This window comes from Colwellia chukchiensis (assembly GCF_002104455.1).
Lineage (GTDB): Bacteria > Pseudomonadota > Gammaproteobacteria > Enterobacterales > Alteromonadaceae > Cognaticolwellia > Cognaticolwellia chukchiensis.
Map to the genome: position 1 here is coordinate 288,357 of NZ_NBOC01000001.1, position 115,343 is coordinate 403,699.

Below are 115,343 nucleotides of genomic sequence, written 5' to 3' on the forward strand. Positions count from 1 at the left end.
TGTAATTTTACTGAGTAATGCTTACTGGCCGTCAATTGGTGGGATCGAGAACTCACTGCGTCACTTAGCTATTGAAGCGCAAGAGGCTGGCGATAATGTTGAAATTATTGTTAGTGATATTGGTGTGCCAGCAAGTGATGAAGATCGGCTTGCAACTGTCATTGATGGCATCAAAGTAAGCCGTTACCCCATCGCGCCTTTTAGTCATGCGCTGTTCAAGCCATTTAATATTGTTGCAAGTAGTTGGCAATTGTATCGTCTGATGAAAAGCAAGTTTCATGAACAGCCTAATGCTATTGTTGTTGCTCGTTTTCATTTTTGCGCGGTGGCGGCAATCTTAGCTGGCTTTGCTAGTGTTCGCTACCTAGTGCCTTCTATTGTCTCTAATCAATATCGTGGTGAAAAAAGTAATGAAGAAGCGTTTTTAACTAAGTTAAAGCGATACTCATTTATCGCATTACACAGTTTAGTACAAAAAAAAGCATTGCAGCGCTGTAAAAACTTTGTATTTAGTGAAACCATGCGTATGCAGTGCATGGGTTTAGCCAAAAACAAAGCCGAAGATTATATGTTAACTAAGCCTGGCGTTGATCAAAGTCGCTTTTGTCTTGCTGGCTTACAGCAACGCATAGCACTTAGGCGTAAGTTGTCATTACCTGAGGATATACCTTTAGTGTTATTTGTCGGTCGTTTTGTTAAAGCTAAGGGGGTTGATCTACTGATCGAAGCCATGAGTAAGGTAGCAACGAATTGCCACTTGGTACTGGTTGGTGGCGGGGACGAAAGGCCTGCGTTTATTACACATATAAAAACCTTGGGTTTAACGGATAAAGTTACCATTGTAGATCCACTTCGAACCGTTGAAGATTATTATCGTTGTGCCGATATTTTTGTGATGAGTTCTCGATACGAACCACTGGGGCAAACGCTGTTAGAGGCATTTTCTTCAGGGTTACAAGTTGTAGCATTTAATCGCAATAGTGGCGTAAATACGGCCACAGAGGAGTTAGGTATGAATAACTTTGTACATTACTCTAAAAGTCTTTCTGGCGACGCGTTAGCTGTCGCTGTTGATAAGACTTTAAACAAACTCAATGAAGAAAAACGTAATAACGCCTCAAAGGCCGCTTTTGAAAAGTTCTCATGGCAGAAGCTATATGCAAGTTTAGTTGATTAAAAAAGTGAAAGCTTGTTATAGGCCGCAGCGCAAAGAAGCAACACTATTTGAGAAAAAAGTAGTGTTTACGTTTTTGTTTTTGTTATTGCCCATTTTTGACATGATAAATGGCTTTTTGGTGGTGGGTGGCTACATTTCAGCTGGAGGCTTGGCTTCTCCCTCACAGCTCGGGCGGTTGATCGCAACGGCAATACTTCTATTCGTCTCGTACCGCTACAAACTCAATATAATTTGGGCAGTGATCGTTGTTTACCCTCTTTGTGTTGAGGTTATTGCAGGTTTTATACATTTAAATGATTATGGTTTTCTTTTTGGTGTAATGTCGAGCTATAAACTTATTTATTTGTTTTTTATGTGTTTAGTGCTGTCGTTTTATTGTCAAAAGCCTGCAGATATATCTCTATTAGCTTGGTTCTTAAAACTTAACTTATTAATGATTTCCTGTAGCTTGGTATTTTCTTTAATAACCGGTTTAGGCAATGAAACCTATGGTTATGGTTTTGGTACTAAAGGTTTTTTTGCATCCGGTAATGGTATTGGCGTCTATATGGGCGTTTGTAGTTTGATAATGTTAGGCTTTAAGCAATATGGCTTGTATCAAAATGTTCGCAGTTCAACACTAGTATTTTTTGCTATAGCAACTGCGATTATAGGCTCAAAAACTGCATTGGTTTTTTCATTAATCTTACTTTTTTTGCTAGTTTGGTATTCTAAATATAGATATCTAGCGATGATTATTACAATTATCTTATTTATTTGGGGGTTGCCTAAATTAATAGAAGTTTTTACCGTCGTTTTTGATATTGTTATTAAGCGCTATGAGTTGTCAGAAAGTTTGCTTGCTTTCTTAGGGAGCGGGCGAGTAAATTTTGTTGAGGAAGCATTAGATATTTTTTATGGACAAGAATCTATAGTTACTCGCTTAATCATTGGTAGTGGTGCTTTTCTATCTTTTCAAAATCCTTTACATGTTTCTGCTTACGATACGTTAGAAACAGATATATTTGATATTTTATTTATGTATGGAATCGTTGGCGTAACTGTATATTTGCTTTTTTTCATACGTTTAACCTTTTTGTTAAAACACTATGTTATTTTTTTATTGGCAGCAGTCCTGCTTTTTATTCACTCTCTTGTAGCTGGCCATGTTATCTTTAATGGGCTCAGTGTCTTTGTAATTGCAATTCTAAGAGTCCTCGGTCGATATTTAAGTCAGAGCCAGACGAGTAGAGATTACAATGTGCGCAAAGTTAACAACTTCAAAGAAAACTGATATGCAAAGTTCTTCAAAAACAGACTTATATTATATACATTTATATAATGATTTTAGTGGTAGCCCAAGGGTGTTACGCGATGCTATTGATAGTGAAGTTCACCAATCACAGCAGACTTATGTATTTACTAGCAAACACAAAGGTTTTCTTGATGGGGCAGCTGCGCAACGAGTAAATTGTTTTTATGCTCGCAGTAATAATAAATATCTACAACTATTCTACTTTTTAATCGCGCAATTTTTTATTTTTGTAAAGCTATTTAGCTATTTAGTTAGTGGTGCTATCCAAGGTCGTAAAGCCATAGTAATTATTAATACCATGTTACCGTTTGGTGCTGCAATTGCGGCTAAACTGCTCGCAAGGCAAGTGATTTATTATGTTCATGAAACTTATATAACGCCTGAGTCACTGAAGCTTTTTTTGCGTTTTTTTATTGAGCACTGCGCAAGCCATGTAATTTTTGTTTCTAAATACCTCGCTTTGCAAGAGCGTTTTATAAAACCTCATCAGGAAGTCATTTATAATGGTTTACGTAGCGACTTTCCGGTTATCCAAGATGTCGATTACAGGTTTAAATTTTCCAATAAGCAATTGTTTTTTGCTGGCTCACTAAAGTCATACAAAGGCGTAGACAAGCTAGTTAAAATAGCGAACGCATTACCAACATTTAAGGTAGTGGCAGCCGTTAATTGTACCCAACAGGAGTTAGATGGTTTTATCAGTCAATATAAACCGCCTAGTAATATGCACATTTTAATTCGCCCTAAAAATATTCATGAACATTTTGCTGCCAGTTTTTTGGTGCTTAACCTTTCTGACGTTGAACATTGCGTTGAAACTTTTGGACTTTCGTTAATTGAAGGCATGGCAACTGGTTCACCGGTAGTTGCACCACCTGTAGGAGGCCCTACAGAATTTGTCAATAAATATAATGGCTTACTTATCAATGCCGAGCGAGTAGCTAAAATTATTGAGTTTATTAACTATTTAAATAGCTCTGAAGCGATTTGGCAGCGCTTTGCGAAACAAGCCTATTTGGATGCACAGAGTTTTACGTCTGTGCAATTTAAAATAACATTTAAAGATTATGCTATACGTCATGAGTTTATTGCAGAACTTCATCATTAAACGCCAATATTGTAAGAGCTAGGAATTAGAATGAGTACAATTAAATATAGGCCAGAAATTGATGGCTTAAGAGCACTTGCTGTTGTTTCGGTGTTGATATATCACGTTAATGTAGCATGGATGCCAGGCGGTTTTGTTGGGGTTGATATTTTTTTTGTTATTTCAGGTTTTTTGATAACCAAGATTATTTATCAAGAAATGCAAAGCCGGAGTTTCAGCTTTTCGATATTTTATCAACGCAGAATTAAGCGCATCATTCCGGTTTTTGTCGCAGTAATTTTAGTAACATTGTTGGTTGGGTACTTTATTCAGCTGCCCTTTGATTTTAAGGGCTTAGGTAACTCATCTTTAGCGGCAACTGTATTCTTAGCCAATGTACGTTATGCATTAGTGGGAAATTACTTTCAGGCAGATAACGTTAAGCCGCTTTTACATACGTGGTCTTTATCGGTAGAAGAGCAGTTTTACTTTATTTGGCCTATTGTACTGATTTTTGCATTGCGCCTTTTTTCATCCGAATACAGGCTAAGATTATTTGTTTTAGTATTAATGTTAAGCTCATTTGTTTTAGCAACATGGATGGCATCAGAGCAAAAATGGGCAACCTATGCTTATTTCTTGTTACCAACGAGAGCAGGTGAGCTTTTGTTAGGAGCGTATTTAGCTATGCTTCCTGCGAATCAAATTAGTTCGCATCAAAATAAAGAGTATTTGTCGTTTATAGGTTTGCTTTTAATTTTTTTGAGTTTTATTTATATCGATCAATCTATAATTTTTCCTGGTTTGTCAGCGTTTATTCCTTGCTTAGGGGCAGGTTTAATAATTTTGGCTGGTAGTGGAACACGTGTCGGTCTATGGCTTTCGTTTAAGCCGATCGTTTTTATTGGTTTGATTTCTTATTCCTTGTATATGTGGCATTGGCCTATTTTGACATTTGCCCGTTATATTATGGAAGTAAACAATTTCGAGCTGTTAATTGGTGGAGCTTTAATTTCCGTTATTGTATTTATTTCATGGCTTTCATGGTTGTATATTGAGAAACCTTTTAGGCGACTAAAAATATCAACTAAAAAGACGATTGTTTTTGTATATGGATTGCCTTCAGCAACGATTGTTTTTATCAGCTTGATGATTTTTAAAAATGGTGGTTACCCAGAACGATTTGATATGCCTTTATCTTATTCACGTGTAGAGACTATCGGTTGTCATAACTCTTTAAGTGCAGAAACGTGTTTTATTAATAAAACAGATTCAAATGATATATCGCTATTAATTGGCGATTCACATGCAGGTCATTTCTCACATTTTTTTAAGCAAGCATCATTGTCGACAGGGTGGTCAATTAAAGATGCATCAGCCGGAAGTTGTAAGTTTTATTCAACGGCTTTTGTTTCTAATCGCTGCGAAACGGTTAAAGAAAAGATTATCAGTGAACTTGTGGGAGTCAAAAATGTCTTTATCGCTAATCGATTTGATACTCTAGTACGTGATGATAACTTTCGAGCAGAGTATAAAAGCTATATTGAAGCACTTGTTGAGAAAGGGATTAATGTCTATGTTCTTTTACAGGTACCAAAGTTTATAGAAAAATACCCTTTGAAACAAGTCGCTTATGAACGCAGGTACGGAGTGACGTCGGATTTAACCAGCACTGTTGATATAAAATACCAAGTCGCGAATAAGGTGGTTACTGACCTATTGGTGGCGTTGGACGGGGTAACTATAATCGACTTTACACCATTAACATGCCCAAAAGGCCAGTGCTCCCAATTTGTAAACGGTGAACCTATTTACTTTGATGACGATCATTTAAACGCCTTTGGTAGCCAGTGGTTAGCAAATGAAGTATTCAGTAAAGGTGGGTTATTAAAATATGCGGTTAAAGCAAGTTAAAATAAAGATAATCATAAAGGCATAAGAATGTTAGCAATTATTGGCACTGTAGGTGTTCCAGCATGCTATGGTGGTTTTGAAACACTCGTAGATAATTTACTTGATGAAAGTGAAGTTGAAAAAAACATTACTGTTTATTGTTCAGGGGAAAGTTACGATAGTAAAATTAAATCATTTAAAAATGCAAAACTTCACTATATCCCATTAAACGCAAACGGCGCACAAAGTATTCCTTATGATATTTGGTCTTTGTGTCATGCTGTATTCAAAGGCTCAGATAATATATTGTTATTAGGGGTTTCTGGAGCCATTTGTTTACCCTTTATTCGACTATTTTCTAAAGTTAGAATTGTGACGAATATAGATGGTTTAGAGTGGAAAAGAGCAAAATGGAATGGCTTAATAAAAAAGTTTTTGAAGTTTTCGGAAAAGTTAGCTGTTAGATATTCGGATGTTGTTGTAGCCGATAATGCTGCAATTGCAGATTATGTCAAGCAAGAGTATCGTATTGATGCAGAAATTATTGCTTATGGCGGTGACCACGCCATTGTAAAAAGCTTGGCAGCATCAGATCAAGACTATGCACTTGCATTATGTCGAATAGAGCCGGAAAACAATGTTGAGCTTATTTTAGAAAGCTTCAGTAAAACCAATAAAACATTAAAGTTTATAGGTAACTGGGATAATAGCGAGTTTGGTCGCGCTATGAAAGCTAAGTACCAACAGTTTGAGAATATCGATATCGTTGATCCTATATACGATATTGAAACGCTTTTTGATATTCGTCAAAAATGTTCTTTTTACGTTCATGGTCATTCAGCTGGTGGCACTAACCCATCTCTGGTTGAAATGATGCACTTTGGCAAAGCAATTTTTGCCTTTGATTGTAATTATAATAGAGCTTCAACGGAAAACAGCGCCCAGTTCTTTGTAAACTCTGCCGAGTTAGTTGCGTTAATTAACGCCCCGTCTGCTGTTGAAAACGCAGCTAACATGAAAGAAATTGCTGAACGCCGATACACATGGAAAATAGTAAAAGATCAGTATTTTAGATTATTTAAATAAAGAGAAAATTATGAGAAAAGGAATTATCTTAGCCGGTGGTAGTGGTACACGCTTGTACCCATTAACCAAAGTGGTCAGTAAGCAGTTGATGCCAGTTTATGATAAGCCTATGGTGTATTACCCTCTAGCTACGCTCATGCAAGCCGGCATTAGAGATATTTTAATCATTTCTACCCCTGAAGAAATTCATCGTTTTGAAGATTTACTAGGCAACGGTGAAAACTTTGGTGTGTCAATTTCTTATCAAGTACAGCCTAGCCCTGATGGTTTAGCGCAAGCGTTTATTTTAGCGGAAGAGTTTCTTAATGGCGCTCCTGCCGCATTGGTGTTGGGCGACAACATGTTTTATGGTCATGATTTAGTGAAGTCACTAAAAACAGCTAATGCCCAGCAAAATGGTGGTACAGTATTTGGCTATCATGTTGCTAATCCAAAGGCGTACGGTGTGGTTGAATTTGACGACGCTGGTACGGCTATTTCTATTGAAGAAAAACCCGTAGCCCCTAAGTCGAACTATGCGGTACCAGGTTTGTACTTTTTTGATTCGCGTGTGGTTGAGTTTGCGAAAAATGTTCAGCCTTCTGCTCGAGGTGAGTTAGAAATTACCGATGTTATCGACCAATATTTACAAGCAGGCGAGTTAAAAGTCGAGATTATGGGCCGCGGCACAGCGTGGCTTGATACCGGTACCCATGATGACTTACTGGCGGCGGCGCAATTTATCGCCACCATAGATAAACGCCAAGGCTTAAAGGTTAATTGCCCCGAGGAAGTGGCCTACCGTAATGGGTGGTTAAGCGAAGAAAAACTGCGTGAAATAGCACAACCGCTGCGTAAAAGTGGTTATGGTGAGTATTTGATCAAGCTGATCGAAGAACGAGTGTTTTAAAAGCCAATGATGATCACAGGGAGAAGAGAAAGAGAAGGAAAGAAGCTTCCAACTGATATTTATATGGTGAGTATTTGATTAAGCTGATTGAAGAACGAGAGTTTTAAAAGCCAATAATGATCACAGGGAGAAGAGAAAGAGAAGGAAAGAGGTTTCTCACTGATATTTAACCGTTTAAGGGATTAAAGGTATGGAAATGGATTTGACTGGTAAAGTTATAGGGTGTGCGATTGAAGTACATAAGCAATTAGGTCCTGGGCTATTAGAGTCAACTTATGAAAAATGTTTGATGCATGAATTGGCTCTGAATAATATTAAAGCATATTCGCAGATTGTTTTGCCGATCTGTTATAAAACCATTGATATAGAAGCAGGTTACCGTTTAGATATATTGTTACCTAAAGAGTTAATTATAGAGCTAAAGTCAGTAGATAAGCTTATTCCCGTGTATTCAGCGCAATTATTAACATATATGAAGCTTAGTAATATTAATAAAGGTTTGTTGATTAATTTTAATGTTAAAAAGTTAACAGATGGTTTACGAAGATATAATTTGCCTTCGCAGCACCTTTAGTATTCATAGTTCTCTCCCAGCGAGATGTTATTATGATTTTTTACAGGGAGGAAAGCAGGAGAAGAGAAGGAGGTTTAGCAACATAAATTGCTTGATTTTTTCTCCTTTAGTCCTCCTTGTATTCTCCCTGTGAGATGTTGTTATGATTTTTTACAGGGAGGAAGGCAGGAGCAGAGCAGGAGGTTTAGTAAGTTAAATTGCTTTATGTTTTCTCCTTTAGTCCTCCTTGTATTCTCCCTGTGAGATGTTGTTATGATTTTTTACAGAGAGGAAAGCTGGAGCAGAGCAGGAGGTTTAGTAACATAAATTGCTTTATTTTTTCTCCTTTAGTCCTCCTTGTATTCTCCCTGTGAGATGTTGTTGTTATTTTTTACAGAGAGGAAAGCAGGAGAGGATAAGGAGGTTTAGTAACATAAATTGCTTTATTTTTTCTCCTTTAGTCCTCCTTGTATTCTCCCTGTGAGATGTTGTTATGATTTTTTACAGGGAGAAAGGCAGGAGAAGAGCAGGAGGTTTAGTAACATAAATTGCTTTATTTTTTCTCCTTTAGTCCTCATTGTATTCTCCCTGTGAGATGTTGTTATTATTTTTTACAGGGAGGAAGGCAGGAGAAGAGGAGGAGGTTTAGTAAGTTAAATTGCTTTATGTTCTCTCTTTTAGTCCTCCTTGTATTCTCCCTGTGAGATGTTGTTATGATTTTTTACAGAGAGGAAGGCAGGAGAAGAGAATGAGGATTTTTATTTAAAAAGCACTTTTATGTTTTCTCCTATAGTCCTCCTTGTACTCTCCCTGTGAGATGTTGTTATGATTTTTTACAGAGAGGAAGGCAGGAGAAGAGAATGAGGATTTTTATTTAAAAAGCACTTTTATGTTTTCTCCTATAGTCCTCCTTGTATTCTCCCTGTGAGATGTTGTTATGATTTTTTACAGGGCGGAAGGCAGGAGAAGAGCAGGAGGTTTAGTAACATAAATTGCTTTATTTTTTCTCCTTTAGTCCTCCTTGTATTCTCCCTGTGAGATGTTGTTGTTATTTTTTACAGAGAGGAAAGCTGGAGCAGAGAATGAGGTTTTTTAATTTAAAAAGTACTTTTAATCAGGGGGTACTGGCTTTAACTGCCAGCTTCAAACTTACAGCTTTAATGGAATTTTATGAATTATATAGATACTGCCATCGCAGATGTTAAAATTATCGAGCCGAATGTGTTTGGTGATGATCGTGGTTTTTTTATGGAAACCTTTCGTGTGGATGAGTTTGCCAAGCACTGCGCCGAGCGTACGTTTGTGCAAGACAATCACAGTAAATCAAGCCATGGTATTTTGCGTGGCTTGCATTACCAATTAAAAAACACTCAAGGCAAATTGGTGCGGGTTACGTCTGGCGAGGTTTATGATGTTGCGGTGGATATGCGTGAATCATCACCAACTTATGGCCAACATGTGGGAGTGGTACTTTCGGGCGAAAATAAACGTCAGTTATGGGTGCCAGAAGGCTTTGCGCATGGCTTTTATGTGATGAGTGACTCAGCAGAGTTTGTCTATAAATGTACGGATTATTACGCGCCAGAGCATGAAGTGTCGCTGTTATGGAACGATCCGGCGTTAAATATTCAATGGCCGTTAGTAGATGGCAAAAAGCCGTCGTTATCGGTAAAAGATGAAGTAGGGCTGTTGTTTAAAGATGCGCCGACATTTGCGTAACTAGATGAACAAAACAAGTAATCAATCAATTGATAAATAATAACAACATGAAAATTATTGTAATTGGTAAATCAGGCCAGCTGGCGTGGGAATTAGCACAATTATCGAGCCCAGAGCAAACAATAGTCTGTTTAGGGCGAGACGATATAAACCTTAGCGATGTATTTTCGCTAGAGACCATGTTAACGCAAAAAAAAGCAGATGCGGTTATTAATGCGTCTGCGTATACGGCAGTAGATAAAGCCGAAAGCGATATTGAAAATGCTTATGCGTTAAATACCAAGGCGGTTGGCAATTTAGCCCAAGCCTGTAAACGCTTAGCAATACCTTTGCTGCATATATCAACAGATTTTGTTTTTCAAGGCGATAAAGGCTCACCATATTTACCGCACGATATCATAAAGCCGCTTGGCGTTTATGGTGACAGTAAGGCCCAAGGCGAGCAATTAGTGGCTGATATTTACCCTGAACGTAGCGCTATTATTCGTACCTCTTGGGTGTACTCAAGCCATGGTAATAACTTTGTAAAAACCATGCTGAATTTAATGGCAACTAAACCTGAGTTAGGTGTGATTAGTGACCAAATAGGCACGCCAACTTACGCAAAAGGTTTAGCGCAGGCTTGCCTTTCCTTACTTAAGCAACAAGTCACGGGTATTTTTCATTACACAGATACTGGGGTCGCCAGTTGGTATGACTTTGCCATCGCGATTCAAAACTTTGGCATAGAGCTGGGTTTGTTAGATAAAAAAATAGCCATTAAGCCAATAACTACTGAGCAATATCCAACGCCTGCTAAACGCCCACATTATAGTGTGCTAGATAAGTCGAGTTTAATTAAAGCTTTACCTGAGTTACAGCTTTGTCACTGGCAAGCGCAGTTAAAAAATATGATGATAGCGTTAAAAAATAGTGCTAATCAAAGTTAAATAAAATAATTAGAGATTTTATGAAAAAGTTATTAGTGACCGGCGGCGCGGGTTTTATAGGGGCTAACTTTGTACATTACTGGTTGGCGAAATATTCAGCCGATAAAGTGGTGGTGCTTGATGCCTTAACCTATGCCGGCAATATCGCCAATTTAGACAGTGTTAAAAACCACGAAAATTTCACCTTTGTGCATGGCAATATTTGCGATCAAGCCTTAGTTGAGCGCTTATTAACAGAGCACAATATAGATACCTTGGTGCACTTTGCCGCCGAGTCGCATGTTGACCGCTCTATTACTGGCCCGGATGCCTTTATTGAAACCAATATTATTGGCACTTATAGCTTACTGAAAGCAGCAAAAAAAGTGTGGTTAGATGGCGATGCGATACTGGACGGGCATAGGTTTCATCATGTTTCAACCGATGAAGTTTACGGCACGTTATCACCAACGGACCCGGCTTTTTCAGAAGATACTGCCTATGCGCCTAATTCACCTTATTCAGCCAGTAAGGCGGCCAGCGATCATTTAGTGCGAGCGTATCATCATACTTACGGCTTAAATGTAACCACCAGCAACTGCTCTAATAACTATGGGCCGTTCCATTTTCCTGAAAAACTCATCCCGCTAGTGATCACCAATATTTTGCATGATAAAGCCTTGCCGATTTACGGAGATGGGCAGCAAATTCGAGACTGGTTATACGTTGAAGATCACGCTTATGGTATTGATTTAGTGCTGCAAAATGGTCGCATTGGTGAAAACTACAATATTGGCGGCAATAACGAATGGGCCAATATTGATATTGTTAAAACTATTTCAAAACTGGTTGAACAAGAGTTTGTGAAAAATCCCGATTTAGCCAAACGTTTTCCGCAAGCAAAAGCCGCGATGGCGCAAAACACTGAATCATTGATCACTTATGTAAAAGATAGGCTGGGGCATGACCGCCGCTACGCTATTGACGCCACTAAAACCAATAATGAGTTGGGCTATCAACCGAAAGAGTCATTTGCAACCGGCATTGCCAAAACGGTGACTTGGTATTTGAACAATGAGGCTTGGTGGCAAAGTGTTATGGATGGCTCGTACCAAGATTGGATTGCTGAGCAATATTCAAGCTAAGCTTCTAGATTAAAGCAATGTTATAATAACTGGCATTTGCGCACTGACATGGCTCGTAATCGTGGCAATTTAAAGTGCGTGTTATCACAATGTGAGCACACTAACGGCTAACGTACAGTTAAAATGAAAGGAATAATATGAAAATAGCAATAGCCGGTACCGGTTATGTAGGTTTATCAAACGCTATGTTGCTAGCACAACACAATGAAGTGATAGCGGTTGATATAGTTCAAGAAAAAGTCGACTTATTAAATAAAAAACAGTCACCTATCGCTGATATCGAAGTTGAAGACTTCTTAACTAACAAAGCGTTAAATTTTTGTGCTACGACGGATAAAAGTCTAGCCTATAGTGATGCCGATTTTGTTATTATTGCCACGCCGACAGATTATGACGTTGAAACAAACTACTTTAATACATCGTCAGTTGAAGCAGTAATACAAGATGTATTGGCTATAAACCCCAGCGCTGTAATGATCATTAAATCAACAGTACCTGTGGGCTATACTGAACGCATCAAAAAAGAGTTGCAATGCGACAATATTATTTTCTCACCCGAGTTTTTACGCGAAGGTAAAGCGCTTTACGATAACCTTTACCCGTCACGTATTATTGTCGGTGAACAAAGTGCACGTGCCAAAGAGTTTGCTCGTTTATTATCGCAGGGCGCCATGAAAGAAGATATTGATGTACTTTTCACGGATTCGACAGAAGCCGAAGCGGTTAAGCTATTCTCCAATACCTACCTTGCTATGCGAGTTGCCTATTTTAATGAGTTAGACAGTTATGCCGAAGCGCATGGCTTAGATGCCAAGCATATTATTGAAGGCGTTGGCTTAGACCCGCGTATTGGTGCACATTATAATAACCCGTCATTTGGTTATGGCGGTTACTGTTTACCCAAAGACACTAAACAATTATTAGCCAATTATAATACTGTGCCTAATAATATTATTAGAGCCATTGTTGACGCTAATACTACGCGTAAAGACTTTATTGCTGAGTCAATTTTAAAGCGTAACCCGCAGTGTGTAGGTATCTACCGTTTAATAATGAAAACAGGCTCTGACAATTTTAGAGCATCGGCCATTCAAGGCATTATGAAACGCTTAAAAGGTAAAGGGATAGAAGTTGTTGTCTATGAGCCAGAGCTTAGCAGTGACGAGTTTTTTCACTCTAAAGTTATTAAAAACTTAACGGAATTTAAGCAATCTTGTGATGTAATAGTATCAAACCGCATGGTTGATGAAATAAGAGACGTACAAGATAAAGTATACACTCGCGACCTTTTTGGCTCAGATTAGTGATTAGAAATTAGTAAGGATTGAAATGCAAAACCAAATAAAAAAAGCAGTAATACCCGTTGCAGGGCTCGGCACTCGGATGCTGCCGGCAACCAAGGCTATCCCAAAAGAAATGCTGCCCATTGTTGATAAGCCGTTGATTCAATATATTGTTAATGAATGTATTGCCGCTGGTATTAAAGAAATTGTATTGGTTACCCACTCATCTAAAAATGCCATTGAAAACCACTTTGATAAATCGTTTGAGTTGGAAACTACGCTAGAAAAACGGGTTAAACGCCAGCTACTTGATGAAATTCAAGCGATATGCCCTAAAGGCGTGACTATAATGCATGTACGTCAAGGTGAAGCTAAGGGTTTAGGCCATGCGGTTTTAAAAGCTCGCCCTATTGTTGGTAATGAACCGTTTGTGGTGGTGTTGCCTGATGTAATTTTAGATGATGCCACTGCAGATTTAAAAACTGAAAACCTTGCCGCCATGTTGCACAAGTTTGCTGAAAACGGACATAGCCAAATTATGGTTGAACCTGTGCCTATGGAGCAAGTCAGTAGTTACGGCGTAGTCGATTGTGCTGGTGTTGATTTTGCTGCTGGCGAGTCACAACCGATGACAGCGGTGGTTGAAAAACCGCCAGTTGATGAAGCGCCTTCAAACTTAGCGGTTGTTGGCCGTTATGTGTTATCTGAAAATATTTGGGATTTGTTAGAATTTACCCCGCCAGGTGCTGGTGACGAAATTCAGCTTACTGATGCCATTGCGAGTTTAATGAAGCTAGAAACCGTAGAAGCCTTTCACATGACGGGTAAGTCGCATGATTGTGGCTCTAAGTTGGGTTATATGAAAGCCAATGTTGAATATGGCATGCGTCACCCTGAATTGGCGGAAGAGTTTTCGGCATATTTAAAACAATTAATAAAATAGAAAAACAAAGCTGTAACTTAACCGTAGGATGAGTTGGTTTTTGTAAGGAGCTATTTTAGTCGCTTCTACTGTCAATTGGCTACCAAGCGATAACGACTATATACAGGGAGAAGAGAACGAGAAAAGCATGAGCTTGGGTTTCCTCTTTCGGTTCTCCTTGTTTTCTCTTTGTGGTATTAAGTTATTTGACTTGTTTGACACGACAACGACTAAATATACAGGGAGAAGAGAACGAGAAAAGAATGAGATTAGTTTTCCACTTTCAATGCTCTTTTGTTTTCTCTTTGTGATATTAAGTTATTTAGTTTGTTTGACACCATAACGACTAAATATACAGGGAGAAGAGAACGAGAAAAGAATGAGCTTAGTTCTCCACTTTCAATGCTCCTTGTTTTCTCTTTGTGGTATTAAGTTATTTAGTTTGTTTGATACGATTACGACTAAATATACAGGGAGAAGAGCATATGAAAAGCATGAGCTTGGATTTCCTCTTTCAGTCCTCCTTGTTTTCTCTTTGTGATATTAAGTTATTTAGTTTGTTTGACACCATAACGACTAAATATACAGGGAGAAGAGAACGAGAAAAGAATGAGCTTAGTTCTCCACTTTCAATGCTCCTTGTTTTCTCTTTGTGGTATTAAGTTATTTAGTTTGTTTGATGAGACAGTTAGGCATTTGCCCTTTCTAGAGAGATTTATATGGACATTGCTTATTTAACCAAGCTCAGCGTTAATGCTAAACAACGAAAGTTATTTTCATTGTTTGATGATACCGCGCGCAGTGATAAATTTTCATTGTCTGCGGCTGGCTTATTTTTGGATTATGCTAAGCAAAATATTACTGAAGATGAGCTTGGTGGCTTATTTGACTTGGCTACACAGGCAAAGCTTAGTGATAAAGTTACTGCGCAGTTTGCTGGCGAGCAGCTTAATAATACCGAGCAGCGCGCTGTGTTACATACGGTATTGCGCGCACCTAATGAGCGTAAAAAGGCAGTGCTAGGTGAGCAAGCACAAGCGGTGATCGATACTGAAGCTAAAATGGCGGCCATTGTTGATGATGTGCAGTCAGGTGCTGTTCACTCGGTCAGTGGTGAAAAGTTTACTGATATTTTAGCCATAGGTATTGGTGGTTCATATTATGGTGTTAAGGTCGCGCTTTCGGCGCTCGTGCCTTATCATCAACCCGGTTTAAAAGCGCATGTGTTAGCTAATGTTGATGGTGATGCCGCGCAAGAAAAGTTTGCTAAGCTTAATGCCAACACTACATTGGTTGTGGTGATCTCTAAAACCTTTACCACGCAAGAAACCTTGCTCAATGCCACTATTGTTAAACAGTGGATGCTTAACGCCTCGTCGAGTCACAATAACTCATCTAGCGATATTATTGCCCAACACTGGTATGCGGTCAGTACCAATATTGCTGCGGCAACGGCTTTTGGTATTAATGAAGATAACATTTTGCCAATGTGGGATTGGGTTGGTGGCAGGTTTTCGTTATGGTCAGCGGTGGGTTTACCCTTGGCATTGGTGATAGGTAATCAACATTTTAATGCGCTAAAAGCCGGCGCTTATGCTATGGATCAGCATTTTCAGCAAGCACCGTTTGCGCAAAATATGCCGGTGATCATGGCCTTGTTAGGTATTTGGAATCGTAATGCCCTGGGCTACCCCAGCTTAGCGATTTTACCTTATAATCATGCCCTTAGAGCACTGCCTGGCTATTTACAACAAACCGATATGGAAAGTAACGGAAAGTCGGTTGATAATAACGGCAATAGGCTAAATTATTTAACCGCGCCTGTGGTGTTTGGCCAAGAAGGCACCAATGGTCAGCATGCCTTTATGCAGTTAATGCATCAAAGCGCAGATATTATTCCCACCGACTTTATTTTATCCCTCGCCCCTACCAGTGAACATTTAGCTAATCATGATGCCTTAGTGGCGAATTGCTTTGCGCAAAGTGAAGCCTTAATGCAAGGTAAAACCTTAGCGCAAGCCGAAGCCGAGCTGCGTTTAGCAGGCGCTGATAACGCTGAAATTCAACGCTTAGCTCGCCATAAAACCATGAAAGGCAATACCCCAAGTAACACCTTATTATTACCCCAACTTGACCCTTACTCGCTTGGCGCATTATTAGCGCTGTATGAGCATAAAATATTCGTGCAAGGCGTGCTATGGCAAGTGAACTCTTATGATCAATGGGGGGTAGAGCTAGGCAAGCAACTGGGTAAAGAAGTATTGCATGTTATGGCTAAGCCGATGGCTGACATTGATAGCGAAGCTTTGTCGTCGTCGTCGTTAGCCTTAATTCGTCGCTACAAAGATAATCTTGATCTCTCATCGCGTTAAACTTGTGTTAACCGTTAGTGTCTATTAGCTGTCACTCTTATACCTTTTTAGTATAACCAAGCGTTTAGTTATATGGATAATGCTGAATTGCTGTGGCATGATATTGGTCAATCATATCATGCCACCAATAGTGAACAGCGATGCATTTAACACATTTACAAAAGCTTGAAGCCGAATCTATTCATATTATGCGTGAAGTTGCCGCAGAATTTGATAATCCGGTCATGCTTTACTCGGTTGGTAAAGATTCAGCCGTTTTATTGCACTTAGCGCGTAAAGCTTTTGCGCCTGGGAAAATTCCTTTTCCACTCCTTCATGTTGATACCAATTGGAAGTTCAAAGAGATGATCGCGTTTCGTGATCAAATGGCGAAAGAGTATGGCTTTGAATTATTAGTACATAAAAACCCTGAAGGGTTGGCGATGAACATTAGCCCATTTGAGCATGGCAGCGCTAAGCATACCGATATCATGAAAACCCAAGGGCTAAAACAAGCCTTAGATCACTATGGTTTTGACGCTGCTTTTGGTGGTGCTCGCCGTGATGAAGAAAAATCGCGCGCCAAAGAGCGGGTGTATTCGTTTCGTGATAAAAACCATCGTTGGGATCCAAAAAGTCAACGCCCAGAGCTGTGGAATGTTTATAACGGTAAAGTTAACAAGGGCGAAAGCATTCGTGTGTTTCCGTTGTCTAACTGGACCGAGCTAGATATTTGGCAATATATCTACTTAGAAAGTATTCCAATTGTTCCGCTGTACTTAGCTGAAAAACGCCCCGTAGTGGAGCGTGATGGCACCTTAATTATGGTTGACGATGAGCGTATGCCAATTGCTGAAGATGAAGTAGTGCAAATGAAAAGCGTACGCTTTAGAACCTTGGGCTGTTACCCGTTAACCGGCGCAGTTGAGTCAACCGCCGCCACCTTACCTGAAATTATTCAAGAAATGCTATTAACCAAAACCTCTGAACGACAAGGGCGCGTGATAGATCACGACAGCGCCGGTTCGATGGAGAAGAAGAAGATGGAAGGTTATTTTTAAAAGCTAGCTATATGTTGACTAGAGTGACAAGCAATACACAAATTTACAGGGAGGGAAGCAGGAGAAGAGAAGGAGGTTTAGTAAGGGAAGTTGCTTTATTTTTCTCCTTTAGTCCTCTTGGTTTTCTCCCTGTGAGAAATATTTTTTAGTGGCAGCCTTAGTCCATCAGATAGGCTCTCTGTAGGTTGGACTTTAGTCCATCAGATTTAAGGCGGTATTATTTTTATGGCTGCCGTGTGGTTGTCGGACTCAAGTCCGACCTACAAAAATAATTGCCTAACTCGAAATTATCGCTTGTTGGCGCTATGTAGGTTCTGTGTAGGTTGGACTTTAGTCCATCAGAAATTTAACAAGGAGAAAAAACAAGAGAAGAGAAGGAGGTTTAATATGGTAAGTTGCTTTATTTTTTCTCCTTTAGTCCTCTTTGTTTTCTCCCTGTGAGAAATATTTTTTAGTGGCAGCCTTAGTCCATCAGATTTAAGGCGGTATTATTTTTATGGCTGCCGTGTGGTTGTCGGACTCAAGTCCGACCTACAAAAATAATTGCCTAACTCGAAATTATCGGTTGTTGGCGCTATGTAGGTTCTGTGTAGGTTGGACTTTAGTCCATCAGAAATTTAACAAGGAGAAAAAACAAGAGAAGAGAAGGAGGTTTAATATGGTAAGTTGCTTTATTTTTTCACCTTTAGTCCTCTTTGCTTTCTCCCTGTGAAGATTATTTTTTTAGTGGCAGCTTTAGTCCATCAGATTTAAGGCGGTATTATTTTTATGGCTGCCGTGTGGTTGTCGGACTCAAGTCCGACCTACAAAAATAATTGCCTAACTCGAAATTATCGCTTGTTGGCGCTATGTAGGTTCTGTGTAGGTTGGACTTTAGTCCATCAGAAATTTAACAGGGAGAAATGCAGGAGAAGAGCAAGAGGTTTAATAAGCTAAATTGCTGTACTTTTCTCCTTTGGTTCTCATTGTTTTCTCCTTGTGAGAAGTGTTTTGTTGTTTTTGTAGGTTGGACTTCAGTCCATCAGATTTAAGGCGGTATTATTTTTATGGCTGCCTTGTGGTTGTCGGACTAAAGTCCGACCTACAAAAATAATTGCCTAACTCGAAATTATCGCTTGTTGGCGCTATGTAGGTTCTGTGTAGGTTGGACTTTAGTCCATCAGAAATTTAACAAGGAGAAAAACAAGAGAGAAGAAGGAGGTTTAGTAAGTTAAATTACTTTATTTTTTCTCCTTTAGTCCTCTTTGTTTTCTCCCTGTGAGAAATATTTTTTTAGTGGCAGCTTTAGTCCATCAGGTTCAAAGCGGGCAGCGGTTGGTAAGTGAAATAGAACTTTTAAGAGAAGGTTTAAGCTGTTTTAGTGTTTTTCTTGCAGCTTCAAGCTGACAGTTCAAAGTTATGGTTATAGCTCATAGCTATGTCTTTATATATTTAGGAATAACGATGATAGATTCACCCGAAAAAAATTTAGGTACGAGCGAATTACTTGAAACTGACATTGAAGCTTATTTAAAGCAGCATGAGAATAAAGAAATGGTGCGCTTTTTTACCTGTGGTAGTGTTGATGATGGTAAAAGTACTTTAATTGGCCGGTTGTTACATGACTCAAAGATGATCTTTGAAGATCAATTAGCGGCGATTGAGAATGACAGTAAAAAGTCAGGTACTACGGGTGATGCCGTTGACTTGGCGTTATTGGTTGATGGCTTGCAATCAGAGCGCGAGCAGGGCATTACCATAGATGTAGCATATCGTTATTTTGCCACCGATAAACGAAAGTTTATTATTGCTGATACCCCAGGCCATGAGCAATATACCCGTAATATGGCAACTGGCGCGTCAAACTGCGACTTAGCCATTATTTTGATTGATGCGCGCCATGGCGTGCAAGTGCAAACTCGTCGTCACTCTTTTATTTGCTCCTTGCTCGGTATAAAGCATGTACTGGTGGCGGTGAATAAAATGGATTTGGTGGATTATAGCCAAGAGCGTTATCAAGCAATAAAAAAGGAATACCGTAAGTTTGCCGATGACTTAGCGTTTGATGATGTGCGCTTTGTGCCGATTTCAGCGCTTAAGGGTGATAATGTGGTGTCAGAAAGTGCCAATATGCCCTGGTACCCGGGTGCCACTATGATGAAGTTGCTGAACACTATTAAGGTTGATGATCAAAAAGACTTCACACAGTTTCGTTTACAAGTGCAATACGTTAATCGTCCTAATCTTGATTTTAGAGGCTTTGCGGGTACTATCGGCTCAGGTCATGTACGCGTGGGTGATGAGGTGGTTGCTTTACCTTCAGGCAAAGAAAGCATTGTAAAATCAATTGTTACTTTTGAGGGTGAACTTGAGCGTGCGGATCAAGGCATGGCCATTACCTTAACCTTAGAAGATGAAATCGACATTAGTCGTGGTGAAATGATTGTTAAAAAAGGTCATTCACCCATGTCTGCAAAAGAAATTAGCGCCACGGTTGTGTGGATGCATGAGGACGAGCTAGAGCCAGGGCGCGAGTATTATATTAAGCATGGTAGCAAACTTACCACAGGTCATGCGCTAAGCATTAGCCATCGAATTGACGTTAACACGCTTGAAAAGTCGAATGTTGATCAGTTGGCGCTTAATGAAATTGGTGTGGTTGAGCTTGAGCTTGCGGAAACTTTGCATTTTGATGCTTACAACGATAACAAGGCCACTGGCGCATTTATTATTATTGATCGCTTAAGCAATATTACCGTGGGTGCTGGTATGATCCAAGGCGCCATTGACGGTCAACAGCACCAGTACTCTGAGTTTGAAAAAGAGTTAAATATGTTGGTGCGTAAACACTTTCCTCATTGGGGTGCGCGCGACTTGTTAAAGCAATAAAGATGAGTTTTTAGCTTTAAGCTGTCAGCTGTCAGTAAAACAAGTGCCATGCTGATGTTTTTTGGTTTTACTTACAGCTTAAAACTTACAGCTTACTGCTATGTTTTAGCTTTAAACTGACAGCTTATAGCTATGTCTTTCTTATAGCTATGTCTTTCTTACAGCTATGTTTTTAGGTTTCATTTATGTTGTTGACGCAATGGCTATTAGTGGCAATATTTGCCTCTACCCTGATCGGGCTTGTTTGCTGGCCAAATAAGCCCGAACGTGTTTTTGCTAGCACCACGCTAGTGTGCTTGGCGGCATCATTTGTTAGCAGTGAGGAGATACTCATCAACGCGGTAAATCCGGGTTTGGTGACATTATTACTGCTAGTTTTATGCTCATTTGCTTATGAGCGCACCAGTATTTTACGGCGCTTATCCGCGTTAATGTTGCATGGTAAAGCACGCAGCGCTAGTGTGCGTACTTTAGTTTTTACTGCGTTAAGCTCTGCCATTATTAGCAATACCGCAGTGGTGGCGACCCTCATTTCAGTAGTGAAAAAAAACACGGTTATTAACCCAGGTCGACTATTATTACCTTTGTCATTTGCGGCAATATTGGGTGGCACGCTAACCTTAATTGGTACCTCAACTAATTTAATTGTTAATTCACTTTGGCTTGAACAAGGGCAAGTTAGCTTAGGCTTTTTTGATTTTACTTTAGTGGGTGGCGCAGCATTGGTTACCTGTTTAATAATTATTTTGCTGCGTCAAAACACCTTAGCAAAAACAGAAAATCAACGCTTGGCCGTTGACCAATATTTACTGGAAGCGGAAGTAAAAGCACAGTCAAAACTGGTGGGTAAAAGTATTGAAGAAAATGGCTTGCGTAATTTAGATGCGTTATTTTTAGCCGAACTAGTACGCGATGGTCGGCTGATCTCGCCCGTTACGCCAGATGAAATTATTCACGCAAATGACCGGCTTATTTTTACCGGCGATATCAGCAAAGTGTTAATTCTTCAGCAGTTTGACGGTTTGGTATTGTTTGCTGAGCAAGACGGTTTACTGCGTGATAACTTAACTGAAGTGCTGATTAAGCCTGACTCAGCGATTGTGGGTGAAACATTAAAGTCGGCTGGTTTTCGTGCACGATTTGATGCGGCGGTTGTAGCTGTGCGTCGCGAAGGTGCCTCGCTTTCCGGTAAGCTTGGTGATATCAAAATTCAAGCGGGTGACTTTTTAGTGCTTGCGGTTGGCTCGGACTTTTGTGCTCGCACTAATTTATCGAAAAACTTTTATATTTTGTCTGGGCACACCCCTGACAACATGCTGTCGGGCTGGCGCGATGGCTTAGCGATATTTGGTTTTATTATTGCCATTGCCATCAGCATGTTGAGCAGCATTAGTTTATTGTCGAGTTTGCTGTTTTATTTAGCCTTATTAATGTTTAGTGGTTGCTTATCTGTCAATGAAATTAAACGTCGGTTTCCGATAGAAATATGGTTAATTGTTTTAGGCGCGTTAACCTTAGCGCAAGCGTTTGAAAACAGTGGAGTTGCTGCTATTTTTGCCGGTGAAATTGAGCACGCCTTAGCCGGACAAAGCGCCATATTGGCTTTAGTGGTGATATTTTTTATTACCTTATTGTTAACTGAAGTGATCACCAATAGTGCTGCCGCCGCGTTAGCGTTTCCGGTTGCCTATAATATTGCTATTGGCTTAGGAGTAAGCCCCTTACCATTAGTTATGGCGGTTGTATTTGGTGCCAGTGGTAGCTTTATTAGTCCTTATGGTTACCAAACTAATATTATGGTGTTTAATGCGGGTAATTATAAAATTGCCGATTTTATTAAATTTGGTTGGCCAGTAACGGTTGCCTACAGCGTGGTAGTGCTCACCATGATACCTTGGGTTTTTCCGTTTTAAGATATGAATATAGTTACAAGCTACAAGCTATCAGGGAAAACAAGTGCCACACTGAGTTTTTTAGGTTTTAACTTACCGCTTAAAACTGACAGCTTACCGCTATGAATTTAGCTATGTTTTTAAATTTAGGAGTTATATGAAAACTGAAAATACGGTTTGGCATAATCAACATGTGAGTAAAGCGCAACGTGCTGAGTTAAAGCAGCAAAAAGCTTGCTTATTATGGTACACAGGCTTAAGTGGCTCGGGTAAGTCTACTATTGCCAATGCGGTAGACGCACTGCTGTTTGCTAATCAACATCACAGTTATCTGCTTGATGGCGATAATGTTCGCCATGGTTTAAATGGCGACTTAGGCTTTAGCGATCAAGATCGGGTGGAAAATATTCGCCGCATCAGCGAAGTGGCACAATTATTTGTTGATGCTGGTTTAATCGTCTCTACTGCATTTATTTCGCCTTTTCGGCAAGACCGAGCGTTAGCCGCAAGTAAGTTATCTGCCGGCGAGTTTATTGAGGTTTTTATTGATACCCCGATTGAAGTTTGTGAGCAGCGTGATCCGAAAGGCTTATATAAAAAAGCTCGCGCCGGCGAAATTAAAGATTTTACCGGCATCGACTCCAGCTACGAAGCACCAGAAAACCCGCAAATACAGATAAAAACTGCCGACCAAAGTATTGAGCAATGTGCACAACAAGTTGTTGATTACTTGATAGAACATGGGATTATTGCAGCGAAAAAGCTTTAATAAAGTGATAATTTTCAGTTTGTAGGGAGCGACTTTAGTCGCTACAGAAATTTTACAGGGAGGAAGGCAGGAGCAGAGAATAAGGTATTTTATTTAAAAAGCACTTTTGTGTTTTCTCTTTTAGTCCTCCTTGTATTCTCCCTGTGAGATGTTGTTGTTGTTGTTGTTGTTGTTTTTACAGAGAGAAAAGCAGGAGCCGAGAAGGAGGTTTAGTAAGTTAAATAGCTTTATTTGTTCCCCTTTCGTCCTCTGTGTTTTCTTCCTATGAGAAGTATTTTTTTAGGGGCAGCCTTAGTCCATCAGGCTTTAAGGCACTATTAATTTTATGGCAGCCTTGTGGTTGTCGGACTAAAGTCCGACCTACAAAAATAGTTTCCTAGCTCGATATTATCGCTTGTTGGCGTTATGCAGGCTTATGTAGGTTGGACTTCAGTCCATCAGATAGATTCTCTGTAGGTTGGGCTGTAGTCTCTACAGAAATTTTACAGGGAGGAAATCAGGAGCAGAGAAGGAGGTCTAGTAAGTTAAGTTGCTTTTGTGTTTTCTCTTTTAGTCCTCTTTATTCTCTCCCTGTGAGATGTTGTTGTTATTTTTACAGGGAGGAAAGCAGGAGCAGAGAAGGAGGTTTAAAAAGCTAAATTGCTGATTTTTTTTCCTTTGGTCCTCTTTGTTTTCTTCCTATGAAAAATTAATTGTTTTTGTAGGCTGGACTTCAGTCGCTTTTTATTGACCGCTTTATTTAAAGGATATTTTTATGCATTTTGATGTGTTTAACGGTGATGCCGACGGTATTATTGCTCTGTTGCAATTACGCTTGGCTGACCCTAAAACCTCTACCTTAATCACGGGTGTAAAGCGTGATATTCAATTATTGCAACAAGTGCCGGTTGAACAAGCAAGTTCGGTGACTGTGCTTGATATTTCGATGGAAAAAAACATTGCGCCACTAGAGCAATTGTTGGCGCGTGAAGTGGAGGTGTTTTATGTGGATCATCATCGTGCTGGCGATATTCCAAGCTCACAATATTTAAACGCTATTATTGATACTGACGCCAATACTTGCACCAGTTTATTGATAAATCAGCATTTATCGGGCAAGTACGAGCTTTGGGCAATTGTTGCTGCCTATGGCGATAACATGCTAGTTGCCGGCGATGCATTGGCAAAGGCGCAAGGGTTATCAGCGCAACAGCAAGCCCAATTGAAAGCGTTGGGAATTTATATTAATTATAATGGTTACGGCCGCTCGGTAGATGACTTGCATATTGCGCCGACCAAGCTGTTTAACAGCTTACTCAACTACCCTGATCCATTTGAGCTAATTAATCAGCCCGACTCTATTTTTGCCACGTTAGATCAAGCCTATGAAGCCGATATGGCGCAGGCTAACAATGCTCCCGTATTGCACGAGAGTGATGTGCTACAAGTGATAGTGCTCGAAAATGCCCCTTGGTCAAGGCGAGTCAGTGGTGTATTTGGTAATGAGCTTGCTAATCGTTCGCCAAATAAAGCACACGCAGTATTAACCTTAAACTCTGATAATAGTTACTTAGTTAGCTTGCGGGCACCATTAAACAACAAACAAGGTGCGGGTAATTTATGCGCCCAGTTTGACACTGGTGGCGGTCGAGCAGCGGCGGCAGGCATTAATGCACTCGCCAAAGAAAAGCTTGGTAACTTTATTGCGTTAGTGTCAGAATATTATCAATAGTTATAAACCAAGTTGTTGGCAGTGTTACTGCCGCCTATTTTATATTGTTAAGGATTGTTTAAATGAGTTTGTTGATCACTGGTGGTACGGGTTTTATCGGTAGCCATACTGTTGTGGAATTATTAGCCTTAGATAAAGACATTGTTATTGTTGATAACTTGTCAAATTCTTCCACCTTAGTATTGGATCGTATCAAGCAAATTACTGGCAAATCAGTAACTTTTATTGAAGCCGATATTTGTGATCATCAAGCCATGAGTGACGTATTTCAGCAGCATAATATTGACGCTGTAGTGCATTTTGCCGGCTTAAAAGCGGTTGGCGAATCAAGCACTATTCCGCTAAGTTACTATCATAATAATGTCTCGGGATCGGTGACCTTATTGCAAGTGATGGCAGAGCATGGTGTTAAAAATTTAGTGTTTAGCTCTTCTGCTACGGTTTATGGCGAAAACAACCCCGCACCACTTGATGAAACTATGCCAACCTCAGCCACCAATCCCTATGGTCAAACGAAATTGATGATTGAAAATATTTTGTTTGATTTAGCGAAAAGTGATGCCGAATGGTCAATTGCCTGTTTACGCTACTTTAACCCCATTGGAGCCCATGAGTCGGGCTTAATCGGTGAAAACCCGAATGGTATCCCTAATAATTTATTGCCGTATGTGTCGCAAGTTGCTGTTGGCCGGTTAGCGCAATTACAAATATTTGGTGATGATTATCCAACGCCAGATGGCACTGGGGTGCGCGACTATATTCATGTGGTAGATTTAGCCCAAGGTCATGTGAAAGCGCTAGAAAAACTTAATGAAATTAATGGCTGTGTGCCAATTAATTTAGGTACAGGTAAGGGCACCTCAGTATTAGAAATTGTAAACACCTTTAAAGCCATTTCAGGACAAGAAATTCCTTATAAAATTGTACCTCGACGTGCTGGCGATATTGCCACGGTTTATGCTGATAGTCGTGTGGCTAACACTCTGCTAGATTGGCACGCCGAACGTGATTTAAACGCGATGATCAAAGATACATGGCGTTGGCAATCACAAAACCCTAACGGCTTTGAGTAATAACGTCTTAATAGTGGTTATGAAAAAAACCTAATACAGTGTATTAGGTTTTTTATTTTAAAGGTCGGGTGTTTTGTTGCTGGGTTAGCGCTGGGTTTTAATAGTTTGCGGTTGCTTGTTCGTCAGCCCAAGCTATCGCTTCATTGTAGTGCCTGATAACGTGCTCTTTCTCTAAGCCTAGCTTTTGCATAACAGCAGCCGTTTTAGACCACTCAGCGTGTTCAATAAACTCTAATAATATAATTAGCGCGGCTAATATTCCTTTGCGGGTTAAAAGGGTGTCTTTGATTTCTTGTGCTAATGGCAGTTTGGCCAAAATGCTGGCTAGGTCTTCATCGACAATGGCGTCAATTAACGATAATAACCCAGTTAAAAAGGCGATAGAGCTATCAATTGGTTTAGTTACTTCGCTAGACATTAATTCACAAAATTTTGCTCTAGCCATCGCAGTGTTAATAAGCTCAGACGGCTTTTCGGGATTAATGTTTGCTGCAAACATTAATCCTAAGAAACGTTTCAATTCAGCAGAGCCTAAAGTCACTAACGCTTGTTTTATGGTTGATATTTCATTGCGGCGTTTAAAAATTGCCGAATTGGCGTAACGTAATAGTTTATATGACAAGGTGACATCACGTTCAAATACTGAGGTGATGCTGGCTAGATCGAGCTCTTTTTGTGAAGTTTCATAAAGTAACTCAGCCATGGCAATTTGTGACGGTGACAGGCTTTTAGTTTTCACCATTTCGGGTTTGGCGAAAAAGAAGCCTTGAAATAATTCAAAACCAAGTTCGACCGCTTGATTATATTCGTCGTAAGTTTCTACTTTTTCGGCTAAAAGTTTAATATGTGGAAAGTCAGCAATAGCCAATTTTACGGCTTTGATGGTGTCGATTGTGGTATCTTGCCAATCAACTTTAATGATATGTATAAAGGGGTAAAAATGTCGCCAAACCGGTTGATGAATGTAGTCGTCTAAGGCGATGGTGTAGCCTTTTTCATTTAAGTCTTTACAAATGGCTAATAACCTTTTACCCGGTTTTATGGTTTCTAATACTTCCACTACCACTTCTTCAGTAGTGAGGGTTTCTGGATAACCTTGCACTAATGTTTCTAGGGTAAAGTTAATAAAAGCCGACTTATTGCCGGTAAACTCACTAATGCCAAGGTTGAAGTTACTCGCTTCAATCATTTTGGTTGTTGCTTCGTCAGCATCGACATCAGGAAAAACATTGATTATGCTATCGCGAAACAGCAATTCATAGGCAAAGAGCTTTTTTTCTTTATCTAGTATTGGTTGCCTAGCCGCGTAAAAGTACATAAATTTTTCCTAAACGTTCTTATTTATAGCCGATAATTTTTTATTTTAATTGTTTCAAACAGCAAAGCAACATCAGTGTTCACTTTGTTATTTATAACACAAATAAATTAAAATACTCACGAAAAACATGGTAATGCGAGATTAAGTGCGCATAATATTCTTGTTTAAGTACAAATAGTTATTTTAATGTAGATTATTTGAGCAAATGTCAGGTCAGGAGACTTAGTTTTTTTTATGTTAAGCTGTCTGGCAAAAATTATATTTGGAGGTTGAATGGCTGTTGGAACGATGATTTCATTAGCACTATATTTTTTAGTTATGTTAGCAATAGGCTTGTATGCTTATCGAAAATCAACCAGTGATGTGTCTGGTTTTATGTTGGGAGGGCGCAGTTTAGGCCCAGGTGTTACGGCGCTTTCCGCTGGCGCTTCTGATATGAGTGGATGGATGCTAATGGGAGTACCTGGATTAATGTACGCCGTTGGCTTAAGCAGTATTTGGATTTCATTAGGGTTAATTTTAGGAGCGTATTTAAATTACTTGATTGTAGCGCCAAGGTTAAGAACCTATACTGAGCTCGCAAATGATTCGATAACCTTGCCTGATTTTTTTGAAAATCGCTTTGCTGATAGCTCACATGCTCTTCGTATTACCTCATCTGTTGTTATTATTCTATTTTTTACCTTATACACTTCCTCTGGCATTGTTGCCGGTGGCAAACTTTTTGAAAGCTCTTTTGGTTTAAGTTATGAGGCAGGTTTATATATTACCGCCGGTGTTGTTGTGCTTTATACGCTTTTTGGTGGTTTTTTAGCTGTAAGCCTGACTGATTTTGTGCAAGGTTGTATTATGTTTATCGCCTTAGTTTTGGTACCCATAGTTACCATTAGCAGCGTTGGTGGCACGACAGCTATGGTTGATAATATTGCGCAGATTAACCCCGAATATCTGAATGTGTTTAGTGATATTGGTATCGTTGCGATTATATCTGCATTGGCATGGGGCTTGGGCTATTTTGGGCAGCCGCATATCATTGTTAGGTTTATGGCGATTCGTTCTGTTGCAGATATACCTAAGGCGAGAAGAATTGGCATGAGTTGGATGATTGTTGCACTTGTTGGCGCAATGGCCACCGGTTTTGCCGGCATTGCCTATGTTGCTGAAACTGGTATGCCGTTAGAAGACTCAGAAACGATTTTCATTTTATTAGGGCAAGTATTGTTTCACCCATTAATTGGTGGCTTTTTATTAGCAGCGATTTTAGCGGCGATTATGAGTACTATTTCTTCCCAACTATTAGTGACCTCGAGCTCGTTAACCGGTGACTTTTATCAAGCATTTTTAAATAAAGATGCCAGTGAGAAACAATTAGTATTAGTTGGACGTTTATCGGTAGCGGCGGTTGCTTTGGTAGCTATTACATTGGCTTATGATCGTGATAGCTCAATTTTAACTTTGGTGAGTAATGCCTGGGCAGGTTTTGGTGCCGCCTTTGGTCCTATTGTGATCATGAGTTTGTATTGGAAGCAAATGAATCGTCATGGCGCCTTAGCTGGTATGATAACCGGAGCGTTAACTGTGTTAGTGTGGATTTATGCGCCAATTACCATTAATGGTCAATCATTAAGTGCTGTGATGTATGAAATTGTACCTGGCTTCGTTATGGCAAGTATCGCCATTGTAGTGGTGAGCCGTTTAACGGCAAAAACACAACCAGAGCTAGAAGCGGTATTTGAGCAAGTTAACAGTAAGCATAGTTAAGAAAGAAGTAGTTTGAAGCTATCAGTAAAACAAGTACCATGTGGATGGTTTTAAGGTTTTGCTGATAGCTTTTAACTTACAGCTGCTAGCGGTGTTTTTGATTAAATTGACCAACTAATGTTTTGATTCAAACGCTCTTGCCACAGGTTAATAGGCTCTTGTTTATCACCAACGACAATAACGTTAGATTGTTTAAAGTGCAGTGAGCGACCTTGTAATTTGTCATCAGAAAACTGGGCTACAAATTTAATGTCTTCATTATTGGGTAAAACAAATACATTGACTGGACTGGTTTTACCTTGAAATACTAGGTGCAAGCTTTTGTTGCCGTCAAAGCGACAATAATCAGCAAACAGCAACTTGCCAAAGGCTTTGGCAAAACGACCATTAAATACTGCCATTTTCTCGTTTAAACTTGCTAAAGAAATTGCTGCTTCGCTTTGGTTTGAAAAATATTCCGCCTCATGATTAACATGGGCGATGGCATAATCTCCAAGGTTTTTGTAGGTACTGGAAAATAGCATTATATTAATCATTAAGCCCATAACTATGGCTACAGAAGCTGCCATGGCTAAGTGCATACGGGTTTTACTTTTTTGCTGCTGATGACTGGCAAAAGTTTGGCGTAACATTAATTTATTCACCAGTTCACTAGGAACGTTAATATTTAATGCTTGGGCAATGTCATCATCAAGTGCGGTAACATCTTGAGTAAATTTTTTGTTAACCGGATCCTGCTTGATTTTGGCATTGATGGCATCGTCGCGATGATTAGGATCTGCTAATATACTACGTCTAAATTGCAAATCATCCATTGTCTAAACCTCTTAACTTCGGCTCGTTGTCTACGGCCTCTTTCAATTGATTGCGGGCACGAAATAATCGTGTCATAACTGTGTTTTTATTTAATGACAACATGTCGGCAATTTCTTCACCACTAAAACCACCAATTACTTGTAGTACCAAGGGTTCACGATACTCGGCAGGTAGCTGGGCTATTTTTTCACGCAACCAGTGATTTTCGATATGCTGTTCATTGCTAGCGGCTTTTACATCGGTAATATTAGCTTCTTCATATTCGCTCATCTCAAAACGCTTACGCTCAAAACGTCGGGCGTTTTCTCTGCGTAAAATGGTAATTAACCATGACTTAGCGGCTTTTTCGTCTTTCAACGAGTCAAGTGCGCGCCAGGCACGTAAAAATGTTTCTTGCACTAGGTCTTCAGCTATGTGTTTATCGTGGCATAACCAGTAGCTATATCGATATAAATCAGCATGTAAGGCTTTAACGAGTGCTTCGTATCTAACTTGTTTTGTCGCCATGTTGTAACAGACCTGAGGCTGTGGGTTTTAATTTCGCCATAATTGATATTTATTGACTATAGCGTGATCGTGGCTGAAATGGCGAAGAAATTGGCTTTAACTTTGAGGCTAATGATTGCTTATTTTTTCTCTTTTAGTCCTCTTTGTTTTCAACCTGTGAAAAATTTATTGTTGTTTTTGTAGGGAGCGACTTTAGTCGCTACAGCAATTTTACAAGGAGGAAAGAAGGAGAAGGGAATGAGGCATATTAATCACTTTTTCTCCCTGTGATAAATATTTTGTTGTTTTTTAGGGGCAATTTTAGTCCATCAGGTAGCTTCGATGTAGGTTGGACTTTAGTCCATCAGGTTTAAAGCAGCATTAACTTTATGGCTGCCTTGCGGTTGTCGGACTCAAGTCCGACCTACAAAAAATAGTTGCCTAGCTCGAAATTATCGCTTGTTGGCGCTATGTAGGTTTTATGTAGGTTTTATGTAGGTTCTGTGTAGGTTGGACTTCAGTCCATCAGGTTTAAAACAGCATTAATTTTATGGCTGCCTTGCGGTTGTCGGACTCAAGTCCGACCTACAAAAATAGTTGCCTAGCTCGAAATTATCGCTTGTTGGCGCTATGTAGGTTTTGTGTAGGTTTTATGTAGGTTGGACTTTAGTTCATCAGCTAGCTTCGATGTAGGTTGGACTTCAGTCCATCAGGTTTAAAGCAGCATTAACTTTATGGCTGCCTTGCGGTTGTCGGACTCAAGTCCGACCTACAAAAATAGTTGCCTAGCTCGAAATTATCGCTTGTTGGCGCTATGTAGGTTTTATGTAGGTTGGACTTTAGTTGCTACAGCAATTTTACAGGGAGCAAAGCAGGAGAAGGAAATGAGTGGTTTTTAATTTAACAGCACTTTATTTTTTCTCTTTTAGCCCTCTTTGTTTTTTCCCTGTGGATGGCATGGTTAATTTTACAGGGAGCAAAGCAGGAGAAGAGAATGAGGTTTCTTCGCTTGCTCCCTGTGCGCTATTTATTCGCTCTACAATTTGTTAAGGGTTGAGGGTAATAGTCGTATTAACGGCTTTGCTGCGGTTAGTTTTGTTCACAGCTTGTATCGCATTGAGTAGGTTGTTGCCTGACCATTGGCTAGGGGCTTTACCGTAATGACTTTGCTGTAATTCAATAATGGCTGCTGACAGTGCTTGATCGTTAAAATGAGCATGTAATGAGTCGAGCGTGGTTAGTGCGTCGTTGTGGGCATTCGCTGATGTCTGTGAGCGCGCCCAGGGTAGAAGTGCAGCTAATGCTGCTTGGCCATTATTTTGTTTACAAGCCGCCATGAGGTCAAGATGAGCAGTATTGGTTTTATCGCCGCTGGGCTTAACTGTTTTTGCGCGCGTAAACGGGCGTTTTGCAGAAATAAACCAGGCTAATGACGTTAGTAGCCATAAGCTTAAAAACAGCCATTGCCAAACACTGTTTTTTGTAACCGTAACGGTTTGCACCGGCACTGGGGTTGGAGTAGTTATTGGGGTGGTATTAGCGGCTGGCATAGCGGGTGCAGGCGCTAAATCTGGGTTTGGCAAAATAGTGATTTTTTCTGCTGCAATGATCGCCACCTGCGCTTGATTAGTCACTGTATTCCACCATGGAATGCGAATTTCCGGCAGGTAAAAGTCGCCAGCTTTACTCGCCACTATGGCAAAGTTAACCACTTTTTGGCTGACCAAGCGCTCGTTGTTTAATCCGGTATGTAGCTCAGCTTGATCTGGGTAGACTTTCAGACCTGCAGGAACCTGCATACTTATCTCTGGTAATTGTTCTTCAGATAAGCCGGCAGCGGTTAAAGTGATGGTACGAGTCATAGGCTCACCCACTTTAAATTGTTTTGGCTCAGGTTGCCACTCTTGATGCACGGCGACTAACTCACTAGGTAGCCAAGGCCCAGAAATCTGTGTGGGGATTGCTTTTACGCTGAGGGGAATATCATCTCCGACAATGCTAACCGGTTTCGTCTCAGCGAAACTTAAAAAGTTGGAGCGACGTGATGACGGCATAATGATTTCACCGGAAAATACCGGCGATTTTAGTATCACTTCACCGCTTTGTTGCGGGCTAATGGCATAAACGCGCTCGATAATGCGATAGCGTTTTCCGTTGATAATGTTTTCAGACTCTTTGTCTTTGCCCACTTGTAAAATGTTGGCACCTGCTAGGCTAGGTTCGGTTAAGCTGCCACGTTTTAGCTCGGCGGAAAAATGTAATTTTACCTTTAAGGTGATTTGTTGCTGCACATAAATTTCTGTGTCAGAGACTTCGGAAGTAATAAATAAATCTTGCTGGCTTGAAGCAGGTACTTTACTGGCTGGTATGGCGGTAATGGTTATTGGCTGCGTTGTCATGCCGGCAATATTAAAGGCTGGAATGACCCAGTCACCGGGTTTACGGGCAATTAAGACGGTAGTCCAAGTGGTGCTGCGTGTGGTATTAAAGTTTACCATGCTGGTTTGTGAGCTAACCGAAGTGCGACCGACAATAAAGTCCGTTAACAGCGCTGAGGTGTCGAGGGCGTTGCTGTCGACATCGTCATCTGCCGTGACGGTGAGGATCAGTGATTCGTTAACCACTACCGGGTTTTTATCGACACTCGCCGTTACTTTGCTTAAGGCATAACTATTGAGAGAGATTAAAATAGTCAACAAAGATATGATTACTCTTACCACTTTTTCTTTACTCCTACATTTCGGCGATCTTGATGACGTTTTTGGTACTCTAACTGCATTTTGTTGCGCAGCAATAAATAGGGGTCATCGGTAACTTTATTGAGCAACTGTTGATGTTTTTGTTCGGTTTCTTTATCTAGTTGTTTTGCCTGCGCTTGTGCTGCAGCGCTCGCTTGCTCTTGCTCGCCTTCAACATCTTGTTTTGGCTTGGCCTGCTGTTCCGCTTGTGCTGGTTGCTTGTCTTCTGCTGATGCTTGCTCAGTTGGTTGCTCGTTATCTGCTTGCTCGGCGCTGTTATTTTCTTGGCTTTGCTGTGGTGAGTCTTGCCCGGCAGAATCTTGTTGTTGCTGGTTAGGCTGGCTGTCACTAGCTTGGCTTTGATTTTCGCTATTTGGGCTTTCACTGTCTTGACTGTCGCCACTTTGCTCGCCATTTTGTTGCTGATCTTGCTGATCTTGCTGCTCTTGATTGTCTTGCTGTTGTTGCTCATCGCCTGAGTTTTGCTGTTGGTTCTCTTGTTGTTGTTTAAGTTGCTCTAGTAAGTCTTTATTGGTTTTTGCGTCGGTTAAGTTTGGATCGCGCGTTAATGCTTGCTGATAGGCGGCTATGGCTTCGTCGATTTTTTGCAGCTTGGCTAAGGCATTGCCTTGGTTGTACCATGCTTGCGCGCTATCGTGTTGTTTAAATGCCGACAATGCTTGTTGATAATCACCGGCTTTGTAATAGGCGCTGCCTTGCCATAGTGGGTCGTTAAATTTATCTGCCGCTTGCTGATAAGCTTGTTGATCAAAAAGGGTTTGCGCTTGCTGATCTTTAGTTTGCCACAGATCTTGCCAAATACTGGCTTGCACTTGTTGATTTGGCACTACCATGAAGACAAAAGGTAGCACTGCTAACAATGCTCCGCGTCGAAAATAAGGTAGTAACATCGCCAGTACTAACAGTAATAAATAGGGGCCAAACTCTTGCCATTGATCGCCAGTATTGTCACTGGCTTTGGTTTGCTCATCGCCCGGTTTGAATGGCTGGGCAGTCAGTTGCTCAATGTCTCTGTTGTCATGGCTTAATCTTGTATAGTTACCGCGACCGCGCTTGGCTAAACCGCGCAAGGCTTGCTCGGTGAGCTTAGGCACAATAATGGCGCCATTATCATCTTTCATCAGCTCGCCATTAGGTAGGCTGATTGGCGCACCAGCGGTTGTTCCGATACCAAGAATATTTAGACGATAAGGGTATTTGCGCGACCACTGGGTGATATCTTGAATATCGATATTATCAACGCCGTCGGTAAACCAATATATATCGCCTTGGTTATGGCCAGCATTTATCAGCATATCATGCGCTAAACTTAATGCGGCAAAGGGATTACTGCCCAATACCGGCATAAGTTCAGGGCTTAATGAGGGTAATAACAATTTGATATTATTACTGTCATCCGTTAGTGGGCTAATGCTAAAGGCGTCGCCTGCATAAGCAATAAGACCAACTTCGCCGTCGGTAATGCTATCGAGTAGGTCAATGGCTTTATAGCGAGCGCGCGTTAGCCGGTTTGGCGCAACATCAGTGGCGTACATAGAGTACGACATGTCCATGATTAAGACTGAGCCTTTGGCAACTTGATACACTGGCTGTGGTAGCTTTTGCCAGCTAGGGCCAGCCATGGCAATGATACTTAGTAAACCGATAAAAAATGGTAATAGCAGCGACCTTGATTTTTCTGCTTGGTCATCGGTGACTAACACCTTGGCTAAATGTGTGGGTAATAACTGCTGCCAACCTGAGCGTTTTAAGCGCATTTTTTTGAGTAAAAATAGCATGAAAAATAACGCGATAATGGCTAATAACCAAAGCGGGCGAATAAAATGAAAGTCAGCCATATTACTGCTTAGCTCCCATTGTTTGTTGACTGAAGAAGTGACCATTAAGCAGGGCATTAGTCAACAAGGCAAGCAAGCTTATTAGCAATGCTAAGCCTAATGGCCAGTAAAATAATGCCGTTAATGGCCGCATTTTTTGCTGCTCTTGCGCAATAGGCTCAAGTTCGTCTAGTAGTTGATATATTTTACTCATATCTTCACTGGCGCGGGCGCGAAAATAATGCCCACCAGTTTCATCAGCGATACGCTGTAATGACTTTTCATCGAGATCGCTTGAAGGGTTCACTCGGCGGGCACCAAATAGCGAGTTTTGGATCATCACGTCGGCGCCAATACCGACAGTGTAAATGGTAATATCTTTTGCTACCGCTAACTCAAGTGCTTGCTCTGGGGTGATTTTGCCGGCGGTATTTTGCCCGTCGGTTAATAATAACAACACCCGATTAGACTCTTTTTTTTCATTAAAGCGTTTTACCGCCAGTGCAATGGCGTCGCCAATGGCAGTTTGTTTACCCACTAACCCTAACACGGTTTCGTCGAGCATTTGCTGTACGGTTTTTCGGTCAAAGGTCATGGGTGTTTGCATGTAGGCATCATCTGCAAATAAAATTAACCCTAATTTATCGCCACTGCGTCGCTCGATAAATTCACCTAAGAGGACTTTGAGCATGTCAAGGCGGTTAACACTGCGGCCATTAAGCGTCATATCTTCAACTTGCATACTGCCGGATAAGTCAACTGCTATCATCATCTCGCGACCTTTGGTAGGCACATTGACCGCATCACCCAGCCATTGAGGTTGCATGCTTGCCAGCACCAATAACAACCAGACTAAGCTTAATAGCCATAACGATGACTTTTGTTTTGCGGGTGCGAGCTTTTCAGCTTTTAGCCCTGAGATCAGTGTGGGCATTCTTAACGGTGCTGCCGGCGTTTGCTTTTTCGCCGGTAAAAAATAGACCAGTAGTGGCAATGGCAGGGCGATTAAAGCCCATAAAAAGTCAAAGTGGATCATGGTTTGACTCCTTGGTTTTTTACTGCGTGATTGAAGTCAGTGGCACTGTGCAGTTGCTTAATCATCTCTTGTTTTGGCGGCAAGGCATAACGCAGCCAATGTTGTGCTGCCTGATGCAAGCTAGGCTGATTTTGCCTTGGACTGTTGTTTTGGTAAATATGGGCAAATTCATCATCACACAATGTCAGAAATTTAGCTTGTTGTTTATCTGGCAAGCTTGCTGTTAAAAAGTTTTTAAACTTTTCACCACTTAACGGTGCAACTTGCTGACGTGGAAAATATTGTAATGCCGCCCATTTTAATAACCGTAATATCTGCTGATTATTGTCAGTGCTGGTGAGTTGTTTAAACGCTAACTTTTGGGTTTTACGTTGGCATTGATAACGGTATAGCTTACGCACGCCATAAATGAGCAAGGCAATAATAGCAATAGCCAGTAGCCACCAACCGGGTGCTAGTGGGTAATTAGGCACGGTTGCGGGTAGATGTATATCTTTTAATTGTGCTAACGGATCCATGAAGCTACCCCACGATGTAATTGAATTTCTAACGCTTCACTGGCGCAAAAATGTAATAAACGTGCGCCTGCTGTAGTTAATTTCTGTTCGAGTGCGTCAGTTAACTGCAGGGCTTGTTGGTGATATTTTTCGGCAAGAGCCTGATCCCCTAAGGTCAGTTGCTGACGTTGATGGCCATTAGTAACGCTAACCGTTATTTTTTCACTAGTTTCAGGCAGCTGCTGCTCTAGAGGATCGCTGAGTAAACATATCACTAGTTCACAATGTTGACTAATACGCGATAAGTGACGCACCGCGTCATCGGTTAAGCTATAAGCGTCGGTCAATAAGTACACTAGGCTACCCGGCTTTGCGATTTGACGTAAGCGGGTACAGTTTTGGCTAAAGGCCAGTTGTGCTTGTTGGTGATCAAGTGGGCTTTGACTAATCGCGACTGATGCCGCATGACATTGCACTAATGCATGTAAGTAGTGCAGAACGCCTTGTTGTCGACTGCGTGGTTTTAATTCTGTGTGTTGTTGTTGGTTGAAGACAACGCCACCGATACGATCGCCGCGAGATTTTGCGTGCCAAGCTACCAGTGCCGCCACATGCGCAGCTTGTACCGACTTAAACAATAACTGACTACCAAATAGCATATTGGTGCTTAAGTCGGTGGCGATCAGTACCGGGCGCTCAACTTCTTCACGAAACAGCTTGGTATGGGTTTTACCCGTGCGCGCCGTTACGCGCCAATCAATGGCGCGAATATCATCACCATTTTGATAATGTCGAACTTCGTCAAATTCCATGCCACGACCTTTGCTTCGGGCCAGATAATTGCCTGACATTTTCCCGCGTAAGCTTTTAGCCGCCGCCAAATTGATTAACGAACTCTTATTTTGATAGCGCATGAGTTCATCAATAGTTAGGCTAATGCCGTTACTTAACAGCTCATCTAGCACCTGCTGTGGGGTGCTTTGCTGATTTGAATTTTTTTGCTTAAACCACATAAGTTTATCTTGCGCCTAGGCGACCGCCACTAAGCTAAGAATATGGTCAAGTAGCTGATTACTACTGATACCTTCTGCTTCAGCTTGATAGGTCATTAATATGCGATGGCGTAAAACATTGTGAAATACTGCTTGTACGTCTTCTGGGCTAACAAAGTCGCGGTTATTTAACCAAGCTTTAGCGCGAGCACAGCGATCTAAGGCAATCGTAGCCCGAGGGCTAGCGCCATAAGCAAGCCACTGCTTTAACTTATCATCATATTTCTCAGGCTGTCGGGTCGCCATGATCAAATCAACGATGTAACTTTCTACCGCCGGTGCCATATGAATTTGCATAACTTGTTCACGAGCACTAAAAATATCCGCTTGGCTGATTTCTTCAACTAGGGGTTTGGCAGCTTGAATTGCTTCACCGCGATTAAGTTTTAAGATTGCTAACTCACTGGCAGCATCAGGGTAGTCAATTTCAACGTGCATTAAGAAACGATCAAGCTGAGCTTCAGGTAAAGGATATGTACCTTCTTGTTCAAGTGGGTTTTGCGTTGCCATCACTAAAAATAATTCAGGCAAAGGGTAGGTATTGCGTCCAACGGTGATTTGACCTTCCGCCATAGCCTCTAATAGTGCTGATTGCACTTTCGCTGGCGCTCGGTTGATTTCATCCGCTAGTACTAAGTTACGAAATAACGGCCCTGGTTGAAAAACAAAGCTACCGTCTTCTGGTCGATAGATATCGGTACCGGTTAAATCTGCGGGTAGTAGATCTGGGGTAAATTGCACGCGATGAAAGTCTGCTTCAATGCCTTGCGCTAAGGCATTGACTGCACGCGTTTTTGCTAAACCCGGAGGACCTTCTACAATAAGGTGACCATTAGCTAAAAGTGCAATCAGTAGATTTTCAACCAGCGCATGCTGGCCAATAATTTGTGCAGATAAATGTTCTTTTAAAGAGGAAAAGTGTTCAATAGCCATAATTAATCGTTCTTATTGATTATAAAAATATTTGTCAGCATCTCTGACCCATAAATTGATATAAGGTTCAGCTTTTAAAAAACAACCATCAATAAAAAATAGTCAACTTGAACCCCGGATTTTGATGATGGTTTCGATTGTTTATTTTTAAACATTGTATTTTTTCTATATATGGTTAGAATTATCTTAAATCCAAAGAGGTCTGACCTCTGGGCCGTTGCAACAAGATGGAAATAAAAATGACAAAATCAAAATTAGTAACAGGCAGTGGTGAACGTATCGCGATAGTCGCGGGGTTACGCACACCGTTCGCAAAACAAGCGACTGCATTTCATGGCGTTCCTGCCGTGGATCTTGGCAAAATTGTTGTTAATGAATTATTAAAAAAACATGATGTTGACCCCAAAATTATTGACCAGTTAGTATTCGGCCAAGTGGTGCAAATGCCAGAAGCGCCCAACATTGCGCGCGAAATTGTGTTAGGCACTGGCATGAATGTGCATACCGATGCCTACAGTGTATCGCGCGCTTGTGCGACAAGCTTCCAGTCGACAGTGAATGTTGCTGAGTCTATTATGGCAGGTATGGTAGATGTGGGTGTTGCTGGCGGCGCCGATTCTTCATCTGTTGCGCCTATCGGCGTTTCGAAAAAGTTTGCGCGTACTTTATTGGACTTAAGTAAGACTAAAACGCTTGCTGCCAAAATAGCGCTAATTCGTCAGCTTAAATTTAAAGATATTTTACCTGTACCACCAGCAGTTGCAGAGTACTCGACCGGTTTATCTATGGGACAAACCGCTGAGCAGATGGCTAAAACTCATGGTATTAGCCGCGCAGATCAAGATGCATTGGCGCATAGGTCGCACACCCTAGCAAGTCAAAGCTGGCAAGAAGGTAAGCTTGACGGTGAAGTCATGACCGCGCATAGCGAGCCGTATAAGTCGTTTATTTCGAAAGATAACTGTATTCGTGATCATTCAGAGTTAGCCAGTTACGCAAAATTACGGCCGGTATTTGATCGTAAACATGGCACAGTAACTGCCGCTACTAGTACACCGTTAACCGATGGCGCCTCCGCTGTGTTGATGATGCGTGAAGGCCGAGCAAAAGAGCTAGGTTACAAGCCATTAGGTTATATTCGCAGCTTCGGTTTTGCTGCCATAGATGTTTGGCAAGATATGCTTATGGGGCCAAGCTTTGCCACCCCAATCGCCTTAAAGCGAGCAGGCATGAACTTAGCCGATTTAGACTTAATAGAAATGCACGAAGCATTTGCCGCTCAAGCGCTAGCTAATATGAAAATGTTTGGCAGTGATAAATTTGCTCGTACACACCTTGGACAAGATAAAGCCATTGGTGAAATAGACATGGACAAGTTCAATGTGATGGGGGGCTCGCTTGCTTATGGGCATCCTTTTGCGGCGACAGGCACACGCTTGATCGTACAAACATTAAATGAATTGAATCGTCGTGGTGGTGGCACAGGTTTAACAACCGCGTGTGCAGCAGGTGGTTTAGGTGCAGCTATGATAGTGGAGACAGACTAATGACTGAAGTAGTAACTAATACAGCACAGGAACAAGAAAAGACCTTTAGTTTACAGCGTCAAGAAAGTGGCGTAGCGCATTTAGTCATGGATGTGAAAACTGACTCTATGAATACGCTAAAAGCTGAATTTGCCGATGAAATCGCGCAAGTGTTAAAAGAAATTCGTCAAGATGATGCCATAGTCGGTCTCGTGCTTGTTAGCGGTAAAGCGGACTCTTTTGTCGCTGGTGCTGATGTTCATATGTTGGCTAACTGCAACTCAGCTGCGGAAGCGACTGCTTTATCTCGACAAGGGCAAATGATCTTTGATCAGCTTGAGAACTTAACAATACCTGTTGTTGCCGCAGTGCATGGCGCCTGTTTAGGTGGGGGTCTAGAGTTAGCGATGGCTTGTCATGCCATTGTTTGTAGTGATAGTTCAAAAACCACATTAGGTTTGCCTGAAGTGCAATTGGGTTTGCTGCCAGGGGGCGGCGGTACGCAACGTTTACCTAAACGTGTTGGCCTGCAAAAAGCGTTAGACATGATGCTAACGGGTAAGCAGTTACGCGCCAAACAAGCGTTAAAAGCGGGTTTGGTAACGGATGTGGTACCAAATAGCATACTAGTAGCAACGGCCGAAAAATTAGCGTTATCAGGTAAGGTTAAGCCTAAAGCCCGCAAAGTGAGTTTGATGGCGAAGTTACTTGAAGGCAACAGTATAGGGCGTAGCATTTTATTTACTCAAGCTACCAAGGCGGTATTAAGCCAAACTAAAGGCAACTATCCGGCACCATTGAAAATTATTGATTGTGTGCGTGCTGGTGTTGAACAAGCGCCATCAAAAGGTTACCAAGTTGAGGCTGATCATTTTGGTCAATTGGTGATGAGTGATGTTTCAGCACAGCTTCGTCAGGTATTTTTTGCCACCACAGATATGAAAAAAGAGCAGGGTGTTGAAGGTGTTGTGCCAGAAAAAATCAACAATGTTGCGGTTTTAGGTGGCGGTTTAATGGGCGGAGGCATTGCCTTTGTTACGGCAACCAAAGCTAAGCTACCGGTGCGTATAAAAGATATTTCTCATCAAGGTATCAGCGCTGCGATGAAATATGGCTATGATATTTTGCATAAAAAGGTTAAACGTCGTTTTATGCGCCATAGCGAAATGCAAAGTCAGTTAGCCTTGATCACAGGCACTACTGAGTATCAAGGTTTCAAGCAAGCAGACATGGTGGTTGAAGCGGTATTTGAAGATTTAGCGTTAAAACAAAATATGGTGTTAGAGATTGAAAGCCATTGCCAAGAGCAAACCATTTTTGCCAGTAATACTTCGAGCTTACCGATAGGTAAAATCGCCGAAAAAGCCTTACGACCAGAAAATGTTATTGGTTTGCATTACTTTTCGCCCGTGGACAAAATGCCGTTAGTTGAAATTATTCCCCATGAAAAAACCTCAGATCAAACCATTTCAACCACAGTGGCGTTTGCGAAAAAACAGGGTAAAACGCCAATTGTTGTAAAAGATAAAGCTGGGTTTTATGTTAATCGTATTTTAGCGCCTTATATGAATGAAGCGGCGATATTATTACTTGAAGGGTGCTCAATTGAGGCCTTGGATAAAGCCATGGTGAACTTTGGTTTCCCAGTGGGACCAATGCAATTACTTGATGAAGTTGGTATTGATATTGGCGCTAAAATTGGTCCGATCTTGCAAGCTGATTTAGGAGAGCGTTTTGCGCCACCTGCAGCATTTGCTAAGTTGATTGATGACGGTCGCTTAGGGAAAAAGAATCAAAAAGGCTTTTATCAATATAAGAGCAAAAGTAAGAAAAAACTGGTCGACGAAAGTGTGTACGGTGTACTAGGGCTAACGGTAAGTAATACTTCGGTGACAGAGGCTCAGGTTGAGCGTTGTATTTATATGATGCTAAATGAGGCAGCACGCTGCTTAGATGAAGATATTATACGCAACGCTCGTGACGGTGATATAGGTGCAATTTTTGGTATTGGCTTCCCGCCGTTTCTCGGTGGCCCGTTCCAGTACATGGATAAAATTGGCGCCGCGACCTTGGTCAGTAAATTGACACAATGGCAAGCCGAGTTTGGTGAGCGATTTACACCGGCTGACGTATTGATAAAAATGGCTGAACATGGCGAGAGTTTTTATAATGCTTAATTAGTAGCGGATGTATGCTGCCAATAATGCGGCAATGTTTGACAACTTAAGGGGCAATTTATTGCCTCTTTTTTATACTTAAAATGCGCTTTTTTTAGCAATATTCTTTTGAATATTTACTCTAATGTTGTTAATATGCGCGCGATTGGTCAATTTCATTTATCGCGAGTAGTGCATGGTTTTATTACTAGTAGTAGCCCTAAGTGTTGTATTTTCTATGTTTTTCTATTGTCAGGCCATTAGTAGTGGCTTAGGTGCTAAACGATGGGCAACGGCGGGATTAATGTTTGGGCCATTTGTTTGGCCAATGTTTTGTATGAAAAAACGAGTGAAGCAATATCAACGTTTCGGTTTTGAATGTTTATTGTTTTCAGCTTGAGTGTGATCACTGCTTGAAACAATAACGCTAACATCCCTGTAGCGCAGCGTCCTATACTCATGATTAGCAGCTTGATGCTAATTGAGCTTAATTCCACCAAGTGCTGGCCGGCATTTCTTTAATTTCTATGCTCGCGGCAATGGCATTTTCTGCTTTTTCAGTCGCAAAGAAAGCTTTAAGTAAATTAATCATAAACCCTCCTAGATGCGCACTTGATTTCGTTTCGTACCAATGCGAACTTGATTTCGTTTAGTGCCAACTTCTTCTACATTTAATTCTTGGTTATTAATTCTTACTTGGTTTCGTTTAGTGCCAATACGTACTTGATTACGCTTAGTACCAACTTCTTCTACATTTAGTTCGTGAATGTTGATTCTTACTTGATTACGTTTAGTACCAATACGTACTTGATTGCGTTTAGTGCCCGCTACCTCAACATTAACTTCATTGGCGTTAGTAACTGCTGGTGTACCTGACATTGCTAAAGATAGAATTATTGAACTAAGCATGGTGTTTCCTTTTTTGTATTATTATGAAAAATTCAATCTTATATAAGCGAGAACCATGCCAAAAGTTACAGGCCTTATTTTATAAGGTCTGTAACTGTGTTTTTTGATGGTAATTAAAGTGTCATAAAGCTGACACTGGCAGAGCTAAAGTCGGCTGTTGCCAAACGTTGTTGATTTATTGGTGATCTGGAAAGAGAGTAGATATTTTTGGAAGTCTTTTTCAGGTAAGGGCTTACTATAAAGGTAACCCTGTAATTGTTCACAGCGTAACCCAGTTAAAAAGCTTAATTGTTGATTGGTTTCAACGCCTTCTGCAACTACTTGCATGCCTAAGTTGTGAGCAATGGTTACTATGGTAGCGACCATGTTTCTGCCTTGTTCAGAACTTTCAATGTCGTCGACAAAAGCTTTGTCAATTTTAAGCGTATTTAGTGGAAATTTTTTCAAGTAGGCAAGCGATGAATAGCCAGTACCAAAATCATCTAAGGATAAGTGAATGCCCATAGCACGAATTTGTAACATGGTCTCTATGGCTTTTTGCGGGGAGTCCATGACAGTACCTTCTGTTATTTCTAACTCAAGATACTTTGCGGCTAGCTTACTTTCTTTAAGTATGTCAGCAATCATGGCAACCAAGTTCGGTTGGGTAAACTGCACAGCCGATAAGTTGACGGCAATGCGTCCTTCAAACAGGCCAGCGTCAACCCACTTCTTGGTAGCAAAACAAGCTTTGCGTAGTACCACTTCACCAATATCAATGATTTGTCCTGTTTCTTCTGAAACGGGTATAAACACAGCAGGGCTAATAATGCCTTTATTTGGCGTCTCAAAGCGTACTAATGCTTCCATTCCGGCAATTTTTCCGGTGGCAATTTCAATCTTAGGTTGATAAAAAACCGAGAAAAAGTCTTCTTTAAGGCCATGTCTAATTAAATTTTCAATTTGCAGTCGCTTCACAGCCGCTTTGTTCATTGAGCCATTATAAAATTGGTATTTATTGCCGCCGGAATGTTTTGCATGGTACATAGCGGTATCACCATTTTTTAGTAGCTCTTGTGGGCTTGCGCCGTCTTCAGGGTAAAGGACGATACCTATACTACTGTAGAGTACAATTTCTTGGTTTTTTATTCTTAATGGGAGTGCAATCGACCCTAATACTTCTTTGGCAATACTGGTAATGGTGTGAATATCGTTGGTATTTTCAATAATTAAACTAAACTCATCACCACCTAAGCGGTAAACTGAGTCTTGGCTTCTACCTAAGGTGCGAATGCGCTGTGCGACTTTACACAGTAATAGGTCACCCGCTTCATGACCGAGTGAGTCATTGACTTTCTTAAAGTTGTCTAAATCAAACACTAATATGGCGTGTTGAATTTTATTTTTAACTAGCTTTTCTTGGTTTGCTTGAAAATAAGAGCGGTTAGGCAAGCCAGTTAAGGTGTCAGTGTTGGCCAGCTTTCGCAGTTCAGCTTCAGTTTGCTTACGTTTAGTAATATCGGAAAATACGCCAACAAAGTGAGATATGTTGCCGTTTTCGTCACGAATGATATCTATATTTAAATCTGTGAGATAAATCGCGCCATTATCACGCATGTTTTCAATTTCACCGTGCCAGTTGCCTTTGGTCACCAAATGTTTTTTAACATTTTGATTGAAGCTGTCAGAGTATTGGTCAAATTTCAGTAAGGTGCCGCGCATTTGCGCTTTGCTTTTACCGGTAATACGCTGAAATGCTTTATTCACATCAACGACAGTAAATTGACGATCGTATATGACAATCGCATCGGAAATGTTTTCAATGCATTTGGCAAAAAGCTTTAAACGCTCGTCTGCCCGTTTAATTTGGCTAATATCTTTTAAGGTACCTGTCATTCGACTAGGGTTATTGTTTTCATCGCGCTCAACTATTTTTCCGCGATCAAGTACCCAGATCCATTTATCGTCTTTATCTTTTACTCTATAGGTTGCTTCAAAATGCTGGCTACTGTCTTCAAAATGTTGGTTTAATGCTGCCCGTACGCGAGGAATATCTTGTTGGTGAATATTAGTTTGATCAGAGCCAACATTGCGCTTGCCATCTTGTGGAAACTCTAAAATTCCCCAAATGTTTGACCGATATATTTTTCCTTTAGTGATGTTCCAATCCCACATTTCATCGCCGCTACCCCATAATGATAGCTTTAGTCGCTCTTCACTGAGTTTGATTTGTAGATGATACAAGCGTTTATGACGCATTTGTTGCAAGATATAGGCAATCAGTAATAGCGCAAAAAGGCTATAAACGAATATGGCGCCGCGTGACAGCCACCAAGGGGGCATTATAGTGATATTTAGTGATTTTATATCGCTTTCTTGCTGATTTTGTAAGTCGTAGGCTTGTACTTCAAAAGTATAATCACCAGCACTTAAGTTAGTATAAGTGGCCCTTAAGTTATTTTTACCTGCATCTATCCATTCTTCTTCCAAACCAATGAGTCGATAGCGGTACTTTAAGAGACTAGGGAGCTTCGCATTAGGTGATATGAACTCTATGCTAAATGGAGATTGCTTATGCTTCAAACTCAGAAAGTTAAGATTATTAGGCGCTTTAGAAAGTGAGAACTTATCGGAGACAACTTCTGAAACGGTAATTTCTTTGTTTGCTATTAGAATATTTGTAATGACGGGTTTAGATAGTCTCTGACTTATGCGCAGTAAATCTTGAGGCGAAAACGCGTGGAAACCATTTACTCCTCCAAAGTAAATGACTTGATTTTGAGATATTAATGAACTGTCACTAATAAACTCATTATCAAAGAGCTTTAAATCGAGATTAAATGACTTGACTAGCTTAGTGTCAGGGTCAATAACGGTGATCCCTTTATTAGTGGAAATCCATGCGAACTCATTGCTATCTACAACGATATCAGCGACAAAGTTATTTGATAGCGAAGACTTCTCGTTAAAAGCTATTAATTCATTGTTTTTTTTGTTTATTAGTAGAACCCCCTCACCTCTAGAGCCTAACCAAATCCAATTAGAAGAAATTGCTAAATTTGAAATGTTACCGAATCTTGATGCAGGTGGGACGTGAGCAATTTCATGAGAGTAGGTGTTTTGTTTGGGGTTAAAGTTTAAAATCTTTTTATCTGTTGATGTAAGCCAAATTAAATTATCGTTGTCTACTTCAAGTGCCGTAAAAGTTAACAAAGCTTCATGAGGATACTTTTTTAAACTGTTGGTATTAAGATCAAATGAAGCTAAGGTTCTCTTTTCATCTAAAAACCAAATACTGTCATTGACTAAAAATAAATTACTGTAATCAATTTCACTTGATGATTGTGACCATACAATATTTTCAGTTAATTGATTATTAATAACATCATAATAGAAAAGCTCACCAGGCTCTGTTTTAAGCCATAAATTATTATTATTGTCACTAAATAAATGTGATATAGGAGTCTGGTTGTTTATCTTTATTTGGGCTGTGTTACCTAATTTATCAATTCTATTAAGTTGACCATTATCAGTAGTAAACCATGTAACTCCACTTGGTGTTTCAGCAAATGCATAAACAGCCTGACCTGTGCTGTTATAATTAAATAATCCATGCGTAATAGCAAGTTGTGTAGGGTTAAAAGTACTTACACCACCGCCATTAGTGCCTAACCATAATTTATTTGCGCTATCCTTATGAATTTTTAAAATGAGGTCAAACGAGAGTGCATTTTTATGCTGCGCACTTTGATAGGAAGTGACTTTATCAGTCAAAATATTGATGCTATTTAAACCGTTGTGTGTACCCAACCAAATTGTCGAGTCGTCAAGTTGGGCTATTGAGCGCACTTTATTTGATAAAATATTTGTTGTTTTATCAACGCCATTTTCAGTGTAATGTTTAACAACTTCATAATCTTGAGAAATTATATAAAGGCCGTTATCCGTTGCGAGCCAATATTGATTATCAATAAACTTTAAATCGAAGAGGGCGCTGGCGTTAAGCTCTAAATTCCATTTGTTTTGTGCGCTTAATGGTACGGCAAATGACATGGTGCTATTGGTTAAAAAGATGCCTTGATCATAAGTACCTAACCAATAATTGCCTTTTTTATCTTGGAAAATGGTTTTAATTTCTTTTAAGGCGTTGTCAAAGCCACGGATCCTAATACGAGCAAAGTTATTGTATTCAGGCTCATATTTATGTAAGCCTTCTTTTGTGGAAACGAGAATATCACCTTGACTATCTTGGTAAATATCCCAAATTTCATTATCTTTTAACGAGCCACTCTCACTGCTTTGATGGTAAAAATTATCAAAGTTATCTAAGCTTTCGTTATAACGGCTAAGCCCATTGTTGGTGCCAACCCAAAGCACACCTTTATCATCTATGAAAAGTTTACGAATAAAGTTATCTGCTATCGAGCCTTTATTGGTGCTGTCATGACGGTAATAGACAAAATTTTTGCCATCAAAGCGGTTCAGGCCATCTTGGGTGGCAATCCAAATAAAGCCGTGTTTATCTTGGGTAATGTCGTAAACATAACTTTGTGACAACCCTTCCGCGATGGAAATACGTTCAAACTTAAGTGGCGGGTGGTTAACTTGGTGTTCAAAGGCAAGTACGGTACTAGAAGGTAACCATAAGATTGCCAGTAGCAGCGCAACGCAGGTTGAAAATAATTTTGTCATTAATTTGTTTTTAAAAGAAAGCAAAAGCACTAACTCAACCTTTTAGAGCAAGCCTTTACCTTAATGTTTTAACTTACTTAGGTAGGCTAGATATTTTTATTATTATAGGATGCAGCACCCATTACAAATGATGTTAAGGGCGAAGTCAATCCTTGATGATTTTGTCTCAGATAATGAGCAAAGCTCACTCGCATCCTCGTTCTTTTTATATCGGCAAGATTAATATTTTCTTTGATATTTTTTTAATAAAACTTCACTGTCATGATGATAGCTAAATTGGTTTTTCATGGCGGCTAATTGTGCTTTATTTTCATAACTGACTAAGGCTAAACAATCATGGGCTTTTTCTGGGCTAAAGTGTTGCTCGATAAATGCGATGACCTCATCAATACTCAGGCCCTCTATGGTGTTGATCAACTCTTGTTTTTGCGTAAAAGATGTATCTTGATTACAAATAGCCGCCCAGTAACGTTGGCTTTTAATACGCAAATTTGTGTCTTTTTCTTGTAGTTGCCCCGACAAGCCTGCTTGTAAATGTTGCCAGTGCTCGTTAGGCAAATTAAGTACATATTGTTTAGCCTCTGCAATAAAGGCAGTCATTGCTTGCTTTAAGGTGCCAGCGTCAGTATGGGGAGATTGAATATAAAATGCGATACCAGGGTAGCGATTAATGGGGATGAAACCGACCCCAACCAAGTAGCCATATTGCTTTTCGGTGCGCATTTGTTGGAAAAAAATTGGTGAAAGTAACTGATTCACTATCATGGTGAGGGCTACAGTGCGTAAGTCTTTGCTTGGCATTGGGTAATAGAGAATCGCAGCATGATCATGAGCAGGTAGCTCAATAGCAATGGTTAATGTGCCTTTTCCTTGGGTATCAAGTGAGGGGATTTTTACTTGATTGGTTGTTGACATTCTGCCGTTAAATACTTGTTTAACGGTGGCAACAATATCGTCAGCAGCAGGTTTTGTCCAATTGCCATGTATAAGCATATCAAGCGATACATTGTTGAACATGCGGGCAATAAAGTTAGTGAACTGTTGTAGATCAACTTGTTCCAGTGCCTGTATTAAACTTTCACTACTTGGGCTCATGGGTTGCATAGTTGCACTAATATGGGCAAAAAGCTGCGATATTGACTTACTGTTTTTCGCATTGTGCCAATGATTAAGCAGCTGCTGCTTAAATAAAGCAAACTTTTGCAGGCTACATTTTGTGTTCATTAGGCTGGCGAGCAATAGCGGTAATAATTGCGCTTGCTTAGTGCTGATACCTGATAGTTTTAGTGTTAAGCCGCTTTGATGTGCATATAGGTGATAATGAATGCCGGCTAATTCGGCATCGTAATGCTGTTCGATAACCGCATCACTATAGATATCGGTAAACAAACGTGTCATGGCAATTGTAGTGACGCTTGCTATCACGGCTGGCGCCTCAATCGATAAATAAATGTAGCCTTTTGGGGTGTTAAAGCTGATATCGTTTTTAAACCATGCAGTAAAACCGTTATGTTGACTAATTTTTTCAGGAGCTGATAGCGGCGTATTGGTATCTTGGTTATCAGCCATTAGTTCGGGTTGTGCAACAATATAGGGGTTTTTCTTTGGTAAGGTGAGCTCGGTTAATTTACCGGGGTTTTGCCATTGCTTAATTTGCTCAGTATCAATATCGATAACAGAATAAGGCACCTGATACCATTTACTGGTATGGCTATGGGATTGAGTCTGTGGATCTTGATTAATAACAATAATACGGACATTGCTGGCCACTAGGTAGCTCAGTAAGTAATCGATGGTGTCTTGTTCTAGCCCGAGCATAATATAGTCACCAAAAATGTAATCTTGCTCTGGGTAGTGTTGCATATTGATGACAAGCTGGCAGGCAGAGTCAAGTGCTGATAGCTTTTCTTGGTAAGTAAATGAAAGCTCAGCTAAGGCTTTTTTCTCATTATAATATTGCTCATTGATAGGAGAGTTTTTCAGTAGCCTTAAATAGCTAAATACGATAGTGACAATGTCGGTAATATGCTGTTGACCTTCGGGTGACAGCGAAATGTTAATATTAAAGTCTTTAAAATTAGAGCCATTAATACCTGAGCCTGCAGTTAAAGCAAAAGCCCACTGTTTGCTTTTTAGCAGTGACAAGATACTACCAGGGCCTTCATGGCCAATAAGGTACGCCAAAATTGACTCAGGTTTTTGCTGGTATAAGTGATCTATACTGGGCATGGCAAAGCTAATGATTAACTGAGGGTCATTTTTTACTGACTGTACCGAAATCCATTTTTGCTGATGTTCTGCATGGTATAAGGGTTGGTTAATTTGTGCTTTTTCAATACCGTTTGATTGAACCTCTGCAAAATGTAATGTGGCTAAGCGGGCTAGTTCAGATAATGACTGTGGTCCCTCAAGCACTAAAGTCATAAAATGTGCTTGATAATGTGTTTGAAAGAATTGGCAAACCTCACTTCGTAAGTTATAGCCGGCTTTATCGGCTAGCGTTTCACTGCTGCCAACGGAAAACTTAGCAAAAGGGTGTGCCTGATTAATGGTTTCTTTATGAACATCATATAGACGTCGAATGTCATCTTTAAGTTTTAGCTTAAATTCGGCGTCAATATTTTTACGCTCTTTGTTGACAAACTCTTCTGATAGCAGAGGTGCGGTGAAAAACTCACCAAAGCGCGCCAGTGCCTTGCCAAAGTGTTGCGAAGCTATATCAAAGAAAAAGCAGGTGTGCTCTGTGGCAGTCCAAGCGTTGTTACTACCGCCATGCTCACTGATAAACTTTTGATATTCGCTACCATCGGGGTAGTTTTCAGAGCCAAGAAATAGCATATGCTCTAAAAAGTGTGCTAGGCCTTGCCTGTGTATAGGATCATCAAAATGACCAACATTTACCGCTAGCGCGGCGGCTGATTTATTTGATTCAGCATTATGCACTAGCAATATTCTTAATCCATTTGCTAGCGTAAGTGTTTGATATTGCTTAGGGTCATTTGGGCTTTTTTTCACTGTCGCTTCCGCAAAATGTAACCAATCACAAGCAAGCGCTATGATTGGCGTATAATTTTTATTATCATGTTAAATTACCTTAAGGAATAAGGTGAGTCCAATTTAATCTTAGTCGCTACTATTAAAATATCTCAATTCCTTTACTATAGCCGCAATTTTTAAGATTTATAATTAAACCCGTGGTATTTAAGGTATTTATGCAAATATTTGTTATGCGTCATGGTCAAGCGCAAATCGCTGCTGCTACTGACGCGCAAAGAGCATTAACGGCAAAAGGCGTTAATGAAGCTATTGCGACAGGTCGATGGTTATCAAAAAATGCAGCACAATTTGATTGTGTTTTTGTTAGTCCGTATTTGCGCGCTCAACAAACAGCCGATGCTGTGATCAGTGAGCTTAGCGGGGTAGGAGAGCGACAATCGTTAAGCATAATTACCCCAGATGATAGTGCGCAAGCTGTGCATGATTATCTTGATGGTGTTTTTGCCGAGCAGTCGTATCAGCGTATCTTAATTGTCTCGCATATGCCGTTAGTTAGTTATTTAGTCGCGCAGTTAACCAGTGATAATACCATGCCGATTTTTGCCACGGCCGCTGTTGCCCAGATAGATTATAATCTGCAATCTATGCAAGGGACGTTCGTTGGTTTAGTGTCTCCAGAAACGATAAGCACTAATGGCTAAGCTAGTGTTTATCACTGCTAATTAGGTGCTAGTCTAGGTTAAACTTATCTTTTAGTTCTACTAATACCAGTAAGGCCCCGTTACCGCCCCATTCTAGAGGTGCTTGGTGAAAAGCCATAACATCAGGGTGTTGCACTAACCAGTGCGGGACTTTGTTTTTCAGTACGCGACTCCCTAAACCATGCACGATACAAACACATTGTGCATGTTCTTTTTCGCAGGCGGCAAGTAGGGCGGCAATTTCACGTTTTGATTGCTGTTGATCTAAGCCGTGTAAATCTAAAATTAAGTCTGGGCGATAATAGCCTCGGCGCAAGTTTTTTGCCGCATAACTGTCAACCCCTTCACGAACATATTGGGTTGGACCTTGGTGATTTAAATTGGGCTCAAACTCATCGGAAAAGTGAAACTCAGCCAAAGCTTTTTTATCTTTTTGTTTGCTGAACTGTGTTTTCTGCTTGCCGGTTCTTTTTGCCGGGTGTACCCTGTCCTGCACCAAAGGCTTTACCTTACCAATGGCGTCTTTAAATAACTTTTTTTCGGCTGCGTTCAGTGCGTCTTTAAACTTCATTGGCGCAGTCTAAAAACATCGACCGGCAATAACAAGCAAAAGTGTAATAAAAAATCAAAACTATGAACGAAAATAAGCCAGAACAGAGCGCAGCAATAATCGATTTTTCCGAGGTGAGTGAGCAATTACATACGGTTGCCGATTATGTACGCTTTGGTGCCAGCCAATTTAACCAAGCAGAGTTGTATTTTGGTCATGGCATCAGTGATGCTTGGCATGAAGCCCTAACCTTAGTCATGCACCAACTTGCCTTACCACAAACTATGGTTGCTGAGTTGATGCAGTGCCGATTAACCTCAAGCGAGCGTTTAGCGATTTTACACTTGTTTCAACGGCGCATTAATGAAGGCATCCCAGCGGCTTATTTAACTAATCAAGCTATGTTTTGTGGTTTACCTTTTTATGTTGATGAACGTGTTTTAGTGCCTCGTTCGCCAATAGGAGAGTTAATTGATAAACGATTTGATGGCTTAATTACTAATACACCTAAACGTATTTTAGATTTATGTACCGGCAGTGGTTGTATTGCCATAGCCTGTGCGGTTGCTTTCCCTGATGCGGAAGTGGATGCTGTTGACCTATCTATTGATGCCCTTAATGTTGCGCAAATAAATATTGAAGGCCACGATTTATCGGCACAAGTTATTCCAATTCAATCTGATGTTTTTTCTGGGGTGGCAGGGCAGCGTTATGATTTAATAGTAACTAACCCCCCTTATGTTGATCAAGAAGATGTTGACGCACTACCGCAAGAGTATTTGCATGAGCCTGAAATGGGGTTAGGCAGTGGCGTTGACGGTTTAGATATTGTAAGACAAATATTAGCGCAGGCGGCGGATCATCTGAATGATGATGGCGTGCTGATTTGTGAGGTGGGTAACTCACAAGTGCATTTAAGTGCAGCCTTTGCCAATGTGCCATTTCAGTGGTTAACATTTGAGTACGGCGGTCATGGCGTGTTTCGCTTAACGAAAGCGCAATTAGTAAAGCATCAACAAGATTTCATGCAATAAAATAATCTGCAACAATATTATTTTATTGCCGATATAAAACACTATTTTTTACGGGTATAGATTTATTATGTCAGGCAATACTTTTGGTAAATTATTTACCGTTACCTCATTTGGCGAAAGCCATGGTTTAGGGTTAGGGGCTATTATTGATGGTTGCCCACCGGGCATGGCGCTTAGTGAAGCAGACTTGCAGCTTGACTTAGACCGACGCCGACCAGGAAAATCTCGCTTTACCACAGCGCGTCGAGAAGCTGATCAAGTGAAAATCATGTCCGGAGTTTTTGAAGGTAAAACCACTGGCACTCCCATTGGTTTGCTGATTGAAAATACCGACCAACGCTCACAAGACTATGGCGATATTGCCAAAACCTTCCGCCCAGGGCATGCCGATTATACCTATTGGCAAAAGTACGGCATTCGCGACTATCGTGGTGGCGGCCGCTCGTCTGCGCGTGAGACCGCAATGCGGGTTGCGGCAGGGGCAATTGCGAAAAAATACTTGAAAGAAAAGTTTGGAATCACAATTCAAGCCTGTGTTAGCCAAATTGGCGCCGTGAGCGCTGAAACATTTGATTGGGATATTGTTGAAGATAATCCATTCTTCTTCCCTGATGCGAATAAGCTTGATCAGTTAGATGAGTTGTTACGTGGCATTATGCGCGAAAAAGACTCGGTTGGTGCAAAGTTAATGGTGGTGGCGAATAATGTACCTGTGGGGTTAGGTGAACCAATCTTTGACCGTTTAGATGCTGATATTGCCCATGCGTTGATGGGCATTAATGCAGTAAAAGCAGTAGAAATTGGTGATGGCTTTGGCGTTGTGGATCAAAAAGGCTCTGAGCACAGAGATGAACTCACGCCAAACGGTTTTGCCTCGAATCATGCTGGTGGTGTTTTAGGGGGCATCTCATCAGGGCAAGCTATTGTAGCTTCTATTGCCCTCAAGCCAACATCGAGTATTGGCGTTAGTGGTAAAACAGTTGACCTGCAAGGCCAGACCGCTGATATCGTGACTAAGGGGCGTCATGATCCTTGCGTTGGTATTCGTGCAGTGCCTATTGCCGAAGCTATGTTAGCGTTAACTTTAATGGACCATTATTTAAGGCATCGTGCGCAAAATATGGATGTTACTTGCCAAACACCTGACATTGAGCGCTAAGACAAGCTAGCTAAAGTGCGCTTTATTGCATTGGAGTAGAATTCGGCGCACAGCAAAGCTCATTATCTTGTCTTATGTTAAATGACAGCCGAGCCTGTTAGGGAACAAAAAAAAGCTAGCCGGCTTCCGACTAGCTTTTTTATTAGCAGTTCAGCGTTAGCAAGTATTATGGCCCTTGTAATCATAGCCACATTAACTGACGCGAATTATTGCTGGTGCTTTATTTGACTTCTTCACCCGCGGCTTGTTTATCGGCATGGTAACTTGAGCGTACCAATGGCCCACAAGCGGCATGTTCAAAGCCCATTTTGTCAGCTTCGCGTTTGAACATGTCAAAGTCGTCTGGGTGCACATAGCGCTCTACTGGTAAGTGGTGTTTACTCGGCTGTAAATATTGACCAATAGTAAGCATAGTCACGCCATGAGCGCGTAAATCGCGCATAACCTGTAGAATTTCTTCGTTAGTTTCGCCTAAGCCAACCATTAAGCCTGATTTAGTCGGCACGTTTGGATTCGCTTCGCCAAACTTTTTCAATAAATCTAACGACCATTGGTAATTAGCCCCCGGACGAGCTTTGGTGTATAAGCGCGGAGCAGTTTCAAGGTTATGGTTAAAAACGTGTGGTGGGTTGGCGTTTAAAATCTCTAACGCGCGATCCATACGGCCGCGAAAATCGGGTACTAAGATTTCCACTTTAGTGTGTGGCGAATGCTCAGCGATTTCAGTAATACAGTCGGCAAACTGCTGTGCACCACCGTCGCGCAAATCGTCACGATCAACCGACGTGATCACTACGTATTTAAGCTTCATATCTTTTAGCGTTAAGGCTAATTTGCGCGGCTCGTCTTTGTCGGCCGCTAATGGTCGGCCATGACCCACATCGCAAAACGGACAACGACGGGTACAAATATCACCTAAGATCATAAAGGTTGCGGTACCGTGATTGAAACATTCTGATAAATTAGGACAAGACGCTTCTTCACACACTGAGTGCAAGTCATGTTTACGCAAGGCGGCTTTGATACTGTCAATACGCTCAGAACTTTTCGGCAACTTAATGCGCAGCCAATTAGGTTTTCTTAGCATGGTTTCGCGCTCAGACGTGACCACTTTGATAGGAATATGCGCCATTTTTTCAGCGTCACGAAGTTTAGTGCCTGGGGTAATGCGTGATGATTTAGTGGTCATGTAATGTGTCCAATCCCGTTTGATAAGATAAATGCTCGGCGTTTAATAATTCACTGAGGTGTTTGATCAGTGAGTCACCAGCTTGACTAACACTGGCTGGGCCGTGTAAGTCGATTGTTTGCACCATTTCTAAACCTTGATATCCGCAAGGATTAATGCGCTGAAATGGTGATAAGTCCATATTGACGTTTAAGGCTAAGCCATGAAATGAGCAGCCTTTGCGCACGCGCAAGCCTAATGAGGCAATTTTTTTATTATCCACATAAACCCCAGGTGCATCAGGTTTTGCACTAGCGGTTATGCCAAAGTCGGCTAGCGCAGCTACGATACCATTTTCAATTAAGGTCACCAGGGCTCTGACGCCCATTTTTCTGCGCCGCAAATTAATCATAAAGTAAATTACTTGCTGACCTGGACCGTGATAGGTGACTTGTCCACCACGGTCTACTTTTACAACCGGAATATCGCCCGGCATCAGTAGGTGCTCATCTTTACCCGCTTGGCCTTGGGTAAATACCGGCGGGTGCTCAACTAGCCATAGCTCGTCCGCGGTATGTTCATTGCGATTATCGGTGAAATTTTGCATAGCATGCCAAACTTCGACATAGTCGAGGTTATTTAGCTGCCGAATAATCAATGTGTTTTTCAATATAAATCTCTTTAAATTCGCCTCGAGTGTATTATATCCAAATAATAACTAGAATACACCGAGCGAGTTATTAAAGTACGTAGCGTACTTGTTCGATGGCATTTAGGGTTTTATATATTTTTTCAATATGTTCTTTGCTGGTTACCGTGACCGCCACAGATACAGAGTGATAGTTTCCTTTCGAGCTGGGTTTAATGGTCGGTGCATAGTCACCTGGGGTATGCTTTTGTAGCTCAGCTACCACTAAATCGGGTAGTTCATCACAAGCAATGCCCATCACTTTAAAATTTAAAACCGTTGGAAAATCCAATAATTCATCAAACTTAGTTTTCATTTATATTCTCTTTATTGATTTAATCGCCAGTAAACCCTGCTACATATTCGCGATTAATCTGTGTGGCAGGAAAAATTGGCGATATTTTAACACCATTTGCTAGTAATGTGATCAGTTGGCGTTAATTTGCTGGCTTTTATTGGCTATAAATGCGGGATGGATTATTTAATATCAATGTTTACTGAATAATTTATTTTTAAGGCGGAGAAAAAACAAACTCAGCCTTGGCTGAGTTTGTTGAAATCGTTAGTTAAATTGCTAGCTTAGTTGCTAAATTGCAGCTTTATGTAATCAAGCAATTTGTTAAATAGGCTACCTTCATTTACCGCTTGCAGCGTGACGAGTGGGTATTGGGCAATATCTTCACCATTTAATTGTAAAAATAATTTGCCAACTACTTCGCCTTTTTGCAAAGGAGCGGTTAGTTGCTTATCTAGTTCGAAGTTTGCTTGTAAATTTTTGCGTTGCCCACGCGGGATGGTAATGGGGGTATCAACCATAATGCCTAAGTCAATTTCTTTACGATCTCCCATCCAAACCCGATCGCTAACAAATTTTTCGCCAGCTTTATATGGGGTGTAAGTTTCAAAAAAGCGAAAGCCGTAATTAAGTAATTTTTTGCTTTCAACTTTACGTTCGCGTTCACTGTTAGTTCCCATCACAACGGCCACTAAGCGCATATCACCCTTTGTCGCCGATGTAACTAAGCTATAACCTGCTTGTGAAGTATGACCGGTTTTTAAACCATCGACGTTCATACTTTTATCCCACAATAAGCTATTGCGATTGTACTGCTTAATATTGTTGTAGGTAAAAGATTTTTGTTTATAAAGCTCGTACTCGTTAGGCACATCGCGAATTAAGGCGATTGCAAGTGTTGCCATATCACGAGCAGTAGTTTTGTGCTCTTTACTGTCTAAACCATGGCTATTCTCAAAAAAGCTACTGTACATACCTAGTTGCTCTGCATGGGCATTCATCATCTGGGCGAAGGCGTCTTCACTACCAGCAATATGCTCAGCCATAGCAACACAGGCATCGTTACCCGAGGCAACAATAATGCCTTGATTCAGTTGCTCAACCGACACTTCAGTGCCGACTTCAATAAACATTTTTGATGAATCAGGGAAGTTTTTGGCCCAGGCTTTTTCACTAATTTTGACTAAATCGTCATTTTTGATATTACCATTAACCAACTCTTTACCTATGATGTAGCTGGTCATCATCTTTGTTAAGCTCGCCGGTGCGAGTAAAATATCGGCATTGCCTTCGGCGATCACCTTTCCAGTGTTGTAATCGACTAAAATATGACCTTTGGCATTGACTTCAGGTGCTGAGGGGATAATCGTTTGAGCGTCAGCAAGCGAACAAACGCTTAATAATATTGAGCCTAAAAGTGTCGCAAGTTTTTTAGATTTTTTCGGCAGTCGGGTAACCTTAATTTGGGGCATAATTGTCCTACAGCGCAATTGTTAAATGGGAATTATAAAAATGCCAACTAGTATAACATTTTTGTTTTCGATTGCTATTGGCCATCAATTTTGTCGTGAGTATCGGCCATTAACCGTTTTTGTTGCAGACGATAATAGCAAGATCTCATGATATTGATAGCGCTCAGGCTATTCTAGTGCGCTTTCTTTACCTATCGAAAACTATCGACGCACAAAGGCTTGTGGATGTCCGTTGCGTTTTAGATCAGATAACAGCGTATTTAATAGCTCTTGATGTTTTATCGGACCCATAAGCACACGAAAGATTCCATTTTTTTCTACTAATTCAGTGCTTATGTGATATTGCGCAGTGAGTTGTTTCGCGAGTTTATCCGCTTGTGTTTGACTAGAGTTAGCAAATACTTGGATAAAGGGGGCGAGTTCAGTGTGGTTAATTGGCGTCGCCAGAGCAGGTGCTTGTGTCGTCTGGTCGAGGGTTGGCAGGTCATTATCGCGCGTAAGTTGTGTGACTTTGGTGGTTTTATTTTCGCGAATTTGAGCTAGCCCTTGGGCACTAAAGTCGGTAATGGCTTTGATTGTAACATTGGCGGTACCGGTTTTTAACATACCAAGCTTATAGGCAGCACTATAGGAAAGATCAATAATGCGGTTTTGATGAAATGGACCACGATCATTTACTCGGACAATAACGCTGCGATCATTGTCGTTATTTGTCACCAACACATAACTTGGTAGTGGTAAGTGTTTGTGAGCGGCACTCATGGCGTACATATCGTAAATTTCACCGTTTGAGGTTAGATGACCGTGAAATTTTTTACCGTACCAAGAAGCAATACCTGATTCTGAGAAGTTTTCTGCCGATGCTAAAACCTGATAATGTTGACCAAATACTTGATAAGGTTTGTTGCCGCCGCGACTAGGGGCTTCGGCACGCGGGGTGGCATCATGTAGCTCACTGGCACTAGGTAAACGGCTAGGTATGCTGTCATGCTTTTGTTGATAACGACTAGAAGTGGTGCTGCAGGCACTAATAAAAGTCAGCAGCATGCCAAGGGAAAACAGCAGTGAAAGGTTGAGCTTTGCCATAAATATCAATTATCTTACTTCTTGTCAGTGCTAGACATGGAAACGCCTATGAGTACTTATTGCCATTAGCATGCCAAATCCGGCCATTAATGTCACCATAGATGTACCGCCATAACTCACTAATGGTAGCGGTACGCCAACCACAGGTAATAAGCCTGAAACCATACCTATGTTAACAAAAACATAGACAAAAAAGGTGAGAGTTAAACTACCAGCCAATAACTTAGTAAAGGCATGTTGGGCATGAACGGCAATCCATAAGCCACGCATCACTATGGCGAGATAAACGGTAAGTAGCATGCTGACACCGATCAAACCAAATTCTTCACTAAAAACCGCAAAAATAAAGTCGGTATGGCGCTCTGGTAAAAACTCAAGTTGTGACTGGGTACCTTGTAACCAGCCTTTGCCATGAATACCTCCAGAGCCAATAGCGATTTTAGATTGAATAATATGATAGCCTGCGCCGAGGGGATCTTGCTCCGGGTTTAAAAAGGTTAGCACGCGCTGTTTTTGATAGGGTTTCATTAAAAACATCCATAACACTGGGGCAAAAGCCGAAGCTATGCCTACGCATGTGCCTATCAATTTCCAGCTCGCTCCTGCCAAAAAAATAACAAAAATACCGGAGCTGGCGATTAATAGCGAGGTGCCTAAGTCGGGTTGTTTTGCGATCAAAAGCGTTGGCATTAATACCAAAATAAAAGCGATGATAATTCTTGATATTTTGGTGGGTAAGTCATACTGACTAACATACCAAGCGATCATAATAGGAACCACAAGTTTCATGATTTCAGACGGTTGAAATTTAGTGATACCAAGATCTAACCAGCGCTGAGCACCTTTACCCACATGACCAAACAGCAAAACGGCAATTAATAATAACAAGCCTAAGATAAAAACCGGTACCGCCCATTTTCGATAGGATAAGGGAGGAAATTGTGCCACGAGTAGCATAACCAATAGCGCGACCCCAACCCGTTTAGCATGGCGTATTAATACCGCAGTGTCTTGTCCGCCGGCGCTGTAAACCACAAATAGGCCTAAGGTCAGCAAGGTTAAAATGCCGATAAGTAATGGTAAGTCAATATGCAAGCGTTGCCATAATGTACGTTGGCGTTGTTGATCATGTCCAGTATTTCGCACTAACGTGTACCTGCGGTTGTGGTGATGTTTTGTTGATATATATTACTATGCAGTGGGTGCTTGTTTTTATCGCTACTGATAATTTTTCGGTCACCAAAGTATTGATCCATAATTTGCCGTGCAACTGGTGCTGCGTTGCTAGCACCACCGCCTTTGGCGACGTTTTCAATGGCAACCGCGATAACAATTTCAGGATTTTCAAAGGGAGCAAAGGCAATAAACATGGCGTTATCTCGTTGGTTTTCTTGTACTTTTGTCGCGTCGTATTTTTCGTCTTGGCCAATATTCGCTGTTTGTGCTGAGCCTGTTTTTCCCGCCGCGTCATAGGTACTGCCTTTAAAGGCGTTGTAACCTGTAGCCCCAACTTTTTGTACTGTGTTGTGCAAGGCATCTAAAACAAGTTGCCAATTTTCAGGGTTTTGCAGGGTAATGGGGGGCTTTTCATCCACCTCATACTCAGTGACGACCGTTTTAGCCGCCCCGCTTGCATCTTCACTAGACCTAGCCTCACTACTGGCCTTTAAAAAGTGTGGTACTTTAATCTTGCCTCGGTTCACTAAAATGGATACGGCTTGAGCTAACTGCAGTGGCGTTACTGTCCAATAGCTTTGACCAATACCAACCGATAAGGTTTCGCCGGTATACCAGCTCTGATTATAGCGGGCTCTTTTCCACTCTATGCTAGGCATAATGGCGCGGCTTTCTTCATGAATATCGATTCCGGTATAGTCACCAAAGCCAAATTTTTCCATCATTTGGCTAATACGCGTAATACCGAGTTTGTAGGCTAAGTCGTAATAATAAACATTACAAGATTGCTCTAACGACTTGGTTAAGTTGACCTTGCCATGGCCCCAACGTTTCCAATCGCGGCGTTTGGTCTCTATGCCGGGCAACTGATAAAACCCTGGATCATAAATTTCGGTTTCAGCAGTGATTAAACCGGCTTCAAGGCCGGTAATAGCCAGCAAAGGCTTGATGGTAGAGGCAGGTGGGTAGCCTTGCACCGCTCGGTTAAGTAGTGGTTTGTTGCTGCTAGGGGCTAACAATTTTTTGTATTTTTTACTGCTAATGCCATGTACAAATAGGTTGCCATCAAAGCTAGGGTTTGAGTACATCGCCAATACGCCACCGTCGCGTGGATCTATAGCAACCACAGCACCGCGTTTACCTGATAACGCACGTTTAGCCACCATTTGCAGTTCAATATCTAGGGTTAGGGTCAGATCTTTGCCTGGAATAGGGGGCGTGAAGTCTAAGGTACGAATAATGCGACCTTGGTTGTTTATTTCCACTTCTTGGTGACCTATGGTGCCGTGCAAAATATCTTGGTAATACTTTTCTAGCCCCAACTTGCCAATATTGCGTGTTGCCGCGTAGTTTTCTGCTAAACCTTGTTTTTCTAATTGTTGAGAGTCTTTGCGGTTAATGCGCGCCACATAACCGAGTGAGTGCGTGGTTAAGTCAGCAAATGGGTAATAGCGCTTTAGGCGCGCATCAATAAAAAAGCCCGGAAACTTATGCTGATTGACGGAAAATAATGACACTTGTTGTTCACTTAAACGTGAATACAGCTCAATAGGCTTAAAGCGACGTTTGCTCTTTAAGGCCTTTAATAATTTATCTTGTTTTTCTTGGCTGATCTCTAAAAGCGCACTGACTTCGGCCAGTTGCTTGTTAATGTCGTCAACTTGTTCGGGGATCACTTCTAAACTATAGACAGGGGTATTATCGGCAAGTAAAACACCATTGCGATCATAAATAAGACCGCGATTTGGCGCCACCGGCAACAGTTTGATGCGATTGGAGTTCGAACGCGTTTGATACTTATCGTAAGAGTTGACCTCAAGGTCATAGATGTTACTAAATAACACTAAGCACAGTACAACAACACTAATGAAAGTGATAAAGGCACGGCGGGCAAATAAATTGGCTTCGGCGCTATGATCTCTAATGGCAACGCGTTTTTTCCGGGCCATGGTTTATTCTCTATGGTAAGGATGGTTATTATTGACCGACCAAGCGCGATAGAGGCTTTCGGCAACCACAATGCGCACCATAGGATGTGGCAATGTTAAAGGTGACAATGACCATTTTTGTTCTGCCGCTTGAATACAGGCAGGTGCGAGTCCTTCAGGACCACCAACGAGTAAGGCGACGTCTCGGCTATCTAGGTGCCAACGATTAAGCTGTTTAGCTAGCTCTGGTGTAGTCCAAGGTTTGCCGGTAACTTCTAAGCTCACAATACGGTTGCCCTTAGGAATAGCCGCCAGCATTTGTTCGCCTTCTTTTTCTAAAATGCGGGTAATATCGGCATTTTTGCCGCGCTTTCCAGGCGTGATCTCAACTAAATGAAAACTCATATCACGCGGGAATCGTCGACAATATTCGTTAAACCCTTGAGTCACCCAAGACGGCATCTTATTACCAACGGCATATAAGGTAATGCGCATGGTCTTTTATATTATTCCCAAAGTTGCTCAAGTTGATATTGATCGCGGGTATCGTCAGTCATAATGTGGACGATGATGTCACCTAAATCCACTAAAGACCATTCGCCAATATCATTGCCTTCAACGCCTAATGCTTCAACACCAGCAGCGCGGCATTCAATGACCAGTGATTGGGCAATTGATATAACGTGACGCTTTGAATTGCCTGAGCAAACTAGCATGTAATCAGCGAAGCTTGATTTTTTTGCCACGTCTAAGGTAACAAGATCTCGGCCTTTCATGTCTTCAATTTTTTCGGTAACAAAAGTAAGTAAGTCTGAACTTTGCAATGTAGGATCTCTGTAATGAATAATAATCGGCGATAATAGCATTAATTTGCTGCGCCGTTAACCATCTCGCCAAGCAATCGGTGCTTTTTCATGGTTGCTGAACATTCTGCAGCGTCTGAAGCCAAACGAACCGTCACAACGCCGTTTGCAACAAGAACCTAAGGCTAAGTGTTTTTGGATGTCGTCAAGTCAGTAGAACGCCGTTTAGTATTGATAAGCGCGAGCCCAGCTAGGCTTAGCAGCTTAGCTTAACGATAGAGTTTATGTTGTTCTATGTAGTGATAAACCGCATCTGGCAGGTAATGGCGATAAGGTAAACCGGCTTTGATTTTTGCTCTGATCTCGGTGGAAGAAATATCAACCGCTTGACATTCATGTAAAATGATTTGGCCACAGCGTTGCGCTTTTAGTTGTGATAAATCATCAACCAGGCGCTGACTAAGTGTTTGTGGTAGCTGTTCAGTAAGTGCTTGGTGCGAGTAACCTGGGCGAATATTGACCACGATATTGCATAAGCTTAAAATTTCCTGCCACTTGTGCCAAGAGGTAAAAGACAGTAGCGAGTCCATGCCCATAATAAAGTAAAAATCAACCGCCTGATGTTCAGCGTTAAGTTCATGCAAGGTATCTAAGGTAAAAGATGCTTGGTTGCGCTTGAGCTCGCGACTATCTAAGGAAAATATGGGGTTATTGTTACACACTAGCGCGACCATGTCGGCGCGTTGTTGTGCGCTGGCATGGGTGCCGGCTTTGTGCGGCGGAATATGGGCAGGAATTAAATGCAGCTGTTCTGCTCCTAACCACAGTGCAGTTTCCTGAGCTGGTAGGGTGTGACCAAAATGAATCGGGTCAAATGTGCCGCCCAGTAAAGCGATGACTGGGCGTAAGTGCTGCTGAGCTTTATTCATAATCTAAACTAAAGTTTGCGCTTAGCTGGGAATGAAACAAGCTGATCAAAACATCGCTTAGCAGTATATGTTGATTAAAGTCGCTGCTGGTTTTACTGAGTAAGTCAACTTGGGCAAGTCGCGCTAACGCTTGCTCGGCATTGGTTAAGCTAATGTTATTGAGGGCCTGTTGATATAACGGCTTTTTTTTATCCCAAATCCGAAATTGTTTAAAAATTTCTTGTTGACTACGGCCTTGATGTTGCAAGGTGAGCATTTGGTAAAGTTGGCTGATTTCTTTCTGGATAAACCAGACTAATGAAGCGAAAGTACTGCCGTCATGTTGCATTTGACCTAGCATAGAGAGGCATTTTTTTAAGTCGCCCACTAATAAGGTGTCAGTTAACTGGAACGGGTTAAACTTTGCCTGATTGATCACCAGCAACTCAACGTCTGCTATGGTGATGGTTTGCTGACCATATAAAATGGCTAGCTTTTGCAACTCTTGCGCTAAGGCAGACAAGTTACCGGCAAACAGCTCAGTTAATAATTCGATAACTTCGTTAGTTAAGTTAAGTTGTAAAGCTCGGGCTTGCTTGATTAGCCACTGACTAAACTGTTTGCCTTCAATATCATAAATAGGCAAAAAGCAGCCTTGGGCGGCTAATGACTTAAACCATTTGCGATTTTGACTCGCCGCGTCAAGTTTAGGGCCGTGCATTATCAGTTGTACGTCTTGGTGTAGTTGGCTCAGTATTTGAGCCAAGGCTTGAACACCCGCATCAGCTATTTTGTTACTGGTAAGCTCGACTTCTATGATACGCAGCGAAGAAAACAAGCTCATCGCGGCGTATTCTTGGCATAAGGTTTGCCAATTAAATTTATCATCAACACTAAAGCGCACGATTTCGGCAAAGCCTTGGTGTTTGGCATGGGATTTTATTTGCGCTAACGCGTCTTGTTTTTGCCAAGGCTCATCACCAAACACCAACCAAATTGGCTGAAAGCCTTGTTTAAGGGTTTGTGCAAGTTGGTTATGATAAATGCGCATGTTAAGAACCTAAAGCTGGATGCTGGCCATATCACGTAAAATTTTATTTGCCGCTTCTTGGCGCATTTCTCGTAACATTAATGACAGCTCGCGACTCTTAGCTAGTGCAATATCGGGGTCATCTTGGTAATCCCGATTCAGCTCAAAACTAAAATACTGTACGTCTTGCTCAGGTAATAAAATTTGGTAGCGTACCGTATAAATTAGTTCGTATTCAGCCACTTGACCATTAGGGAACACCGACAGTGTTCGGCGATCTAAATTGTCTTGTAAAATGCGCATTTGCGGTATTGCTTTGCTACTGCGTTGCACCAAATTTACATCATTAATGGTTAAGTGTTGTTTGACTATCCGAGTAAGTTCACCGTAGGGATCAACTGAGCTAAAACTCATGGTTTGTAACTCAGGGGCGAGCAGGTAATTGCCTCGCAGCGCAAAACCACAACCGGTTAACAGCATTACTAAAACGCTAACGGTTAGCGGCTTGCGAATCTGGCGAATGAGTACTGGCATCATAAGGTGCTCACTTGTAGGTAAAAAATTATAATGGCCGTTGCCGGCCTACGATGTTTTCGCGAATAAGTATCAATATTATGGCCAACTTGTAGGTTGCCGCTGCTCATTGTCGAAGCAGCGGCAGGACACTTAATTAGCAACAATATTTAATAGTTTACCCGGTACATAAATAACTTTGCGCACGGTTTTGCCGTCAATAAACTTGCTGACATTTTCATCGCTAAAGCCGGTTGCTTCTACTGACTCTTTTGTAGCATCGGCAGCAACAGTGATTTTAGCGCGCAACTTACCATTAACCTGCACAATAATCAGTTTTTCATCTTCGATTAAGGCACTGTCATCTACGGTTGGCCATGCGCTGTTTTCTACCGGCTGACCATCACCAATGATTTGCCATAAGTGGTGACTTAAATGCGGCACGATAGGTGTTAACATTAACACCATAGCGCGAATGGCTTCATGCATTACTGCGCGGTCTTCAGTACTGTCCATGGCGGCTTTACTTAAGTGGTTCATTAGCTCCATGATAGCGGCGATAGCGGTATTAAAAGTATTGCGTCGACCAATATCATCACTGACTTTAGCAATGGTTTTGTGCAGCTCACGGCGCAAGGCCTTTTGCTCACGATTAAGGCTAACTTCGGCAAAGTTGGCTTGGCTTTGAGGTACGTCGCCGGTTTGGGTAAAGTCGTAAACTAATTTCCAAACCCGTTTTAAGAATCGATGCGCCCCTTCTACACCTGAGTCAGACCACTCTAGTGTTTGCTCTGGTGGAGAAGTAAACATAATGAATAAACGTACCGTGTCAGCGCCGTAAAGTTCAATTACCTCTTGTGGGTCAATACCGTTATTTTTCGACTTTGACATTTTGCTCATGCCGGCGGAAATAACCGGTTTGCCATCAAGCTTACTGGTGGCTTTAATAACTTGCCCTTTTTCATTACGCTCAACATCAACATCGGTTGGCGCTATCCATTCTTGGCCGCCATTGTCAGCTTCGCGATAATAAGTATCGGCTAAGACCATGCCTTGACATAATAAGCTTTTAAAAGGTTCGTTAGACTCAACTAAGCCTACGTCACGCAGCAACTTATGGAAAAAACGTGCGTACAATAAATGTAAGATAGCGTGTTCGATGCCGCCAATGTATTGATCTACGGGCAACCAATAGTTTGCTTTAGCGGGATCTAACATTTGTGTGTCGTCGTTGGGCGAACAATAACGGGCGTAATACCAAGAGGACTCCATAAAGGTATCAAAGGTGTCGGTTTCGCGAAACGCTTCTTGACCTTGGTAGCTGGTTTTCGCCCACTGTTCATCATCTTTGATGGGTGAGGTAACACCATCCATAACCACATCTTCGGGTAATTCAACGGGTAACTGATCCGCGGGTACAGGTACTGATTCACCATTGGCAAGGTGCAACATAGGAATAGGTGCGCCCCAATAACGCTGACGCGAAACGCCCCAGTCTCGCAAACGATAGTTGACTTTTATCTTACCTTTGTTTTCGCTGATCAGCTTATCGGCTATGGCTTTAAAGGCGGCGTCAAAGTCTAAACCGTCAAACTCGCCGGAATTCATTAAAACATTTTTTTCGGTAATGGCAGCGCGACTAATGTCGTCGTCTTCACCACCAACAATTACTTGCTTAATTTCTAAACCGTATTTTTGGGCAAATTCCCAATCCCGTTGATCATGCCCTGGTACTGACATTACCGCACCTGAGCCGTAATCCATTAAAACAAAGTTGGCGGCCCACACGGGAACGACGTCACCACTAATGGGGTGAATAGCTTTTAAGCCAGTATCAACGCCTTTTTTCTCCATGGTGGCCATATCGGCTTCTGTGGCTTTGTTATTTTTACAATCTTGAATAAAGGCCGCTAGTTCAGGGTTGTTTTTCGCGGCAGCTAGCGCTAACGGGTGCTGGGCAGCAAGTGCCACATATGTGACACCCATTAAGGTGTCTGGGCGTGTGGTATAAATATCAAAACTGTCATTTGCGTCGGCAATTTTAAAGGTCATTTCGACCCCTTCCGAGCGACCAATCCAGTTACGCTGCATAGTTTTAACTTGCTCAGGCCAATCGGTTAATTGGTCTAAGTCGTTAATCAACTCTTCGGCGTAATCAGTAATTTTTATAAACCATTGTGGAATTTCTTTGCGTTCGACTAAAGCACCTGAGCGCCATCCACGACCGTCAATCACTTGCTCGTTTGCTAACACGGTTTGATCCACCGGATCCCAATTAACCGTGGCGTTTTTCTTATAAACTAAGCCTTTTTCATAAAGTTGCGTGAAAAACCACTGTTCCCAACGATAATAGTCTTTTTTACAGGTTGCTAATTCACGGCTCCAGTCGTAGCCAAAGCCCAACGACTTTAGCTGTTTGCGCATGTAGTCTATGTTTTGATAGGTCCATTTAGCTGGCGCTGAGTTATTTTTAATCGCGGCATTTTCTGCCGGCAAACCAAAGGCATCCCAGCCCATAGGTTGCATAACATTTTTACCTTGCATTCGTTGGTAACGAGAAATGACATCACCTAGGCTGTAGTTACGCACATGACCCATATGAAGACGACCACTGGGATAAGGAAACATCGCCAAGCAATAAAACTTTTCTTTTTCAGGAAGTTCTTCAGCTTTAAAGGTGTTGTTATCAGTCCAAAATTTCTGAACGTCGGCTTCAATTGATTGGGGATTGTAAGTGGATTCCATTAAGATTTCTCAAACACGCTTAAATAGGGGCTTTAGCTAACTTTTTCGGCAAATTAAATGAGATAGAATTTGTTATTTTATATGTAAGCTGAAGCGATAAAAATAATCCCGATAGGATACCTTATCTCTGACCTTGGCGACAAGTTAAAGCCAGTTAAAGTGGCAATTTTTTCTCGATATCACAGCAAGTGCCGGCAAATGTTGATAATGTAACAATAATCTAGCACTTGAGATAATGTTCGATAGGCTATAGTTAAACAATATCAAGGCTCGTTTTTAGGTTTTGGAGGCGCTATGAATAAATCAACCTCTCGCATTCAACAAGTTTATCAACAATTGCATGATTGGCTTGAAGATACCCAAGCGCATGAAATTCGCTCTGTGGTGGAGTTAATCGAGCAAGCAAAAGCCTATGCGGTAGCTGCTGAACAAATACCGGCACAAAAGTTACAACAGTTTATGGCGAACCTGAAATATGACTTAAGTGATTTTTATCAACAATATCAGGCCGATATAAAACACTCGCTCTACTTAGAAGTATTAAATGAAAGCTTATGGGCGAGTTTGTCGCAGATCACGGATAGATCACAAGTAGAGTGGTCCGAACTAATGGATGATTTTCAGCACCAAGACGGTTACCATGTTGGTGATTATGTCGGTTTTGGCCAATTGCAGTGTCAAAACTGTCAACACAATATCAGTTATTACCATGCCAGTGTGGTTGCTGAGTGCATAGCCTGTGGTGGTAAAGACTTTTATCGCTTAAGCTTAACCCCCTAAAAACGTGGCGTATTAGCTATTGTTTTACACTACTTTGCTGCGATTGCTTTTATCGATAGCGTTAATCGCAGCAGCAAATAGATACAGCACCCCAACAAAACGGGCTGTTAATTGTTGCCTAGATTAAAGTAAAATCTCTATTTTACTTGATAATAAGAATCGTTTTCCCGAGAGATCCTCTATGACAAATGTGTCAACCAACGTTAAACTTAACGCCAGCCAACTCACAGCCGACTTGTCGGTAAAGCAGTTTGCCAACCCAACACCGGCAGCAGAAATAGCACAAATATTTATTGGCCATGAAAGAGCAAAAGAAGCACTGACGTTTGGGTTATCAATGCCAGCACCTGGTTTTAATGTTTATGCGATGGGCGAGCCGGGTACCGGTCGTCAAACCTTGATCAAACAAATGTTATCAGCAACCGCAAGTCAAGAACCAACACCAGACGAGTGGTGTTATGTCAATAACTTTGATGATGCCAACAGCCCGCGAAAGTTATGTGTTAGTCCTGGAGATGGTAAGCAATTACTTACTCGTATGGAGACTTTTATTGATGAGCTGATGGATTTATTTCCGGAGATTTTTGATAACCCCGGCTATCAACGTCAAAAAGCCGCCATAGATCGTGAGTTTAACAAGAAATATGATCAAGCCATCAGTGAGGTTGAGGCCAGTGCTCTAAAAAACGATGTGGTGTTGTATGAAGAAAACGGTGAAATAGGCTTTTCGCCATTAGTGGAAGGAAAGCCGCTAAATGACAAAGAATTTGCAGATTTAAATGAGCCCAAACGAGCAGAGTTTTATCTTTTATTAGCAAAGCTGGAAGAATTGCTATCTGAAAAACTGATTGAGCTACCACATTGGAAGCGAGTATCGTCCGATAAACTGCGCAAGCTTAAACATGAAACGGCAGCACAAAGTATTCATCCGTTTTTGCATGAACTAGAGCTGGAGTTCGCTAACAATAGCGGCGTACTTAAGTATTTAGCCAAAGTAAAGCGGCATGTGGTTGATGCGGTATTAGAGTTATTGGTGGATGGCAGCAATGAAAGACGCAGTGATAAAGACTTGCGTAAACTCTTGGTGGAACGTTTTTTACCTAATCTGTTGGTAACGCGAAAAGTCGATGCTGGTGCGCCGGTAATTTATGAACAAAACCCAACCTTTCAAAACCTTTTTGGCCATGTTGATTTTGCTAGTTTTCAAGGTAGCAGTTATACCAGTTATCGGTTGATCCGGCCTGGGGCATTACATAGAGCTAACGGTGGTTATCTATTACTTGATGCTGATAAACTATTGACTCAGCCTTTAGTGTGGGCGCGGTTAAAATTAGCGTTAAAATCGCAGCTGATCACGATAGAAAATCCACATTCAGAGTTTGTGCAACCCGGTGCTTTTAGTCTGCAACCAGAAAAAATCCCGCTTAACGTGAAAGTTATTTTATTGGGTGATCCAGAAATTTACTACATGTTACAAGATTATGATCAAGAATTTACTGAGCTCTTTCGAGTATTAGCAGACTTTGATCGCCACTTAGAAAAAAATAAAAATAATTTAAATGATTACGCCAACTTAATTCGTCAACGTGCTTATCGTAATCAATACCCTGAAGTCACCGATGAAGCGGTACTTGAGTTAGTGCGATATGCATTAAGGCGTGCTGAGCATCAACACAAAATATCGGCCAACATAGTACAAGTTAATGACTTGTTAGATGAAGCGTTTTATTTATGGAAGTTAAGCGGTGCCAGCAATGGTCTTTGTGGTCAACATGTTGCAATGGCCTTAGCGGCTAAGCAACGTCGAACCGGGCGTATGAGTGAAGCTTGGTTAGATGAAATAAAAGAGCGCCAGTTACTCATTGATACTGAAGGAGAAAAAGTTGGTAAAATCAATGGTCTTACGGTGTTGGAAATCGGTGACAGCGTCTTTGGTACGCCAGCGCGTATTACTGCCACCGTTTATGCGGGTAGCCAAGGGGTGACCGACATTGAGCGCGAGGTTGACTTAGGAAAGTCTATTCACTCGAAAGGAGTATTAATTTTAAGTGGCTATTTAGGGCATAAGTATGCACAAAATTTTCCGTTAACTATTTCTGCCAATATCGCCATAGAGCAATCCTATGGTCATATCGACGGTGATAGTGCCTCTATGGCGGAGTTGTGTGTGCTGATTTCCGCCATTGCCAATTTACCCATTAGCCAAGGCATTGCCATTACGGGCTCAATGAATCAGCATGGCGAAGTGCAGTCGATAGGGGGTGTTAATGAAAAAATTGAAGGCTTTTATCAACTCTGTAAAGACAAAGGTTTAACGGGACAACAAGGGGTGATTATTCCAAAAACCAATACCATTAACTTGATGCTAGCGCCGGAAGTGATTCAAGCGGTTGCTGATGAGCAATTTAGCATTTACGCGGTGGATAATATTGATCAAGCGATCGAAATTTTAATGCAACGTCCAGCAGGAGAAGTTACCCGCACTGGTCGTTATCCAAGAAAATCAATTCATGGTTTAGTGCTAGATAAGTTAGCCGCATTTGCAGACCTACTTAATGGCGCTGAAGAGTAAAAAACCAATTACCTATATAGCTAGACTCAATAAACACAGCCATTGCTGTGTTTATTGCTTTTAAGGTAATGCAAAAACAACAATCGTTTAAAAAATAAGCATTATTTCAATTCTTTTTCTATACTCTGCATATCAACAATATTTTTTAATCTGACTTTACTGGCAGCGATGTAAGCCAAGCATAGAGAAAGTATTGTGCTTTATAGGTGCTATCTCAGTAAAGTGAATGAAGAGAGCAAGTTAGCGAAAGCGAAATAACAATAATAAGTAAAGGCAGTGAGCTGAAATGAGGAATTTTAATCACTTCACAACAGCTCCCTATAGGGTCAGGATGCTAACCTAATACGCATATTGGATCTATGCCCCAGCTACTTAAACCTTATTTTGCTCAGCACCTGACTTATTGAAAAAATTGGGGGCAATGTGCAATCATCTGAGCAATTTTCACAACTTTGGCCGATAGCGGCGTATTTCATCATACTCGTGACTATGTTAGTTGCTATGATGCTGTTGTCCTATTTTCTTGGCCCAAAAACCCATACCCGTGCAAAAAATACCCCCTATGAGTCGGGCATTATTTCGGTATCAAATAATAAAACCCGATTCAGCAACCACTTTTTTTTATATGCCATATTTTTTGTCATTTTTGATTTAGAAACCATTTATCTCTTTGCTTGGGTAATTGCCTTTGATGAAGTAGGTTGGCCCGGTTTTATAGAAGCGGGTATTTTTATAGTCGTGCTATTAGCGGCATTACTGTATTTGGCGCGTATTGGCGCGTTAACGTTAACGCGTCGACATCAACCGTTTAGAGTTAGCCAGCTGCAGCGCCAGCGTAAAGCCGATCACCAGAATGCAAAACAACAGCCGTTTCACCAACAGCAAACCATAGGGCATTAACCATGGAGTGGTCATTAACTAAAGCAAAACTCGATGATGCGATGAGTGAAATGAAAAGTGTGTCAGAGGCTGAGCTAAAGCGTAATGTTTTTCTGGCTAAGCTCGACGATATGGTGAATTGGGGCCGAAAAAACTCAATATGGCCGTTTAACTTTGGCTTAAGTTGTTGCTATGTCGAAATGGCCACCAGCTTTACCTCACGTCATGATATTGCGCGCTTTGGTGCCGAAGTGATTCGGGCAACGCCAAGGCAAGCCGATTTAATGGTTATTTCCGGAACTTGCTTTCGAAAAATGGCACCGGTGATACAACACCTGTATGAACAATTACTCGAGCCTAGGTGGATTATTTCAATGGGCTCATGTGCAAATTCTGGCGGCATGTATGACATATACAGCGTGGTGCAAGGGGTGGATAAATTTATCCCTGTAGATGTTTATGTACCCGGCTGCCCACCAAGACCGGAAGCCTTGCTTGAGGCGCTATTGCTATTGCAAAACAAAATAGCACATCAACCTAGGCCGCTAAGCTGGGTGGTAGGTGAACAAAATAATGCTCAGATAGTACCACCATCATTGCGCGATATTAAGCACCAAGAGCGTATTGAAGTGATCAATTTAGATCCCCCCGATCAGATCTAAGGCAAGCTGGTGGATATAAATGAATAAGCGAGCAAGCGAGTTGTAAGTAATAACGATAATAACTAACAAGTAAAGGGCGATTAATGACGGCGACGATAAACATGAAGGCAAGTAAAGATTGGCAGATGCAACAGCCTGTGCCTTTGCTTGATGAGATTATTGCGCTTTCGCCTACGCTTAACTTGCAGCCAGTGACAGCAGCTGAAAATATTTGTGATGAGGTACCTTCGTACTGGCTGGCAAAAAGCCAACTGATCAAATTGGCGCAAGTATTAAAGCAGGAGTTAAGCAAACCTTTTGATATGTGCTTTGATATTACCGCCATTGATGAAAGTGAACGCCAGCAACGCAGCGCTAATCGCCAAGCGTTTACCCTAAGTTATCACTTACGCTCATACCAACGCAATCAAGATATTCGCATTAAGATAGCCTTAACCGAGGCAGATAAAACTATCGAGAGTGTGTGTGGTTTTTGGCCCAATGCTAACTGGTATGAGCGAGAAGTTTGGGACATGTTTGGTATCGTGTTTCAAAATCATCCTTATTTAACCCGCATTTTAATGCCTAGTACTTGGCAAGGGCACCCGTTACTTAAAAGTCATCCGGCTCGTGCAACGGAAATGGATCCCTTTACGCTGCCCCCCCACCAACAAGATAAAGAGCAAGCTGCGCTGCAATTTAATCCTGAGCACTGGGGCATGAAAAGGCAAAGTAAAGATAGCGATTTTATGTTCTTAAACTTAGGGCCTAATCATCCCAGTGTCCATGGCGCCTTTCGTATTGTCTTGCAGATGGAAGGGGAAGAAATTGTTGATTGTGTGCCGGATATTGGCTATCACCATCGCGGTGCAGAAAAAATGGGCGAGCGCCAGTCGTGGCACAGCTATATTCCGTATACCGACCGTATTGATTACCTGGGCGGGGTGATGAACAATTTTCCTTATGTAATGGCAGTGGAGAAACTGGCTGGCATAACGGTACCCGATAGAGCAAAAGTGATCCGCATTATGACCGCGGAAATGTTTCGTATTCTCAGTCATTTGTTGTTTTATGGCACGTTTGCACAAGATATTGGTGCGTTGTCGCCGATATTTTACATGTTTGTCGACCGTGAAAAACTGTTTGGCATTATTGAAGCTTTTACCGGTGCGCGCATGCACCCAAGTTGGTTTCGAATCGGTGGTGTCGCCCAAGACTTACCCAAGGGTTGGCAAGCTTTAGTGCAGGATTATGTGAACTATTTACCTAAACGACTCGATGAGTATGAAAAAATGGTTATGCAAAATACCATTTTACAGCGGCGCACTAAAGGTATAGGTGCCTACTCAACCCAAGAAGCCATTGATTGGGGAGTCACAGGCCCAGGCTTACGCGCCACAGGTTTTTCATGGGATCTTCGTAAGCAGCGTCCGTATGCAGGTTATGATCAGTTTGACTTTGAGGTGCCACTGGGCCACAACGGTGATTGTTATGATCGTTGCCGAGTCCGAGTTGAAGAAATGCGACAAAGTATTCGGATTATTGAGCAATGTTTAAATAACATGCCAGAAGGACCCTATAAAGCGGAGCACCCACAAACCACACCACCACTAAAAGATCGTACCATGCGCGATATTGATTCCTTAATCCCTCATTTTCTTAATGTCTCTTGGGGACCTGTGATCCCTGCTGGTGAAGTATCGATAAGTGTTGAAGCAACCAAGGGGATTATGGCTTATCACTTATTCAGTGATGGCAGCACCATGAGTTATCGCACCCGTATTCGCACGCCGAGTTTTGCACATTTACAAATGCTGCCCTTGATCAGTAAAGGCCAGATGGTGGCTGACTTAATTGCCACGCTGGGCAGTATTGATTATGTAATGGCGGATGTTGACCGATGATGAATAAAGAGCTGGCTATGAATAGCATTGACACAGTAACAATTGACTATCAAACCTACTTAAGCGCCGCAGAAATTGCCGCGATTGAGCACGAGGTTAGCATTATGGAAACCCGTGACGCCGCCGGCATTGAAGCGCTAAAAGTGGTGCAAGCACATCGTGGCTGGATCAGTGATGATAGCCTGTTTGCCATTAGTGACTTGCTGGCCATGCCCATAGCCCAACTTGAAGGGGTAGCAACATTTTATAATTTAATTTACCGACAACCGGTTGGTCAATATGTCATTCATGTTTGTGACAGCATTGCCTGCCATTTAATGGGGTATGAAGCTGTGTTGATTGCCATCAAGCAACATTTAGCTATTGACTATGGACAAACAACTGCAGATGGCAAGTTCACTCTTTTATCTAATGCTTGCTTGGGTTGCTGTGATAAAGCCCCTGCGATGATGGTAGGAACTGAACACTACCAAAACTTAACCCCAGCAAGCGCGGTTGCTGTGCTAGCGCAGTTGGCGGCCAAAGGAGAGGCAGATGACTGTAGCTAAGTTTAATACGGTTATAACACCGCTGACGCAATGGGTTAATTTACAACAACCTTTGGACTTTACAGCCTATTGTCAGGTCGGCGGCTATCAAGCAGCAAAAATAGCCTTGACTGAGTATCAAGCGCATGAGGTGTTAGAGATAGTGAAAAACTCAGGGTTAAAAGGGCGTGGCGGCGCGGGATTTCCGACCGGCATGAAGTGGAGTTTTGTGCCTATGTATGCCCCTGAGGATAAAAATGCACCCGATAACAAGTATTTGATTGCCAATGCTGATGAAATGGAGCCAGGCACGTTTAAAGATAGGTTGCTACTTGAAGGTGCACCTCATCAATTAGTTGAAGCTATGATCATTGCCGCCTATACCATAGGTGCCAATAAGGCTTATATTTTTTTGCGCGGCGAATATCATTTAGCAGCAAAGCGCTTGCAACAAGCCATTGATGAGGCATACCAACACCAATGGCTAGGCGACAACATTCAAGGCAGTCAGTTTTCGTTAAATTTATACCTGCATTGCAGTGCCGGTCGCTATATTTGTGGTGAAGAAACCGCACTGATTAATGCACTCGAAGGTAAGCGGGCCAATCCAAGAGCTAAGCCGCCGTTTCCACAGGTCAGTGGCTTGTTTGGTAAGCCGACTATCGTTAACAATGTCGAAACCCTGTGTAATTTGCCGCATATCTTGAAAAACGGCATTGACTGGTTTCAAGGTTTAGCCCCGAACAGTGACGCCGGCACAAAAATTTATGGTGCCTGTGGTCGAGTTAAAAAGCCGGGCTTGTGGGAGCTGCCAATGGGGGTGACATTGCGTGAAGTGCTCTATCAACATGCTGGCGGCATGCAAGCAGGGCTAGCGTTTAGAGGCTTATTACCTGGTGGAGCATCAACAGACTTTTTAGTAGCAGAGCACTTAGATACGCCCATGGATTACGACTCGATTGCCAAAGTGGGCAGCCGTTTAGGTACCGGGGGCTTGATTGTATTAGACGATAAAAACTGCCCTGTGGCTATGGTGTTAAATTTAATGCGCTTTTTTGCACAAGAGTCATGTGGTTATTGTACGCCATGTCGAGATGGTACGCCGTGGGCGGTGGAGGTATTGGCTCGAATTGAACAAGGACAAGGACGCATACAGGATTTAGACACGTTATCCAAGCTGTGTGACTTTATGTGGATAGGGAAAACCCATTGCGCTCTCGCACCTGGCGCGGTAGAGCCGCTAAGAAGTGCTTTAAAATATTTTCATGACGACTTTCTTCAGCATATTGAGCATGGGTGTTGTCATTATAACCCCAGTGCCATCGCTAAACGCCGGCAAGTTGCACAATCGAGCGTGCAAGCTGTCACTACCAGTTCAAATATGACGGGGTCAGCTAATGAGTGAAAAGCAAGTCACCATTTTTATTGATGATGTGGCGTATCAAGTAAGTAGCACAGATAACTTGCTGGCGGCTGTGTTATCGCAAAAATTAAACTTGCCTTATTTTTGTTGGCACCCCGCGATGGGCTCGGTGGGCGCTTGTCGACAATGCGCGGTCATGCAGTTTCAAGACTCAACTGATGACAACGGCCGCATGGTAATGGCATGTACGACGCCGGTAACAGAGGGTATGCGTGTCAGCATCAAGCATCATCAAGCCAGTGAATTTCGTGAGCAAATTATTGCCGCCATGATGACTAACCACCCACATGACTGCCCAGTGTGCGCCGAAGGGGGGGAGTGTCACTTACAAGATATGACAGTAATGACAGGCCATAGTGTGCGTGAGTATCAGGGCACTAAGCGTACTTTCAACAATCAATACTTAGGTGAGCTTATTGGTCACGAAATGAACCGCTGTATTACCTGTTATCGCTGTACGCGGTTTTATAACGATTATGCCGGCGGTAAAGACTTTGGCGTGTTTGGCTCAAAAAATCAGGTCTATTTTGGTCGCCATCGCGATGGTGCGCTGGCCAGTGAGTTTAGCGGCAATTTAGTAGAAGTGTGTCCTACCGGTGTGTTTAGCAATAAAGTTTTTTCTGCACACTATACCCGTAAATGGGATTTACAATCAGCGCCATCAATTTGCAGTCATTGTGCGGTGGGCTGTAACCTCAGTATTGGTGAACGCTATGGCACAGTCAGGCGCGTAATGAACCGTTATAACGCCGAGCTCAATGGTTATTTTCTCTGTGATCGAGGTCGTTTTGGCATCGGCTTTGTTAATGCTGAGCAGCGCATCAGGCGAGTAAAAGGCGTTAATCAGCAATCGCCGGTGGCGTTGACAAGTTTAGATATTGCTAAGGCGTTTGCCCATTTTCGTAACAAATCTTTTTTGGCTATTGGTTCAGCTCGAGCATCCTTAGAAGCGAATTTTTATTTAAAGCAAATTGTCGGTGCTGAGCAGTTTTGTGCTGGCTATAATGATGACGAAATGATAGTGGCAGCGCAACATGCACAGCTGTTGGCCAAGCATAAACCGCCAAGTTTAGCGGCAATAGAGGCCAGCGACTTTGTTTTTATTGTTGGTGAAGATATCACGCAAACCGCGCCACGCATGGCGTTGTCGGTGCGACAAGCATTGCGTCATGCTGCGAAAGCAAAAGCGGCTAAGTTAGGTATTGCATCATGGCAAGATAGTGCGGTTAGAACCAGTGCGGGCAATGAGCTTTCTCCTTTATTTTTGCTACAAAGCACCAGCACGAAACTTGATGATGTTGCCGAGCAAAGCTTGTTATTGCCAGTTGGACAATTTGCAAACTGTATCCGCGTACTAACCGCTTTGTTGCAAAAAAGTGTCCTAAACCGCCACTTTGACTTGCAGCAAGCCCTTAACCAGTTAGCTACGCAAACGCCGTTAACTGAGCATGCGCAAGCTTTTATAGGCTCATTGTTTGAGGCGCTCTGTCAAGCGCAGCAACCGTTAATTATCGCCGGTTGCTCGAGTTGCCAAGGGCAAACATTAGCTGAAATTGAGCATTTGTTACAAGAGATAAAACAGCGCTCAGCAGCTGATGCCACTCAGTTACCTAAGCTGCCCCAGTTAGCGGTAGTGCCAGTAAGCGCTAATAGTGTTGGCATTTTATCGCTGCTAGATGAGCACACCTTGTCAATTTCCCAAGTGTTAGCCAAGCTGAAGCATCAGAAAAATACCTTCCAAGGCGTTATTGTGCTTGAGCAAGAACTAGCGAGTTTGAGTGATAGTGAAATTCAGCAGTTAAGAGCCATATGCCCAACCTTGATTGTTTTGGATCACTCAAGCACTCGCCTGTCAGTATTGGCTGATATCTTGTTACCCGTGGCTGCAGTCAGTGAAGGTGACGGTCATTATGTTAATTATCAGGGGCAAGTGCAGCGCTTTTATCAAGTGCATGCCCCAGTATTACCGATCCAAGAAAGCTGGCGCTGGCTAGATACTATCGCCGGTACTTTAACCGTTAACGGCGCTGAGTTTAGCGCGCAATCACAAACAAATAAAAAGCACGGTTTATGTCAGTCCTTAGCAGAGTTACACCATTACTTTCGCCAAACCTTTACTGATTGGCCGCAGTTAGTGCTAGATAAAATCGATGCGGGTACAACCAAAGCCTTTGCAAGAATGCCCCATAGAGCCAGTGGTCGCACCGCACAAATGGCAAACATCAGCGTTCATGAAGCAAAAACAACGCAAAAAATTGACGACAGTTTGAGTTTTTCCATGGAAGGGCAGCCGCTTGAGCGAGCAAGTGATATGCCATTTACTTGGGCACCAGGTTGGAACTCCAATCAGTCCATTAACCAATTTCAACGCCAAGTTAATGGTCAGTTGTTACAGCAAAAAGCAGCGCAATATATTACCGTTAGCGAACAAGTATTGAAGAACCCATGCTGGCAATTAACCGAGCCAGAGGCAAGTAGCCGCGTGACAACGTGCGCAAAGCAAGACCATATCGCAAGCGCAGACTCGATGTTAGTTAGCTATGTACAGCAGGCCAACATTTATTTAAGTGAGTGGCAAGCGGCGCAGACCGCAGAGTTTCAAATGTTGCGCGCTAGCAATTTATTGTCAATCAGCGCTGCTCTGGCCAAGCAATTTGGCATCACTAAAGGCCAGTGGTGTAAAGTGGTGCTTTCTTCGTGCCAAGGCATAACGCCTCGCATTAGCCATAGCGTGATTAGCCAAGTTGTAATTGTTGAGCAGCTGCCTGCTAACTTGATGTTTGGTAATTTCCCACTTAGTCCAAGCTTAGCGCCATGCCTTGAGGTGTATATAATAGCGGCAGAGCCACAAGCATTATCTGATTATCTAAGTGCATATAATGACCAGTTAATGGCCGCAAAAAAAAGCAAACAAGCACTACTGGAGCGGTTAAAAGCTAACGATCAGCATATTCCGATAAGGTTGCTATCGGGAGGATTAGACGATGACTGAGATGCTTTGGAAATTATTTGAGATCACAGTAATCATCGCGTTACTGATCCCGATGGCGGCAATGTTGGTCTGGGTTGAGCGGCGCATGATTGGCATTTGGCAAGATCGCCTTGGCCCCAATCGTGTTGGGCCCTTTGGCATATTACAATCTTTCGCTGATTTATTAAAAATTCTGGGTAAAGAAGACTGGGTGCCGCCTTTTAGTGATGGTCGGGTTTTTGTCTTAGCCCCCGTTATTGGCGCTTTGTGTGTGTTAATGAGCTTTGCCGTTGTGCCTTTTTCCTCCGTTATTGGCGTCTCTGATTTAAATATTGGTTTGTTGTTTTTTCTTGCCATGGCGTCCTTAGCCGTTTATGGCGTTGTGCTAGCGGGTTGGGCGTCTAATTCTAAATATGCCTTATTAGGTGGTATGCGCGCTGCGGCCCAAACCGTTAGTTATGAAGTGTTTATGGGCTTATCAGTGATGGGGGTGGTGCTGTTAACCGGCAGTTTTAACCTGCGCGAAATAGTGCTAGCACAAGCTGATGGCTGGCTGATCCAATCACAATTTATTGGCTTTATTATATTCTTAATTGCCGGTATTGCCGAAAGTCACCGTTTACCCTTTGACTTACCTGAAGCAGAAACAGAGCTGACGGCGGGGTTTCATACTGAATATTCTGGCTTGAAGTTTGCCTTATTCTTTTTAGGAGAATATTTAGGCGTTACCTTGATTTCTGCTATGTCGGTGGTGTTGTTTTTTGGTGGCTGGTTAATGCCAGAGCCGTTAGCATCATGGTTGCCGCCGCTAATTTGGTTTGTTGTGAAGGTGATGTGTTTGGTGATGTTTTTTATTTTACTAAGAACCTCGCTACCGCGACCACGATTTGATCAACTGCTAAAGTTTGGCTGGGTGGTGATGTTGCCCTTGGCCTTAGTGAACTTACTCGCTACCGCCTTGTTGCGCTTAAGTGGAGTGCTGTAATTATGTTTTTTGTTCAGCGAACACTTGCCCGTCTATGTAGCAATCAGGAGTCAGCCGATGTTTAGTCAACTGAGAACCTTATGGTTAGTGTTAAAACACACCTTTAGTAAAGCCGATACCGTGCAATATCCGGAACAAAAACCTTATCTTGCGCCTCGATATCGTGGCCGTATCGTGTTAACACGCGATCCCGATGGTGAAGAGCGCTGTGTGGCTTGTAACTTATGTGCCGTTGCCTGCCCAGTTGATTGCATTGCCTTGCAACAAGTGGTGGATGACGATGGCCGCAAACGTGCGGAGTTTTTTCGTATTAACTTTTCACGCTGTATTTTATGTGGTCTGTGTGAAGAAGCTTGCCCAACCTATGCCATTCAGTTAACACCCGATGTTGAGTTGGCAGAATACGACCGGCAAAACCTCGTTTATGAAAAACAGCACTTATTAATTAGCGGCCCAGGCAAGTACCCTGACTATAGCTTTTATCAACAATCGGGTATCGCCATTAAAGACAAACCAAAAGGCGGCGCAGAGCAAGAAAGACCACCCGTTGATATTAAAGGGTTAATGCCATGAATCGGGTAATAGGGGGATATGATGCTGACAGCTTTAGCGACTATTGAAAGTTTATTTTACCTTGCAGGATTAGTGGCAGTTATTGCGAGCCTGAAAGTAGTAACCGGTAACAATACTGTACATGCCTTATTATATTTGGTGGTGTCGCTGTTGGCGGTAGCAGTATGTTTTTACTTAATGGGCGCGCCATTTGCGGCCGGATTAGAGGTGATTGTGTATGCTGGTGCTATTTTAGTGTTGTTTGTTTTTGCGGTACTAATGTTTGGGTTAGGCAAAGATGAATTACGCCATGCACCCAAAAGCAATAACCTAGCCAATATGATCGCGGCGATGTTGTTAGCATTTGTGGTGCTGGTTGAATTAGTGATTATTATATATCACGGCGATATGCAGCAAAGCTTGCAAGCAAATGTTGTTGACTCAAAAGCGGTTGGCATTATGTTATATGGCCCTTATTTGCTCGCGGTTGAAATAGCATCATTTTTACTGTTGGCGGGGCTGTTAGCTGGCTATCACTATGCAAAGCCCGATGGCACAGAGGCAAGTTTATGACCACAATCCCATTATTTCATGTCTTAATTTTATCGAGCTTGCTGTTTGTTATCGGGTTTATTGGTGTGGTCGCGAGAAAAAATACCTTATTTATCTTGATGAGCCTTGAAGTGATGTTAAACGCGGTTGGTGTCGCTTTTATTGGCGCTGGCAGTGTCTGGCAACAAGCGGACGGGCAAGTGATGTTTATTTTAATCTTAACATTAGCGGCAGCAGAAGTGGCCGCAGGGTTAGCGTTATTAATTAGAATGCAAAAGCGCTATCACTCGTTAGATATTGATTTGTTAAACCGGATGAAGGGGTAATTAAGGTGCTTTTAGCCAGCGTAATGCTTTATCCATTGCTTAGCTTTTTATTTCTGGTTAGCTTTGCTAAGAAATTGTCTTGGCCCACAGTGGCAACGATTAGTGTCGCAAGTATTGGCCTGTCTGCGTTGGCAAGTGGGCTATTAGTTTGGCAACTTTCTGCTAGTGACAATCAGTTGCTAACGGTAACGCTTTGGCATTGGTTTGATCTTAATAGTCACTCAGGTAGCTCGGCAGTAAATATTGGCTTTTATTTAGATGGCTTGTCAGGGGTGATGATCAGTGTTGTCACTGGTGTAGGGTTTTTGATCCACTTATTTGCGGCAATTTATATGAAAGCCGATAAAAACTTCGCACGCTTTATGGCCTATATGAATTTATTTATCTTTGCCATGCTGATTTTAGTTTTAGCCGATAACCTGGTTTTACTGTATTTAGGTTGGGAAGGGGTCGGTCTGTGTAGCTTTTTATTAATTGGCTTTTGGTATCAAGAAAAAAGCAATGTTTTGGCGGCGCGTAAGGCATTTATCGTGACCCGCGTAGGCGATACCTCGATGGCTATTGCCTTATTTTTATTGTTTAGCACTTTCGGTACCCTTGATATTGAGCTGCTAAGTAGCGTATTGCCTGTCATAAATGGTGCCGATACCGATGCTGTGCTGGATGATAAACTGTATTGGATAGCACTATTACTGCTTGGTGGTGCGGTTGGTAAGTCAGCACAACTGCCGCTGCAAACTTGGTTACCCGATGCCATGGCAGGGCCAACGCCAGTGAGTGCATTGATACATGCAGCCACTATGGTTACCGCAGGGGTGTATTTAATCGCGCGCCTACACCATGTTTTTTTATTAACACCAGAGGTGATGCACTATATTGCGTGGCTAGGCGCCATTACCTTGTTGCTTGCCGGCGTAGCGGCGCTTGCGCAAAATGATATCAAACGTGTATTAGCGTACTCTACCATGAGCCAAATTGGCTATATGATGCTGGCATTAGGGGCTGGAGCTTGGAGTGCAGGTGCTTTTCACTTAATGACCCATGCCTTTTTTAAAGCTTTACTGTTTTTAACTGCAGGCAGCATTATTTATGCCTTACATCATCAACAAAATCTTTTTAAGATGGGCGGTTTATTGCAAAAAGCGCCGTTTGAAAGTGCTTTATTTATCATCGGGCTAATTTGTTTAATGGCACTGCCGGGGAGCTCGGGCTTTTTCTCAAAAGAAGCGATAATTGCGCAGCTGTGGTCGTCTGATACGGCAGGCCCTATGCTTTGGTGGTGCGCGATTTTAGGCGCGCTGTTAACGAGCCTTTATAGCTGTCGTTTGTTTTTTCTTGGCTTTCTTGGCCGAGCGAGATTTTCAGCGCCAATTCAAGCAGAGAAACATATTTTGCTACGCGCTGCACTTGTTGCCTTGGCGATATTATCGTTACTGGGCGGGCTAATTCCGCTTGAGCTAAGCTTAGTGTTTCCAAACAGTGTGGTGTTGGCGTCGAAAAATGAACCCAGTTGGTTGCATACGGTTGCCATTTTAACGCCTTTTATCGGCATACTTGCCGCTTGGTTGTACTTTAAACCTTATCGACTGGCATCGAGTGACAATAAGCAAGTGCTTGGCATGCATAATGGTAAATTGGCGCAGTTTTGCCAGCAAGGCTTAGGTTTTGACAGTGTATATAACACCTTCATTGTGCAACCTTATATGTGGCTTGCAAAGCGCAATAAAAACGATATTTTTGACCAAATCATGATGCTTAATACTTGGTATGTCGGGCTTTGGCATGATGCCATCATTATGGTACAAAATGGTAGTCTACGTTGGTATTTAGCCGCCTTTGGCATTGCAATATTGCTCTTAACAGGAGTGATTTTGCTATGACACTTTCGGTGATTATGTTGGCGTTGGTATTAACCGGCGCAATAGCTTGGTGGGCAGAGCGACACTGGCAAGGTAGCGCCAAGTGGTTGTCTTTATTGGGGTTGACGTTATTAGCAACTGTGTTTGCCGTGTTTATAACCAGCGCCAATCATGACTTTGCTCAGTTGCAGGTGCTAACCAGAGTAATGTGGATTGCCACCTTTAATATTGAATATAGCATCGCCATTGATCAGCTCAGTATTTTGCTGATTGCACTAACTTGGTTGCTTGCCATTATTTGTGTACTGATCTCGTGGCGAGAAATTAAGCACAAGGTGGGCTTTTACTATTTTAATTTGCTGCTAACCGTTGCCGGTATTATTGGGGTTTTTATCGCGGTTGACTTGTTTCTTTTTTTCTTTTTTTGGGAAGTTATGCTGCTCCCCATGACAGCTATTATTGCGATTTGGGGGCATGAAAATCGTCGTTTTGCCGCGTTGAAGTTTTTTATTTTTACGCAAGTGAGCAGCCTACTAATGTTGGTTGCCATTATCGGCTTTGCCTACTTTCATTTATTACAAACGGGCCTATTAAGCTTCTACTACTTGGATTGGCGGGCATTACCTATGCCGTTAGCTATGAGTCAGTATTTAATGCTAGGTTTTTTTATTGCCTTTGCCGTCAAATTGCCGTCTGTGCCTGTGCATACTTGGTTACCCGATGCCCACACCCAAGCGCCGACAGCAGGCAGTGTGCTGCTGGCTGGTGTGCTGCTAAAAACCGGCGCTTATGGCTTAATTCGTTTTGTTATTTTTTTATTTCCAGAGGCCAGTGTGCAATTTGCACCAGTTGCCGCAACATTAGCGGTAGTGAGTATCCTTTATGGCGCAAAAATGGCTTTTGCTCAGCAAGACTTTAAGCGCTTAATAGCTTATAGCAGTATCAGTCATATGGGGTTTGTGATGTTGGCGCTATTCGCCTTTAATAGCATGGCTTATCAAGGGGCCATCGTGACTATGGTTGCACATGGGCTCAGCAGTGCCGCGCTATTTTGTTTAGCCGGTATGATTTACCAGCGCATTCATAGTCGCAGCTTGATTGCGATGGGGGGGTTTTGGCGTAGCGCGCCACGCATGGGTGGGTTTACCTTAGCCTTTGCTTGTGCTGCCTTTGGTTTGCCCGGCTTAGGTAATTTTATTGGTGAATTTCTTATTCTTGTTGGCGTATTTCAGGTTCAAGCTGAATTTGCCATAGTGGCGGCGTTGGCATTAGTCGCCTCTGCAGTTTATGGCATGGTGTTGTTTCAAGGCAGTTTTCAAGGACCTGCTAAGTGCGAGGTTATTGATCTGCAGCGCCGAGAAGTAGCCATTTGTAGTGCCTTGCTGCTATTACTTTTGCTGCTTGGCTGCTACCCCACGCTATTACTTAAATTTTCGTTTGGAGGTTAGCCTGATGTCGGCAATAACAAGTCAACCTGACGCTCTGTTTAGCTTGACCATGGCCCAAGCGATTTTACCCCAGCTTATTATTGCTTTTGGTATCGTGTTGGGCTTGCTATTAGTAGCATGGCGGCGTACACAACAAATAATTGTTTGCTTTACGGCGCTGGTACTTGTGCTTGCCTTAATTGCGAATATCAGTTTATACGGCACGTCGACAACACAGGTCACACAGTTGCTACTGGTTGATGCAAATAGTAGTTTTGCCTTGAGCCTAGTGCTTATTTCTGCCCTAGTTGCTTTGCGTATGAGCTATCGCTTTCTTAAAGCCCATATAGAAGTGCATGATGAATATTATTTATTATTATTGTTGGTCGTGTTTGCTGCCGGTATTCTAGTTACCAGTGATCACTTTGCTAGCCTGTTTTTGGGGTTTGAATTATTGAGTATTAGCTTGGTGGGCTTGGTAGGTTATCAAAGAGAAAGTCAGTACAGTGTTGAAAGCGGCTTTAAATACTTGATACTCAGTGCGGCTGCCTCTAGCTTTATGCTGCTAGGCATGGCCTTTATTTATAGTGTTAGCGGCGATATGAGCTTTAATGCCAACCTTAGCAATGCCATATACCACCAGCAAGGTTTGGGGCTGTTTTTTCAATTAGGGCTGTTGTTGTTGTTATCAGGTATTGTCTTCAAGTTGTCACTTGCACCGTTTCATTTTTGGACACCAGATGTTTATCAAGGGGCACCAACCCCTGTAACCCTGCTTATGGCAACCGTGTCAAAACTTGCGATGTTTGTTGTGTTAGTGAAATGTTTTGTCGCACAGCGATATTTGTTACTAGAAAATGTGCAACTTTTTTTGATCAGCTTCGCCATTATTTCTATGTTGTTAGGAAACGTAATGGCGCTGCGTCAACAAAACTTAAAACGGCTATTGGCCTATTCTTCGGTGGCACATATGGGCTATTTGTTGATCATCCTTATTGTGACCTCTGAGCAGAGCTTAGCGTTTAGCTGGCAAAGTATTTTATTTTACTTAGCCGCGTATACGCTTGCTAACCTGTCTATTTTTATGGTTATCGCTCTGTTGCAGCAGTACTCTAGTGATGCGCCTTACCAAGAAGATATATTATTGACCGACTTACAAGGCTTGTTTTGGCGCGCACCCAGTTATGGACTATTGATGATTTTAGCGTTATTAAGCTTGGCGGGTATTCCATTAACCATGGGATTTATTGGTAAGTTCTATATTTTAAGCCATGCAACCATTGCCCATGCGTGGTGGTTGATTGCAATTCTTATTTTTGCCAGTGCTATCGCCTTAGCGTATTACCTACCGATTATCTTTAAGATACTGACAGCTAAAGCCAATGATCCTCAACACATGCCACTGAAAAAACAGCATCTTATTGAGCAGGCTTTGGTATACGCCTTGGTAGTTATAAGTTTGTTTTTTGGCATTTTACCGGAGTTTGTCAACCAATTTATTCACAGTTAATGTGATGGTGAGATTAAGCGATACAGCAAGGTTTGACGATAAATTTGTTGTGTTTGTGCTAACGTTTAGCCGAATATATTATTATCGCGACAGCGCCTTAAACAATTTACCATCGCCAATACATATTTGTCACAGGCGCTCATGGGCTTGCTAGCTTTGATGGAGAAATCGGTGCAGCTTCATTAGAGGTAGCTAGAGGCAGTTGACGCTCAACAAAGCTATCAACTTAGTGCTGTTGCAATATCGATCCTAGTAGCTGTGATACAGACAACAATACAGAGTCTAGTTGGCGTTGAATAATAGCGCATAAGATCTAGATCAGCGATGCAAAAATTATCGGCTTCTATCTAGCTAATATCAGAGGCATAACACTATGTTTTTGTCCCGATATATTCGTCTTTTGCGCTTATTATGAAGCATTATTGCCGAAAAGCTTTAAAAAAACTAAGGTTAAATTTAGTTAATTTTCTCTAATCTCTTGTATAAATTAACAACATCTGTATAATGCGCGCCTCTGTAAATAGGAATCAAAAAAGCCTTGGTCGTCTTAGAGAAAAGATGACATTACAGATTTTCAAAATGAGTGGGGTATATCCGCCCAATAGACTTGCCCAGTTAACCCTCTATGTTAACGTAATGAATGTGCCTTAAGTCTTCCTGGTGGTTTCCTCGTATATGTACGTAGGAATCTCGGTATTTGCCGGTTTCTACCATGAGAAGACAAAAATTATATGACTGATCTTAACAATGCCTCTGTAGGCTTTGACACCCTTGGCCTGCCTGAAAACTTAGTATCTGCTGTAAAAGCACTAGGTTTTGAAAGTTCAACGGCTATTCAAGCACAAACTATTCCGCCATTATTAGCGGGTAAAGATGTACTTGGCGAAGCGCAAACCGGTACCGGTAAAACCGCGGCTTTCGGTTTACCCGCGCTAGCAAAAATAGACGTAACTATCCGCAAACCGCAATTAATGGTGCTTGCGCCAACGCGAGAATTGGCGATTCAAGTAGCGGAAGCGATTGAAACTTTTGCAAAAGATATGAAAGGTTTGCGTGTTGCTACCTTATACGGTGGCCAATCTTACCAACCACAATTTCAACAATTAGAGCGTGGTGCGCAAGTAGTCGTAGGTACGCCTGGTCGTTTAATGGACCATTTACGCCGGAAAAGCCTAAAATTAGCAAATTTATCATTTTGTGTGCTTGATGAAGCCGATGAAATGTTAAACATGGGCTTTTTAGAAGATATTGAATGGATTTTAGAGCACTTACCTGAAGCAACGCAAATGGCTTTGTTCTCAGCCACTATGCCGGCGCAAATTCGTAAAGTAGCGAATCGTTTTCTAAAAAGTCCTGAACATATTAAAATTGCCGCAGTAAAAAAAGTAAAAGCCAATATTGCACAGTACGCGTGGAAAGTTAGCGGTATTAATAAAATGACCGCCTTAGAGCGTATTGCGGAAACAGTTGATTATGATGCCATGATCATTTTTGTTCGCACCCGTAACGACACCATTGAAGTGGCAGAAAAGCTTGAGCGTGCAGGCTATGCCGCACTTGCACTAAATGGTGATATGAACCAAGCGCAACGCGAGCGTACAGTTGAGCAATTGAAATCTGGCGTATCATCAATTTTAGTGGCGACCGATGTTGTCGCGCGTGGTTTAGATATTCCACGTATTTCACTGGTTATCAACTATGACTTACCCAGTGACAATGAAGCCTATGTGCACCGTATTGGTCGTACCGGTCGCGCGGGTCGTAGCGGCACTGCCATTTCATTTGTTCGTCCTCGTGAAATGTACTCATTACGTCACTATGAACGCTTGACATCGGGTACGGTTGCTATGTACGACTTACCTAATATTCAAGAGATAGGTAAAGCTCGTATTGAGCGTACCCGCAACGAACTAGTTAGCCTAGTTGCGGAAAAAGAGTTAACGGCGATGTGTGAAATTATTGAAACTATGGCCAATGAGTCAGAGTTATCTATGGTCGATTTAGCCGCGGCATTGTTATACCAAAAGCAATTAAAGCAACCATTACAGCCGAAAGAAGATCCTAAACCTCGTCGTGAAGCGCGTGAACGCAATACTCGCAATGACAGTCGCGGTGCTCGTGATGCTCGAGGAGGGCGCAACGAAGCTCGTGGTGGTCGCCATGATAACCGTACAGAACGCACGCCGCGTAAAGTGAAAGTAGCTCGCTCTGATGTTGATTGGCAAACCTACCGCCTTGAAGTCGGTAAAGAGCATGGTGCTCGTCCGGGTGATATAGTGGGCGCGATTGCCAATGAAATATCGTTAGACAGTAGCTATATTGGTGCTATTAATTTGCATGATAAACATAGCTTTGTGCAACTACCTAAAGGCATGCCGGACAAGTCTTTTGCACAATTAAAGCGCGTGCGTGTTCGACGTCAAGTGTTAGATATTTCAGTGTCAGACGCACCGGCAGCGCAAGCGCCTAGTCGGGCGCGTAAAGAGCAGCGAGCCAACTAAACATAAGTTTAAGTCAATGTAAGCAAGCGCCAACTTTTATTTAAAGGTTGGCGTTTTTTTTCATGGCGAGAAAAGTCAAGCGTTAATCTTCGTAACTGAATACTTGAAATTTGTGGCTTTATTGCACGCTTCATGGTGATTATTTTAGCGGTAATATTTAATGTAAATTTATTGTTACAGCGCTGAGCGTTGTTAGCTATAGCTTAGATCCAGTAATACTCAAATCGCGCTTATTTACTCGTAACAATAGATTTACGCTTGAGAAAAGTGCACTTTCTGCTAGCCCTTTCTCTAGCGGGCAATCAGGGTAATAATCATCGTATTGTTAGCGCGAGAGAATGCATTATGACGGAAGTAAAAAATCCACTGAATTTACGTGGTATCGAGTTTATTGAGTACGCAACACCAGACTCTGATTTTATGGAACAGGCTTTTTACGGCTTTGGCTTTTCAAAACTGAAAAAGTTTAAAGGTCGTGATATTGATTACTTTAATCAAAATGATATCCACTTTTTTCTAAATAATGAACAAGCGGGATTTTCACGAGAATTCGCTAAAAGTCATGGTCCAGCAATTTGTTCAATGGGTTGGCGCGTTGAAAATGCCGCTTTTGCCTTTGAGCAAGCGATAGCGCGTGGGGCCAAATCTGCTGAACAAGCTGAAAATAAATTACCTTACCCAGCCATTTACGGTATTGGTGACAGCTTAATATATTTCATCGAAAAATTTGGTGAGAAAGGTTCAATTTATCAAGATGACTGTGAAGACTTAGCTGAGCCTGTATTAGTTAAAGATAAAGGCTTTAAAGCGGTTGATCACTTAACCAATAACGTTTATCAAGGCACCATGGAGCATTGGGCGAATTTTTATAAAAATGTTTTTGGTTTTACTGACGTGCGTTACTTTGACATTAAGGGCGAGAAGTCTGCTTTGATTTCTTATGCACTTCAATCACCTTGTGGTAGTTTTAGTATTCCAATTAATGAAGGTAAAGGGCAAAACAATAACCAAATTGATGAGTATTTAGACGAGTATAATGGTCCAGGTGTACAGCACTTAGCCTTTATCACAGATGACTTGTTAGGCTCGTTAGATCAATTAGATAAAAACATCATAGATACCTTAAATATTGTGCCAGAATACTACGATGATGTTTTTGACCGTATTCCCTGGGTTAAAGAAGATCAACAGCGCATTCGTGATCATCAAGTTTTGGTTGATAGCCAAAAAGAAAACTCCTATCTGTTGCAGATATTTACCAAAAATATTTTTGGTCCTATCTTTATTGAGATGATCCAACGGGTCGACGATAAAGGGTTTGGTGAAGGTAACTTTACCGCGCTATTTAAATCAATCGAATTGAACCAAATCGAGCGCGGCGTGCTATAAGGCACTAGTGTCATTAACGATTTTAAGAGCCAGCACCTGCTGGCTTTTTTATGTTCAGGAAGAAGGGTATGTCACGATCACAGAGACGTGAAAGAGTGACCATGTTCAGGAAGAACGATCAGTTTTTCCAAACAAAAACTAAGTCTCTACGCCCTTGTAGGCCATGTCACGTTCACACACTCAGTCTGAGTCATCCTTGATTTCACAACGTTAACGCTTCTTTGCAAGTCGATGTATAAGAGTAACGATGTTTAAGCCGTTTTTAGTTAGTGACTCAAACTTGCCAATCCATTGAATTAATAACTTTAGTCGACCTGACAATCGCAAAATCGCTCATTATCGCTATTTATCGTCAGATATTCATCGGTATGACCTCTCGATAAAATGTCGAAAGCGATAATCATTGGCAGATGAAATGTCTGATCGCATAACCTCGAAATGACGTGGAGAATGCTACAAACCTACGAACATAGCATTCTATGAATTAAACTCATTTGTCAATGAATTAAAATCAATTTTATTCATGTTACGAAGCCAGTATAAAACACACTCTGCTTTTAACTTTCGGCGATATGCTCGGTGGCGCGCAATTCAGTCTTTCGGCATAAAGTAACAAAGATGTTGAAGACTATGAACGGGAAAAATAGCAAGGGAAATTTAAAGCCCAGAAAGCACAAGAAATAAATTCAGCTTTTATGACAGCAATTGGATACAGATAATCATGAATAAAGATTTTACATTTACTATTAAAAAGATTGGTCTCAATGAAAACTACCGTCCATCAGACCATACACGTATTACGACCAACTTTGCTAATTTGGCGAGAGGGGCGAGCCGTCAACAGAATTTGCGCAACACCTTAAAGATGATTAACAATAGCTTTAATGCCCTAGCCTATTGGGATAACCCCAAAGGTGAGCGTTACTCTGTTGAGCTTGATATCATTTCTGTTTATATGAATATTGAGGGTAGTGGCCAAACCTTCCCGTCAATTGAAGTATTAAAAACTAATATTGTTGATCATCAAAGCAAAGAGCGCATTGAAGGCATTATCGGAAATAACTTTTCTTCTTATCTGCGAGATTATGACTTTAGTGTCGTGTTGTCTGAGCATAATAATGGCCAACGCGAGTTTAGCATCCCAGATAGTTTTGGCGATTTGCATGGCAAACTTTTTAAGTACTTTGTCAATTCAACGACTTATAAACAACATTTTAATAAGCCCCCTGTTATCTGTTTGAGTGTCTCGGATAACAAAATCTATCATCGAACTGGCAATCAACATCCTCTATTGGGTGTTGAATATCAGCCTAATCAATCATCATTAACGGAGCAATACTTCAAAAAAATGGGCTTACAAGTGCGCTATTTTATGCCGCCTAAGAGTGTTGCGCCACTGGCTTTCTTTTTCTTTGGCGATTTACTTAATGATTATACTAATCTTGAGCTGATCAGCACCATCAGCACGATGGAAACGTTTCAAAAGATTTATCGACCGGAAATTTATAATGCTAATGCTGTTGCCGGAAATTGCTATCAACCAAACCTGCAGAACTCAGATCATTCGTTAACGCAAATTGTTTATGACAAAGAAGAGCGCAGTAAGTTGGCTGTTAAACAAGGGAAGTTTGCTGAAGAGCACTTCATCAAACCCTATCAAACTGTACTTAAGCAATGGTCTGCTAATTACGCGCTTTAATTAACACGCTTCAATCAATAAAAGGTATAGCAGCATTTATTATGAAAACACTTATTAACAAAACTCGTCTTAACAAAATAATACTACCGACATCAACAGCAGGCAGTTTACCTAAGCCGTCTTGGCTTGCACAACCTGAAGCGCTATGGTCACCTTGGAAATTGCAAGGTGATGAATTAATTGACGGTAAATACGATGCGCTGCGTGTGTCATTGCAAGAGCAACAACAAGCAGGCATTGATATTGTAAGTGATGGTGAGCAAACACGGCAACATTTTGTCACGACCTTTATTGAGCACCTGAACGGCGTTGACTTTGAGCAGCGTAAAACCGTTAAAATTCGTGATCGCTATGAGGCCAGCGTGCCTACTGTGGTTGGTGCTGTTTCTCGACCAACGTCGGTTTTTGTTGAAGATGCCAAACTTTTACGCCAGCAAACTAGTCAGCCGATTAAATGGGCTCTGCCAGGTCCCATGACGATGATAGATACACTTTATGATGACCATTATCACAGCCGCGAAAAGCTCGCTTGGGAATTTGCCAAAATCCTAAATCAAGAAGCCAAAGAATTAGCGGCCGCAGGGGTTGATATTATCCAGTTTGATGAGCCAGCCTTTAATGTATTTTTTGATGAGGTTAATGACTGGGGCATTGCTTGTTTAGAAAGAGCCATTGAAGGACTTAGCTGTGAAACGGCTGTACATATTTGCTATGGCTACGGCATCAAAGCCAACACAGATTGGAAGAAAACCTTAGGAACACAGTGGCGACAATATGAAGCAGTGTTTCCCAAACTGCAAAAATCTACTATCGATATTATCTCGCTAGAATGCCATAACTCTCATGTGCCAATTGAGCTACTTGAACTAATTCGTGGTAAAAAGGTGATGGTAGGTGCCATAGATGTTGCAACCCATATCATTGAAGCACCAGAGGACGTCGCCCAAACCCTACGCGAAGCGCTCAAGTATGTTGATGCCGACAAGCTCTATCCTTGTACCAACTGCGGCATGGCCCCTTTACCGCGTCATGTTGCGAGGGGAAAGCTAAATGCCTTAAGCGCCGGTGCAGATATTGTTCGAAGAGAGCTCGCCATTAACAACTAGCTAATATAATAATGTTGAGTCGGTTTACGTTGCGGCAATAGGATTTAACGCCTATTACCCAACGGGTAGCCTTAACTGAAAGCTAAAAGCTTAAAGAGAATGAGCATAGCCGTTACCGTTCCACAAGAACAGGCGTAAGGCCTTTGTTATGCTTAAACGTAGAAACAAAATTAGAAACAAAAGAGCAGTAGCCGTTAATGAATACTATTGAATTTATAGCAAATAATATCTCTAGCTTTTTTGCCTTGCTTGCCACAGGTGTATTTGCAGGCATTTTAGCTGGCTTGTTAGGCGTAGGCGGCGGTATCGTTATCGTACCAGTGCTATTTTTTTTGTTCCAGAGCTTTGGTGTATCGCCAGAATCTGCGATGCTTGTGGCGACAGCAACTTCACTAGCTACCATAGTACCAACGTCTATGAGTTCAATTCGTTCTCATCACCAAAAAGATAATGTCGATTTTGATCTGCTCAAGAGTTGGGCGCTGTTTATTCTGATAGGGGTATTGCTTGGTAGTTGGTTAGTGACTCGCATTGAAGGCACTATGCTTACTATGTTATTTGGCGTGATAGCGGTATTATCGGCACTAAACATGCTGCTTAGAACGGGAAAGCCAGCTCTGTATCAAAAACTGCCTGAGACGGCGGGACAAACAGTGATGGGCACATCCATTGGCTTTTTCAGTGCAATGGTAGGGATCGGCGGGGGCACTATCTCGGTGCCACTACTCACCTTATATAACTATCCAGCTCACAAGGCCATTGGCACGGCTGCAGCGATAGGGTTAATCATTTCGTTGCCAGGTGCGCTAACAATGTTAACTTTAGGTCAGACACCAATCGATGCTCCAGCGGGTACTTTTGGCTTGGTTAATCTATTTAGTTTTATTTTTATTGTACCGCTAACGGTATTATTCGCCCCCGTTGGGGCATCGCTGGCAGCAAAACTCGATGTGATAAAACTGAAAAAACTTTTTGCCTTGGTCCTACTTTTTACTGGTTTACGCATGCTGGCACAATGCTTACTTTAGGTCTATTGCCGTTGTTAGTGCAGTTATTACGCTCAATTCAACGGGTAATGGTCACCTCCTTTAGTTAGCTCTTTATGCTAATCAACAGCGAGAATTATTCCCACTCGTTCGCTCTGGAATAAAACAAGCAAAGCTATTGCTGTCATTATTTATCTCTATTCTCATGGTAAATAATTGGTTTGATGAATAAAAATGATATAATTTTCTCAATCGATGAATATAGTTCATCATAAAGCCAAAGCTAGGAGTTAATAGATGTTAGAGAGGAGCCATTTAGAAATACTAACCGCAATAAAAGTACATGGAACGCTTACCAAAGCGGCAGACTCATTACACTTATCCCAATCTGCGTTAAGTCACAGTATCAAAAAATTAGAAGGCCAAGTTGCTACGCCGATATGGAAAAAAGACGGTCGGGGCCTTCGTCTTACCGCCGCTGGAGCGCGCATTCAAGCGCTTGCTAATAGAGTTTTGCCTCAGTTTTTGCACACGGAATTATTACTGAAGCAGATTGCCAAAGGTGAAATGGGATCGCTACGCATTGGCATGGAGTGTCATCCTTGTTATCAATGGCTACTTAGAGTGATTCAGCCTTATTTAAAGCAGTGGCCAGACATTGATATGGACGTGAAGCAGGAGTTCCAGTTTGGCGCTTTAGGAGCATTACTTAGCTATGAAATAGATGTACTTATTACACCAGATCCGCTCTTTAAGCCTAAAATAGACTATATCCCCGTTTTTGACTATGAGCATAGATTGGTTGTTTCCGCGTCTCATCAACTGGCCAAGCAAAATTTTGTCTTACCTGAACAACTCAACGAAGAAGTGTTGTTTAGTTATCCCGTTGAGCCACTAAGACTCGATATTTTTAGTCAATTTCTTAATCCTGCAAAGTGCTCAGTAAAGCAACACAAATATATAGAAACTACTGAGATCATGTTGCAGATGGTCGCCGCAGGTCGAGGCGTGTGTGCTTTGCCAGGTTGGTTAGTCGATGAATACGCCAAATCAATGCCGATCAAGAGTATTCGTTTTGGAAAACAAGGTATTGGTAAGCAGATCTTTGTCGGTATTCGCAAGGACGAACAAAATATCGACTACTTAAACGATTTTATTGCGCAAGCTAAAAAGACAAAATGATCGATGAACCTTGCTTTAGGGGAGTGCCGCATAAAATTAAACGCTGGCGATAGCATTAAGGGCCAACGTGCCGCTAATCTGCTGACAGTCTCTTGAATACAGATAACGCCATTGTAAGGTTTTTTGTTGACGGCAATTATGAACTTTGAGCAGCCCGATAATACTAGTGTTAGTGGCTATAGTGTTAGTGGCCATAGTATTAGTGGATATAGTGTTCGCGGATATAGTTACGAGTGAGTGTTAACCTGAACTAAAATCTGTGATACGTTTCGTTCATAAGATCTTAATTAACGAGGAACTTATAGCTATTACAACAGCTTATAAGTGAAAGTTTTCTTTAACGCTTTTTTGACACTAGCTCAGTGGATATGACAAGCACAAAAAAAGCGCCAACTGGCGCTTTTAATTTTCGTAATTAGGCACTACTTACTTAACGCTTCACCTAAATGTGGACGAATATCTTTCAATATTTCTTTTGCTAAGCGTGGGCTACTGGCAACGATATTTCCTGAATTGTTGTGGTTATGACCACCAACAAAGTCTGTCACTAAACCACCTGCTTCGATAACCATAAGTTCACCGGCAGCGGTATCCCAAGGTTTTAAGCCAATTTCAAAGTAGCCGTCAACACGACCAGCCGCTACATAGGCTAAATCTAATGCTGCTGAGCCTGCGCGACGCATATCTGATGTTTTACCAAACAGGGTTTTGAACATTTCTAAATAGGCATTGGTGTGCTGTTTATGTTTAAATGGAAAACCAGTCGCTAAAACTGCACCATTGAGCTCTTTTGACTGCTTAACACGGATACGAAAGCCGTTTAATTGTGCGCCTTTACCACGACTTGCTGTAAATAGCTCGCCACGGATCGGGTCATAAATCACCGCTTGATCTAATTTGCCTTTTACTTTTAAAGCAATGGATACGGCAAAGTGTGGAATGCCCTTAACAAAGTTAGTAGTGCCATCGAGTGGATCTATGACCCATTGATAGTCACTGTCTTTACCTTCAATAAGGCCGCACTCTTCACCTATGATGGTGTGATTTGGGTAAGATTTTTGAATGGTTTCAACAATAGCAAGTTCTGCACTTATATCAACATTGGTAACAAAATCGTTAGTACCCTTAGATTCAATTTCAATTTTATCTAGTTGTTCAAAAGCGCGCAGAATTACTTTGCCCGCAGCACGCGCAGAGCGCACAGCAATATTTAGCATCGGATGCATTATCGACTACCCTATATGTTGTAAAATGTCAGAAACAGCTATGTAAAAGAACGAGTTAACTCTAAAAGCAGCCATCAAAGCTAGGCCCCTAAAATTAAGCGCGCAAATTATAGCAAAGTTCATAACTATTTGCGACCTTGTTATTGAATCAATCTCAGGTTATTTTCCTGCTAATGATAAGTTATAGACTAGCCGATACTGTTTTGCCGTATTTCTTGCCCTTATAAGCAAAAGACCTAATCCAGATTGATAAACACTATAAAACTAATATAAAAGTGATGCTTTTTTCTCAGCACAAGGATAATGTTCTGTGTTAATATTATCGACAATTTTAGCCATCTAGATAGGCAGCAAGGTATAAATATGCCCATTGTTGTTTAACAAATAAACAAGTGAATATAATGTCAGATTCTTTATTAAATAAGGTGCGTATTGTTCTCGTTAATACTTCCGACTGTCGCAACATCGGCTCTGCCGCACGAGCCATGAAAACCATGGGCTTAACTGAGCTTACCTTAGTTGACCCGATAGAAATGCCAAATGGCCAAGCACAGGCGCTAGCCGCTGGTGCAACTGATGTATTGCAAAATGCTAAAGTCGTTGCCACCTTAGAAGAAGCCATTAGTGACTGTGGTTTAGTGGTGGGCACGAGTGCTCGTTCGCGCACTTTGCCCTGGCCAATGCTTGAGCCTAGAGCTTGTGGTGAAAAATTGATTGCCGAAGCACAAGAATACCCAGTGGCTTTAGTTTTTGGTCGAGAAAGCAGTGGCTTAAGTAATGATGAGCTGCAATTGTGCCATTTTCACGTGCAAATACCTGCTAACCCAGAATATAGCTCATTGAACTTAGCTATGGCAGTACAAACCTTAAGCTACGAAGTACGCACTAGTTTCTTGGCTCATCAGCAACAAGCGTTTGTAAAAGACAGTGAAGAGTATCCTGTGGTTGATGAAACCGAGCGATTCTATCAGCATTTTGAAGCTGCATTAAAGGCAACCGGCTTTATCGTGCCTAGTCACCCAGGTTTAGTGATGACAAAGCTACGTCGACTATTTAATCGTGCAAGACCTGATGTTAAAGAGCTGAAGATGATGCGCGGCATATTAGCCTCGGTAGAACGGGCAGCGAAAGCATCACGCGCAGATGAACAAATAGATTAATTAAAGTAGACGGTGGATTAGGTAGTGAGTGAGCTTTACTGCGGCTATAGCACCAAGAATGAAGGAAAGTGGTATGTTTGACCGCATGAAAGAAGACATCAATAGTGTATTTGACCGTGATCCAGCAGCGCGCAATGTGTTTGAGGTATTGACTAACTACCCCGGATTACATGCGGTTTGGTTTCATCGATTGAGCCATAAATTATGGCAATGCAATTGGAAGTGGTTGGCGCGCAGTCTATCAACATTTTCCCGTTGGCTAACTGGTATTGAGATCCATCCTGGCGCCACTATTGGTCGACGATTTTTCATTGATCATGGCATGGGCGTTGTGATTGGTGGTACGGCAGAAATTGGCGATGATGTCACCTTGTATCAAGGGGTAACATTAGGTGGAACCAGTTGGAAAGAAGGCAAACGACACCCTACGCTGATGAATAACGTGGTTGTGGGTGCTGGTGCTAAAATATTAGGTCCTATCACCATAGGTAAACACGGTAAAGTTGGCTCAAATTCTGTCGTAGTGAAAGACGTGCCAGAGCACGCCACGGCGGTTGGGATTCCTGGGCGTATCGTTAACCCCAATAAAAATAACGGCGCGGCCGAAAAACGTGAGCAAGCGGCGAAAAAGTATGGCTTTGATGCATACGCGGTTGCCGTCGACAATCCTGATCCGGTGGCAAAAGCCATTGGCCGTTTACTTGATCATATGCACCTAATGGATGATAAGGTGAGCGATTTATGTCGCGAAGTAAATCAATTAGGTGGAGAGGTTTGTCAAGAAGCGCTACCTGAGCTTAGTGTTGGTGAATTTGACGAAGATGAGAAAGCCGCGGCAAAACGTCGAGAAAGCGCAGCAGAGTCGTTTGACCCAACCATCTAAAGTATGAGCAAAAGCTTTTACAACGACCAAGCTGAACTGAGCTGTTTTTTTTAAACGCACTATTTTTGCAAGCTAATAGTGCGTTATCTACACCTTAATTTTGCCTTTTTATTGACTAATTTCTAATCCCGCGTAAAATACCTGAGTAAATCACTCGGGTATTTAGTTGACTATTTTATAAGGATATGTAAAATTGCGCAGCAAATTGATAGGGGTATTAAATGAAACTGACGTCTAAGGGCCGATATGCTGTAACAGCTATGCTGGATGTAGCCATTCATGCGGCAACAGGGCCTGTTCCTTTGGCGGACATTTCCGAGCGACAAGGTATCTCCTTATCTTATTTGGAGCAGCTTTTTTCACGGCTGAGAAAATATGGCTTGGTCAATAGTGTTCGCGGTCCCGGTGGTGGTTATCGCTTGGGTAAATGTTCAGCTCAAATTGCCGTGGCCGATGTTATAAATGCGGTTGATGAAACCATTAATGCCACCAAGTGTGGTGGTAAGGGTAACTGTCAAGACGGTCAACAATGTTTAACGCATTATTTGTGGTCGGATTTAAGCGATAGAATCGAAGACTTTTTAAAAAGCATTTCTCTTGCTGAGCTCGTCGAGCAGCGGAATGTCAAAATAGTGTCTCAGCGACAAGATGAAGCCAGTGCTAAAGCACGCAAAGCGCCTTCGCTAGAGACATTGATTACCACCCAAAACATAATGAATGACTGGCATTAGTTGCCGTTCAACTGGAGATTATTAAGCCATGAAGCTTCCAATTTATTTTGATTATTCAGCAACAACACCTGTAGACAAACGTGTCGCTGAAAAAATGATGCAATATATGACCACCGACGGTTTTTATGGTAACCCAGCATCACGCTCACACAAATTTGGCTGGCAAGCAGAAGAAGCGGTAGATATCGCGCGTAACCAAGTTGCTGATCTGATCAACGCCGATCCGCGTGAAATCGTCATCACCTCAGGTGCCACTGAATCAAACAACTTAGCAATTAAAGGTGCGGCCAAGTTTTACAGTAAAAAAGGTAAGCACATTATTACCTGTAAAACCGAGCATAAAGCCGTGCTAGATACTTGTCGCGAGTTAGAGCGTCAAGGCTTTGAAGTGACTTACCTCGACCCAGAAAGCAACGGTTTAATTGATTTAAACAAATTAAACGATGCCATTCGAGAAGACACAGTGCTAGTAAGTATTATGCACGTTAACAATGAAATTGGTGTAATTCAGGATATCGCTGAAATTGGCGAAATGTGTCGTGCTCGTAAAATTATCTTCCATGTTGATGCTGCGCAAAGTGCCGGTAAAATCAACATTGATTTACAGCATTTAAAAGTCGATTTAATGTCGTTTTCAGCTCATAAAATCTACGGACCAAAAGGTATTGGCGCCTTGTACGTTCGCCGTAAGCCGCGTATTCGCCTTGAAGCGCAGATGCACGGCGGCGGTCATGAGCGCGGTATGCGCAGTGGCACCTTGGCAACCCATCAAATCGTAGGTATGGGTGAAGCCTTTAGAATCGCCAAAGAAGAATTAGCGCAAGACGAAGTACACGTTACGAAAATGCGTGATCGTTTATGGGCGGGCTTAAGCGACATGGAGCAAGTATTTGTTAACGGTGACTTTGATAAACGTTACCCAGGTAACTTAAACGTAAGCTTCAACTTTGTTGAAGGTGAATCGTTAATTATGGCGTTAAAAGACTTAGCAGTATCGTCGGGCTCTGCCTGTACATCGGCAAGTTTAGAGCCATCGTATGTGCTACGCGCACTCGGCTTAAACGATGAGATGGCACATAGCTCGATTCGTTTTAGCTTTGGTCGTTTTACCACAGAAGCAGAAATAGACTACGCCATTGACCTAATTAAAAAGGCCATTGGTCATTTACGAGACATGTCACCGCTTTGGGAAATGTACAAAGACGGTATCGATTTAGACTCAATTGAGTGGGCTGCACACTAGCACACGAGGAGAAATATTATGGCTTATAGCGAAAAAGTAATCGACCATTATGAAAACCCACGCAACGTTGGTTCATTAAATAAAGACGATCCACAAGTTGCAACAGGTATGGTGGGTGCACCGGCTTGTGGCGACGTAATGAAATTACAACTGAAAATTTCAGACGACGGCATTATCGAAGATGCAAAGTTTAAAACTTACGGTTGTGGCTCAGCTATTGCCTCAAGCTCATTAGTAACTGAATGGGTTAAAGGTAAGTCGATTGATGAAGCAGGTGAAATAAAAAACACTGCCATCGCCGAAGAGCTAGCGTTACCACCAGTAAAAATTCACTGTTCAATTTTAGCCGAAGACGCGATCAAAGCGGCAATTGAAGATTACCGCAGCAAACACAAAAGTTAAGCTGGAGACGAACTATGAGTGTAACGATGACGCCTGCCGCGACTGCCAGGGTAAAATCGTTTATTGAAAACCGAGGCAAGGGCCTTGGTTTGCGATTAGGTATTAAAACCACTGGTTGTTCAGGCTTGGCGTATGTACTTGAATTTGTTGATGAACTCAATGAAGACGATACTATGTTTTCGATTAATGATGTGAACATTATTATTGATGGCAAAAGTTTAGTGTATCTAGATGGTATTGAATTGGACTTTGTCAAAGAAGGTTTGAACGAAGGCTTCAAATTCACCAACCCTAACGCAAAAGGCGAGTGTGGGTGTGGTGAAAGTTTTAATGTTTAGTCATGGCGTAACCCCAGTGGAGTTGGTGTGAATTATTTTCAACTATTTGGTTTAGAAGCAGAATTTAATATAGATTTAACTAAACTATCAACGCTTTATCAAACATTACAAAAACAAGTGCATCCAGATCGATATGCGCATGGCTCCAATCAAGAGCAAATGTTGGCGGTCAAAAAATCAACCTTGATTAATGACGCTTATCAAACCTTAAAAAAACCACTTGAGCGCGCGCAATATTTATTAGCATTGCGGGGCGTTGAAATGCCAAGTGAACAAGCGTCTTTTGGTGATGTCAGCTTTTTAATGCGGCAAATGGAGTTGCGCGAAATGCTTGATGATGTCAAACAAGCTGATGATGTTGACGCAGCGGTGCAAGCTGCTGCTGAAGCACTTGATAGTGAATACCAACAGCTGTTTAATCAAGTTCAAGTCCAATTGGCTGAGAATACGCCAGAATCCAACAACTTAGCCTGTGAAAACGTTAGAAAGCTGAAGTTTTATCAAAAGCTCAATATTGAACTTGATAAGCTTGAAGAGCAATTACTAGCAGACTAAGCGTTTAAAAATTGAAGGCAATGATAATATAAGCGCGATAAATTCAAGCTTAAATTATTAACAACCGTAAAACTACTACCTAACGAGCTTTTACAATGGCACTATTACAAATAGCAGAACCCGGTCAAAGTACCGTACCTCATGAGCACAGATTGGCTGCAGGCATAGATCTAGGCACAACAAATTCCATTATTGCTAGCGTAAAAAGTGGCTTAGCTGAAACCATTGTTGACGCTAATGGCAATGACATTCTTCCTTCTGTTGTTAGTTATCAAGCGGATGAAATTCTCGTTGGCCAGGCGGCACAAGCCCATGCCGTTACTGATCCTGAAAATACCATAGTGTCGGCTAAACGCCTGATAGGCCGCTCTAAAGCTGATATTGAGCGCAACTACTCATCTTTGCCTTACACTTTTACTGGTGATGATAGTCATCCATCTATTGCCACACGCAACGGTGCGATTAATCCAGTCCAGGTATCTTCAGAAATATTAAAAAGCTTAGTTAAGCGCGCAGAGCTATCCTTAGGTGGTGAGCTAACAGGTGTAGTGATCACAGTGCCAGCCTACTTTGACGATGCTCAGCGCCATAGTACCAAAGACGCTGCTAAATTAGCAGGCGTGAATGTATTACGCTTACTCAATGAGCCAACTGCTGCCGCGGTAGCTTACGGGTTAGACAGTGGTCAAGAAGGCGTGGTTGCCGTTTACGATTTAGGTGGTGGTACCTTTGATATTTCAATCCTACGCTTAAACAAAGGCGTATTTGAGGTATTAGCTACAGGCGGCGATTCAGCGCTTGGTGGGGATGACTTTGATAGTGTTATTGTTGATCATTTAATTAGCCAAGCCAATTTAACACGTCCTTTATCCACCTCGATGGAACGGCAATTAACGCAGCAAGCACGCTCGGCAAAAGAACAGCTGACCTTTAGCGACAGCGTCGATATTTCGCTTACGCTAAGCAAGGATGATTCTTGGTCAGGGCAGCTAACTCGCCAAGAGTTTGAGCAGCTTATCGCGCCGCTAGTGAAGAAAACATTACGTGCTTGTCGTCGAGCAGTAAAAGACGCTGAACTCGTTATTGATGATGTTATTGAAGTGGTGATGGTGGGTGGGTCAACCCGCGTTCCATTAGTGCGTGAAGAAGTCGGTAACTTTTTTAAACGACAGCCATTGACCTCAATCGACCCTGATAAAGTTGTGGCGATTGGTGCGGCGATACAAGCCGATATTTTGGCGGGTAATAAGCCAGATAGCGATATGTTACTGTTGGACGTAATTCCCTTATCACTTGGGCTAGAAACTATGGGCGGCTTAGTAGAAAAAGTGATAGCGCGTAACACCACGATACCTGTGGCGAAAGCACAAGAATTCACTACCTTTAAAGATGGTCAAACCGCGATGGCGGTGCATGTATTGCAAGGTGAACGTGAGTTGGTTGCTGATTGTCGCTCATTAGCCCGCTTTGAATTACGCGGTATACCTGCGATGACTGCCGGTGCTGCCCATATTCGTGTGACTTTTAAAGTTGATGCTGACGGTTTGTTAGAAGTCTCAGCCATGGAAAAATCTACTGGCGTCGAAGCGAGCATCACAGTAAAACCAAGCTTTGGCTTAGAAGCGGATGAAATTACCAACATGCTTAAAGATTCTATGGCTAACGCAGAACAAGATATGCAAGCCAGAATGCTAAAAGAGCAACAGGTAGAAGCCGCACGCGTGATCGAGTCAATACAAGCCGCGCTTGCCCACGACAGCGCTTTACTTAATGAAGCTGAAATTAATGAAATTAATCAAGCCATTACTGCCTTAGCAGCCATTAGTCAAACCGGTAGTGCCGATGACATTGAATCGGCCCTAGATAACTTAAATAATAGCACTGCCTTATTTGCTGAACGGAGAATGGATTCCTCTATTAAAACAGCACTTTCTGGCCATTCTGTAGACGAGGTTTAATTAGATGCCACAAATTATATTTTTACCCAATGAAGAACTTTGTCCTGATGGGGCGGTTGTTCAAGCTGAAAAAGGCGAAAGCGTATTAGACGTGGCCTTAAAAAACGATATTGGCGTTGAGCATGCCTGTGAAAAAGTTTGCGCTTGTACCACCTGCCATATGATCATAAGAGAAGGCTTTGATTCTATTGCTGAAAGTGATGAGCTTGAAGATGATATGTTAGATAAAGCTTGGGGGTTAGAGCCTGAGTCTCGTCTTAGTTGCCAAGCCTTAGTGGGTGATGAAGACCTAGTGGTAGAAATTCCCAAATATACGGTCAATATGGTGTCTGAAAATCACTAGCTGATTCAATACACTTACATATAAGATAAAGGGTAGTAACAGAGATGTTATTGCCTTTTTTTGTTTTAAGTGGTTGAGGCTGAAATGCCTATCGTATATTCATCATAGGATAAACTGAAAATTATCAGTAAAATCAACGAAGTAAAAAAAACAGTTTTCAACTAATTCTCAATCTATTGATTTATAACGTTTAATTTCTTTAGGCGAAACTCTGGTCAACATTCACCCTAAAAACAATGTGACACGATGTTGATCAAAATTGTATTAAGGGAGCACGATGACTCTTTAATAAAGCATGGCAACCATGTCCATTTTAAAGGTCATTTGATCACAGCGATGTTATCACCCTTTTTTATGCTTGAATTTGTCAACTCTTAAAGTAAATTACTATTAACGTCAGCTACGTTTAAAGGCATTAGCGCATGATTAATAATCTTGTTGCTGTGTATTAGCCTATTACCTATTGCACTTATTTTTGTACATGGCTTTATCGGCGTCATTAAGTAGATGTTCGATATCAGCATGCGCGTTTTCATCGTAAGTGACGACACCGCAGGCAAAAGATATTTGATAGGGAATATTGAGTTGTTTACTGACGGAAATTAAATTATTAGCAAAGCGCTTGATGACTCTTTTCGCGGTTTCTATATGGGTGTTGGTCAGCAAAACCACAAACTCATCGCCGCCTATTCTGGCGCAGATATCAGACATTCGGTAGGTCTTTTTCATTTCTTGTGCAAATACTTTCAATACCTGATCGCCAACCCTGTGACCGTAATTGTCATTTAAAGTTTTAAAGTTGTTAAGATCAAAGTAGGCTAAATGGCAGTGTTTATTTTGTCTTGCCGCTAACTCAATGCAGTGTTGACTGACCCGCTTAAAACCGCGGCGATTAGTTATACTGGTTAATTCATCTATGGTAGCTAACTGCAAGGAAGTAAATTCATTGCTAACCAATGCTGCCATGTCAGTGAGCGAAGCGATGTCTTGTTTATTTAACCTTCTTGCTTTGGTATCTATGATGCAAAGGGTGCCAATATTTTCGCCACTAGGGGAGGTAATAGGTTGCCCGGCATAAAACCGGATCTTGGGGGCCTGGGTGACGAGCGGGTTGTCATAAAAACGCTGATCTTTTAAGGCGTCCTCAACAATAAAGGTTTCATTCGTATGGATGGCATGGCCACAAAAAGATATATCTCTACTGGTTTCTCTGGCATTTAAGCCATTGGCGGACTTAAACCACTGTCGGTCTTTATCCACCAAACTGACTAAAGCGATAGGAACATTAAATAATTTTTTTGCTAAGCGAGTTATACGATCAAAACGCTCTTCAGGCTCGGTATCTAAAATCCGCAAAGAGTGCAAAGAGGCTAATCGACATTCTTCATTTTGTGGTGACACAGGTGCCAACATTTTTTGCTACGCAGCATGAAAACCATCTCATAAGTATAGCGTTATTTAACTATTTAGAAATTATATCTGAGATTTTTTTTATGACCGATATGTAGGCGCAAGCTGCTAGCACGCGTTACTAGAGTAAGCCGCTTAACTGACCTAAGCGGCTAGGTAATTTCGCTTGAACAGCTTGATAAAATAATGGGCAATTAAACAATTGATTTTTATAAAAAAGCCAACATTAGCTGTTGGCTTAGTGCTATGCGTAAGCGATATTTACTTGCTAATAGATGCCAGCTCTAACGTTACTTGATCTAAACCAAAAGAGGCTATTTTGCGATTGAACTCCGCCTGTTTGCTGCTAATTAATGAAATACCTTCGACCACCATATCGTAAGCACGCCATTGTTGAGTATTTCGGTCTTTACGCATTTGAAAGGTAATTCTGATATCAGGGCGGTTATTATCTACAATTTTGATATTTACCGAGGCGGCTCTAGCGTTAGCTGCTAATGGTGATGCGGGCTCGTAAATCACCTTTTGATTTGTATATTGAGTTAGGGCATTTGCGTAAGTGCGTACTAAATAAGAGCGCATAGCGTTGACGAAGTTAACGCGCTGCTCTTGTGACGTGCTTCTTAAATGACGACCTAAAATTTTAAAAGCCGCGTATTGATGATCCACCGAAGGCATCAACTCTTCTTCGACAATATCTCGCATCAGCTCTGGAAACTTTTGCAAGGCGTCTTGGTTACTGGCAATGCGAGCGAATAGGCTGTTACCCGCACTTTCAATGACTTGTTGCGGTGTGTCTGTTGCTGGAGTGGCTGTGGTGACATTGCTTTGCATCATGCTAAATAGCATCACTAACAGTATGATGAGGTTTTTCATGTTGGTCCCTAAACGCTGGCGAATGAAGTTAAAGTAAAGCTAATTAATGTCGCGCATTATACATACCGACCATGCGGTCTGTAAATACTTTTTACTGCTAAGTCAGAGCTTAAAGTGTTAAGAAATGTTAACTTGGTGGTTATCGGTGCGGTTAGCGTTTTAGCTGTCTAATATAACGACAGAGTTCTTTGATGACTTTGTCAAACAACTCTTTATTTAATGAGCTTTTGCTCAAACTTGACGAGCCATGAAAAGTGGCAACGATAAAATAAGCCACTTGACTAAAATCAAGACCCGGCTGAAGCTGATGACTAACCCGTGCTAAATTAGTGGCGATCAGCAGGTTTAATTGCTGCTGCATGGCAAGAATACGAATGCGAAAGCCTTCGTCAATCGCTGACATTTCTTGGCACAAATTGTTTAATGGACAACCGCAAACAATTTCATCACAACTCATATTTTTCGACATAGCGCTGAAAAAATCACAAAGCCCTGCTATGGGGTCTTCAGCTTCTACTGGAGGTTGCCATAAGGCAATAAATGCAGGGGCGTATACTTCTTCAAATACCGCATAACCTAACTCCAGTTTATTGGTAAAATGATGGTATAACGCGCCTTTAGAGATGTCACAGCGCGCCAAAATGCAAGATAAACTAGTGGCAGTAAAGCCATTTTTGTGAATTTCATCGGCGCTAACGGTGAGTATTTTTTGCCGCGTTAACTCTGCATCTCTCATTTGAATATGTTACCCCCTTTGACCATATATGCCTTAGTCTAACCGACCGACAGGTCGGTTGCCAAGACTATTACAGTAACAGAGTGTAACATTGTTGGCCAATGCCAAAGCGCACAAGTGTGTACTGATTAGCACGCTAACTTAGGGTTGCTCTGCTAAATACTGCTCATCAAACGCGAGCCAAGCGGCAGTAAGCGCTGCCAGTGCGGAATAAAATCTCCCCGCATCATGTTGCTATAATGCTGATTTATTAACGGCTAACGAGCAAGTGCAGTTATTACACAAACTCAAAGGCGCAGCGATTGGTCTTGGTTTGCGTGCGTTGCATCAGCTTTGCCAAGACTTAGAGCTATCAGCAAAATTGCGGCCGCTCTCAGATGAGCAATTACGGCAATTAAGCCAGAGTATCGCTAGCGCGGCAACCGCGTTGCAACAATTTATCCAACAATTAACCGACTCAGCGTAAACTCAACAGTAAAACAGACGGTATATAGGCGCTTATAGCACCAGTTTTAAGCCATTGTTACTAGCTTACCAATAGGCTCGTCTAACGAGCTAGGCGGCATGGTAAACCATTGTGGCCCGTTTTCTGTTAGGTAAATGCAATCTTCTAAACGGACACCAAACTCGCCTGGCAGATAAATACCTGGCTCATTAGAAAAACACATGCTTGGTTTTAAAAGTTCAGTTTCACCATGAACAAAATTAACACTTTCGTGTCCTTCCATGCCGATGCCATGACCGGTACGGTGTGAAAGCCCTGGTAGCTGGTAGCCCGGGCCAAAGCCTTGGCCTTGGTAAAATTTACGCACGGCATCATCAACACGGCCGGCTTGGCTGCCTAATTTTGCTGCTGCAAAGGCGATATTTTGCCCTTGTCGCACCGTTTGCCAAACGTCGCGCTGGCGCTTAGTTGGCTCACCAAAGACAAAGGTGCGGCTTATATCTGATTGATAGCCATGGACATTACAGCCGCAATCCATCAACACAATTGAGCCTTCTTTTAGCGCTAGCTGCTGTTTAGTGCCATGCGGGTAGGCACTGGCTTGATCAAAAAGCGCCATATTCCAAACACCTTTGCCACCTAATTGCGTTTGCGCTTGCTGCATTAACGATTTGACCTCGCCTTGGCTCATGCCAACTTCTAGCTTTGACCAAACATCAGCGTAGGCTAGCAAAGTTATTTCGTTTGCTTTGTGCATCAGTGTCAGCTCATGTTGGCTTTTATACATGCGACAGCCCCTTGTTACGGGCTCAGCACTGACATGAGTCATATCACTTAGCTCTGCCATGACACCGCTGAGCACAAAATAACGCACCGAGTTTTCAAAGGCGATTTTCCCTTGCGTTAACTTAGCATCGGCTAATATTTGCTTAATTAATACAAATGGGCTTTCATGCTCTTGCCAAACCCGAATGTCTTCACCTACCGCTAGGCTCTCTCGCACACTCGGCTCTTCAAAAAATGGACAAACCACTGCAACCTTACCTTCACGGGGGATGATCACTGCGGTTAATCGCTCACTGCGCCACCACTGTACGCCAGAAAAGTAGTCCATCGCTGCCCCTGGCTCGAGGATCAGCGCGGCAATATCAAGTTGTTGCATTAATTTTTGCGCTTTGGCTATGCGTTGGTATCGCTCAGCGCTAGTGATTGCTGAAACCGAGCCGGTAATATTTTTAAGGCCAGAAACTTGTGATGTGTTGGCGCTGGCGTTATTACTAGCAGCAAGCGCGCTTGAGTGAAGGCTAGCGCCAGTTACTGCTAATGTCGCCATACTTGCCGTGCTGGCTTTTAAAAAATTTCTTTTGCTGATGTTCATAGGTTTCCTGTTTCCACCATGCTAGTTGGCGGCTAAAATTTACGTTTTATTACGCCTTTTTAATTACTTATGCTTGTGTCTTTGCGGGCGTAAGTTATTTTTTGCAACCCTAATACATTAAATCAGCTAACGTTAGGTGCTGCAATATTTTCAACTTGATTGTTGATCGGGTGCCGCTTTTCAGCGTAAAAAACGCGGCAGTTAACGTGTTACTTTTGTAGATTTTTCCTGCACATGCTATCAATAGTAGACGATTAATATAATGAGAAAATTACATGACAAAAACGCAGGCAAGTAAACTCAGTAAGCTTTCTAAGCTAGTTATCTTTCTTGGCGGCACATTAATTTTGGCATTTAATGCCAGTGCCGACCGAATCACTGGCGATGTACAGGCAACTCGGTCCGAAGTGATTGCCGCTAATGGTATGGTGGCAACTAGCCAACCTTTGGCAACGCAAATAGGTTTGCAAATACTTAAAGCGGGCGGCAATGCCATTGATGCCGCGATTGCGGCTAATGCTGCTTTGGGGTTAATGGAACCAACGGGTAACGGCATTGGTGGTGATTTGTTTGCCATTATTTGGCATGCAAAAAGTCAAAAGCTTTATGGGCTTAACGCGAGTGGTCGCTCACCTCAATCATTAACCTTCGCCAAATTAAAAACAGAGCTTGCGGCATTAAAGCGTGATGATATCCCGCCCTACGGCATGTTACCGATTTCGGTACCAGGTACTGTCGATGGTTGGTTTGAAATGCATGATAAATTTGGTCATATGGCGATGAAAGAATTACTCGCCCCAGCGATTGATTATGCCAACAATGGCTTTCCCGTCAGTGAGCTGATTGCTTATTATTGGCAGCGCAGTGTGCCGCGACTTTCGGTACAAGTGGGTAGCTTTAAAGAGACATTTACACTTGCTGGTAAGGCGCCGCGTAAAGGGCAAATTTTTAAGAATCCAGCACTTGGCAATACGTTATCATTAATTGCTGAGCAAGGTCGTTCGGCTTTCTACCAAGGTGAAATTGCCGATAAAATTGATGCTTTTATGAAAGCAAACGGCGGTTATATTACCCGCGCTGATTTATCAAGTCATACTTCCACTTGGGTAGAGCCGGTATCCACGAATTATCGTGGCTACGACGTATTTGAGTTACCACCGAATGGACAAGGTATTGCAGCGTTGCAAATGCTAAATATATTAGAGTCTTATGACTTAGCCAAAATGGGTTTTCTGTCTGAGCAAAGTTTGCATGTGATGACAGAAGCAAAAAAGCTTGCCTTTGAAGATCGCGCAAAGTTTTATGCTGATCCGGCGTTTTATGATGTACCGTTACAGGGCTTATTAGATAAAAGGTACGCGATGGCGCGTAAAAAGCAAATTGGAACGCGCGCGGCGAAGCGGGTTGATGTAGGTAACCCAGCTATGTATCAAGGTGATACTATTTATTTAACCACCGCCGACAAAGCGGGTAACATGGTGTCGTTGATCCAAAGCAACTACCGCGGCATGGGCTCAGGTGTGGTTGTCCCAGGGTTGGGGTTTGTATTTCAAGATCGCGGCCAGCTATTCTCAATGGACGAAAGCCATGCCAATGTTTACCAACCTAATAAGCGTCCGTTTCATACCATAATTCCGGCGTTTGTCATGAAAGATCAAAAGCCATTTATGAGCTTTGGTTTAATGGGCGGCGCTATGCAGCCGCAAGGACATGTGCAAATCATTACCAATATTATTGATTTTGGTATGAACCTACAAGAAGCGGGCGATGCCACGCGTTGGCAACACTATGGCTCAACTGAGCCCACTGAAGCTAACGGCAAAACTTTAGTAGATGGTGGGCAACTGGTGATTGAGTCCAATATCCCTTACCAAACCGTGCGTGGCTTAATACAGCGCGGTCATAAAGTAGGCTTTGATGTTGGCGGTTATGGGGGATATCAAGCCATTATGTGGGATGATAAAGAAAAAGTGTATTATGGCGCGTCTGAATCAAGAAAAGATGGTCAGGCGGCAGGTTACTAGATGTGCGAACTTAGCTTTATCGCTGCTAGTGCTTGAGCAAGGTAGAGCAGATAGCGGTTATAGATTTTAGCCGCTATTTAACAATAATTTAGTTACCACGAGCAAAAGACAGGTACAGCAGTAAAAGCATGGCAAAACCCAATAAAAAAGGCCCTAGCAAAACCGTCGATATTTTCTGTCGCACTTGTAACGCCTTGTTATTTAAGTATCGCAAGGGCGGTAAAGGCGCGTTAGTGAAAAGCTTTAAAACTCGCATAAGCCAAGATCATACCCTAGTGCCTTGCATATGCCCAAATTGTCAAAAGCCGTTTGCTAGAGAAGTCATCATCAGAGGCTTACCCGCTTATAAATTTATTGGTGGCAAAGTGTGGTTTAAATAGTAATAATTGCGCAAAGATCAACATCAAGCGCGTTACCTGAACCTACTTTGCACTGAATGCTGCTTATTGCACTCGCTAGGATACTTGTGTGCTGAAGATAACTAGCTCACAGTGTAATGAGCTAGTTATTTTTCTTAGCTTATCTAAAAACCTATAGCTAATTGTTGTTATTAGCCAAAAACCTTTTCCGCGCTTAGTCGTCCCAGTAATCACTCAAGGTGTCGAGTTGTCGTTCAAGAAATCTTTTTTCATTAAGTGAGTCTAGTCTTTGTCTGGTTTGATACTTTTGTTTTGCTGTTTTACGCATAACGGTTTTATTGCTTGAACTATAGGCAATTTCAAAACCAGCAATACCCGTGTCAAAATTTAAATCATCATCAATATCAGGATCTGCATAGCTATCAATGTTCATTGTTTTATACCTTGTTAAAAAAATGCATAAATGGGTTGCCAGCAGATAGTGTCGTTAAATTCGACAATAAGAAAGAGAATAATTTTGAGGTTATTAATCAAAATATTTTATCAATTTCAAAAGCTTAAAAATAATAGCGTAAGCAATGTTTAGTGAAGAAAGCGCTTTTTTAACGCTTTGTGAGACAGTCGCGTTATCGGGCGTAATAACAGCGCCTTTGCGCGCACAACAGAGTTTATTTTTATTTAGAGCTGAATGGGTTTATTTAACGTTTACGGAGAAAATTAGCAAGTAATAGGTTTTATTTGCTAAGAGCTATGAATATTAATAGATGTTACTTTTAAGGTGCGATATCGCGCTAAACGCTGATTAACAGTAATAATAGCCATTGAAAGATAAGCCTAGTGGCAAATTAAGTGACTAGGCGTTTGCTAAAATTAACACTATTTGTTTTTATTCGCTTGCTTACGTTGCTGGGCAAGTGCTTGTAGCTGCTTAGATTGCTGATGCAAACTGAGCCGAACTAGTGCTTCTTGGTCTGCTTCGCGTATATGATGAAAAATAACCTTAAATGTTTGTTGTTGCCCGCTAAGCGTCGCGTCAATAATTTCGCCGATACAGTAGATGGCAAAATTATCATCATTAAAGAAAAGCTTTAATTCAAGAAAGTCGCCAGCCTTAAATGGCGCGGCTATGTTAGTGCTAAATAGGATACCGCTGCCACCAAATTGCTCTGCTTGGTAGCGGGCGCTGGCTTGATCTTGTTGACTTAAAATATAGCCAAGTAGCAGATCAACTTTTTCCGCTTGGTAACTTAAGTAGTCCATTAATTGCTGTGCTACGCCGGCGACGGCTTGCAGTGGCCGTAAGGCGCTTTGCTCTAAGGTATTGACGTCTGAGGCGAGCTTAAATGGCGTTGGCATCTGAGTAAGAAACTCGTTATAACTTGGCAGCTTACTTGACTCAATAACAAGAGCATTAATAGTAAAGCGATAGTTAATAGCGAAAAACTCTTCAAATTGTGCGAGTTTTTCTGAGCGGCTAGCTGTCATGACGAACTTACCTCATAAATTTCATGTTGCATTATTGTTGCTGGCAAGAAAGACCTTAACCGCACACTCACACATTTCATCAATTTGGCTTGACTGTGCGTAGATGCCATCAATAACTAAACGGGCGATACCATGCAGAGTAGCCCAGTTTACTTGCGCTAAGCGTAGGCTATTTTCATTGTTGATGATCACCCCTTGCTGTTGCCACAATTTAGTCATTTCTACCTGATAATTAAAACTGGCGTAAGCCATGCTTTTTAATGTCTCTGTACTTTGCTTTTCTTTCCAAATAATACCACCAAACATCAGCTCATATAGTGACGGGTTTTCGGTAGCAAAGCCAATATAAGCATGCACAAACTGTCGAAACTTAGCTTCGGGGGTTAAAGTATTGGCGGTGAAAATTTCGCTGGCCTGCTGATGCCACTGCTTAAAACCTTGTTCGGCAATGGCACATAATAACGCATTTTTATCGGTAAAATGGTGATAGGCTGCGGTGCGAGAAACACCGATGCGTTCGGCCAGTTTTCGTAGTGATAAGCTTTCTACACCGGCTTGTGCAACCATTTCAGTAGCGGTTGCTATCAGTGATTTACGCAAATCGCCATGGTGATAGCTAGCTTTACTGGCCATTAACATCGGTATCCTGCATTAATCATAATGTTTAAAGATCTTTTCTTGATGGCAGGGAAACATTGGCAAAAATCAAGCCTGCGACTAACGACATAAAAATTAAAAAGGTTTGTGAGCCGATATCTGCAGTATTTAGCATTGTTTGCCCAGACACGGCATTACTTAAGCCAATATAAACCTTACTACCAGGTACCAAGACGACTAAGCCCATTAATTTAACGATACTTGAGGGTAAATTCATAACGCGCGAAAAGATACTACTGTACAGCCCTAAAGCATAAGCACCAATAAAAGCACCCAGTGCAATACCTAAGTATTCTGCGCCAAGTATACTAGCGCCAAAAGCAACATAACCCGACATAATGCCCCAGGGGGCGTCTTTTTTTCGGCATTTAAATAAAATAACTAAGCTTATCGATAACGTGGTCACGGCAGCCCAAGAGGTCCAGTCTGGCGTGCTTGGCGGCTGAATAAAAGCAACTTCACCCCAAAGCATTTTACCTAAGGCTATGCCTAATACACCGCCAAAATAAATTTTAAATAATATCATTAAGGCGTCCATCAACCTTGCTGTGCCAGACATTAAATTACGAGCGGCAAGCTCTGATAAGGCCAAGGTTAAAGACAAGCCCGGAATAAAGGCAATAATACTGGATAACACCACGAGCGGAATGTTAATACTGGGATCAATTAAAGCAATCGCGGTCGCTAAAAAGGCGGTTGTCATGGCCGCAATAGGCTCTAGCATATCCGTTACCCGACGCGAGCGCTCAGCCCAAAAGGTAAAGATACATACCACTAACCCTAATAAGCTTGACCAAAAAACATCATTCCAGCTGGTGTGCATTAGCATGGCAAAGGCACCACTTGAGGCGCCAAAAGCAAGAAAGGTTAAAAAGCGGCCGTAAGGGTTAGGTTTGTTCGCTATTTCATCTAAACGTTCAATAGCTTCGCCAAGCGTTCGCTCACCTGAGGTAACTTCATCTACTAGTTCATCGACACGCGCGAGTGAGCCTAAGTCAACATCACCTGGAGCCACGCGTAAGATATGGTTGTAATCTTGATTCTCGTCATCTTCAGATAAAACAAAGGTTAAGGAAGTAGGAGTAATAACAAAAGAGCTATAAATGCCTAAGCTTTCAGAAATATCAGTTAAATGAGATTCTAAGCGATAGGCTGGGGTGCCAAACTTATGTAATGCTTTGCCTAAACGGATGATGAATCGACGTTTATCGGTAAAACTATCAGTATTTGCCATGCTATTTACATTCACAAGAATAAGAGCTTTCTATGGTAAATGATTCATTTCAAAAAGAAAGCACAGATGTGAAATCACATTAAAATTATTATGGTTAATGTTTATTATGCAGTAGTTAGCTCAGTTGATAGCCGAGCTTGATTTTCTCCGTATCGACATGATTTATTGCCTAAGGTTGTGCATACTAGCGCTAAATCGTTACTTTTTTCAGGATACACTTGACTATGACCTTACTGATCATTTTATTTTTTGTTTTTGCCGCTGTGGCCTTGATGGTGGTATTGGGGCAGCGCTTTGGCAAGCCGATGGCGGTAGAGCAACAGCAAAAGTACTCGAAAATATTATGGATAGTGGTATTTATTGCCATTGTTGCCGCCATAATCCGGCAAATGCTGTAATATTGTTTACTTAAATTATGCGGTTGCTGGCTGATTTTGCTGGTAGCTGCCGCTTGATTT

General features: G+C 41.9%; 95 protein-coding genes (1 of these 95 only partly in view). 60 read left to right on the plus strand and 35 right to left on the minus strand.

All coding sequences use genetic code 11. The features are described 5' to 3' along the window. From B6K83_RS01385 to galE, 19 genes are all read left to right on the plus strand, one after another. On the plus strand, nucleotides 1-1,177 hold the 3' portion of the coding sequence (locus B6K83_RS01385) for a glycosyltransferase family 4 protein (protein WP_085282498.1). The gene continues 11 nt to the left of window position 1, outside the view; the window shows 1,177 of its 1,188 coding nt (coding positions 12-1,188); its start codon lies off the left edge, out of view; the stop codon is at nucleotides 1,175-1,177. A 4-nt stretch (nucleotides 1,178-1,181) separates the two neighbouring features. Next, a complete protein-coding gene (locus tag B6K83_RS01390) occupies nucleotides 1,182-2,450 on the plus strand; it encodes an O-antigen ligase family protein (protein ID WP_158088302.1) in 1,269 nt (422 codons plus the stop codon). A gap of 1 nt (nucleotide 2,451) precedes the next feature. Beyond that, nucleotides 2,452-3,579, plus strand: a complete 1,128-nt coding sequence (locus B6K83_RS01395) for a glycosyltransferase family 4 protein (protein ID WP_158088303.1) — start codon at nucleotides 2,452-2,454, stop codon at nucleotides 3,577-3,579. Nucleotides 3,580-3,609: 30 nt separating this feature from the next. After that, nucleotides 3,610-5,472, plus strand: coding sequence for an acyltransferase family protein (locus B6K83_RS01400; RefSeq protein WP_085282503.1), 1,863 nt, complete (start codon nucleotides 3,610-3,612; stop codon nucleotides 5,470-5,472). A gap of 27 nt (nucleotides 5,473-5,499) precedes the next feature. Beyond that, a complete protein-coding gene (locus B6K83_RS01405) occupies nucleotides 5,500-6,537 on the plus strand; it encodes a DUF1972 domain-containing protein (protein ID WP_085282505.1) in 1,038 nt (345 codons plus the stop codon). A gap of 10 nt (nucleotides 6,538-6,547) precedes the next feature. Continuing rightward, on the plus strand, nucleotides 6,548-7,426 hold the full coding sequence (gene rfbA / locus B6K83_RS01410; RefSeq protein ID WP_085282507.1) for a glucose-1-phosphate thymidylyltransferase RfbA: 879 nt from the start codon (nucleotides 6,548-6,550) through the stop codon (nucleotides 7,424-7,426). A 190-nt stretch (nucleotides 7,427-7,616) separates the two neighbouring features. Further along, a complete protein-coding gene (locus tag B6K83_RS01415; protein ID WP_085282509.1) occupies nucleotides 7,617-8,000 on the plus strand; it encodes a GxxExxY protein in 384 nt (127 codons plus the stop codon). A 1,149-nt stretch (nucleotides 8,001-9,149) separates the two neighbouring features. Further along, nucleotides 9,150-9,698: a dTDP-4-dehydrorhamnose 3,5-epimerase gene (gene rfbC / locus B6K83_RS01420; RefSeq protein WP_085282510.1), complete on the plus strand. Its 549-nt coding sequence runs from the start codon at nucleotides 9,150-9,152 to the stop codon at nucleotides 9,696-9,698. A gap of 20 nt (nucleotides 9,699-9,718) precedes the next feature. Continuing rightward, nucleotides 9,719-10,627: a dTDP-4-dehydrorhamnose reductase gene (gene rfbD / locus B6K83_RS01425; RefSeq protein ID WP_269843983.1), complete on the plus strand. Its 909-nt coding sequence runs from the start codon at nucleotides 9,719-9,721 to the stop codon at nucleotides 10,625-10,627. A 20-nt stretch (nucleotides 10,628-10,647) separates the two neighbouring features. Continuing rightward, on the plus strand, nucleotides 10,648-11,751 hold the full coding sequence (gene rfbB / locus B6K83_RS01430) for a dTDP-glucose 4,6-dehydratase (protein ID WP_085282514.1): 1,104 nt from the start codon (nucleotides 10,648-10,650) through the stop codon (nucleotides 11,749-11,751). A 137-nt stretch (nucleotides 11,752-11,888) separates the two neighbouring features. Further along, complete coding sequence (locus B6K83_RS01435; protein ID WP_085282515.1) at nucleotides 11,889-13,055, plus strand: nucleotide sugar dehydrogenase; 1,167 nt, start codon at nucleotides 11,889-11,891, stop codon at nucleotides 13,053-13,055. 25 nt (nucleotides 13,056-13,080) lie between these two features. Next, the gene (gene galU, locus B6K83_RS01440) at nucleotides 13,081-13,977 is read left to right on the plus strand and encodes a UTP--glucose-1-phosphate uridylyltransferase GalU (protein ID WP_085282517.1); all 897 of its coding nucleotides are present in this window, start codon (nucleotides 13,081-13,083) and stop codon (nucleotides 13,975-13,977) included. Nucleotides 13,978-14,675: 698 nt separating this feature from the next. Continuing rightward, nucleotides 14,676-16,328 carry a glucose-6-phosphate isomerase gene (gene pgi, locus B6K83_RS01445; protein ID WP_085282520.1) on the plus strand — a complete coding sequence of 551 codons (1,653 nt, stop codon included), beginning with the start codon at nucleotides 14,676-14,678 and terminating at the stop codon, nucleotides 16,326-16,328. 140 nt (nucleotides 16,329-16,468) lie between these two features. Further along, the gene (cysD, locus tag B6K83_RS01450) at nucleotides 16,469-17,368 is read left to right on the plus strand and encodes a sulfate adenylyltransferase subunit CysD (RefSeq protein ID WP_085282521.1); all 900 of its coding nucleotides are present in this window, start codon (nucleotides 16,469-16,471) and stop codon (nucleotides 17,366-17,368) included. Nucleotides 17,369-18,811: 1,443 nt separating this feature from the next. Continuing rightward, nucleotides 18,812-20,236: a sulfate adenylyltransferase subunit CysN gene (gene cysN, locus B6K83_RS01455; RefSeq protein WP_085282522.1), complete on the plus strand. Its 1,425-nt coding sequence runs from the start codon at nucleotides 18,812-18,814 to the stop codon at nucleotides 20,234-20,236. A 185-nt stretch (nucleotides 20,237-20,421) separates the two neighbouring features. Beyond that, the gene (locus tag B6K83_RS01460; protein WP_085282523.1) at nucleotides 20,422-22,149 is read left to right on the plus strand and encodes an SLC13 family permease; all 1,728 of its coding nucleotides are present in this window, start codon (nucleotides 20,422-20,424) and stop codon (nucleotides 22,147-22,149) included. Nucleotides 22,150-22,285: 136 nt separating this feature from the next. Continuing rightward, a complete protein-coding gene (gene cysC / locus B6K83_RS01465; RefSeq protein WP_085282525.1) occupies nucleotides 22,286-22,897 on the plus strand; it encodes an adenylyl-sulfate kinase in 612 nt (203 codons plus the stop codon). Between the two features lie 754 nt (nucleotides 22,898-23,651). Beyond that, nucleotides 23,652-24,608: a DHHA1 domain-containing protein gene (locus B6K83_RS01470; protein ID WP_085282527.1), complete on the plus strand. Its 957-nt coding sequence runs from the start codon at nucleotides 23,652-23,654 to the stop codon at nucleotides 24,606-24,608. A 62-nt stretch (nucleotides 24,609-24,670) separates the two neighbouring features. After that, nucleotides 24,671-25,681 (plus strand): UDP-glucose 4-epimerase GalE, encoded by a 1,011-nt coding sequence (gene galE / locus B6K83_RS01475; protein ID WP_085282529.1) that lies wholly within the window; start codon nucleotides 24,671-24,673, stop codon nucleotides 25,679-25,681. 97 nt (nucleotides 25,682-25,778) lie between these two features. On the opposite strand, the gene B6K83_RS01480 is transcribed toward galE, so the two are convergent. After that, nucleotides 25,779-26,999 carry an EAL and HDOD domain-containing protein gene (locus tag B6K83_RS01480; protein ID WP_085282531.1) on the minus strand — a complete coding sequence of 407 codons (1,221 nt, stop codon included), beginning with the start codon at nucleotides 26,997-26,999 and terminating at the stop codon, nucleotides 25,779-25,781. A 273-nt stretch (nucleotides 27,000-27,272) separates the two neighbouring features. Between B6K83_RS01480 and putP the strand changes: the two genes are divergently transcribed. After that, nucleotides 27,273-28,760, plus strand: a complete 1,488-nt coding sequence (gene putP / locus B6K83_RS01485; protein WP_085282533.1) for a sodium/proline symporter PutP — start codon at nucleotides 27,273-27,275, stop codon at nucleotides 28,758-28,760. A 101-nt stretch (nucleotides 28,761-28,861) separates the two neighbouring features. Here putP and B6K83_RS01490 read toward each other — a convergent pair whose 3' ends face one another. Together B6K83_RS01490 and B6K83_RS01495 are read right to left on the minus strand one after the other, a co-directional pair. Continuing rightward, nucleotides 28,862-29,575, minus strand: coding sequence for a DUF3379 family protein (locus B6K83_RS01490; protein ID WP_085282535.1), 714 nt, complete (start codon nucleotides 29,573-29,575; stop codon nucleotides 28,862-28,864). Continuing rightward, nucleotides 29,568-30,083, minus strand: a complete 516-nt coding sequence (locus B6K83_RS01495; RefSeq protein WP_085282537.1) for a sigma-70 family RNA polymerase sigma factor — start codon at nucleotides 30,081-30,083, stop codon at nucleotides 29,568-29,570. Before B6K83_RS01495 ends, B6K83_RS01490 begins: the two co-directional genes overlap by 8 nt. Nucleotides 30,084-30,950: 867 nt before the next feature. Between B6K83_RS01495 and B6K83_RS18280 the strand changes: the two genes are divergently transcribed. Then, nucleotides 30,951-31,112, plus strand: coding sequence for a hypothetical protein (locus tag B6K83_RS18280; RefSeq protein ID WP_158088304.1), 162 nt, complete (start codon nucleotides 30,951-30,953; stop codon nucleotides 31,110-31,112). Here B6K83_RS18280 and B6K83_RS01500 read toward each other — a convergent pair. The 6 genes from B6K83_RS01500 to B6K83_RS01525 are packed head-to-tail and all read right to left on the minus strand — an operon-like array spanning nucleotide 31,109 to nucleotide 38,156. Then, nucleotides 31,109-32,782 carry a BatD family protein gene (locus tag B6K83_RS01500; RefSeq protein WP_092251221.1) on the minus strand — a complete coding sequence of 558 codons (1,674 nt, stop codon included), beginning with the start codon at nucleotides 32,780-32,782 and terminating at the stop codon, nucleotides 31,109-31,111. The genes B6K83_RS18280 and B6K83_RS01500 overlap by 4 nt on opposite strands. Then, nucleotides 32,776-34,659, minus strand: a complete 1,884-nt coding sequence (locus tag B6K83_RS01505; protein WP_158088305.1) for a vWA domain-containing protein — start codon at nucleotides 34,657-34,659, stop codon at nucleotides 32,776-32,778. The genes B6K83_RS01500 and B6K83_RS01505 overlap by 7 nt, the downstream gene beginning before the upstream one ends. Nucleotide 34,660: 1 nt before the next feature. After that, the gene (locus B6K83_RS01510) at nucleotides 34,661-35,674 is read right to left on the minus strand and encodes a vWA domain-containing protein (RefSeq protein ID WP_085282541.1); all 1,014 of its coding nucleotides are present in this window, start codon (nucleotides 35,672-35,674) and stop codon (nucleotides 34,661-34,663) included. After that, nucleotides 35,671-36,192 carry a DUF4381 domain-containing protein gene (locus B6K83_RS01515; RefSeq protein ID WP_085282543.1) on the minus strand — a complete coding sequence of 174 codons (522 nt, stop codon included), beginning with the start codon at nucleotides 36,190-36,192 and terminating at the stop codon, nucleotides 35,671-35,673. Before B6K83_RS01515 ends, B6K83_RS01510 begins: the two co-directional genes overlap by 4 nt. Further along, nucleotides 36,180-37,184: a DUF58 domain-containing protein gene (locus B6K83_RS01520; RefSeq protein WP_085282545.1), complete on the minus strand. Its 1,005-nt coding sequence runs from the start codon at nucleotides 37,182-37,184 to the stop codon at nucleotides 36,180-36,182. The genes B6K83_RS01515 and B6K83_RS01520 overlap by 13 nt, the downstream gene beginning before the upstream one ends. 15 nt (nucleotides 37,185-37,199) lie before the next feature. After that, entirely contained in the window at nucleotides 37,200-38,156 is a 957-nt protein-coding gene (locus B6K83_RS01525; RefSeq protein ID WP_085282547.1) for an AAA family ATPase, read from the minus strand. A gap of 239 nt (nucleotides 38,157-38,395) precedes the next feature. Here B6K83_RS01525 and fadI point away from each other — a divergent pair, with 239 nt between their 5' ends. Together fadI and fadJ are read left to right on the plus strand one after the other, a co-directional pair. Further along, complete coding sequence (gene fadI, locus B6K83_RS01530) at nucleotides 38,396-39,703, plus strand: acetyl-CoA C-acyltransferase FadI (RefSeq protein ID WP_085282549.1); 1,308 nt, start codon at nucleotides 38,396-38,398, stop codon at nucleotides 39,701-39,703. Continuing rightward, nucleotides 39,703-41,859 (plus strand): fatty acid oxidation complex subunit alpha FadJ, encoded by a 2,157-nt coding sequence (fadJ, locus tag B6K83_RS01535; RefSeq protein ID WP_085282551.1) that lies wholly within the window; start codon nucleotides 39,703-39,705, stop codon nucleotides 41,857-41,859. Before fadI ends, fadJ begins: the two co-directional genes overlap by 1 nt. A gap of 579 nt (nucleotides 41,860-42,438) precedes the next feature. Here fadJ and B6K83_RS01540 read toward each other — a convergent pair. From B6K83_RS01540 to B6K83_RS01550, 3 genes are all read right to left on the minus strand, one after another. Further along, nucleotides 42,439-42,747, minus strand: coding sequence for a hypothetical protein (locus tag B6K83_RS01540; protein ID WP_085282553.1), 309 nt, complete (start codon nucleotides 42,745-42,747; stop codon nucleotides 42,439-42,441). A 144-nt stretch (nucleotides 42,748-42,891) separates the two neighbouring features. Continuing rightward, on the minus strand, nucleotides 42,892-47,418 hold the full coding sequence (locus tag B6K83_RS01545; RefSeq protein ID WP_139175485.1) for an EAL domain-containing protein: 4,527 nt from the start codon (nucleotides 47,416-47,418) through the stop codon (nucleotides 42,892-42,894). Between the two features lie 219 nt (nucleotides 47,419-47,637). Continuing rightward, nucleotides 47,638-50,433 (minus strand): insulinase family protein, encoded by a 2,796-nt coding sequence (locus B6K83_RS01550; protein WP_085282557.1) that lies wholly within the window; start codon nucleotides 50,431-50,433, stop codon nucleotides 47,638-47,640. Nucleotides 50,434-50,630: 197 nt separating this feature from the next. Between B6K83_RS01550 and sixA the strand changes: the two genes are divergently transcribed. Further along, nucleotides 50,631-51,116, plus strand: coding sequence for a phosphohistidine phosphatase SixA (gene sixA, locus B6K83_RS01555; RefSeq protein WP_085282559.1), 486 nt, complete (start codon nucleotides 50,631-50,633; stop codon nucleotides 51,114-51,116). A 28-nt stretch (nucleotides 51,117-51,144) separates the two neighbouring features. Here sixA and smrB read toward each other — a convergent pair whose 3' ends face one another. Beyond that, nucleotides 51,145-51,687 (minus strand): endonuclease SmrB, encoded by a 543-nt coding sequence (gene smrB, locus B6K83_RS01560; protein ID WP_085282561.1) that lies wholly within the window; start codon nucleotides 51,685-51,687, stop codon nucleotides 51,145-51,147. A gap of 62 nt (nucleotides 51,688-51,749) precedes the next feature. Between smrB and prmB the strand changes: the two genes are divergently transcribed. Then, complete coding sequence (gene prmB / locus B6K83_RS01565) at nucleotides 51,750-52,700, plus strand: 50S ribosomal protein L3 N(5)-glutamine methyltransferase (RefSeq protein WP_085282563.1); 951 nt, start codon at nucleotides 51,750-51,752, stop codon at nucleotides 52,698-52,700. Between the two features lie 67 nt (nucleotides 52,701-52,767). Next, nucleotides 52,768-53,859, plus strand: coding sequence for a chorismate synthase (gene aroC / locus B6K83_RS01570; RefSeq protein WP_085282565.1), 1,092 nt, complete (start codon nucleotides 52,768-52,770; stop codon nucleotides 53,857-53,859). Nucleotides 53,860-54,079: 220 nt separating this feature from the next. On the opposite strand, the gene lipA is transcribed toward aroC, so the two are convergent. From lipA to leuS, 13 genes are all read right to left on the minus strand, one after another. Further along, nucleotides 54,080-55,048, minus strand: coding sequence for a lipoyl synthase (gene lipA / locus B6K83_RS01575; protein WP_085282567.1), 969 nt, complete (start codon nucleotides 55,046-55,048; stop codon nucleotides 54,080-54,082). After that, nucleotides 55,038-55,697 (minus strand): lipoyl(octanoyl) transferase LipB, encoded by a 660-nt coding sequence (lipB, locus tag B6K83_RS01580; RefSeq protein ID WP_175474803.1) that lies wholly within the window; start codon nucleotides 55,695-55,697, stop codon nucleotides 55,038-55,040. The genes lipA and lipB overlap by 11 nt, the downstream gene beginning before the upstream one ends. A 70-nt stretch (nucleotides 55,698-55,767) precedes the next feature. After that, nucleotides 55,768-56,031, minus strand: a complete 264-nt coding sequence (gene ybeD, locus B6K83_RS01585) for a DUF493 family protein YbeD (RefSeq protein ID WP_085282571.1) — start codon at nucleotides 56,029-56,031, stop codon at nucleotides 55,768-55,770. Nucleotides 56,032-56,294: 263 nt separating this feature from the next. Next, entirely contained in the window at nucleotides 56,295-57,482 is a 1,188-nt protein-coding gene (locus tag B6K83_RS01590) for a serine hydrolase (RefSeq protein ID WP_085282573.1), read from the minus strand. Between the two features lie 201 nt (nucleotides 57,483-57,683). Continuing rightward, a complete protein-coding gene (locus B6K83_RS01595) occupies nucleotides 57,684-58,568 on the minus strand; it encodes a septal ring lytic transglycosylase RlpA family protein (protein ID WP_085282575.1) in 885 nt (294 codons plus the stop codon). Nucleotides 58,569-58,598: 30 nt separating this feature from the next. Next, nucleotides 58,599-59,714: a rod shape-determining protein RodA gene (rodA, locus tag B6K83_RS01600; protein WP_085282578.1), complete on the minus strand. Its 1,116-nt coding sequence runs from the start codon at nucleotides 59,712-59,714 to the stop codon at nucleotides 58,599-58,601. Then, on the minus strand, nucleotides 59,714-61,693 hold the full coding sequence (mrdA, locus tag B6K83_RS01605) for a penicillin-binding protein 2 (protein WP_085282580.1): 1,980 nt from the start codon (nucleotides 61,691-61,693) through the stop codon (nucleotides 59,714-59,716). Before mrdA ends, rodA begins: the two co-directional genes overlap by 1 nt. A 3-nt stretch (nucleotides 61,694-61,696) precedes the next feature. After that, on the minus strand, nucleotides 61,697-62,167 hold the full coding sequence (rlmH, locus tag B6K83_RS01610; RefSeq protein ID WP_085282582.1) for a 23S rRNA (pseudouridine(1915)-N(3))-methyltransferase RlmH: 471 nt from the start codon (nucleotides 62,165-62,167) through the stop codon (nucleotides 61,697-61,699). Between the two features lie 11 nt (nucleotides 62,168-62,178). Beyond that, on the minus strand, nucleotides 62,179-62,496 hold the full coding sequence (rsfS, locus tag B6K83_RS01615; RefSeq protein WP_085283273.1) for a ribosome silencing factor: 318 nt from the start codon (nucleotides 62,494-62,496) through the stop codon (nucleotides 62,179-62,181). Nucleotides 62,497-62,744: 248 nt separating this feature from the next. Further along, nucleotides 62,745-63,404, minus strand: a complete 660-nt coding sequence (gene nadD / locus B6K83_RS01620; protein WP_085282584.1) for a nicotinate-nucleotide adenylyltransferase — start codon at nucleotides 63,402-63,404, stop codon at nucleotides 62,745-62,747. Beyond that, entirely contained in the window at nucleotides 63,397-64,434 is a 1,038-nt protein-coding gene (gene holA, locus B6K83_RS01625) for a DNA polymerase III subunit delta (protein ID WP_085282586.1), read from the minus strand. The genes nadD and holA overlap by 8 nt, the downstream gene beginning before the upstream one ends. 9 nt (nucleotides 64,435-64,443) lie before the next feature. Next, the gene (locus B6K83_RS01630; RefSeq protein WP_233143772.1) at nucleotides 64,444-64,950 is read right to left on the minus strand and encodes an LPS-assembly lipoprotein LptE; all 507 of its coding nucleotides are present in this window, start codon (nucleotides 64,948-64,950) and stop codon (nucleotides 64,444-64,446) included. Nucleotides 64,951-65,079: 129 nt separating this feature from the next. Further along, complete coding sequence (gene leuS, locus B6K83_RS01635) at nucleotides 65,080-67,671, minus strand: leucine--tRNA ligase (protein WP_085282590.1); 2,592 nt, start codon at nucleotides 67,669-67,671, stop codon at nucleotides 65,080-65,082. Between the two features lie 294 nt (nucleotides 67,672-67,965). Between leuS and B6K83_RS01640 the strand changes: the two genes are divergently transcribed. From B6K83_RS01640 to B6K83_RS01740, 21 genes are all read left to right on the plus strand, one after another. Further along, complete coding sequence (locus B6K83_RS01640; RefSeq protein ID WP_085282592.1) at nucleotides 67,966-68,451, plus strand: zinc ribbon-containing protein; 486 nt, start codon at nucleotides 67,966-67,968, stop codon at nucleotides 68,449-68,451. Nucleotides 68,452-68,632: 181 nt separating this feature from the next. After that, complete coding sequence (locus B6K83_RS01645; RefSeq protein WP_085282594.1) at nucleotides 68,633-71,023, plus strand: Lon protease family protein; 2,391 nt, start codon at nucleotides 68,633-68,635, stop codon at nucleotides 71,021-71,023. A 423-nt stretch (nucleotides 71,024-71,446) separates the two neighbouring features. Next, nucleotides 71,447-71,923 carry an NADH-quinone oxidoreductase subunit A gene (locus tag B6K83_RS01650; protein WP_233143773.1) on the plus strand — a complete coding sequence of 159 codons (477 nt, stop codon included), beginning with the start codon at nucleotides 71,447-71,449 and terminating at the stop codon, nucleotides 71,921-71,923. A gap of 50 nt (nucleotides 71,924-71,973) precedes the next feature. Further along, nucleotides 71,974-72,564, plus strand: a complete 591-nt coding sequence (locus B6K83_RS01655) for a NuoB/complex I 20 kDa subunit family protein (RefSeq protein ID WP_408607165.1) — start codon at nucleotides 71,974-71,976, stop codon at nucleotides 72,562-72,564. A gap of 83 nt (nucleotides 72,565-72,647) precedes the next feature. Further along, nucleotides 72,648-74,447, plus strand: coding sequence for an NADH-quinone oxidoreductase subunit C/D (gene nuoC, locus B6K83_RS01660; protein WP_269843977.1), 1,800 nt, complete (start codon nucleotides 72,648-72,650; stop codon nucleotides 74,445-74,447). A gap of 17 nt (nucleotides 74,448-74,464) precedes the next feature. Next, entirely contained in the window at nucleotides 74,465-74,995 is a 531-nt protein-coding gene (gene nuoE / locus B6K83_RS01665) for an NADH-quinone oxidoreductase subunit NuoE (RefSeq protein WP_198951646.1), read from the plus strand. After that, complete coding sequence (gene nuoF, locus B6K83_RS01670) at nucleotides 74,982-76,379, plus strand: NADH-quinone oxidoreductase subunit NuoF (RefSeq protein WP_085282598.1); 1,398 nt, start codon at nucleotides 74,982-74,984, stop codon at nucleotides 76,377-76,379. The genes nuoE and nuoF overlap by 14 nt, the downstream gene beginning before the upstream one ends. After that, a complete protein-coding gene (gene nuoG, locus B6K83_RS01675) occupies nucleotides 76,372-79,389 on the plus strand; it encodes an NADH-quinone oxidoreductase subunit NuoG (RefSeq protein ID WP_085282600.1) in 3,018 nt (1,005 codons plus the stop codon). The genes nuoF and nuoG overlap by 8 nt, the downstream gene beginning before the upstream one ends. Further along, nucleotides 79,382-80,353 (plus strand): NADH-quinone oxidoreductase subunit NuoH, encoded by a 972-nt coding sequence (gene nuoH, locus B6K83_RS01680; RefSeq protein ID WP_085282602.1) that lies wholly within the window; start codon nucleotides 79,382-79,384, stop codon nucleotides 80,351-80,353. Before nuoG ends, nuoH begins: the two co-directional genes overlap by 8 nt. 57 nt (nucleotides 80,354-80,410) lie before the next feature. Further along, nucleotides 80,411-80,926 carry an NADH-quinone oxidoreductase subunit NuoI gene (nuoI, locus tag B6K83_RS01685; protein WP_085282604.1) on the plus strand — a complete coding sequence of 172 codons (516 nt, stop codon included), beginning with the start codon at nucleotides 80,411-80,413 and terminating at the stop codon, nucleotides 80,924-80,926. A gap of 18 nt (nucleotides 80,927-80,944) precedes the next feature. Further along, nucleotides 80,945-81,478, plus strand: a complete 534-nt coding sequence (gene nuoJ / locus B6K83_RS01690) for an NADH-quinone oxidoreductase subunit J (protein ID WP_233143774.1) — start codon at nucleotides 80,945-80,947, stop codon at nucleotides 81,476-81,478. Further along, nucleotides 81,475-81,783 (plus strand): NADH-quinone oxidoreductase subunit NuoK, encoded by a 309-nt coding sequence (nuoK, locus tag B6K83_RS01695; protein ID WP_085282606.1) that lies wholly within the window; start codon nucleotides 81,475-81,477, stop codon nucleotides 81,781-81,783. Before nuoJ ends, nuoK begins: the two co-directional genes overlap by 4 nt. A gap of 5 nt (nucleotides 81,784-81,788) precedes the next feature. Next, nucleotides 81,789-83,663, plus strand: a complete 1,875-nt coding sequence (gene nuoL / locus B6K83_RS01700; protein ID WP_233143775.1) for an NADH-quinone oxidoreductase subunit L — start codon at nucleotides 81,789-81,791, stop codon at nucleotides 83,661-83,663. Next, entirely contained in the window at nucleotides 83,660-85,090 is a 1,431-nt protein-coding gene (locus tag B6K83_RS01705) for a complex I subunit 4 family protein (protein WP_085282608.1), read from the plus strand. The genes nuoL and B6K83_RS01705 overlap by 4 nt, the downstream gene beginning before the upstream one ends. 4 nt (nucleotides 85,091-85,094) lie before the next feature. Then, a complete protein-coding gene (locus B6K83_RS01710; protein WP_085282610.1) occupies nucleotides 85,095-86,579 on the plus strand; it encodes an NADH-quinone oxidoreductase subunit N in 1,485 nt (494 codons plus the stop codon). A gap of 731 nt (nucleotides 86,580-87,310) precedes the next feature. Next, the gene (locus B6K83_RS01715) at nucleotides 87,311-89,080 is read left to right on the plus strand and encodes a DEAD/DEAH box helicase (RefSeq protein WP_085282612.1); all 1,770 of its coding nucleotides are present in this window, start codon (nucleotides 87,311-87,313) and stop codon (nucleotides 89,078-89,080) included. Between the two features lie 345 nt (nucleotides 89,081-89,425). Next, a complete protein-coding gene (gene hppD / locus B6K83_RS01720) occupies nucleotides 89,426-90,469 on the plus strand; it encodes a 4-hydroxyphenylpyruvate dioxygenase (RefSeq protein WP_085282613.1) in 1,044 nt (347 codons plus the stop codon). A gap of 721 nt (nucleotides 90,470-91,190) precedes the next feature. Beyond that, nucleotides 91,191-92,168 carry a DUF1852 domain-containing protein gene (locus tag B6K83_RS01725; RefSeq protein ID WP_085282615.1) on the plus strand — a complete coding sequence of 326 codons (978 nt, stop codon included), beginning with the start codon at nucleotides 91,191-91,193 and terminating at the stop codon, nucleotides 92,166-92,168. Nucleotides 92,169-92,209: 41 nt separating this feature from the next. Continuing rightward, a complete protein-coding gene (locus B6K83_RS01730) occupies nucleotides 92,210-93,274 on the plus strand; it encodes a methionine synthase (RefSeq protein ID WP_085282617.1) in 1,065 nt (354 codons plus the stop codon). A gap of 197 nt (nucleotides 93,275-93,471) precedes the next feature. Next, nucleotides 93,472-94,302 (plus strand): sulfite exporter TauE/SafE family protein, encoded by an 831-nt coding sequence (locus tag B6K83_RS01735; RefSeq protein WP_085282619.1) that lies wholly within the window; start codon nucleotides 93,472-93,474, stop codon nucleotides 94,300-94,302. Nucleotides 94,303-94,557: 255 nt separating this feature from the next. Further along, nucleotides 94,558-95,442: a LysR family transcriptional regulator gene (locus B6K83_RS01740; RefSeq protein WP_085282621.1), complete on the plus strand. Its 885-nt coding sequence runs from the start codon at nucleotides 94,558-94,560 to the stop codon at nucleotides 95,440-95,442. Nucleotides 95,443-95,864: 422 nt separating this feature from the next. Here B6K83_RS01740 and suhB read toward each other — a convergent pair whose 3' ends face one another. Then, a complete protein-coding gene (gene suhB, locus B6K83_RS01745) occupies nucleotides 95,865-96,668 on the minus strand; it encodes an inositol-1-monophosphatase (RefSeq protein ID WP_085282623.1) in 804 nt (267 codons plus the stop codon). Between the two features lie 401 nt (nucleotides 96,669-97,069). On the opposite strand from suhB, the gene trmJ reads away from it, so the two are divergent. From trmJ to fdx, 9 genes are all read left to right on the plus strand, one after another. Next, nucleotides 97,070-97,828 carry a tRNA (cytosine(32)/uridine(32)-2'-O)-methyltransferase TrmJ gene (gene trmJ, locus B6K83_RS01750; protein ID WP_085282625.1) on the plus strand — a complete coding sequence of 253 codons (759 nt, stop codon included), beginning with the start codon at nucleotides 97,070-97,072 and terminating at the stop codon, nucleotides 97,826-97,828. 73 nt (nucleotides 97,829-97,901) lie between these two features. After that, nucleotides 97,902-98,711, plus strand: a complete 810-nt coding sequence (gene cysE, locus B6K83_RS01755; RefSeq protein ID WP_085282627.1) for a serine O-acetyltransferase — start codon at nucleotides 97,902-97,904, stop codon at nucleotides 98,709-98,711. Nucleotides 98,712-98,932: 221 nt separating this feature from the next. After that, nucleotides 98,933-99,442: a Fe-S cluster assembly transcriptional regulator IscR gene (iscR, locus tag B6K83_RS01760; protein ID WP_085282629.1), complete on the plus strand. Its 510-nt coding sequence runs from the start codon at nucleotides 98,933-98,935 to the stop codon at nucleotides 99,440-99,442. 28 nt (nucleotides 99,443-99,470) lie between these two features. Continuing rightward, nucleotides 99,471-100,685 carry an IscS subfamily cysteine desulfurase gene (locus B6K83_RS01765; protein WP_085282631.1) on the plus strand — a complete coding sequence of 405 codons (1,215 nt, stop codon included), beginning with the start codon at nucleotides 99,471-99,473 and terminating at the stop codon, nucleotides 100,683-100,685. Between the two features lie 18 nt (nucleotides 100,686-100,703). After that, a complete protein-coding gene (iscU, locus tag B6K83_RS01770; protein WP_085282633.1) occupies nucleotides 100,704-101,087 on the plus strand; it encodes a Fe-S cluster assembly scaffold IscU in 384 nt (127 codons plus the stop codon). Nucleotides 101,088-101,101: 14 nt separating this feature from the next. After that, nucleotides 101,102-101,425 carry an iron-sulfur cluster assembly protein IscA gene (gene iscA / locus B6K83_RS01775; RefSeq protein WP_085282635.1) on the plus strand — a complete coding sequence of 108 codons (324 nt, stop codon included), beginning with the start codon at nucleotides 101,102-101,104 and terminating at the stop codon, nucleotides 101,423-101,425. 27 nt (nucleotides 101,426-101,452) lie between these two features. Beyond that, nucleotides 101,453-101,980, plus strand: coding sequence for a co-chaperone HscB (gene hscB, locus B6K83_RS01780; protein ID WP_085282637.1), 528 nt, complete (start codon nucleotides 101,453-101,455; stop codon nucleotides 101,978-101,980). Between the two features lie 95 nt (nucleotides 101,981-102,075). Continuing rightward, a complete protein-coding gene (hscA, locus tag B6K83_RS01785) occupies nucleotides 102,076-103,938 on the plus strand; it encodes a Fe-S protein assembly chaperone HscA (RefSeq protein WP_085282639.1) in 1,863 nt (620 codons plus the stop codon). A gap of 4 nt (nucleotides 103,939-103,942) precedes the next feature. Continuing rightward, nucleotides 103,943-104,281 carry an ISC system 2Fe-2S type ferredoxin gene (gene fdx / locus B6K83_RS01790; protein ID WP_085282641.1) on the plus strand — a complete coding sequence of 113 codons (339 nt, stop codon included), beginning with the start codon at nucleotides 103,943-103,945 and terminating at the stop codon, nucleotides 104,279-104,281. Between the two features lie 456 nt (nucleotides 104,282-104,737). Here fdx and B6K83_RS01795 read toward each other — a convergent pair whose 3' ends face one another. The 3 genes from B6K83_RS01795 to B6K83_RS01805 form a co-directional block, all read right to left on the minus strand. Next, nucleotides 104,738-105,682, minus strand: coding sequence for a sensor domain-containing diguanylate cyclase (locus B6K83_RS01795; RefSeq protein ID WP_233143776.1), 945 nt, complete (start codon nucleotides 105,680-105,682; stop codon nucleotides 104,738-104,740). A gap of 270 nt (nucleotides 105,683-105,952) precedes the next feature. Beyond that, a complete protein-coding gene (locus B6K83_RS01800; RefSeq protein ID WP_085282645.1) occupies nucleotides 105,953-106,567 on the minus strand; it encodes an MlaC/ttg2D family ABC transporter substrate-binding protein in 615 nt (204 codons plus the stop codon). Between the two features lie 151 nt (nucleotides 106,568-106,718). After that, entirely contained in the window at nucleotides 106,719-107,303 is a 585-nt protein-coding gene (locus B6K83_RS01805) for a TetR/AcrR family transcriptional regulator (RefSeq protein WP_085282647.1), read from the minus strand. A gap of 268 nt (nucleotides 107,304-107,571) precedes the next feature. On the opposite strand from B6K83_RS01805, the gene B6K83_RS01810 reads away from it, so the two are divergent. Next, on the plus strand, nucleotides 107,572-107,769 hold the full coding sequence (locus B6K83_RS01810; RefSeq protein ID WP_085282649.1) for an Hpt domain-containing protein: 198 nt from the start codon (nucleotides 107,572-107,574) through the stop codon (nucleotides 107,767-107,769). A 46-nt stretch (nucleotides 107,770-107,815) separates the two neighbouring features. Here the strand turns inward: B6K83_RS01810 and B6K83_RS01815 are convergent, their stop codons facing one another. Beyond that, entirely contained in the window at nucleotides 107,816-109,126 is a 1,311-nt protein-coding gene (locus tag B6K83_RS01815; protein WP_085282652.1) for a M24 family metallopeptidase, read from the minus strand. Between the two features lie 275 nt (nucleotides 109,127-109,401). On the opposite strand from B6K83_RS01815, the gene ggt reads away from it, so the two are divergent. After that, nucleotides 109,402-111,150: a gamma-glutamyltransferase gene (gene ggt / locus B6K83_RS01820; RefSeq protein ID WP_085282654.1), complete on the plus strand. Its 1,749-nt coding sequence runs from the start codon at nucleotides 109,402-109,404 to the stop codon at nucleotides 111,148-111,150. A 128-nt stretch (nucleotides 111,151-111,278) separates the two neighbouring features. Continuing rightward, nucleotides 111,279-111,530, plus strand: coding sequence for a hypothetical protein (locus B6K83_RS01825; protein ID WP_085282656.1), 252 nt, complete (start codon nucleotides 111,279-111,281; stop codon nucleotides 111,528-111,530). Nucleotides 111,531-111,723: 193 nt separating this feature from the next. Here the strand turns inward: B6K83_RS01825 and B6K83_RS01830 are convergent, their stop codons facing one another. From B6K83_RS01830 to B6K83_RS01845, 4 genes are all read right to left on the minus strand, one after another. Beyond that, nucleotides 111,724-111,942 carry a hypothetical protein gene (locus B6K83_RS01830; protein ID WP_085282658.1) on the minus strand — a complete coding sequence of 73 codons (219 nt, stop codon included), beginning with the start codon at nucleotides 111,940-111,942 and terminating at the stop codon, nucleotides 111,724-111,726. 443 nt (nucleotides 111,943-112,385) lie between these two features. Next, nucleotides 112,386-112,994 carry a PilZ domain-containing protein gene (locus B6K83_RS01835; RefSeq protein WP_085282660.1) on the minus strand — a complete coding sequence of 203 codons (609 nt, stop codon included), beginning with the start codon at nucleotides 112,992-112,994 and terminating at the stop codon, nucleotides 112,386-112,388. Nucleotides 112,995-113,015: 21 nt separating this feature from the next. Continuing rightward, the gene (locus B6K83_RS01840; protein WP_085283284.1) at nucleotides 113,016-113,627 is read right to left on the minus strand and encodes a TetR/AcrR family transcriptional regulator; all 612 of its coding nucleotides are present in this window, start codon (nucleotides 113,625-113,627) and stop codon (nucleotides 113,016-113,018) included. 31 nt (nucleotides 113,628-113,658) lie between these two features. Further along, complete coding sequence (locus B6K83_RS01845) at nucleotides 113,659-114,885, minus strand: threonine/serine exporter family protein (RefSeq protein WP_085282662.1); 1,227 nt, start codon at nucleotides 114,883-114,885, stop codon at nucleotides 113,659-113,661. A gap of 224 nt (nucleotides 114,886-115,109) precedes the next feature. Between B6K83_RS01845 and B6K83_RS18285 the strand changes: the two genes are divergently transcribed. Further along, nucleotides 115,110-115,283, plus strand: coding sequence for a hypothetical protein (locus B6K83_RS18285; RefSeq protein WP_158088306.1), 174 nt, complete (start codon nucleotides 115,110-115,112; stop codon nucleotides 115,281-115,283). Nucleotides 115,284-115,343: the final 60 nt, after the last annotated feature.

Excerpts from the sequence above, each read along its gene's own strand:
- nuoF (WP_085282598.1), top strand. The coding sequence starts at position 74,982 with ATGACTGTAGCTAAGTTTAATACGGTTATAACACCGCTGACGCAATGG.
- putP (WP_085282533.1), top strand. The coding sequence starts at position 27,273 with ATGGCTGTTGGAACGATGATTTCATTAGCACTATATTTTTTAGTTATG.
- B6K83_RS01415 (WP_085282509.1), top strand. The coding sequence starts at position 7,617 with ATGGAAATGGATTTGACTGGTAAAGTTATAGGGTGTGCGATTGAAGTA.
- cysC (WP_085282525.1), top strand. The coding sequence starts at position 22,286 with ATGAAAACTGAAAATACGGTTTGGCATAATCAACATGTGAGTAAAGCG.
- aroC (WP_085282565.1), top strand. The coding sequence starts at position 52,768 with ATGTCAGGCAATACTTTTGGTAAATTATTTACCGTTACCTCATTTGGC.
- fadJ (WP_085282551.1), top strand. The coding sequence starts at position 39,703 with ATGACTGAAGTAGTAACTAATACAGCACAGGAACAAGAAAAGACCTTT.
- B6K83_RS01505 (WP_158088305.1), bottom strand. The coding sequence starts at position 34,659 with ATGGCTGACTTTCATTTTATTCGCCCGCTTTGGTTATTAGCCATTATC.
- ggt (WP_085282654.1), top strand. The coding sequence starts at position 109,402 with ATGACAAAAACGCAGGCAAGTAAACTCAGTAAGCTTTCTAAGCTAGTT.
- nuoI (WP_085282604.1), top strand. The coding sequence starts at position 80,411 with ATGTTTAGTCAACTGAGAACCTTATGGTTAGTGTTAAAACACACCTTT.
- B6K83_RS01400 (WP_085282503.1), top strand. The coding sequence starts at position 3,610 with ATGAGTACAATTAAATATAGGCCAGAAATTGATGGCTTAAGAGCACTT.
- B6K83_RS01730 (WP_085282617.1), top strand. The coding sequence starts at position 92,210 with ATGAAAACACTTATTAACAAAACTCGTCTTAACAAAATAATACTACCG.
- B6K83_RS01825 (WP_085282656.1), top strand. The coding sequence starts at position 111,279 with ATGGCAAAACCCAATAAAAAAGGCCCTAGCAAAACCGTCGATATTTTC.
- sixA (WP_085282559.1), top strand. The coding sequence starts at position 50,631 with ATGCAAATATTTGTTATGCGTCATGGTCAAGCGCAAATCGCTGCTGCT.
- B6K83_RS01515 (WP_085282543.1), bottom strand. The coding sequence starts at position 36,192 with ATGGATCCGTTAGCACAATTAAAAGATATACATCTACCCGCAACCGTG.
- B6K83_RS01805 (WP_085282647.1), bottom strand. The coding sequence starts at position 107,303 with ATGAGAGATGCAGAGTTAACGCGGCAAAAAATACTCACCGTTAGCGCC.
- nuoK (WP_085282606.1), top strand. The coding sequence starts at position 81,475 with ATGACCACAATCCCATTATTTCATGTCTTAATTTTATCGAGCTTGCTG.
- nuoC (WP_269843977.1), top strand. The coding sequence starts at position 72,648 with ATGACGGCGACGATAAACATGAAGGCAAGTAAAGATTGGCAGATGCAA.
- B6K83_RS01525 (WP_085282547.1), bottom strand. The coding sequence starts at position 38,156 with ATGGCTATTGAACACTTTTCCTCTTTAAAAGAACATTTATCTGCACAA.
- B6K83_RS01815 (WP_085282652.1), bottom strand. The coding sequence starts at position 109,126 with ATGAACATCAGCAAAAGAAATTTTTTAAAAGCCAGCACGGCAAGTATG.
- rfbA (WP_085282507.1), top strand. The coding sequence starts at position 6,548 with ATGAGAAAAGGAATTATCTTAGCCGGTGGTAGTGGTACACGCTTGTAC.
- trmJ (WP_085282625.1), top strand. The coding sequence starts at position 97,070 with ATGTCAGATTCTTTATTAAATAAGGTGCGTATTGTTCTCGTTAATACT.
- iscR (WP_085282629.1), top strand. The coding sequence starts at position 98,933 with ATGAAACTGACGTCTAAGGGCCGATATGCTGTAACAGCTATGCTGGAT.
- B6K83_RS01725 (WP_085282615.1), top strand. The coding sequence starts at position 91,191 with ATGAATAAAGATTTTACATTTACTATTAAAAAGATTGGTCTCAATGAA.
- holA (WP_085282586.1), bottom strand. The coding sequence starts at position 64,434 with ATGCGCATTTATCATAACCAACTTGCACAAACCCTTAAACAAGGCTTT.
- nuoE (WP_198951646.1), top strand. The coding sequence starts at position 74,465 with ATGAATAGCATTGACACAGTAACAATTGACTATCAAACCTACTTAAGC.
- fadI (WP_085282549.1), top strand. The coding sequence starts at position 38,396 with ATGACAAAATCAAAATTAGTAACAGGCAGTGGTGAACGTATCGCGATA.
- fdx (WP_085282641.1), top strand. The coding sequence starts at position 103,943 with ATGCCACAAATTATATTTTTACCCAATGAAGAACTTTGTCCTGATGGG.
- rlmH (WP_085282582.1), bottom strand. The coding sequence starts at position 62,167 with ATGCGCATTACCTTATATGCCGTTGGTAATAAGATGCCGTCTTGGGTG.
- B6K83_RS18285 (WP_158088306.1), top strand. The coding sequence starts at position 115,110 with ATGACCTTACTGATCATTTTATTTTTTGTTTTTGCCGCTGTGGCCTTG.
- B6K83_RS01590 (WP_085282573.1), bottom strand. The coding sequence starts at position 57,482 with ATGCCCCAAATTAAGGTTACCCGACTGCCGAAAAAATCTAAAAAACTT.
- pgi (WP_085282520.1), top strand. The coding sequence starts at position 14,676 with ATGGACATTGCTTATTTAACCAAGCTCAGCGTTAATGCTAAACAACGA.
- B6K83_RS01510 (WP_085282541.1), bottom strand. The coding sequence starts at position 35,674 with ATGATCCACTTTGACTTTTTATGGGCTTTAATCGCCCTGCCATTGCCA.
- B6K83_RS01655 (WP_408607165.1), top strand. The coding sequence starts at position 71,974 with ATGAAAAGTGTGTCAGAGGCTGAGCTAAAGCGTAATGTTTTTCTGGCT.
- B6K83_RS01470 (WP_085282527.1), top strand. The coding sequence starts at position 23,652 with ATGCATTTTGATGTGTTTAACGGTGATGCCGACGGTATTATTGCTCTG.
- B6K83_RS01840 (WP_085283284.1), bottom strand. The coding sequence starts at position 113,627 with ATGGCCAGTAAAGCTAGCTATCACCATGGCGATTTGCGTAAATCACTG.
- B6K83_RS01495 (WP_085282537.1), bottom strand. The coding sequence starts at position 30,083 with ATGGCGACAAAACAAGTTAGATACGAAGCACTCGTTAAAGCCTTACAT.
- B6K83_RS01740 (WP_085282621.1), top strand. The coding sequence starts at position 94,558 with ATGTTAGAGAGGAGCCATTTAGAAATACTAACCGCAATAAAAGTACAT.
- smrB (WP_085282561.1), bottom strand. The coding sequence starts at position 51,687 with ATGAAGTTTAAAGACGCACTGAACGCAGCCGAAAAAAAGTTATTTAAA.
- lipA (WP_085282567.1), bottom strand. The coding sequence starts at position 55,048 with ATGACCACTAAATCATCACGCATTACCCCAGGCACTAAACTTCGTGAC.
- nuoH (WP_085282602.1), top strand. The coding sequence starts at position 79,382 with ATGACTGAGATGCTTTGGAAATTATTTGAGATCACAGTAATCATCGCG.
- hppD (WP_085282613.1), top strand. The coding sequence starts at position 89,426 with ATGACGGAAGTAAAAAATCCACTGAATTTACGTGGTATCGAGTTTATT.
- B6K83_RS01715 (WP_085282612.1), top strand. The coding sequence starts at position 87,311 with ATGACTGATCTTAACAATGCCTCTGTAGGCTTTGACACCCTTGGCCTG.
- B6K83_RS01540 (WP_085282553.1), bottom strand. The coding sequence starts at position 42,747 with ATGCTTAGTTCAATAATTCTATCTTTAGCAATGTCAGGTACACCAGCA.
- mrdA (WP_085282580.1), bottom strand. The coding sequence starts at position 61,693 with ATGGCCCGGAAAAAACGCGTTGCCATTAGAGATCATAGCGCCGAAGCC.
- iscU (WP_085282633.1), top strand. The coding sequence starts at position 100,704 with ATGGCTTATAGCGAAAAAGTAATCGACCATTATGAAAACCCACGCAAC.
- rfbC (WP_085282510.1), top strand. The coding sequence starts at position 9,150 with ATGAATTATATAGATACTGCCATCGCAGATGTTAAAATTATCGAGCCG.
- ybeD (WP_085282571.1), bottom strand. The coding sequence starts at position 56,031 with ATGAAAACTAAGTTTGATGAATTATTGGATTTTCCAACGGTTTTAAAT.
- nuoG (WP_085282600.1), top strand. The coding sequence starts at position 76,372 with ATGAGTGAAAAGCAAGTCACCATTTTTATTGATGATGTGGCGTATCAA.
- B6K83_RS01800 (WP_085282645.1), bottom strand. The coding sequence starts at position 106,567 with ATGAAAAACCTCATCATACTGTTAGTGATGCTATTTAGCATGATGCAA.
- suhB (WP_085282623.1), bottom strand. The coding sequence starts at position 96,668 with ATGCATCCGATGCTAAATATTGCTGTGCGCTCTGCGCGTGCTGCGGGC.
- B6K83_RS01480 (WP_085282531.1), bottom strand. The coding sequence starts at position 26,999 with ATGTACTTTTACGCGGCTAGGCAACCAATACTAGATAAAGAAAAAAAG.
- B6K83_RS01545 (WP_139175485.1), bottom strand. The coding sequence starts at position 47,418 with ATGACAAAATTATTTTCAACCTGCGTTGCGCTGCTACTGGCAATCTTA.
- B6K83_RS01835 (WP_085282660.1), bottom strand. The coding sequence starts at position 112,994 with ATGACAGCTAGCCGCTCAGAAAAACTCGCACAATTTGAAGAGTTTTTC.
- leuS (WP_085282590.1), bottom strand. The coding sequence starts at position 67,671 with ATGGAATCCACTTACAATCCCCAATCAATTGAAGCCGACGTTCAGAAA.
- B6K83_RS01765 (WP_085282631.1), top strand. The coding sequence starts at position 99,471 with ATGAAGCTTCCAATTTATTTTGATTATTCAGCAACAACACCTGTAGAC.
- B6K83_RS01640 (WP_085282592.1), top strand. The coding sequence starts at position 67,966 with ATGAATAAATCAACCTCTCGCATTCAACAAGTTTATCAACAATTGCAT.
- B6K83_RS01645 (WP_085282594.1), top strand. The coding sequence starts at position 68,633 with ATGACAAATGTGTCAACCAACGTTAAACTTAACGCCAGCCAACTCACA.
- B6K83_RS01710 (WP_085282610.1), top strand. The coding sequence starts at position 85,095 with ATGTCGGCAATAACAAGTCAACCTGACGCTCTGTTTAGCTTGACCATG.
- B6K83_RS01830 (WP_085282658.1), bottom strand. The coding sequence starts at position 111,942 with ATGAACATTGATAGCTATGCAGATCCTGATATTGATGATGATTTAAAT.
- B6K83_RS01395 (WP_158088303.1), top strand. The coding sequence starts at position 2,452 with ATGCAAAGTTCTTCAAAAACAGACTTATATTATATACATTTATATAAT.
- B6K83_RS01435 (WP_085282515.1), top strand. The coding sequence starts at position 11,889 with ATGAAAATAGCAATAGCCGGTACCGGTTATGTAGGTTTATCAAACGCT.
- nadD (WP_085282584.1), bottom strand. The coding sequence starts at position 63,404 with ATGAATAAAGCTCAGCAGCACTTACGCCCAGTCATCGCTTTACTGGGC.
- prmB (WP_085282563.1), top strand. The coding sequence starts at position 51,750 with ATGAACGAAAATAAGCCAGAACAGAGCGCAGCAATAATCGATTTTTCC.
- galU (WP_085282517.1), top strand. The coding sequence starts at position 13,081 with ATGCAAAACCAAATAAAAAAAGCAGTAATACCCGTTGCAGGGCTCGGC.
- galE (WP_085282529.1), top strand. The coding sequence starts at position 24,671 with ATGAGTTTGTTGATCACTGGTGGTACGGGTTTTATCGGTAGCCATACT.
- B6K83_RS01520 (WP_085282545.1), bottom strand. The coding sequence starts at position 37,184 with ATGTGGTTTAAGCAAAAAAATTCAAATCAGCAAAGCACCCCACAGCAG.
- iscA (WP_085282635.1), top strand. The coding sequence starts at position 101,102 with ATGAGTGTAACGATGACGCCTGCCGCGACTGCCAGGGTAAAATCGTTT.
- B6K83_RS01705 (WP_085282608.1), top strand. The coding sequence starts at position 83,660 with ATGACACTTTCGGTGATTATGTTGGCGTTGGTATTAACCGGCGCAATA.
- B6K83_RS01735 (WP_085282619.1), top strand. The coding sequence starts at position 93,472 with ATGAATACTATTGAATTTATAGCAAATAATATCTCTAGCTTTTTTGCC.
- rfbB (WP_085282514.1), top strand. The coding sequence starts at position 10,648 with ATGAAAAAGTTATTAGTGACCGGCGGCGCGGGTTTTATAGGGGCTAAC.
- B6K83_RS01405 (WP_085282505.1), top strand. The coding sequence starts at position 5,500 with ATGTTAGCAATTATTGGCACTGTAGGTGTTCCAGCATGCTATGGTGGT.
- B6K83_RS01490 (WP_085282535.1), bottom strand. The coding sequence starts at position 29,575 with ATGGATGATTTGCAATTTAGACGTAGTATATTAGCAGATCCTAATCAT.
- cysN (WP_085282522.1), top strand. The coding sequence starts at position 18,812 with ATGATAGATTCACCCGAAAAAAATTTAGGTACGAGCGAATTACTTGAA.
- nuoJ (WP_233143774.1), top strand. The coding sequence starts at position 80,945 with ATGATGCTGACAGCTTTAGCGACTATTGAAAGTTTATTTTACCTTGCA.
- cysE (WP_085282627.1), top strand. The coding sequence starts at position 97,902 with ATGTTTGACCGCATGAAAGAAGACATCAATAGTGTATTTGACCGTGAT.
- B6K83_RS01595 (WP_085282575.1), bottom strand. The coding sequence starts at position 58,568 with ATGGCAAAGCTCAACCTTTCACTGCTGTTTTCCCTTGGCATGCTGCTG.
- B6K83_RS01630 (WP_233143772.1), bottom strand. The coding sequence starts at position 64,950 with ATGATGCCAGTACTCATTCGCCAGATTCGCAAGCCGCTAACCGTTAGC.
- B6K83_RS01460 (WP_085282523.1), top strand. The coding sequence starts at position 20,422 with ATGTTGTTGACGCAATGGCTATTAGTGGCAATATTTGCCTCTACCCTG.
- B6K83_RS01845 (WP_085282662.1), bottom strand. The coding sequence starts at position 114,885 with ATGGCAAATACTGATAGTTTTACCGATAAACGTCGATTCATCATCCGT.
- cysD (WP_085282521.1), top strand. The coding sequence starts at position 16,469 with ATGCATTTAACACATTTACAAAAGCTTGAAGCCGAATCTATTCATATT.
- hscA (WP_085282639.1), top strand. The coding sequence starts at position 102,076 with ATGGCACTATTACAAATAGCAGAACCCGGTCAAAGTACCGTACCTCAT.